The organism is Pseudomonas trutticola BRTCR10 (assembly GCF_056155105.1).
Map to the genome: position 1 here is coordinate 2,374,318 of NZ_CM149552.1, position 115,343 is coordinate 2,489,660.

Genomic DNA, 115,343 nt, shown 5'->3' on the forward strand with positions numbered 1-115,343 from the left:
CCAGCGGCAAAGCGCTGTGGGCCAACCTCGACCCGGCACAGTCCGGCGGTTGGGATGGCGGCTTGCAGCGGCACGCACTCGACGGCGTCGCGGCCGGTGGCGAGGCACACACCGTGACCACTTCGCTGGACTTCTCCAAGGAAGTCACCCGCGCCAAACCGATTTACCTGCCGGAAGAAGGCACCGAAGTCGAACAGGCCGCGATGGCCTTCCACGCGAAAAAGGATCACCCAAGCTATGCCTTGCTGCCCGGCAATCAAGTGGTGGCCAAGGCGTTCCGCACCAACGGTGCCTTGCCGATGGCCGGCGCGCCGTACTACGAGCCGTGCATGGATGATCGGCAAAAACGCCTGACCAGCAACGCCGGCAGCGGCGAGTTCGCCAGCGGTGAGCGCATCGACGGCATGTCCTTTGTCGGCGCCTCGACCTTCACCGCCGACCGCCCACGCATCTACAAAGCCGCCAACATCCAGTTTGATGCGGTGTACAACAAAGTCGGTTATCACTTCCCGCAGGCGCGCATTCTCGCGCTGTGGGAAGACGCCTGGCCGGTGATCACCAAACAGCGTCCGCCAGAGCCGCTGGTGATGCGCATGAATACCTTCGATTGCGTGCAATACCAGCAAACCAACCTGGTGCCGGCCACTTATGAGATGGACGACTATCAGGTGCGCACGCCGACCGATGTGATCGGCCAGCACATCCACTTGCCGAAGTGGGATCTGACCTCGGCGGACGGCTCTTCCAACGGCTGGAACTACGAGGACGGCGTGCTCTCGCCCGGCGCCGTGCAGGAACGTATTCACGCGATCCGTGAGTTCAACCAGTGCGCCGGTACTGATCCGCGTGACGGCACCCAGGCCTGCCCGAAAGCCAAAAACCATCCGTTCTTCGGCCAGTATGGCCGCGCCGATTGGCTCGGTGCGCGCACGGCGATGCAACGTTGGTTCGTCGATCCGGTGGTCAACGCCAAAGGCGTCGATCGCGGCCTCGGCACGATCTTCACCCACGACCACTTAGGCCCATCGACGCACCAGCAGATTGGTCTGTACGCCACCGTGTTGGCCGAACCGGCCGGTTCCACCTGGTTCCACGCCGAAACCGGCGAACCTCTTTATAGCGGTGCGCGCCAGGACGGCGGCCCGACCTCGTGGCAAGCGGTGATCAACACCGGTGACCTCGACGGCGACGGTAAGAACGACAGCTTCCGCGAGTTCTTCCTCGAGTACAGCGACTTCCAGCACGCCTATGAAGCCGGCGTCTATGTGGGGGCCGGTCCCAACGGCGTACCGAATGCGCAGGCGTTCCCGGCCACCGCCGACAGCTTCCGCTACGCGATCAATCCGCCAGTGCGCAACAACGCCAGCAATCTGCTTGAAGGGGTGCTGGAAGTGCAGGGCGGTCAGGTTCCGGGCTGCCCGAGCCGGCCATGTCCGCAGGCGATTTCGGTGGATGATCCGGGGATGTTCGTCGTCAACTATCGCAACGAACCGCTGGCCCTGCGCGTGTACGACCCGAACAAGGTTGGCCCGGATGGCAAGCGCGGCATGCAGGCCGACGGCCTCGGCGGCGATCTATCGTTCGCCATGCAAAGCCGTACCGACCGGGCAATTCCGGCGATGAACCTGGCGCCGAATCTGCTCACCTCGGCGACCGGCCCAACCGGCGGCACCACGCTGTTCCCGCCGCACATCAACAAGGGCGGCGCCGAACCCGGTGATCCGTTCACGCCGATGCTGCGCACCTATACCGGCGACAACGTGCGGCTGCGGGTGCATGCCGGCGGCCATGAGGAAGAGCACAACGTCACCCTGCACGGCGTGAAATGGCTGCAGAGCGGTTCCGGTTTCGGCAACAGCTCCAACTCTGGCTGGCGCGCGTCGCAGATGATCGGCATCTCCGAGCAGATGGGCTTCATTGCGCCGGTGTCGATGCTCTCCAGCGCCGCCGCGACCACGGGCGACTATCTGTACTCGATGGACGCTTCGATCGAAGGCTACTGGAGCGGTATCTGGGGTGTGATGCGCAACTACACCGCCAAGCGCAGTGATCTGTTCGCCATCCCCAACAACCCAAGCCCGGCGGGCATGCGCAACACCGTGGCGTTCGAGGGCAGTTGCCCACGGATCAGTGCCAATCCCAATGGCATCGGTACCCGGCCAACGGTGCAGCGCAACTATGAAGTGGTCGCGGCGCTGGCCAACGACATCCTCGGCAATGCGCTGGGCCTGACCATCGGCGATCCCGAAGGGCTCGGTCAGCATGTCGGCGGGCCGCTCAATCCGGCGGGCGGCACCCTGGTGCTGAACTCGCGCACGGTGAGCATTCCACAAGTTACCGTGACCGATCCGGAGGATGGCGAAACCATCACCATCGGCGGGCAGAGTGGGCCGTTGCATGATCCGACTGCGATCCTGTACGTGCGTAAATCCGATCTGGATCCGCTCAGTGGCAAGCTCAAACCCGGCATCCCGGTAGAACCACTGGTGCTGCGTGCAGCTGCGGGGGACTGCATCAACATCACCCTGGAAAACCGTCTGCCAAGCGTGATGCCTGACCTGACCCAAACCGCGGTGATGCAAGGCATGGTCAAGCGTGATCGCAACAGCGGTCTGGGCTCGACCACCTTCAGCAACAACCTGATGCGGCCGTCCAGCCACGTAGGCCTGCACGCGCAATTGCTGGCGTATGACATCACCAAATCCGACGGTGCCAACGTCGGCGCCAACCCGATCCAGACCGTGCCACCGCGTGTCGGCAACAGCGGCGCGTACCCGACGCGTACCTATCAGTACTACGCCGGGCATCTGGAGCGCGAAGGCAAACCGGTAACGCAACTGGGCCGCAGCGTCGACAACATCAACGCCACGGCGGTGGAGTTTGGCGGCTTGAACATCACCCCGGCGGACGTGATCAAGCAACCGCAAAAAGGTCTTGGCGGGGCGATGAGCATCCTGCCGATCGGCGCGACCTGGGTTGACGATGCGCGCAAGGTCAACGCCACGGTTACGGCACCTGGGCAAACCAGCTACCGCGACTTCGCGATGGTCTGGCACAAGGCGTTGAACACCCGTTGGGCCAATGGCCGGCCGGTGGAGGGGATTGCCGCTGAGGGCTTCGGCGTGCCGACCGATCCGCAGGACAACTCGAGCATGGCGATCAACTACAAGACCGAGCCGCTGTGGTATCGCTTCGGCCTCGCTCCGGACGCACCGTTCGGTCATGCCGACGGCGCGGGTTACGGCGACATGAGCAATGCGCACATGGCCTACAGCAATGCGTTGGTGGGCGGTGATCCGCAGACGCCGGTGCTCTATGCCAAGCCGGGCCAACCGTTGCGCACGCACATCCTGATGCCGAGCGGCGGCAGTCGCGGCACCACGTTCCAGCTCGACGGGCATGTCTGGTCGGTGAACCCGTTCCAGGCCGAGAAGAGCGACACCGGGGGTTATCCGATGGGCTCGCCGGGCGTGGGCTCGGTGCGCTTCGGCTACAACCCGATGTCGATGTACATCGGCGCCCACGAAAGCATCCTGCCGGCCGCGCACTTCAGCTTCATGATCCCCAGCGCCGGCGGCAGCAATGCGATCCCGGGGGATTACCTGTTCCGCGACTACGCCGCCTACGGCAACACCTCCGGTTTGTGGGGATTGCTGCGCGTGACCAACGAACCGGAACCGGCGCCGCAGGGGCAGTAGAAATAGGTGCAACGACAATATCCCTGTGGATGCAAATCCTTGTGGGAGCTGGCTTGCCAGGGAGTTTGACGGGCTGGATAAAAAACCTGTGGGAGCTGGCTTGCCAGCGATGACGGCGGCGCAGGCGCAATTGATGTGACAGGAAGGACGCCATCGCTGGCAAGCCAGCTCCCACAAAGGGCCAGGTGTGGCAATGAGATTGCGGCATGAATGCAAAACCTGTGGGAGCTGGCTCTCCAGCGATGACGGCGGCACAGGCGCCATTGATGTGACGGAAAGGACGCCATCGCCGGCAAGCCAGCTCCCACCGGGGGGCATGGTAGGCAATGAAGAGGGTGGGATGCATGCAAATCCTATGTAGGAGTGAGGGTAGGCAGTGAGGGCGGCAGTGGTTGGAAGTGAATGTTACAGGGGAGGGTGCTATGAACAGGATCACCAACATCATCGGTATTTGCACGCTGGCCCTGGCCGGGGCGTTGCTGACGCTGAGTGAGATTGCGCTGGCGCAAACCGGGGCCGGTCAGACGCTGAACCGTGACGGCGTGGCGGTGGATTTCAATCTCAAGCCACTGGCCGCCGACGGCAAACTGCGTGAAGGCGAATTCGCCGATGTGCAGTTCCGTGTCACTGACAGCGCTTCCGGCCAGCCGTTGTCCGGTGTGGCGCCGGGTGCCTGGGTCGATCCACAAACCCTCGCCGCCGATCAAGCCCAGGGCCGTGAAAAGAGCTGCAAAGCCCGGGTCGGGGTGTTTCTCAAATCCAACATCGGCGCGCGACCGTTGCTCGACCTCAACAGCTATTTCCTGCTGGTGATGAACCGCGACGCCAGCATCGCCGTGGTCGATCCGTCGGTGTCGGTCGGCGGTATCACCAGCACCCTGGCGCGCATTGAACTCAAGCAACCGCCGATGGACTGGGTCACGCCCAAAGACAACAAACGCGTATTCGTCTCGATGCCGACGGCCGGTGAAGTCGCCGTGATCGACAGCGAGCAATTCAAAGTCATCGACTCGATTGCCGCTGGCAGCCAACCGGTGCGCGTGGCGCTGCAACCGGACGAACGCCTGCTGTGGGTCGGCAACAACGCCAGCAAAGCCGAAGACTCCGGCGTCACGGTGATCGACAGCCAAAGCTTCAAGCCCCTCAAACATTTAATGACCGGGCGCGGCCACCACGAAATCAGCTTCAGCAAGGACAGCCGCTTTGCCTTCGTCAGCAACCGCGACGACGGCACCGTCAGCGTGATCGACATCGCCAGCCTGAATATCGTCCAGCAGATCAAAACCGGCGCTCATCCGCTGTCAGTCGCCTATTCACCACTGTCCGGCGCGGTTTATGTGGCCGACGGTAAGGACGGCACCGTGACAGTGATCGATGCCAGCACTCACGCCATCCGCCGAGTGATCCAGTTGCAACAAGGCCTCGGCCCGATGGGCTTCAGCGCCGACGGCCGCTTCGGCGTAGTGCTCAACACCGTGGAAAACCGCGCCAGCATCATTGATGCCGCGACCAACAGCGCCATCCATGATCTGGACGTTTCCGCCGAGCCCTACCAAGTGGTGTTCACCCAGGCCTACGCCTACATCCGCGGACTCGCTTCACCGAAAGTCACCATGATCAACCTGTCCTCCCTCGGCGAAGGTCGTCAGCCGATCAGCCAGGGCTTTGAAGCCGGCCCGCAAGCGCCGCGTCTGGCCGGGGATTTGCCGCTGGCCTCAAGCCTGGCGGTGTCGCGTGACGACAACGCGGTGTTCGTGGTCAACCCGGTCGACAACACCACCTACTTCTACGCCGAAGGCATGAACGCGCCGATGTCCGGTTACCCCAACCGTGGCCAGATCGCCCGCGCCGCCATGGTCATCGACCGCAGCTTGCGCGAGGTTTCGCCGGGGCTGTACAGCGCGCGGGTGAAACTGCCGGCAGCGGGGCGCTTCGATGTGGCGTTCCTGCTCAACCAGCCGAACATCATTCATTGCTTTACCGCGCAGATTGATCCTGACGGCAAACCGCTAAAACACCTCGGTCAGCCGAAAGTCGAGTTCCTCCTCGACAAGACTGCCGTCGCGCTCAACGACCCCTACGTCGTGCGCTTTCGCATCGTGCAGGGCAAAGACAAAACCCAGCGCAGCGGCGTCAAAGACGTGCAACTGCGCTACTACCTCGCGCCCACCTCGCATCCGCGTGAAGTGGCGGCGCTGGAAGTCGCCGACGGCGTGTACGAAGCGCCAATCACCCTCGACCGCAGCGGCGCCTGGTACCTGCATGTGCGTGCGGCATCGCTGGGCGCTGGTTTCGATGACAAGACCTTTGCCAGTGTTCGGGTAGCCCCCGGCCTGGCCCGTTGAAGAGGAGTTTCGACATGAACCGATTTGCATCCAGTGGCCTGCTGACCCTGTGCCTGTTGAGCCTCGGCCTCCAGCAAGTCCAGGCCCATTCGGCAGACGAACACGCCGGGCACAAGGCCCCGGCCAGCAATAGCCAGGAACATGCTCAGGTGAAATTCGCCAACGTGCCGCTGCTCGACCAGAACGGTAAAACCGTGCGCCTGGAACAAGACCTGGTGCAGGGCAAAATCGTCGTCATGAGCTTCATCTACACCAGTTGCACCACGGTGTGCCCGGTGGTCTCGTCGATCATGGGCAAGGTGCAAAAACAGCTCGGCGCACGGGTCGGCAACGAAGTGCAACTGGTGTCGATCAGCGTCGATCCGCAGCGTGACGATCCGAAACGCCTGCAGGATTACGCCCGCACCTTCCAGCGCGGCCCGGGCTGGAGCTGGCTGACCGGCTCGCCGCAGTCGATCAATGAAACCCTCAAGGGCCTCGGCAGTTTCAGTGGTGACCTCAAGAACCATCAGCCGCTGATCCTCGTCGGCGACGGCGATAGCCGGCACTGGATGCGCTATTACGGCTTCACCGACCCGGCACTGCTGGCCAAGGAAGTCGAGAAACTCAGCGGCCTGCGCACCCACGCCAAACACACCGCCATCGCCATGGAGCAACAACCATGAGACTGCTCGACTGGATCTCCCTGACCGTGTGTTTCTGGATTCTCGGTAACGTCGCGTTCGCTCACGAAGGCCACGTCTCTGAACCGCCAGCCGCTGTGGCTGCCGCGCCGGCCAAAGGCACCCACGACGCGAAAACCTGGTTCACTGACACGCCGTTGCAGGATCAGAACGGCGAAACCCTGCGCTTCTACAGCGACGCGCTGCACAACCGCGTGGTACTGCTCAACGTGATCTTCACCAGCTGCAACGATGCCTGCCCGCTGATCACCCGCAAGCTCAAGGAAGTCCGCGAGCTGCTGGGCGACAAGGCGCAGGACATCACCTTCATTTCCCTTACCAGTGACCCGCTGCGCGACACGCCGGCGGTGCTCAAGGCTTACACCTTGAAGCAGGGTTCCGATGACCCTCATTGGCTTTTTCTTACCGGCGACAAAGCGCAGATGGACCTGGTACTGAGCCGCATCGGCCAGATCGTGCCGACGCCCGAGCAACACTCCACGCAGTTGATCGTCGGCGATGTCGCCAATAAACGCTGGAGCAAAATCCGTCCCGATGCCCCGGCCGCCGCCATTGCCCAGCGCTTGCAGTTGCTGACAATGCCCGTGGCCGGCCGCTGAGTCCGCGCCATGAACCTTGGCCGCGTACTCGCCCTGATCCTGCTCGCTGGCGTCAGCCTTGGCGCGAGCGCTGTGCCGTTGACTGCGCAGGAGGCGGCGGGCAAGCGCCTGTACCGCCAAGGCTTGTCGGCCAGCGGTGAAGCGATCATGGCGCGGGTTGGTGCGGCGGATGTGTTGTTGCCGGCGACGAGCCTGCCGTGCGCCAACTGCCACGGCGCCGATGGCCTCGGTCGACCTGAGGGCGGCGTGCGTCCACCCGAGTTGAACTGGGCGCGGCTGACCAGCACCTATGGCCAGCAGCAGGTCAACGGCCGCAGATATCCGGCCTACAGCGAAAGCTCGCTGGCCACAGCCATTGAGCAGGGCCGCGACCCCGGCCACAATCGCCTCGACCCGAGCATGCCGCGCTTTCTGCTGTCGATGAAGGATCAGCGCAACCTCACCGCTTACCTCAAACGCCTGGCCGATGAGCGCGATCCCGGCCTCGACGCCGAGACCTTGCACCTGGGCACGTTGCTGCCCAGCCAGGGGCCGCTGGCCGAGGAGGGCGCGACGGTGGCGGCGGTTCTCAACGGCAGCGTCGCGCGGATCAATCAGGCCGGCGGCATACATGGCCGGCAACTGCGCCTGACGGTGATCGACCCCGGCCCGGATCGCGCCAGTGCCGAGCACGCCTTGCAGCAATTGATCGAGCAGGAACAAGTGTTCGCCTTGATCGCACCGCTGGCGCCGGCCCTCGACAGCGAACTCGGGCCGCGTCTGGAACAGGCCGGCGTGCCGCTGATCGGGCCGATGTCGATCCTCGGCACCCTGCAGGCCAGTCCGCAGATATTCGAGCCATTGCCAGGCTTGCGTGAGCAGTTGATCGCACTGGCCGATTACGCCACGGCCAGCCTGCGTGTGCTGCAAGGGCCAACGCTGATTGCCTATCCGGAAGATCCGGCACAGGTACAAACGGCGCAAATCCTGGATCAGTACTTGCGAAGCCACGGCTGGCAGAACGTCCATCTGCAAGCCTGGGATTCCTCGGCGGATGCGTTGCCACTGGGCTCGCGCTCGGTTTTTTATCTGGGCAGTGGCGGCGGTTTCAGTCGTCTGGCGACGCGCTTGCAAGGCGCCGGGCAGGTGCCGTACCTGTTTGCCGCGTCGAGTCAGGTGGCCGGCGATCTGTTGCAAGTGCCGAGCGGGTTCACCCGGCGGGTGTTTCTCGCCTATCCATTCGTGCCCAGCGACTGGACTCAGGCCGGGCGCATGGCCCTGACCTTGTTGCGCGAAGGTCAAGGCCTCGGTGCCCAGCACGCGGTGCTGCAAGTCGGCGCCTATGCCTCGATGCTGCTGCTCAGCGAAGGCATGAAGCAGGCCGGTCGCGACGCCAGTCGGGAAAAACTGGTGGCGGCGCTGGAAGGCCTGCACGACTTCGACACCGGCCTGACTCCGCGTCTGAGTTTCGGCCCCGGGCGGCGCCTGGGTTTGAGCGGCGCGCATGTGGTCACACTGGATCTGCCGGATCAGCGCTTCTATCTGGTCGCGCCCTATAAACCGATTATTGTCAGCCCCTGAACGGAGGCCCCGACCATGAAGCTCACAACGCTGTTGTTGCTGCTGACCTGCTGGCTCCCGGTGGCGTGGGCCAATAACGAGCCCGCCGTGGCGCGGGTCAATGGCGAGGAAATCTCTGGATTTCGCTTCGAACGGTTTTTCGCTGAATACCTGGAAGATCAGGGCCGCGCCGTGGCGAGTATTCGTAATCCCAAGGCCTACAAACAGCTGCGTCAGGCGGCGCTGCAAACGCTGATCGACAAAGAGCTGCTGTGGCAGGAAGCGCAAAAGCGCGGCGTGCAGATTGGCGATCAAGTGGTGCGCCAACAAATCGAGCAAACCCGCAGCGCCATCGGTGGCCCGGACAAATTCCTCCGGCGTTTGCAGGACGCCGGTTTTGACGAAGCCTCCTTCACCGAATACACCCGCCGCGAACTGGCCGCCCAGCAGATGTTCGCCGAGTTGATCCGGGCCAACACCTTGCAACCCCGGCACCTGTTGATCCGCGTGCCCGCACAAGCGGATGCGGCCACAGTGACGGCAGCGCGTCTACGCTTGATGCAGATGCGCGCCTCGATTGTCAGCGGCGCGACGTTTGCCAGCCACCCGGTACGTTCACCGTTCGGCTGGCATGTGATTTATTTGCCGAACCACCTGGAGGAAACCGATGTCCCAGATTTGCAGGGGCTGGACACAGTCAGGGCAGAGCTCGCCCGACAGCAACAGACCCAGGCTCGTCGCCAGGTGCTCGCGCAATTACGGGCGCAGAACAGGATCGAACGAATTGACGACGATTGAAGGTTCCCCCCCAATAGTGGGGAATGGCTTCTTTGCCCATTCAGGTGCTTCCCCGTTTCTGGGGAACGGGGTACCGGGACGAGCGGGCATTGTCATGAAATTCAAGGACATGAAGACTTAAATTTACCGGCGCTCAGCCTGGCATGAAGTGTGCGTTACCCCTGGTAAGGCGCACTCTCAAGGCAGGGTCATCGGACCTGCGGTTTCAAGGAGTCGACCTTGGTTAACAAAGTACTGGTTGTCGAAGACGAACAGCTGCTTGCACAGAACCTTCAGGATTATCTGAAGGCGCAGGGGCTGGACGTCCGGATTGCACATGACGGAGCGACGGCGATCGGCATTGCCGAAACCTTTGCCCCCGACGTGCTGGTGTTCGATTACCGCTTGCCCGATATGGAAGGCTTTGAGGTGCTCGACGCGGTCCGCCAGAACAGGACGTGCCATTTTGTGCTGATAACGGGTCACCCGACCGCTGAAGTCTGTGAGCGGGCGCGGCAACTGGCGGTCAGCCACATCCTGTTCAAACCGTTTCCATTGGCGGAACTGGCGCGGGCGGTCTGCGACCTTCTGGGCATCAAGCGTGAAGCGAAACCCGGTGCCAACCCATCCGAAGGGTTTGTCGAACGACGCCAGAGCAGGACCGAGAGCTTCCCGTTGCAGTTGTACGATGGCAGTTGGGTGTTGGCGGATCGCCGAAAACAGGCGTACGCCATGGCACCGGACGACGATCAAATGCTCACCGGGGAGTAATGGCGCGATCAGACGTTCCGGCACTTGCCGCCAAGGTTTGCCGCGCCGACAGGGCTCTGAGCCCCGGTTGGAGAGCAAGCCATGGAACGTCTGTCCGTTGTCGTCGAACCGCTGTTGGCCGAAAGCGCGCCAGAACGCTTTTCCAGTGAGCAGCTTGCCCAGGCCCGGGCGCGGGCCGCCACCTCTGGCGAACGCGTGCTTGAAGCCCTCGGCGTGCTCTGTGAACTGGCGCCGATGCCGTTCATTCATACCCTCGGCGCCACCCTGCATTACCCGGTGCTCGACACCGACAGCCTGTTTCAAGCGACGCCGGTATTCGACCGCGTCACCCTCGCACAATGCCTCAAACGTGAATTCATCCTGCTGCGCCACAACGACGAAGTCATCGGTGTATTTGCCGACCCCTTCGACCCGGCGCGCCTGGCCTGGATCGATGACTGCCTGCACGGTGCACCGCTGCATCTGGTCCACGCCGATGACCTCAAGGCCTATCTGGCCCGCCACGAAGAAAGCTTCCACGCCGTCGAATCGCTGAACGCCCAGGGCGACACCCACAGCGAAACCGACACCCTGCAAAGCCTGTCGCTGACCAGCATCAGCGAAGACGCCAGCAGCGTGGTGAAACTGGTCAACTCGACCCTCTACGACGCGCTGAAAATGCACGCCAGCGATATCCACCTCGGCACCACCGGCCAAGGTCTGGTGATCAAGTACCGCATTGACGGTGTGCTCAACAACATCAGCAAAGTCCAAGGCAACGAGTTCGCCGAACAAGTGATCTCGCGGGTCAAGGTCATGGCCGAACTGGACATCGGCGAGAAGCGCGTGCCGCAGGACGGACGCTTCAAGATCGGTATCAGTGGCCGCCAGATCGACTTCCGCGTATCGATCATGCCGAGCATCTTTGGCGAAGACGCGGTGCTGCGGGTGCTCGACAAGCAAGACCTCGCCGACAAGGTCTGCGGCGTGCAATTGCAGGCGCTGGGCTTTGAAGACGAAACCCTGCGCCAGTTGCGCCGCCTCGCCGCCGAACCCTACGGCATGGTGCTGGTGACCGGCCCGACCGGCAGCGGCAAGACCACCACGCTGTACGCGATGATCACCGAGATCAACCATGGCGTGGACAAGATCATCACCATCGAAGACCCGGTCGAGTATCAATTGCCGGGGGTCCTGCAAATCCCGGTCAACGAGAAAAAAGGCCTGACCTTCGCCCGTGGTTTGCGCTCGATCCTGCGCCACGATCCCGACAAGATCATGGTCGGCGAAATCCGTGACCCGGACACCGCGCAGATCGCCGTGCAATCGGCACTTACCGGTCACCTGGTATTTACCACCATCCACGCCAACAACGTCTTCGACGTGATCGGCCGCTTCACGCAAATGGAGATCGACCCGTACAGCCTGGTCTCGGCGCTCAACGCGATTCTCGCTCAGCGGCTGATCCGCCTGGTGTGCGCCAGTTGCAGCGCGCCGGTCAATCCAAGCGATGAAGAGCTGCGCGCCTCTGGCCTCGATCCGCAGAAAGTCGATCACTACCACTTCGTCCACGGCAAGGGTTGCGGCCATTGCCGGGGCAGCGGTTATCGCGGGCGCACGGCGATTGCCGAGCTGCTGCATCTCGATGACGAACTGCGCCAGATGATCGTCGAGCGCCAACCGATCACCCAGATCAAAGCCCTGGCCTGCGCCCGTGGTTTGCGCCTGCTACGCGAATCGGCGCTGGAGCTGGTGGAACAAGGTCGCACCACGCTGGAGGAGATCAATCGTGTCACTTTTATCGCGTGAGCGTTTTGTCGCCGTGCTCGGCGCCAGCGGTGTTGGCCTTGGTCAGCGGCGCGGCAGCGACACCCTGTGGCTGGGCAGCGTCGGTTACATCGACGAAGGCTTCCAGAGCTACGCGGTGGCGCTGGATACCCTCGATCGCCTGCTTGGTGAACATGCCGGCGCCGGGGCCGAATTGAGTGTGGTCATCTCCGGGCATTTCAGCCGCTTCTGCCTGGTGCCTTGGAGCGCGCAGATCAGCAGTCCGGAAGAACTGCGCGGCTTTGCTCAGCTGTGTTTTGAAGACCTGTTTGGCGTGCCGACCCAACCGTGGAGTCTGGTGCTGTCTGCTGAGCCGGCCGGTTACGACCGCATCGCCAGCGCCTTGCCGCAAGACTTGCTCGAACGCCTGCGCACGCTGGTCAGCGGTCGCGGTTTGCGCCTGCGTTCGGTGCAGCCGTACCTGATGGCGGCGTTCAACCGCTTCGACAAAAGCCTCGATGCCGGCGACTTCCTGTTCGTCGTCGCCGAGCCGCAACGCAGCGTGTTGTTGCTGGCGAGGGAAGGGCGCTGGGCCGGCGTGCGCTCGGTGGGTGGCAGCGACAGCGATGCCGCGTTGAATGCTCTGATCGGTCGCGAACGGCAGCTGCAAGCCTCGACCAGCGAACGCGCCTTCAACGTTTATCTGCATGCACCGGCGCGCCTCGATGCGCAGCCGGACGTGGCGGGTGTGCAACTGCGCACCCTCGAAGACGACTCGATGACCGTGCGTGACGGCTTGTACGTCATGTCCCGGGCGGTGGCCTGAGATGCGCGTGCTCAATCTCGACTTCCAGCCACGGCCACGTTCCGGCCCGTTGGGCTGGAGCCTGCTCGGCGGCGGCGTGCTGCTGGCGCTGCTGTGCTTCGGTGTGCAACAGCACCTCGACGCGCACACCGAACAACAACAGGGCCACCTGCAAACCACCCAGCGCCAGCTCACCGGAGACAGCGGAGCCAAGAGCGCATTGAGCCCGGCGGAAACCCGCGAGCAGGCGCAGAACCTCGCCGAGATGCGCAAGGTTTCGCAGCAACTACGCCGGCCGTGGGAACGCCTGTTCGCCATGCTCGAAGCCATGCCCCGCGATGACGTCGCGCTGCTGAGCCTGACCCCGGATGCGCGTAAAGGCCAAGTGCGCATCAGCGCCGAAGCGCGGGATCTGCAAGCGATGCTCGACTTCCACAAGCGTCTGGAAGCCAGCGACGAGCTGTCGGACGTCTCGCTGCTCAGCCATGAAATCGTCGTCAAATCGCCCGAACAACCGGTGCAATTCAACCTGTCGGCGAACTGGGAGATTGGCGATGCGAATCCCTAGACTGATCGTCCACGAATACCTGCAAGGCCTCGGCATTCCGGGCCTCGCCGGGCTGGCGCTGCTGCTGGTTGCGGTGGCCTGGGCGCTCGGTGGTTTGCTGCCGGGCTGGCAATCGTTGCAGCACCTCAGCCAGCAGACTCAGGAGGCCACCGAATACCTGGCCAAGGTTGAAGACGGCAGCATCGCGCCGCCAGTGGTGCCGCAAAGGCAACTCGACGACTTCCGCAATAAACTCCCGGCGCAGCCGCAAGCCACCGTCGTCATCGACCGCATCTACGCCCTCGCAGCGCAAGAGCACATCACCCTGGCGCGCGGCGAATACGCCCTCGGCGTCGACCCGAAAACCCACCTGGCGCGCTATCAGATCCTTCTGCCAGTGCGTGGCAGCTACCCGCAACTGCGCCGCTTCCTCCATGCCTTGCTCGGCCAGTTGCCGGCGGTGGTGGTGGAAGACCTGGAGTTGCAACGCAAGAAGATTGGCGACACCGACCTCAATGGCCGGATCCGTATGACCCTTTACCTGTCGAGGTCGTGATGAATACCAAGCGCGTGACAGGGTGGCTGGCGTTCTTCGGCGTGGCGGCGGCGCTGGCGTGGTTGCCGGAGTATTTCTCGCCGAGCGAAGACGCCGATTCCAACGAAGTGGCCGTCACCACGCCCGGCAAAACCCGTGGCGCGCTGCCGGCCAGCACCGCCAAGGCCAAAGACGCGCCGATCAAGGACCTGAGCCCGGCCGGCGACCTGTTCGCCGCGAAATCCTGGAAGGCCGCGCCGACCCTGGCCACGGTTACCGAACAAGCGATCAACCCGGCCACAGTGGTGCAAGCCCCGAGCCTGCCACCGGTGCCGTTTCAGTTCGTCGGCAGGCTGCATGACCGCAGCGACCTGCAAGTGTTTTTGCAGAACGGCGAAAAGATCTACGTCGTGCGCAACGGGGATGTGATCGACGACACCTGGAAGATCACCGGCATTTCCGATCTGGAATTGAGCCTGGTTTACCTGCCTTTGCATTTGTCGCAGACCTTGTCTGTGGGGAGTACGCAATGAACCGTTCCCGTTTGCTGATGAGCCTGGGCCTGTGCGCCGGGCTGGCCGCGTGCAGCTCTGCGCAGGTGGCCAACAAGGAAGCCGCCGACCTGATTGAACAGGGTCAGTACGAGGCGGGACTGGCCCGGATCGAGGAAGGTCTGCGTGAGAATCCTCGCGACACCGAACTGCACCTGCTGCTCAACAGCGGCCGCGCCAAGGCGATCACGGCATTGCTGACGGCCGGTGATACCGACCGCTCGCGTCGCGACTTTGTTTCGGCGCGCACCGCTTACATGCGCGTGCTGACCATCGAGCCGAACAACCGCCGCGCCCAGGATGCCCTGAAACAGCTGGAATACCTGCGCACCATGGACGAGAAACTCGAACTGGCCCGTGGCGACCTGCGTCGCGGCGACATCTACGGCGCGGATCGCCAGGTCAAACAGATCCTCGAACTCGACCCGGCCAACGCAGGCGCGCTGGAACTGCAAGGCAACATTCGCCTGGTGCAGAGCCGCAACGTGATCGCTTATCCGCAACTGCGCACCAAGCTCGATCGTCCGGTGACCCTGGAATTTCGTGACGCCAACCTGAAGACCATTTTTGAAGTGCTGTCGCAAGTCGCCGGGCTGAATTTCATCTTCGACAAAGACCTGCGCCCGGACATGAAAGCGACGATTTTCGTGCGTGACGTGCGCATCGAAGACGCCGTGACCCTGCTGCTGCAACAGAACCAGTTGCACCAGAAAGTGGTGAACGAAAACACCTTGCTGATCTACCCGGATTCGCCGCAGAAAGTGAAGGATTACCAGGAACTGGTGATGCGCACGTTCTATCTGACCAGCATCGACGCCAACACCGCGCTGAACATGGTGAAAACCATGCTCAAGACCCGCGACGTGTTCGTCGATGAGCGCCTCAACACCCTGACCATGCGCGACACCGAAGACGCGATCCGCATGGCGGAAAAGCTCCTGCAATCGCAAGACCAGTCCAACCCGGAAGTGGTGCTCGAAGTCGAGGTGATGGAAGTCGCCACTCAGCGCATTCTCGACCTCGGTCTGCAATGGCCGAGCACCTTCGGTGTGGTCAACTCCGATGGTTCGCCGGTCACCCTGCTGGGCCAACTCAAGGGCATCAACTCTGACCGCATCTCCATTGGCCCATCGCCGCAGGCCAAGATCAACGCGCAGGACAACGACATCAACACCCTCGCCAGTCCAGTGATTCGCGTCAGCAACCGTGAGCAGGCGCGCATTCACATTGGTCAGCGCGTGCCGATCATCAGCGCGACCTCGGTGCCGTCTACACAGGGGCCGGTGATCACCGAAAGCGTGACGTACCTGGATGTCGGTCTGAAGCTCGAAGTGACGCCCACCGTGCACCTGAACAACGAAGTGGCGATCAAGATTGCCCTGGAAGTGAGTAACGCCACGCCGCTGGAACCGACCCGCCAGGGCACGATCCCGGTGCAGGTTGACACCCGCAACGCGCAAACCTCGCTGCGTCTGCACGACGGCGAAACGCAAATCCTCGCCGGGCTGGTGCGCAACGATCACGGCGCCACCGGCAACAAGATTCCCGGCCTCGGTGACATTCCCGGGCTGGGCCGCTTGTTCGGCAGCAACAAAGACACCATCGGCAAATCGGAACTGGTGCTGTCGATCACCCCACGGATCGTGCGCAACCTGCCGTACCAGAGCCCGTCGGACATGGAGTTCTCCACCGGTACCGAAACCAGCATGCACATCCAGGCCCCGGATCGTTCGCAGAGCTACGTGATGCCGTCGCCTGCCGCGCAGCCGCGTGCAGTCGGTGAGTCGGCCGTGGCAACCACCCGCGTCACTGTCGAGAAGCCTTGATCATGAACGCCTCCCAGCGCGGTTTTACCTTGATTGAAGTCGTGGTGACGCTGGCCCTGATCGGCCTGCTGGCGAGCATGGCCGCGCCCCTGACCGAAACCCTGGTGCGGCGTGGCAAGGAGCAGGAATTGCGCAACGCGCTGTACCAGATTCGCGATGCCATCGACGCCTATAAACGCGCCTTTGATGCCGGTTACATCGAGAAATCGCTGAACAGCAGCGGCTACCCGCCGAATCTGAAAGTGCTGGTCGAGGGCGTACGCGATGTGCGCAGCGCGAAGGGCGCCAAGTTCTACTTTTTACGCCGCATCCCGCGCGATCCGCTGGTGTCGGCCAAACGCGATGACGAAGGGGGTTGGGGCGTGCGCGCCTACAACAGTTCGGCTCAGAACCCGCGCGATGGCGAAGACGTGTTCGACGTCTACTCCCACGCCCGCGGCAAGGGCCTCAACGGTATCGCTTACCGCGAGTGGTGAACCTCATGCGCCGGGAAAAAGGTTTTACCTTGCTGGAGCTGATGGTGGTGATGGCGATCATCGCCACGCTGATGACCATCGCGCTGCCGCGCTACTTCAACAGCCTTGAAGCGTCGAAGGAAACCACGCTGCGCCAAAGCCTGTCGGCGATGCGTGAGGCGCTGGATCACTTTTACGGCGACACCGGCCGCTACCCCGATTCCATTGAACAACTGATCGAACAACGTTACTTGCGCAGCGCACCACTGGACCCAATCACCGAACGCAAAGACCAGTGGGTGCTGATCGCGCCACCGGACGGCGTCGCCGGTGGCGTGGCCGACATCAAAAGCGGTGCTACCGGGAGGGCGCGTGATGGCAGCCAGTATGCCGAGTGGTAACCGCGCGCAGCAGGGTGGCTTCACCTACCTGGGCGTGCTGTTCCTGATTGTGGTGATGGGCATGGGCCTGGCCAGTGCCGGCGAGCTGTGGTCGACCGCTTCGCGCCGTGACCGGGAGCGCCAGTTGCTCTGGGTCGGCACTCAGTACGCGCAGGCGTTGCGCAGCTACTACCGCAGTTCGCCGGGGCTGGCGCAGTACCCGAAAGAACTGGTGGACCTGCTCGACGATCAGCGTTTTCCCGAGGCCAAACATCACTTGCGTCAGCTCTATCCGGACCCGATCGGTCAGGGTGAATGGGCGCTGCAACGCGGTTTCGACGGACGCATCACTGGCCTCAACAGCCCGTCGACCGAGCTGCCATTGAAGCAGGCGGACTTCCCGACGCAGTGGTCGGATTTCGAAGGCATGCAGCGTTATTCGGACTGGCAGTTTGTTGCCGAAAAGGCCTTCCTTGAGGGCACCAATGGCCCGGCCAAAGGGCAATCGGTTCTGCCACAGGCATTGCAGCCATGACTCGCCAATGGCTCTGCGCGCTGGTCCTCGCTGTGGCGGCGCTCTGCGCCCACGCCGGTGAAGAAGACGAAATGATGGGCTTCATCGTCGACGACACGATCTCGCACATCGGCCACGACTTTTACTACTCGTTCAGTGAACGCCTGCGTGACACCAGCCCGATGGATTTCAACCTGGTGGTGCGCGAGCGCCCCGACGCGCGCTGGGGCAGCCTGGTGACCGTGGAATATCAGCAACGCCTGGTGTATCGGCGCTTCCTGCCGCCGAACACCGTGGAACTGAAGGACGAGGCCTATGCGGCCGCCGACTGGGTTCGACGCCAGGTTGTCCAGCGCAAGCTGGAGGCTCTGTTGCAGGACACCACCGACCTTGAGAAGGACGAACTATGAACAGCACAACGTTCTCACGGCGCAGCGGATTCTGGATCTCGGGGTTGTTGATCGGGCTCGCCAGCGCCGCGGCTGTCCAGGCCACTGAACTGGTCTACACGCCGGTCAACCCGTCGTTTGGCGGCAACCCGCTCAACGGCACTTGGTTGCTCAACAACGCCCAGGCACAAAACGATCACGACGATCCGGACCTGAAAAGCCGTTCGAGCGTGGCTGGCACCTCGGCGTTGGAGCGCTTCACCAGTCAATTGCAATCGCGGCTGCTAGGGCAGTTGCTGGACAACATCTCCACTGGCAACACGGGGAGCCTGTCCACGGATTCTTTTATCGTCAACGTCATCGACGACTCCGGGGCACTGAGCATTGAAGTGACCGATCGAGCGACCGGTGAGGTTTCGGAAATTCAGGTGAACGGTCTCAACCCATGACGGGCTGACGGTTCCGGGGAGTGATGGACATGAAAAAATTAATCGCGCTAGGGCTGATGTTGGCGACATTACAAGGGTGCAGTCTGCGTGAGCCGATGCCGGCCGAGCAGGACACCGAAACCCCGACCCTGACTCCAAGGGCCTCGACTTATTACGACTTGCTGAAGATGCCGCGCCCCAAGGGGCGGCTGATGGCGGTGGTGTACGGCTTCCGTGATCAGACCGGGCAGTACAAGCCGACGCCCGCGAGTTCGTTTTCCACCAGCGTGACCCAGGGTGCGGCGTCGATGTTGATGGACGCGATGCAGGCCAGTGGCTGGTTTGTGGTGTTGGAACGGGAAGGGCTGCAGAACCTGTTGACCGAGCGCAAGATCATTCGCGCGTCGCAGAAGAAGCCGAATACGCCGGTGAATATTCAGGGTGAGCTGCCACCGTTGCAGGCGGCGAACATGATGCTTGAGGGCGGGATTATCGCTTATGACACTAACGTGCGTAGCGGTGGGGAAGGGGCGCGGTATCTCGGGATCGATTTGCAGCGTGAGTATCGGGTGGATCAGGTGACGGTGAATTTGCGTGCGGTGGATGTGCGTAGCGGGCAGGTGTTGGCGAATGTGATGACCAGCAAGACGATTTATTCGGTGGCGCGCAGTGCCGGGATTTTCAAGTTTATCGAGTTCAAGAAGTTGCTTGAGGCTGAGGTTGGGTATACGACGAATGAGCCGGCGCAGTTGTGTGTGTTGTCGGCGATTGAGGCGGCGGTGGGGCATATGGTGGCGCAGGGGATTGAGCGGCGGTTGTGGCAGGTGGCGGGGGACGCTTCTACGCCTGGGCAGGATGATGTGTTGAATCGGTATTTGAGCCAGAACAAGGTTGATCCGGATGCCGAGTGAACGTGGCGGCCTTCGGGCCGACCAGGTTCTTGCCGATGTACTCGGTTCCAACTGTAGGAGCTAGCCCTGCTGGCGATAGCTATCTCTCAAACGCTGATGCTTTTGCGGATGTACCAGAAACTTGTGGGAGCTGGCTTGCCAGCGATGGCGGCCTTATAGCCGACCAATCTCTGGCAGATGTACCCAGTTTCAACTGTGGGAGCGAGCCTGCTCGCGAAGGCTTTTTGTCAGGCGGTGGGGTTCTTTCTGATTGAGTACATATCCGTTTCTGCGGTAATGGCTGCTTAGGGTTCCGCCCTTACGGCGGGTCACTTTTTCCAGACGCCGAAAAAGTAACCAAAAAGGCTTGCTCCTACGTGCGGCCCGCTCGCTGGGGCTCGGGGTTCCTTCGCTCCGGGATCGATCCGGGCGCAGCGTCTCCGGTTTGCTTCGCTGCACCTCCTCTCGCTGTGTTTGGCTGCGCCAAACGGTCGCTGCGCTCCCACGCCCGGATCAATCCCTCCGCTCAGCCTTCCGACGTCGCCCGTGGATCAAGATCAAGAGCTGCAGCCGAGCTAACGCTCATCCTGTTGAGTGGTGAGGAGCACAGCGTGCTCGGCTTTTGATCTTCGTAGGAGCTGGCTTGCTCGCGAAGGCGGCCTTACAGCCGACCAATCTCTTGCTGACAGAGCGCGATTCAATTGTAGGAGTGAGCCTGCTCGCGATAGCTATCTTTCAGACTCAGTTGCCATTGCGGATGTACCCAAATCCTTGTGGGAGCTGGCTTGCCAGCGATGGCGATCTACGAGCCGACCAATTCCCGCCGGTTGCACACATTGACTGTAGGAGCTGCCGAAGGCTGCGATCTTTTGACTCTGATTTTTTAAGATGAATATCAAGATCAAGATCAAAGATCGCAGCCTGCGGCAGCTCCTACACATGCGTATTTCAATTCGGAATGTTTAAAGGATGTTTCGAATTAGCAGAACCTTCCCACAATGTTTTCAGGTTGTCCGTCGGACGTCCGGTCTCTAGCCTGTGTTCGTCGCTGCCAATTCAGCGACCGGGCGTGGAAACCCGAGTAACTACAGAGCGCACTAGCGCCATTCATAACGTATCCTTGCGCACCTTCACTGTGTGCACTTTGTTATGGCGGCTGTGCGTGGGAGACCTTGTGTCTGCCGGGTTGCCTCTGTCCCGGGTTTCCAACCTGCGTACAGCTGCCACCTATTCGCTTGGAAACCGAATGGGGGGCCAGCTATAACCGTCATACAGGGTAAATAATCATGAAAAAACCAACACCCAACCCCCCAGAACCAGACACCAACACCACATCCCCCTACGCCTCCGTCGACAGCAAAAAACTCCACGAAGCCGCCGACCGCGCCCTCGATTTCTACCTCAAGCCCACCGCCCACATCATGTCCAGCGCCAACGAGCCGGAACCCATGTACCTCGCCAACCCCAGGTACAACACCGAATCCCTGCTCGCGAACGCCAGCGAAACCCTCGGCTCGGCCAGCGAAATGCTCATCAACTTCGCCGCTTCGCTGGAAACCTCACACCGCAAGACTGCACTGGGTATCGCACAGGTCGTCATGCTGGGCGAACTGGCCGTCAACCAGGCCCTTGATCACGTCGAACTCAAGAACTAATCGCTTTTGATTGATCGTTCCCACGCGCAGCAAAGGAATGCAGCCCCTGACGCTCTGCGTCAAATTCGCAATTTGGAATGCGGAGCGTCCCGAGAGGCATTCCGTTGCTGCGCGTGGGAACGATCAAATGTCGGCCCTGATTGAGGAAAAACGAAGAAGGCATGAAGCGGGGCAGGTGCCTGGCGGTGGCAATGTGAGAAGTAGAGAAGCGTAATGCCGATTTTGGCTACTCTACTGCTTCCTGACGGCTAACTATTTTTTGAGGAGCGTATGGACCTTTCACCACCACTCGAAATCGACAGCGCAGCCTATGCAGAATTCTCAGTTCTGTGGGAAATGGGTTCTTTTGATAATCAGCGATTGGGACAAGCCTTCTACAACCATTTTCGCCTCCATCGGTTAAACGATCAGGCTTTGTTACAGGGGCTTTACGAGGCTGACGGCAAGAAGGCTCGAGCTGCAATAAATCGCATATTTCATCTCAATTAACTGAGTACTGAGATAAAAAAAACCGTGCCTCCACGGGAAGCACGGTTTCTTGTGTTGAGACGAGGAAGCGATCTTAACCGGGGTCGCGTCGAGGGTACTCCTGACGCGCATGCAAGATGCTCACAATCTCAATGTGGTCCGCCACTTGATAAACGACGAGATAGTTCGGGCTTACGACAATCTCTCGAGTGCCGGGAGAGCGGCCTTTGCGATACAGGTGTGGATGCCAACAAAGCGCAGACGTAGTTTTTACGACGGACTTGTGAAGTGCAGTCGCCGCTACAAAATTTCGCTCGCCAATGTACTTAAGGATTTTCGAGAGTTCGACCCTGGCCTTGGGTCGCCACTTAATCTGCATCAGCGCTTTTGCGCATTGATTCCATCAAGGCATTTATTTCCTCCATCACCTGCTCATGGGGAATACTCGGACGCGGATCATCGAGAGAGGCCTGTACTTCTGCCCGAAACCAACGGTCATAACTCGCAGCCTGCTCCTCGGGATCAAGATCCGAAACAACCGGGCACAGTGGGTCGATCAAGGACGGGTCGATCATAGAACCTCCGGGTTTAGTGCCTCGAAGTCTATTCGTTAACGGTATCGCTGTCGTCGCTGTCTGGATGAATTGCATGTAGGCCAAGCTCCATGAGGATCAAGTTGTCCCGGCAAATCCTAGAGCCTGCACTTCCGACGGCCAACCGCCAGAACTTGTCAGAAAACTCCCCGAATTTCTGAAAACGTTCCGTTTTCCGTAGGACGCAACTCAAGCGTCAGCGCAAAAAAAACCGCGACCCTCAGCAGGTCGCGGTTTTCCAACACCCAACCCCTACTGCTGCAAAACCGTCGCCTGGTTAGCCGACCCGAACTGCTGAATATTCGCAGTCTGCGTAAACCCGCTCTGATCGACATTGGCAATGTTCCCCGTGCCGCCCTGGGTCACATACGCCACGTTCATCGTGTCCGCCTGTTTCACAGTGATCTGGTTGTCACTGCCATACAGCTGCGCGGTGTACGCCTGGTTACCCGATCCCGATTGATCAAACTCAGCACTGTTTCCGGTGCCATTCGAAGAACCCTGCACCAGGTTGCCGGTCCCGCGCTGATCCGAGATCAAAATGTTGTCGCTGCCATTCTGATCAAAATAAAGCTCGTTATACGACTCGGCCTGACTGACCGTGGTCTTGTTGCCCGTCCCGGTCTGGTGTGTGGTCATCACATGCCCAACGCCATCCTGTGTGAAGCTGGCGATGTTGCCATTCCCCGCCTGGGTGACGGTCGCACGTTGGTTGCTGCCGAACTGCCCGCCGGACTGCGGGCCTTTCCAGTTGCTGGCGTAGACCTTGTTGTCGTTGCCCACGGAGGTGGCGCTGAGCACGTGGCCCTCGCCGTTCTGGTAGGTGAAGTGCACGTTGCCGTTGCCGACTTGATAGAGCGCCAGTGTCGAATTGACCGATTCGAACTGGTCGGCGTAGATCGCGTTGCTGTTGCCGACCTGCGTCACGGCGGCGCTGTTGTTTTCGCCGAAGCTTTGGTCGACCACGGTTTCGTTGCTGTCGCCGTACTGGTTGATGGTGGCTTGGCTGGCCAGTTGCGAGTCTTGCCAGATTTCGGTGCCGTTGAGGTTGCCGAACTGGTTGATGGTGATGTTGCCGCCGGTGCCGTTGCGTTGGTCGCCGTAGGCGTAGTTGCTTTCGCCAGCCTGGTTGATGCCGATCTGGCCGCCGTTGTGGGTGACTTGTTCGGCGGTGCCGTAGTTGGCGGTGCCGTACTGGGTGATCACTGAGCTGTTGCCGACGCCTTCATAGAGTTGTTCGATGTTGGCTTCGTTGCTGTCGCCGTACTGGAAGGTTTTGCCTTCGCTGCCGTTTTGCGAATCCTGATAGACCAACGAGAAGTTGCCGGTGCCTTGCTGTTGTTGCAGCGCGCTGTTCGGTGAGCCGAAGCCCAGTGACTGGCTGGCGTGAGCGGTGTTGAAGGCGCCGACCTGTTGCTGGGTGATGGTGGCGTTGTCTTCGTAAAGTTGTTCGGCGTAGCCGGCGTTGTAGTCGCCGACCGCGTCCTGGGTGATCACGCTGCTGGCGTGGTCTTGCACGGCGGCGGCGTCGTTGCCCTGGCCCAGTTGGGTCTGGGTGGCGGTGCTGAACGGTGCCTGGGTCTGTTTCACGTCCGCGATGTTGGCGGTACCGGCCTGGCTTTGGTTGGACAGGCTGTCGTCGGCCATGGCCTGGGCACTGATCATGACCAGGAGGGCGGCGGTGAGGGGCGTCAGTTTGAACATGATTGAACTCTCCGATGATTGCAGTGCTTAGCGGTATTGCTTGACCGAAACGCTCATGCCGTTGCCCGACTGGGTCACGGCGCTTTGCAGCCCCGCGCCGGCCTGCTCGATGCTGGCGTCGTTGTTGTTGCCGTTTTGCGAAATCTGCGCGCGGTTGTGGCTGCCGTTCTGGGTGATCGAGGCGGCGTTGCCGGAACCGTTCTGGTTGATCAGTGCCATCAGGTCGCTGCCCTGTTGCAGGATGTACGCCTCCTGATTGCTGCCCGACTGCACGATCTGCCCAAGCAGCGACTGCCCGTTCTGTTGCAGCAGGGCGACGTTGGCCTGGCCGAGCTGGTCGATCAGGGCTTGCTGACCCACGGGTGGGGGCAGTTCGCCGAGGTCGCTGCTGGTCGGGGCCAGGTCGTCGTTGTCCATCAGGTCGTCGGCGCGCACGCCTGCACTGCAGCACAGCAGGAGCAGGCAAAGCAGGGCGGCGGTCGGCGTGTTCATGGCGAAAATCCCGGGTCATGAAAACTGGCCCACCGGCCCGGTCGCGATGACCGGGTGGTGGGGGCGGAGGGTTACTGCACGGTGACCGGGACGGTGCGCACGGTGCCAGGCGTCGTGCGGATCGTTGCGGTCGGGTTGGCCGACGGCACCACGGTGGTGTTGGTGACGGTCAGTCTCCAGCGACCGGTCAGTGGCACGGTCGTGGTGCCGAGGGTCACCAGGCCGGTCGGTGTGGTGACTTGCACGGTGACGGTGTTGCCGAGGATCACCGACGAGGTCCCCGAGAAGTCCCAGGTGAAGCGATTACCGGCCCGTGCGGTCACGGTGGCGGCGGTGACGGCGAAGGTTTCCGCTGGCGCTCTTGGCGACACCTGCACGGTGACCGTGGCCGGTGTCGACAGGGCGCCGAAGCTGTCCCGGGCGACGTAGGTAAAGGTCGTGGTGAAGGCGGTCAGGATGACGGCTGGTGGGGTGTAAGTGACCACGGTACCGTCGGTGGTGACGGTGCCGCGACCGAGCGCCGGCTGGGTGACACTGGCCACGGCCAGCGGCACGTTGCCTTCCGGATCGGTGTCGTTGGCCAGCACACTGATCGGCACGGTCAGGCCTGCCGTTGCGATGCTGTCGGCGACGGCGGTGGGCGCCTGGTTCGGGGCGACGGTGATGGTCACAGTGGCCGGATTGGCCGAGGCCAGCCCTTTGGCGTCCTGCGCTTTGTAGGTGAAGGTCGTGGTCAGTGGCGCGTTGACCACGGCGGGTGGGGTGTAGACCACGGCGGTGGTGCCACTGAGCACGACGGTGCCTTGGCCGGCTGCCGGTTGAGTCAATGCGGTGATGCTCAGCGGCGTGTTGCCGTCGGGATCGCTGTCGTTGGCCAGCAGGTTGACGGTCACCGGCACGCCGAAGCTGGTGCTGCCGGTGTCGGCGTTGGCGATTGGCGCCTGGTTGGCGCCGGTGTCCGGTGCGGTGCCGACGACGACAACGGGCTCGGTGTCACTGCCGCCGGCGGCGGATTTCACCGTCACGGTGGCCGGTGGCTGAGTCAGGTCGGCGACGGTGATGCGCTGCAGGGTGCCGGTCTTCGACAGGCGTCCGTAGCCTTGGGCAACCATGTCCGGAACCGCCACTTCATCGGTCGATGTCGCTTCGATCAGCAAGCTGTGGTTGGCCCAGCTGTAACGCGCGGTCTGCACTTTCACCACGTCGGTGAGCTTGGCCGACACAGCGGTCGGACGCGTGGTCCCGGCCGGGTTGGTCGCAGTCACCACCACCACGGGCGGCACGGCACCGCTGCCCAGGCGTTGGCCGAAGAACAGCCCGGTGTTGTCACCGGTCAGGCTGGTCTGGCACGGCGTTGGCGGTGGACCGGGGAGCAGCGCCACGGTTTCACGGAAACACAGGGTCGAGCTGCTGTCAGCCTTGGCGAACACTTCGGCACGCACCCCGGCCGAGGTGCGGCGATAGGTGGCGCGGTCGATGTCGACGTGGGTTTGCTGACGGCTGTCGAGCACCTTTCCGGCGACGGTGAACAGGTTGGTCTGAATCGTACCGGCGCCGGACGGCCCGACGATGCGTACGAAGTTGGTGTCGAACGGGCTGCCGGTCACCGCTTCGGTGAGGTTCGGGTCGCCGACGAAGGTTTCGACGCCGCCGGTATCGGGGTTCACTTCGGTGTACGGGCCGTTGATGCTGCGCAGGAACGGCCCGATGGCGCCGTTGAGGGTGCCGCTGAAGTCGCCCGGCGCACCGATGCCGATGTCTTTGGTGATGTTGATCGCCCGGCGCCCGGGTGTGGTGACGTTGACCGTTTCCACACCATACGGGTGAGTGATGGTGTAGGTGCCGGCCACGGGTACGTTCACCCGGATACGGATCCGCGCGAAGCTTTGTTGATCGCCGTCAACCGGGTTTTCCGAGGCAAACGCCGCCTCTATCCCGGCGACATAAGCGTCCATGCCAAAGCCGGCGCCGTTGTTGGGGATAGTGGTTTCGGCGAGAAACCAGAAGGCTTCCGGCGGCCAGTTGTCCGGGAACACCATCGGCAGGCTGTCGTCGTAGATGCCCGGTTCCGGCAGCAGGGTGCACATGTAGGCCGGTGGGGTGCTGGCCGCTACCCGCGAGCTGGCGGCGCGCGATTGGCACAGTTCCATCGACAGATTATTGCTGTCCTGATACCACATCGGGAATTTCCCGGTGGCGAAGGTGTAGGGCCCGGGGTCGACGGCGGCGAGTTGCGCATAGGCACTGCCGGTCAGCGAGAGAGCGAGCCCGAGCGCGTTGAGCGCAAAGCGTGGCCACTTGTTCATGATGCCTCCTGATGCGGATCTGGGCATGTGAGCGTTCATTGCACGATGACCACTTCTTCGGTATCGCTGCCGCCGTTGGACGACGTCACGCGGACCTTGGCTGGCGGTATCGGCGAGATCCCGGTGGCCAGGGTTTTCACCGCGCCGTCGCCGCTCAGCGCACCAATTGCGGCGCCGCTGATGGAGGTTGCGGTGAGTACCGGCGGTGAGGTTTCGTCACTGGTCGAGGCCACCAACGTCAGTTGCCCGGAGCTGAGGCTGTACTCGGCGCGCTGGATCACTACCAGGTCGGTCAGTGTCATGGGCAGGGTGGTCGGCGTGCTGCTGGCGATGGCCAGGTGGTTGTCGGCGGTCACTTGCAGGACGCTCGGCAAGGTCGGGTTGGCCGACGATTGCGCGTACCAGGCACCGGTGGAGTTGGCTTCGGTCATGTTCAGCACCGGGGTGAGGCTGGTCACGGCGACGGTGCCGGGGGCTGGTGGTGCGAGAACGAAAACGTCCTGCTGAGCGGCCGGCGCACTGGTCCCCGCTTTGCGTGAGTAGGTGCTGCGCTGGGTGATCATCGGCGTGGGTCGAACCACGGTCGACAATTTGCCGGAGACGGCGAATGCGGTGGTGCGCAGGTCCAGTCCGTTCGGACCTTCGATGCGTACGAAGTTGGTATTGAACGGGCTACCGGTCACCGCTTCGGACAGGTTCGGGTCGCCGACGAATTGTTCGGCGGCGCCGGTGACCGGGTTGGTCTCGGTGTACGGGCCGTTGACGCTGCGCAGAAACGGGCCGATGTCACCCTTGAGCGCGCCGTCATAGGTTTTCGGCGTGCCGATGCCGATGTCGCGGGTCATGTTGATCGCGCGACGGCCGGGGGTGTCGATGTTGAACACGTCAACACCATACGGGTGGGTGATGACGTAGGTGCCGGCAGTGGGCACATCGACGCGAATGCGGATCCGCGCGAAGCTGACTTGATCACCTTCCACCGGTTCTTCGGCGGCGAACGCGGCTTCGACGGCGCTGACGTAGGTCAGGTCGATCCCGCGTGCGGCGTCGACAAGGGTGGTTTCGCCGGTGAACCAGAATGCTTCATCGGGAAAGTTGCTCGGGAAGACGATTGGCTGGGTGTCGTCGAACACGCCGGGGGTCGGCAGCAGGGAGCACATGTACGAAGGTGCGCCCGGTGTGCTTGGCACTCGCGAGCTGAGCGCTTTGGACAGGCACAGATCCAGAGTGCGACCGTGGGTGTCCTGATACCAGCTGGCGAAACCGCCGTTGGCCGCCGCATAAGGACCGGGGTCAACAGCAAACAAAGCGGCCTGAGCAATGCCCTGGGCCAAGGCGCTCACGACCAGGACGGTCGCGGTTTTGGACAGTAAAGGGTGCATGAGTTAATCCCTCTATCAAAGTACCTGCCCCTTGGGGATGGGTCAGTTGCACAGGGCCTGTACACCTTCCATGCCAAGGTGCGGTGGACGGGCGGGAGAGGGCCGGTTTAGAGGGTTTGGCGGGCGTTTTGGCGAAGTTTGTGGCCTGCGGGGAAAGGGCGTCATTCCCCAGAATCGGGGACGATGGGGATGAACACTGAACATCTGTCGTACACCGACCCTTGTAGGAGTGAGCCTGCTCGCGATAGCGGTCTTCCTGTAGCAAAAATGTTGACTGACCCACCGCCATCGCGAGCAGGCTCACTCCTACAGGGTTCTTAGGTGAACACTAAATATGTGAACGACCGTAAATCCTGTGGGAGCTGGCTTGCCAGCGATGACGATGGATCAGTCGACATCCTCGGCACAGACAAACCGCCATCGCTGGCAAGCCAGGCCCCACAGGGTTTTTGGTGTTTGTGGGATCAGCGCAATCGGGTCGATATCCCCGCATCCGGGCAAACCCCCACCCGTGGGCTATAACCCTATAGGGACGTATCGGGAAGTCGCCGCCATGAATATGCAGTCGAAATCGCTTCCGGTTGAGGAGGGCACGCTACGGTTGGGTTCGCGCAAGCAACCGTTCAACCTGCTGCGCTGGTTTTCGCTGATCAGCATGGCGGTGATCGGCACCGTGGCCATCGCACTCGGGATGGTTTCAACGCGTTTCGTGATCGATGAAAGTGTGCAGCGCGATGCCTTGCTCACCGCGCAATTCATCCAGGCCATCGCGTCCGCCGAAGTGCGCCACGTGTCGATTCCCAATATCCGCACCATGGGCGAACTGCTCGACCCGCGTCAGGACAAGGACTTCCCCGATGTCGATCCGCAGGCCCGGGCAGGGGCGCGGGGGGAATTTCTCGATCACATCGAACACTTGCCGGACGTGATCCTCGCCAATATCTACGCGCCGGACCGGCTGGTGATCTGGTCAACCAATCCGGCGCTCGTCGGTACCAGCATTCATGCCGACGAAGACCTCGATCGCGCTTTCAATGAAAAGATTCCGGTGTCGGCCAGCTACCACGACGTTGACAAGGCCCGGGAGGAACAGAAGTTCATCATCCCGCCGGATTACATCTTCATCGAGAACTACATTCCGCTGTTCGACGCCGAGGGCAAGAACGTCACGGCGATGGTCGAGATCTACAAAGAACCCAAAGACCTGATCGCGCGCATAGAGCGCGGTTTGACCTTGATCTGGCTGGCCACCGCGCTCGGCGGCGGACTGATTTATCTGGGCCTGTACTGGATCGTGCGGCGCGCAGCGATTCTGCTCGCCGCCCAGCAAAAACAACTGATCGCCAATGAAACCTTTGTTGCCCTCGGCGAGATGTCCTCAGCGGTCGCGCACAGCTTGCGCAATCCGCTGGCGACCATCCGTTCCAGTGCCGAACTGGCACTGGAGTTCGACGCCGGCCCGGCTGAAAAGAACATCAAGGACATCATCGGCCAGGTCGACCGCATGTCGAAATGGGTACGCGAGCTGCTGCAATCGCTGCGTCCGCTCAACGATGACCCGGAACCGGTGAACCTTGTGGCGGCGTTGCACGAAAGCCTCGTCGCCTTCGAACAGCAGATCGCCAGGGCCGGCGTTACAGTGGTGTTTCATCCGCAGCACACACCGATGGTGCTCAGTCAGCCGGTGCAGTTGACGCAGATCCTCAACAGCCTGCTGGCCAATGCGCTGGAGGCGATGGACAAGGGCGGCACGTTGACCGTCAGCCTTGAACCGAGCGGCGATCGTGGTGTATGCGTGGTGCTCAGCGACACCGGCAAAGGTATGAACGAGGAACAACGGACCATGGCGTTCCGGCCGTTTTTCACCACCAAATCGGGGGGCTTGGGCGTCGGCCTGGTGCTGGTCAAACGCATCATGGAGCGCTTCGGCGGCGGCGTGACCCTCGACAGCCGCGAAGGCGAGGGCACCACCGTGCGCCTGGCCTTCCAACGCGTCCCCTGATTTACACCTTCCCCCTGTGCATGATCGTTCCCACGCTCTGCGTGGGAATGCCTCAAGGGACGCTCCGCGTTCCAATGGGACGCAGAGCGTCCCGGGCTGCATTCCCACGCAGAGCGTGGGAACGAGCAAGAAGGTCGCAGCCTGCGGCAGCTCCTACACAGGTTTATCAACGCCGCAAAAAGTTATGAACTTCCCCCACCAATGGGTGTCAAGCCCCGGTCACCGGGGGGTGGGGGAACCCACAGCGTCCCCAAGCCCCTGTAACAACTGGAAATAAATTCTTGGCGCACTAGTTGCAAAACACCATCACCCCTTCCTTGATGAGGCGGCTGGTGATGGACAGAGCAACGCGTGACCTAAGCAATACCTTCCGGTTGACGCCACTGAGCGTCTTTCTGATGTTGACCCTCGGCACCATGACCGTGGTTCAGGCGAGCCCGATTGATGATGAACGCCAGCCCGAAACGTCCGATCCGTCGGCGTACTACGACGAGCCGGCGGACGAGCCGACCGCCCTCAACGCCATCCTGACCATGCCCGAGGCCAACGAAGACTCCTTCGATTTGCCCGACGGGGTCAAAGGCACGCGAGACTCGACCCGCACGGAAAACGTTCTGCCGCCCACCGTGCAGACCAGTTTCAACTACCCCACCAACGGCAAACCCAGCCCGCTCTATGGCGCGCAGCCGTTCAGTCAGCAGTTGCTGCTGTTCGAGGAATTCGGCCCGGAAAAACTCGACCCGACCACCCCGGCCGCGCCGTTGCCCTTTCCGCCGGCCGCGATCGGCCCGGCCCCCGCGCAGGACCCGAACAACATCGCCCGCAGCGCGCCACCCGGCACGGCGCTCGATGCGTTCTTGCGCCAACCGGGGCTGACACCGTTCCCCAGTCAGTTCTCCAACGTTGTCGACCGCAACCCGTGGCAGGCGCAGATCGAAGTGTTCCTCAACCGCCACATCGGCTCCTCCGCTGAAGGACGGCCGCCAGGAAAAGGCTGGTCGCACCAGCGCTGGAACGAGTTCTACCCGCAAGTCGCCTACAAAACCGTGCAGACCGGCGCGCGCCTCAACGGCGGCCTGCGTGACAGTCGGCAAATGCACGGCTATGCCCTGGGCGAGTTCGGCCCCGGCGGTCTGTACCACAACGTCGCCGGCGTACCGGCGACCGATGGCACCGCCAAAGGCGTCGACCCGCGCTTCCACCCGAACATGCCGGTGCAGAACCACAATTCGGTATGGACCTTCGACGGTACGCTGCCGCCGAAACTGTTGATGGTGCGCTACGGCCAACCGGTGATGATGCGCCACTACAACGGCTTGCCGATCGACCCGTCGGCCAACCGCGGTTTCGGCCTGCACACCATCAGTACCCACGAGCACAACGGCCACGCGCCGGCGGAAAGCGACGGCTATGCCAACGCGTTCTTCTTCCCCGGCCAGTACTACGATTATCGCTGGCCGATCCAGCTCGCCGGTTACGACAGCATCAACACCAAGGCGGAGGACCCGCGCGCGGCGTTCCCCTGCGCGCCGGGCGAGACCCTGTGGGTCAACGATCTGGCCCCGGCGAAGAAGACCTGTAATAACGGCACCATCAAGATCCGGGGCGACTGGCGCGAAACCATGAGCACCCACTGGTTCCACGACCACATGCTCGATTTCACCGCGCAGAATGTCTACAAGGGCAACGCGGCGATGATGAACTACTACAGCGCGCTGGATCGCGGCAACGAGTCGGTCAACGACGGCGTCAACCTGCGCTTCCCCAGCGGCAGCGCCTTGCCGTGGGGCAACCGCGACTATGACGTCAACCTGGTGTTCGCCGACAAGGCCTGGGATCAGGAAGGTCAGTTGTGGTTCAACCCGTTCAACACCGACGGCTTCATCGGCGATCAGGTGCTGGTCAACTGGCAGTGGAAACCGACCCTCGATGTGCGCGCACGCAGCTATCGCTTCCGCATTCTCAATGGCTCGGTGTCGCGCTACTTCAAACTGGCGCTGGTGCGGGAAATCAAAGGCAGTGGCGGAGAGTTCCAAGGGCCGAAAAACTCGGGTCTGACGTACAGCCGCGTGCCGTTCCACATGATCGCCAACGACGGCAACATCATGGAACACAGCGTGCCGTTCGACGGCAGCATGGACCTCGACGCCGACGGCGATAAACAGAACCACAACGCGATCCTGCCTACCCAAGGCATCGCGGAGCGCTTCGACATCATCGTCAACTTCGCGAAAAACGGCATCAAGCCTGGCGACAAGCTGTTCTTCCTCAACCTGCAGGCGCAGGACGACGGCAAAGGCCCGAAAGAAATGATCCCGCTGGCGGATGTGCTCTCGGAGAAATACCTGCCGGTGATCAAGCAAACCAGCAAGGGCCCGCAGTGGGACAAGGGCGATCCGGCGGTGGGCAAGGTTTTGCAACTCAACGTCAAGGCCTACACCGGCCAGGATCTGGCGATGAACCCGGCAGCCTACGAACCGGCCAAACCCGGCAAGGCTGAAGGGCTGGTGATGATCCCGCTGAAGATCCATCGCGACAACGCTGCCGACAAGGCGCTGCTGGCCAAAGCCCGTCACCGCACCTTCACCTTCGGCCGTGCCGATGGCACCGATGAAGCACCGTGGACGGTCAAGACCGACGGTGGTTTTGGCTACCACATGGACCCACGGCGCCTGAACGCCTCGACCCAGCTGTCCAGCGGCCCGACCGATGCCGGCGTCAGCGGATTCGGCACTCTGGAAGTCTGGAACATCAAGGCCGGCGGCAAGGGCTGGAGCCATCCGGTGCATGTGCACTTCGAAGAAGGGATCATCCTCAGTCGCGGCGGCAAAGCACCACCGGAATGGGAGAAATGGGCGCGCAAGGACGTCTACCGGATCGGTTCCGAAGCCGATGGTCTGGACAACGTCGAAATGGCGATCAACTTCCGCGAGTTCGCCGGGACGTACATGGAGCACTGTCACAACACCCAGCACGAAGACAACTCGATGCTGCTGCGGTGGGACCTTGAAAAACCCGGGCAACTGCAGTTGATGCCGACGCCTCTGCCGAGCTGGGACGGCGTGCGCTACGTCAACTCGGCCGCGCTGCCAACCTTCCGCAATGGCGACGGTTACGGCCCGCAAGTGGTGGTCAAGCCATGAACCGCCGCCACGGTGACAGCCAACCGCTGCATACCCCGCGCTCCCGGGCGCTGGGCATGCACCTGGTGCTGGTGCTGGTGGCCTGCGTGCTCGGCAGCCGCGTGCTGCTCGCGCACCAGGCCAGCGTTGACGCAACGGCAGCGACCAGCGAATCCGCCACCCCGTGGGGTGGCGACTATTTCCCCAACACCTTGCTGACTGATCAGGACGGTCGGCAGGTGCATTTTTTCGATGACCTGATCAAAGACAAAGTGGTGGTGATCAATTTCATCTTCACGTCCTGCAGCGACTCTTGCCCACTGGAAACCGCGCGCTTGCGTCAGGTGCAGAAACTCCTCGGTGATCGGGTCGGCCAGGACATCTTTTTCTACTCGATCAGCATCGACCCGCTCAGCGACACCCCCGAAGTGCTCAAGGCCTATGCGCAGCGCTTCAAGGTCGGCCCCGGCTGGAAGTTTCTCACCGGCGAATTCGAAGACGTCACCGACCTGCGCAAGAAACTCGGGCTGTTCATCGAAGGCGTCGACAACGGCCGCAGCAAGGATCACAACCTCAGCCTGATCGTCGGCAACCAGACCACCGGGCGCTGGATGAAAGCCTCGCCGTTCGAGAATCCGTGGATCCTCGCCGATCAACTGGCCAACACTCTGCAGAACTGGAAACAGCCGAGCATCGAAGAAAGTTACGCCGACGCCCCGGACATTCGCCCGCCGAGCAATGGCGAAGAACTGTTCCGCACCCGCTGCGCCTCGTGCCACAGCCTCGGCCCCATGGATGGCCAGGGCCTTGGCATGCGCAGCATCGGTCCGGACCTGATCGGAGTGACCCGCAACCGTGATCCGCAGTGGCTGAATCGCTGGATTCGCGAACCGGATCGCCTGCTCGCGGAAAAAGACCCGACTGCCCTGCAACTCTACGAACAGTTCGAGCGAATTCCGATGCCCAACCTGCGCCTCGACGAGGCATCTGCGCAGTCGATCATCGACTTCCTCAGCGACGAAACCGAGCGCCAGCAACCGTCCGCCAATGTCATGGCCGACGGTGCATTGACGCCAGTAAAACCGGGCGATCCAGCCGCGACGGTGAATCAGATGCGGTAGCGGCGAAATAGCATCATTGAACCGTGTGTCGCGGTCAGAGCCACCTACACTGATGGCTGTAACTGGCTCGATACAAAACCTCCAGGGCACTCCCATGCAGCGACTGGAAATACAAAAAACCTCCGCGCCGGACACGCCGGCGGCAATGGGCAAGAGCTGGCGCGAACAGTTCAATCTGCTGCGCTGGTTCTCGCTCGCGAGCTTTTTGATCATCGCCGTCGTGGCGGTGGGGCTGGGGTACATCTCGACGCGCTTTGTGGTCACCGAAAGTGTCGAGCGCGACGCCTTGCTGACCGCGCAATTCGTTCAGGCCATTGGCTCGGCGGAAATACGCCACGCCGGCATCACCCCGGCACGCACCATGGGCGAAATGCTCGATCCACGCCAGGACGACAACTTTCCCGATGTCGATCCCGTTGCCCATGCAGCGGCGCGCGCGGAGTTTCTCGACCATATCGAACACCTGCCAGACATTCTTCTGGCCACGGTGTATGCGTTGGATCGCACGGTGATCTGGTCGACCAATCCCGAGCTGATCGGAGTCAAATTCGAGGATGACGACGAACTCGACGAATCGTTCGAGATGAAAGTCGCGGTGTCCTCCAGTTATCACAAGATCGACGATGAGAAACCCGAGCAGCAGTTGTTGCGCGAACCGAAGTATCTGTTTATCGAGAACTACATCCCGATGTTCAACGCCGACAAAAGCAAAGTCGTGGCCATGGTCGAGATCTACAAGGAACCGGCGGATCTGGTCGACCGCATCGACCGTGGATTTGCCTCGATCTGGGCCGCCACGTGTTTCGGCGGTGCGGCGATCTTTCTGGCGTTGTTCTGGATCGTCCGCCGCGCGGCGAAACTGCTGCAGAGCCAACAGCAACAGTTGATCAGCAATGAAACCTTTGTCGCCCTCGGCGAGATGTCCTCGGCGGTGGCGCACAGCCTGCGCAATCCGCTGGCGACCATTCGTTCCAGCGCCGAACTGGCCCAGGAAATCGCCAGCCCGGGCGCGCAGCGCAACATTGGCGACATCATCAGCCAGGTTGATCGCATGTCGCGCTGGGTCCGAGAGTTGCTGGTGTCGCTGCGGCCGATGAACGACGACGGCGAGGCGGTGGACCTGGTGATGGCGGTCGAAGACACCGTTGGCGCCTTCGAAGCATTGATCAAACGCTGCAACGTCGAAGTGCGCTTCACACCGCAGAATTGCGCGCTGGTGGTCAGCCAGAAGGTGTTGCTCACACAAATCCTCAATAGCCTGTTTGCCAATGCCCTGGAAGCCATGCCCAAGGGCGGTGTGCTCAGCGTCGAATTCGAATCGCCGCAGCCTGACAGCGTGCGCCTGACCGTGAGTGACACCGGCAAGGGCATGAGCGCGCAGCAGCAACTGTTGGTGTTCAAACCGTTTTTCACCACCAAACAGGGCGGCCTCGGGGTTGGCCTGGCGTTGGTCAAACGCATCATGGAGCGTTTCGAAGGTTCGGTCGTGCTGACCAGCCGCGAGCAGGAAGGAACCCGCGTCAGTCTCAACTTCAAAGTGGCATCGGGAGGGGAATATGGAACACAGCATTCTGCTGGTCGAGGATGACGAACTGCTGGCCGAAAATATTCAGACCTACCTGGAGCGCAAGGACTTCGAGGTGACGGTCTGCCATTCTGCTGAAGATGCGCTGGAGCAATTGAACAGCTTCATGCCCGACATCGTGCTGACCGACAACTCGCTGCCGGGCATGAGTGGGCATGACCTGATCCAGAAGCTGCGCATCAGCGCGCCAGATCTGAAAGTGATCATGATGACCGGCTACGGCAACGTCGAAGATGCCGTGGTGGCGATGAAGGAGGGCGCCTTTCACTACGTCACCAAACCGGTCGCGTTGCCGGAACTCAAACTGCTGCTGGACAAGGCTCTGGCCACCGAACGGATGGAGCGCACGCTGTCGTTCTATCAGGACCGCGAGGCGCAGAAATCCGGGGTGCAGGCGCTGATTGGCGACTCGGCACCGATGCAGTATCTGAAGAACACCATCGGGCAGTTGCTCGACGCCGAGCGGCGCATGGCCAACACCGATCTGCCGCCGGTTTTAGTCGAAGGCGAGACCGGCACCGGCAAGGAACTGGTAGCTCGCGCCCTGCATTTCGATGGGCCGCGTAGCAAGGGGCCGTTTATTGAATTCAACTGCGCGTCGATTCCGTCGAATCTGGTGGAGTCGGAGCTGTTCGGACATGAGAAGGGCGCGTTCACTGATGCCAAGGACCGTCGCGTCGGTCTGGTGGAAGCGGCAGATGGCGGCACACTGTTTCTCGATGAGGTCGGCGAGATGGATCTGCTGCTGCAGGCCAAGCTCCTGAAGCTGCTTGAGGACCGGACAATTCGCCGGGTCGGCTCGGTGAAGGAGCGCAAGGTCAATCTGCGGGTGATCAGCGCGACCAACTGCAACCTTGAGCAAATGGTGCAACAGGGCAAATTTCGCCGTGACCTGTTTTTCAGGTTACGGATCATATCGATCAAAGTGCCGCGCCTGTACGCCCGGGGCGACGATATCTTGCTGCTGGCGCGGCACTTCCTCACCAGCCACGGCAAACGCTACGGCAAACCGAATCTGCATTTCAGCCAGCAGGCCGAGGAGTTGCTGCTCAGTTATACCTGGCCGGGCAATGTGCGCGAACTGCGCAACATGCTTGAGCAGACCGTGCTGCTGGCACCGAGCGACACGATTGCTGCGCATCAATTGAACGTGTGCATGAGCCTGGTCGACGAACCGCCGCTGCATATTCATGAAGTGCCGATGCACTACGAACCTCGACCGGCGAGCAACACCGAATCGATGAACCTGCCGGAAGTCGAACGCGACATGGTGCGCAAGATGCTCGACAAGACCGACTGGAACGTCACCAAATCAGCGCGCCTGCTGGGCCTGAGCCGCGACATGCTGCGTTATCGCATCGAAAAACTCGGCCTCGCCCGCCCGGATAAACGGCAGTGGTAAAAGTGGTGACCGCCTGCACCCAAAACCCTGTGGGAGCGGGCTTGCCCGCGATGAGGTAGTGTCAGTCACCAGATAGATCGGCTGACAGGACGCCATCGCGGGCAAGCCCGCTCCCACAGGGTTTTGTGGCGTCTGGTTAATACTTGGTAATCAGGATCAATGCTGCTGCCGGCTCAGACACTCCAGCAAACAACCCGGATCCAGCACCTCGTCATTCACGTAAATCCCGCGCTCGGCATCGTACGTGCGAATAAACACCCGCACCGTCGCATCCGCCACGGTGGGCAATTGCGAGTCGTAGAACACGTGATCATCCGGAATCACCACAAAATCCTGCGGCGCCGTGTCCTCGTAAGGCTTCGGCGGCGTTGCGTTCAAGGAATACGGAGCAGGGTGAGCAAAGGGCTGGTTGGGCCCGTAGTAAACAAAATTGCTGTCCAGCGCTTGCGCCTGATTGGCAGCGAGCAGACAGCCGGTCAACAACAGCCGATCGAGCATTTGCATGGCGGCACCTGCGAGTGCGGTTTTCCCCAAGGCTATTAACTATAGCTGCCCGCCATTCAAACAATCAGATATGTAGGAGCTGCCGCAGGCTGCGATCTTTTGATCTTGACCTTTAAAAACAAGATCAAAAGATCGCAGCCTGCGGCGGCTCCTACACGAATTGGCTTACAAGTTTGCAACAACCGTAATTGCCGGGCTGATCTAGACTCGGATCCGCTCAATCACGAGCATCGTCCGGAGTGCGCCATGGAAGTGCCGAACAATAAAACCGCCATCGAGAGCAATCGACAGGCGTGGAACGATTCCGCCCGCCATCATCAGGATTCGCCTGACTGGCAGGCCTTGTTGAACGACGTTGCGCAGGCAGAATTCTCTTGCCTCGACGACACGTTGCGCGGCTTGCTGGAGCAAGTCGGGGTTGATGGCAAAGACGTGATCCAGTTGGGCTGCAACAACGGGCGCGAAAGCCTGTCGCTGTTCGCCCTCGGTGCGCGCGGGGTTGTCGGTGTTGATCAATCGGTGGCGTTCCTTGAGCAGGCCCGTGAACTGAACCGCCGCTCAGCGCACAACGCCGAATTCATCGAAGCCGATATCCATCATCTGCCTGCATCGCTGCAGAATCGCTTCGACGTGGCGCTGATCACCATTGGTGTTCTCAACTGGATGCCGGACATCGGCGAGTTTTTCCGCCATGTCGCCGCGACCCTCAAGCCGGGCGGAAAACTGGTGATTTATGAAACCCATCCGTTTCTGGAAATGGTTGATCCGGATGCGGAAGATCCTTATCGCCTCGCCAGTTCGTACTTCCGCGCTGAACCGTTTGTGCAGGAGGAACCGATTGTCTATGTCGGCAAGGTTGAACAGCAGGCAGCGAAGTCGTACTGGTTTGTGCACACGCTGGGGGCGATTTTCAGCGGTGCTATCGGGGCAGGGCTGAGCATTGCGCATTTCAAGGAATACGCGCATTCGAATCGGGAAGAGGTGTATGACCAGTATCTGAATCAAGAGGCGCAGATGCCGATGTGTTTTACCCTGGTCGCCACCAAGGCCTGAATGCCTTATCGCGCCGACTGGCCTCATCGCTGGCAAGCCAGCTCCCACAGTTTTAGTGTCGTACAAATAATACTGAGTACAACTCAAAACCCTAAGGGGGTTGGCAAGCCAGCTCCCACAGTTTTAGTGTCGTACAAATAATACTGAGTACAACTCAACCCCTGTGGGAGCTGGCTTGCCAGCGATGGCGGCCGAATAGTCGCCATCCCTTTCAAGGATTTATCAAGCCTGCGCCGCCGCACTCACCACCGGCCGCCCCGGTTTACGAAGTGGGTCAAGACGTGAGCCCTCGTAGCGGCTTTCACTGAAGAATTTCCAGCGACCGAACAGGCAATAAACGTGAGTGACCCGCCCCTGTTCGTGGTAGCCCATGCGGATGTGCAGCTTCAGCGCCGGAATGTTGTGGGTCTCGCAGACATCCACCACCTTGTTGCAGCCCTGAGCCGCCATGGCTTCCCACAGCGCGACCTGCACGTCCACCGACAGACTGCTGCCGAAATAGGCGCGGGTCATTTCGCCACCAAACTCAAAGAATTCGCCAGGCTTCACCGGGAAGGTGCAGCCGTAATAGTGACGGTCGTGATAGTCGCGAATGCTGCCCCAGATAAACGCCACCGCGTGGCCGTCAGCGTCGAGGTACATGTGCCCGGTGTGACCCTCGGCGGCCAGTTCCGCCATGGTCTCCACGCGATCACCGAAATGCTTGCCGAACGCCCCGGCATTCTGAGGCGTGATGTCGACTCTGCGCAGGCCAGCGTAAGGCCGCAGCTTGTGCGGCGGCACCGGGCTGACCAGGTCGCGCTCCATCCACAACAGTTCCCAATGGAAGAACACGTAGCGTTTCCACAACGTGCCGAAGGTGCGACCGAGGCCTTTCTGGCGGATGCGTTCTTGTAGTTTTTCGATGACACTCATGATGCCCTCCGTGGCCGCAGCCCGGGTGTTGTGGATGGTGCTTTTGTGGGTATAGATCACCTTTGCGAGTACATTTCAAAGTGCCATCTTTGAAAGTATTGCAAGGTATGTAAGTCAATCGAGTGCCGCAGCACCGCGTAGAAAATCCTTGTTCAATTCGGCGTAGGAAACCCGTGGAATACCCGCCAGTCGCTGCTCTAGCACGCGGTTCAGGGATTCGTCGGGGTTGAGGTAGGCGTCACCAAAATCGTCGCCAAGCTGAGTCGGATGAGCGACGATTTCCAGCACACCGTCGGTCGGCGCGAAGTCGTTGCGCAAGTCGATCGGCGTGCACACATAGTCAGCGGTCACACCGGCCAGACCCTGCAAACGCCAATTGAGCAAACTTTTGAACAGCCGTTTCGCCAGGTTGAGGTTTTGCCCCAGATTGCGCGCCAGCCGAATCGGTACGCCCTGATGCGCTGCGAAGCGGGCGACGATTTCGCCGATCGGCCAGATGTTATGCACGTGCTGATGCGAATCGATATGGCTCGGGCGCACGCCATGGTCGACACAACGCTGCCACTGCGCCTGCAACTCTTCACGCACCGCGTCACGATCCTCACGGCTGAGCCACAGACTGTGGCGCGGCAGGCTGAGGTCGAACACACCATGGCTGTCGCAGAACGTTCGGCGCAACAGGATGGCCCGGCTTAACGGGCGCCCGTAAGTCAGGTTGAAGTGCAATCCGACCCGGCCTTCCAGCACAGGGTGCCGGGCCATGGCACACGCCGCTTCAAACGCCGGCATGTTGGCCATCGCCGTGGCAGAACTGATGACCCCGGCCTGAAATGCAGCGAAGATCACCGTGTTTTCATTCGGGCTGAGACCGAAATCGTCAGCGTTGACTATGACTTGGCGAGGCATGTTCGCCCTCCGTGGTGATCGCGACAGGTTTCAGTGTGGGTTTCGCAAGCTCTGCGCGCCGCGCCCGCCAGCCTTGCACGCGCGGCTTGAGTCGATGCCACAGGCGCAAGCCCAGACCGAGGACGAGGCCACTCGGCCGCCAGGAGTAAAAGCTCCAGCGCCAGTGCTCCAGTTGTCCGGTCATGCGTTCATGCAGTTGATGGCTGGAGTTTTCCAGGCTGACCCGCGAGGCATCGATCCAGTGCCAGTGCTCGTCCAGCCCCCAGCGAATCCATTCCTCCAGCAACACCCGGCCGCTGCCCAGGTCGGCGTATTGCGGCAGGAAGGCGAGGTTGTAATCGTAGAGTCGACTCTGTTCGAGCAGACCGAGCCGATAGCTGATGCACCGCCCGTTCAGCTCCAGCGTCACCAGCCGCACCAGGCCTTGGCCGGCGAGGGCGGTGAAGGCGCGCTCGATCAGGAGTCGACTGCGTTCGCTGGCAAAAATCCCGACGCCTTCGTCACCTTTCCAGCTCACTGCTTCGACTTCACTGATCGCCTGCAACAGGGGCCCCATGGTGACTGCATCCGGAATGATCCGCCGCACCTCGGCGCCACACGCGGCAATCCGTTTACGCGCCCGGCGCAGTTTGTAGCGTGGATCGCCGGAGACTTCCTGATGATCCGCCTCGCTGATCAGATGTACCGGCACCCGACAACTCAGGCGCCGCTCAGCGGTGGAGCTGCGCGCCATCCATTCGGTCAGCGCACTTTCCTCACCGGCAGGCTCGGACACTTCATTGAGCTGCAGCAGCGCGTGGGGCACACGTTGGCGGATCAACGACAGCGCCTGGCGCATACCTTCGCTGTCCAGTAGCGACAGCAGCGCGAGGCGATCCGCCAGCGGATAACCCAAGTGGTGCAGCACCCGGAACGGCACGCCGAAAAAGCGCTCGCGACTCGCCACCAGCGGCAGGCACAGACGCAATTCGTCCGTCTCCCAACCCAGCAGGATGTGCAGACGCTCACCCTCACCGAGTGCCTGCTCGGCCGCACACAACCAACCGAGGTTGTTGAACGGCGTGTGATCCGTCACCCGCAGGCGCAGCGCTTCATACGCTGCTGCCGGGAAATCGGCGGCGCACAGTGAAGTGCACCATTCGAATCGCGTCACCATAGGCTCAGGCCGCCGTAGCTGTTACAGGTGGACGGGAAGGTTTGCGCAACGCATCCAGACGCGAGCCGCTGTAGCGGGTTTCGCGGTAGAAGCGCCAGCGGTTGAACAGGGTGTAGACGTTCATGATCCGCCCCTGTTCGGTATAGCCCATGCGCAGGTGCAGCTTGAGCGCCGGAATGTTGTGGAACTCGCAGACATCCACGACTTTGTCGCAGCCTTGCGCGGCCATGGCTTTCCACAGCTCCAGTTGCAGATCCACCGACAGCTCCGAGCCCCAATAGGCACGGGTCAGTTCACCGCCAAACTCGAAGAACTCGCCGGGTTTCACCGGGAACAGGCAGCCGTAGTAATGGCGGTCGAAATAGTCCCGCGCACTGCCCCAGATAAACGCCACGGCATCGCCGTGATCGTCCAGGTGCATGTGCCCGGTGTGGCCCTCGTTGGCCAGTTCCGCCATGGTGCAGACGCGGTCGCCGAAGTAACGGGCGAAGGCGCTGGCGTTGTCTGCGGTGATCTTCACCACCCGCAACGGCGGGTAGGGCTTGAGGCTGTGCGGCGGCACCGGGCTGACCAGATCGCGCTCCATCCACAGCAGCTCCTGATGGGAAAAGATGTAGTGCTTCCAGGCCTTTTTGACGGTGGCAGACAATCCTTTCTGCTTGATGTGTTCGCTGAGTTTGCTGACGATGCCCATTGTGCGTACTCCGGAGTTCCGGCAAGGCGAACGACTGTGGCGAGGGGCTCTGTGGCGAGGGGATTCATCCCCGATGGGCTGCGCAGCAGTCGTCGCTTTTAGCCTGTAAATGCGGGGCCGCTTCGCAGCCCATCGGGGATAAATCCCCTCGCCACAAAAACTCCCTACCCACAAATCTTTGTTCGCCTTACATGTTCTGATAATCGGAATTGGCTTCATGACGCGATCCAGCTCAGTGCAAACAGGGTCTCCCCCGGCAAATCGAAGCTGACGCGCCCATCGCGGCAGGCAAATGGTGCGTCGCGGCTGCGGTTGTCCGCTCCGAAGTAGCGCAGGGCGCCATTGTTCAGCGGGCACTTGGCGCCGCTCAGATCGATACGCTGCAAACGCGTGCCTTTGTTCACCCCGAGCAATCCGCGTTGCTCATCACCGGCCATCGCCAGCACATCGACTTCAAACGCATCGTTCTCCAGCCACAGCACCTTATGCAGCCAGTGCTGCGCGATGAACTGCTGAGCCAGGCCCACCGGTTTCAACTCGAAACGATCATCGCCGAGTACCCGCAACATGCCCTTGGGGTACTGCGGCTCATCGGCGGCCTGGAACCAGTTGAGCATGGTCAGCAAGCCGTCCTGCGAAGCGTTGATCACCACCGACGCCCACCACAGCGAGGTGTAATGGGTTTCCTGATCGTAGGGGCTGAGGCTGGAGCCGCTGGACAGATTGGTCTGATCGAGCAGCAGGGCCTTGCGCGGCTGGCCGTTACCATCAAGGCCAACCAATTCGGCGGCGCGGCGCACGCTGTCGCGATAGACGCGAGTGGCGAGCAGATCGCGGATCATCCATTCGTGCCAGGCCAGCGCATCCACCTGATCGGCGGACTCGTTGAGCAAACGGCGCGCCCAGTCGATGCCGCGCTTGTCCGCCGCGTTATTGGCGAACGGCCCGTTGACCAGGCGCGAACTGGCCGGCATGGCGATGCGTACGCCAGCCTTGGCATTCGCCCGGTCGCTGCGCACCTGGCGGGCCATGCTGGTGAAAATCGCCTGATACTGCGCGTAGCTCGAATAGTTGAGGTTCGGCTCGTCGGCGAAACCGATGTAGTGGGTGCCTTTGCCGCCCAGTGCTCGTGTGCTGGCGAGCCACGCATCGAGGCCGCTGTTGCTTTGCACATCGGCGCGTAAATCGGCCTGACGCTGACTGCCGGCGAGCAGGGTGATGTCCTGTTTGATGCCGAAACGATCCTGATAAACCTGACGGAACGCGTCTTCGAACTGCGGGTTCTTCGCCGTCACATCAACAAAACTGTAGTAACTCGCCGCCGTCGGTTTCAGCGCATCGAGCGCCGCATGACTGGCTGCTGGCGGCATCACGTAGGGCAGGGCGATGCCCAGATCCGGCGTGCGCCCGAGGACTTTGTCGTGCAGGGTCAAACGGGTCTGCCCGGCGTCTTCGCGCAGCGGTTTGAGTTGCTGCGGGTTCTGGGCGAACAGATTGGCGGTGCCATCAAGCCAGAACGCCGCTTTACCGCTGCCCTGCAAACGCAGGCGCCAGACTTGTTCCTGGGCGCTGACCGGCAGTGCGAGCTGATCGAACTGCCAATAGGCGCGATAGGGTTTCAGTGTCAGTGTCAGCGCTTGCCCGTCACCCACGCGCTGCGCCTGCAACGCACTGACACCGCCATGAAACTTGCCGGCCAGCACTGCACGTTCGCCCGGCGCGACTTTGAAATACAACGTGTCGCCGTTCTGCGTCTGCGCGCTGAAATGCACTTTGGCCGGGGCGAACAGGGCGACCGTGCGCTCGTCATGTTCGATGCGATAGTTGCGAAAGCTGTAGCCGGGAATCTCCAGTCGATAACTGGCTGCGCCGGGCAGCAATGGCCAGCTCTGACTGCCACGGGTTTCGCTGGCCTGGATAAACCGGTCGCCCTGCAATTTGCCCTGGCCGTCGAGCAGGTACAGATGCTCTTCGTTGGCATCCGCCTGCCACGCTGGCGTCCAGCGCACGGTCAGCGTGTCCGGGCGATCGCTTTGCAGATACAGGCTGCCGTCACGGATCTCGCCCCAACGCATCGACGCTGCAAACGCGTCCAGCGACAGGCTGAGACCGAGCAGCAGGGCCAGGCCTTTCATGCGGCTTTCCTTTGCAGAATCTGCAGCATGGGCAGGACATCGCGCGGCAGGATGATCAGGGTTTGCCAGAACGGCACGCCGCTCAAACGGCAGTAAAGCACCAGCATCGCCACGGTCACCGCCAGATAGGCAATCGACGAAGCCGCCGCCGCGCCAACAATGCCATAGGCCGGAATCAGCACCAGGTTCAGCGCCAGATTGAGCAGGGCGCCCAGGCCCATCAGCAGCGACACCGTGCCGGGACGATTCTTGCCCAGCAAGTCGAGGCGCAGAATGCTCGCGTAGCACAGGCCCAACAGCCCCGGCAGCAGGGCGAGCAACGCCGGATACGCCGGTTGGTAAGCGGCGCCGAACAGGGTGACGATCAGCCATTCGCCAATCACCGCCATGGTCAGGCAGGCGCCGAGCATTACCGTTGCGGTCAGGCGCAACGCGAGCGGGGTGACTTTATCCATGCCTTCGTCCTGCTGCAGCAGGCGTTTCATCAATGGTGTGGTCACCGCTTCCGGGACGATCAGCAGCAGTTCGGCGGCAGCGCTGGCCATGGCGTAATGACCGAGCGCGGTGCTGCCGAGCAAGGCACCGATAAACAGATAATCCGAGCGCAGAATCACTTGCTGGAACAGCAGGTCCGGATGGCTGCGGGCGCTGTAGCGCAGCAGTTCTTTCTGGCTGGCGCGGTCCCATTGCAGTTGCAATGGCTGTGCGCGTTTGAGCCAGACCCAACCGACCAGCACCACCAGACTGATGCCGGCCAGCCAGCTGATCAGCGCCGCTTCCAGCGCCGCGCTTTGCCACATCCAAAACAGCGCGAGAAACAGCAACAGCGGTGCCAGCGATTCGACCAGGCGCAAGGCGTTGAACGCCACCACGCCGCCCGACGCGTTGTGCAAGGTCAGCAGACCGCTTTTTAAAACCGTCAGCGGCACTGCCAGCAGCAACAACCAGGCGAGCAGACCGAGTTGCACGGTCACATCCAGTTCAGCGCCAAACTCGCGCACCAACGCCACCACCAGCAAGGTCAGCAACGCGGCGAGCAAACAGCCGAACACCAACACCTGACTGAGCAGCAGCCCCATCGGTCGCTGCTTGGCCGCTTGATAACCCACCGCCGAGTTCAGCCCGCCACTGGTGGCCGCGCTGATCAGATCCGGCAGCGTGCTGAGCAGGGCAAACAGCCCGCGCTCACTCGGGCCGAGGATCCGTGCCAGCAATACGTTGCGCAGCAAACGCAAGGCGATCATCGCCAGTTTGGTGCCCATGCTCAGCGCCAAATGTTTGAGGTAGCTGGCTCGGCTCATGGCCGCGCCCCGCGAAAGATCCGCCACGACAGCAGTTCCGGATTGCGCGCCGTGCGCTGGCTGACACCGAAACGCGGCAGATTCAGCGGATCGCCTTCACCGCGATAGATGCCGGTGCCGGTGCCGAGCGCAAACGGATAGTCATGGCTGGCAATCTTTTGGCGCACGCGTTCATCGTTGTCGCCGTTGGGGTAGCAATACACCGGCAGCGGCCGGTTGCAGCCGTTGTGCAGGGCATCGCGGCTGCGGCTGATTTCTTCGTCCAGGCGCACATCGTCCAGACCGGTGAGGATCGCGTGACTGGCGCCGTGCGGGCCGAAACGTACCAGCCCGGAAGCCTCCAATGCACGCACCTGATGCCAGTCCAGCGCTTGCGGTTGCGACTCTTGCGGGCATTCGTCGGTCAGGCGTTCAAGCTCCTGCGGATCAAGGGTCTTCAGGCCTTGCAGATAATGCAGCAGCGCCAGGCTGCTGCGCTCGACATCAATGTCATCGACCAGCACCGGCAAGGGGTGATGCATGGCATGCAGGCATTCGATCAGGTGCATGCGCGCCTTGTCGCCGTGGCTGCCCCACAGGGTTTCGCCGAGGCTTTCCCACCAGAAGCGCTGACGGCTGCCGATGAAGTCGGTGGAGAGAAAAATGCTCGCCGGCACCTGATGTTTCTGCAGCAGCGGATAGGCGTTGACCGCGTTGTCGCGCCAGCCGTCATCGAAGGTCAGCGCCACCCGTGGGCGCTCGGTGCGCAGCGAGTTGGGCTGGAGGATTTCCATCAGCGGCACGCAATCGAAATGCCGACGCAGCCACACCAGCAAATGCTCGAACGCTTTCGGCCCCACACACAGCTCGTTGCGGTGCGGCAGGTCGGCGGCGCGGTCGTTCGACAGCACGCGGTGCAGCATCAGAATCACCCCGGCGCCGTGCAACTGGTTGCGGCCCACGGAGGAGTTGAGATAGAGCCAGCCACTGGTGCGTTTTATCAGTTGTTTGATCGCCATGGCTTCGGTCCTCTTAACGGTTCTGTTCAGGATTCCACTGGGCATATCGCTGACCGCGCAGGAACTGCCACAGGCCAAGACTCATCCCGGCGAGGGTGACCAGCAGAAACGCGGCGAGGCGGAACGGTTTGGGCAAGCGGTGTTGCGAATCCAGCAAGCCGGCAATCGCCACGGCATAGCCGAACAGTTGCGCGATCAGTGCCAGGCGATAAAAGCCGTGGTCATCCCACAGCCAGAAATTGCTCAGCAACAGCGGCAGCAGGAGGATCGGCGCGAGACGACGGATCAGCTTGTGGCTGATCAACGCAATCGAATACAGACCATATTTCAGCGGATTGAGCAGTTCGCGGCGCTGCGCGAGGCTTTGCAGGCCGCCGACGGTGACGCGTTGACGACGGCGGAATTGTTTGTCCGCTTCATCCACACCGTGATCGATTACCTGTGCCTCAGGCACATAGACGATGCGTTTGTGTGCCACTGGTGCGCAGGTGCTGATAAAGAAATCGTCATTCACTTCGGCCGGCACGTTCTGGAACAACTCGCGGCGCAGGGCGAGCAGGGCACCGTCGGCGGAGACCATGCAGCCGGTGCGATTTTCAACCCGGCGCAACCAGCCTTCGTAATGCCGATACAGACTGTCACCGACGCTTAATCCACCGCCGGTAACCGGAATCACCATGTGCCCGGCACAGCCGCCGACGTTGGGATCATTCAGCGGTGCGAGCAGATAACCGAGGGTCTCGCGTGACCATTGGTTGTCGGCGTCGGTGAACACCAGTATGTCGCCGGTGCTCACGGCCACGCCGGCATTCAGCGTGGCGGCTTTGCCCTGGCGCGGCAGGTCGAGGACGGTGATGCGCGGGTCGACGACTTTGTGCGAGCAAGCCACGGTGTCGTCGGTCGAGCCGTCGCTGGCGAGAATGATCTGCAACGTCGCCGGCTGATAATCCTGCGCCAGCAACGTGCGCAACTTGTGCTCGATGTGCCGCGCCTCGTTATGCGCGGCGATCACGATGCTGATGTTCAGCGGCGGTGCCGGCGTGTGGCGCCAGGCCGGAAAAAGCGGCGCCAACAGTGTCAGCAGCAGTGGATAGCCGACATAGGCGTACACCGGCAGCAACAGGCACATCCAGAAAATGAATTCAGCCACGGGCAGGCCTCCTGGCGTTCCAATGACACAGACTGAGAATGAACGCAGCGCCGGCCAGGTGCAGACGCACCCAGTGCAGGCCCCACAGTTGCAGGGTCAGGCCGATATTGTGGTGCTTGGCGCTCTGCCGCAGGCTGAGGATCAGGCCCGGAATCAGGGTCAGGATCACCATGATTGCGGCGTGATGCGGGAAACCGTCGAGCAGCGCCGAGATCGCCAGAAAATCGAGTACCCAAACGGCAATCGACAGCATCGGAAAACGCAGCAGGCGCAGGCTGAAACCGTGGGTGCGCAGCAATTGCAGATGACTGCCCTGACGCCACAGCTCCTTGCCCATCCATTCACGCCAGTTCATTTCGTAACCCCAGTGCAGGGCGACGTTGTTGTTGACCGACAACAGGATGGCGCCGTTTTCACGCAGGCGCAGGGTGAACTCCTTGTCCTCGCCGGTGCGCAGGGTTTCGTTGAATCCGCCGACCTTGTCGAACCACGTCCGGCGCATCAGCAGGTTGGCGCTGGGCAGCCAGTCGACCACATGCGAGGCCTGCGAAGACACGCGCAAGGTGCGCCGTTGCCACGCGGTGGCATACCACGGCGCCTCAGCCGGGGTGTGCAGATCGAGACCAAACACGTCGGCCTGCGCACTGGCCTCCAGATCGAAAAGCGGCGTCAGCCAGTCTTCCGGCATCTCGATGTCGGCGTCGATAAACGCCAGCCATTCACCGGTGGCGATGGCCGTGCCGCGATTGCGCAGGGCGCCGATCAACAGCCCCGGCAGGCTCAAGACCTGTGCACCGAACTGCCGGGCAATGTGCGGTCCGTTGTCGCTGGAACCGTTGTCGACCACGATCAGTTCGCACTCGATATTGGCCGCGTGCGCGGCTTTTTGCGCGGCCAGCAGCGTGCGGCCAATGTGCCGGGCTTCGTTGAACATCGGGATGACGATACTGATCCGGCTCATGCGCGGGCCTCCGTCAGGGGGGCCTGCTCGGCTTTCACACGCAGGACGCTGGTCAGCGCGAGCATGATCCACACGTACTTCTGGTTCGGCGCGCTGAGGAACATCAAAAACAGCGTCAGCGAGAGAAAACTCACACCCAGGTGGGTCATCAAGTCGGCTTGTTGCCAGTCACGCCGCAGCATCCATGCGGCGCGTGCGCGAATCAGGTTGTACAAGCCGAGGCCGAGCATGCCGACGAACATCAGCCCGGCGGGAATCCCCAATTCACTGAAGATTTCCAGGTAAGTGTTGTGAGCGCGGCGGTAGAGATCGCCGATCTTGCGGTTGGCGGAGAACGCCTTGGCGTAACCGGTGGTGGCGTAGTGCAGCGGGAAGGTGCCGGGGCCGGAGCCGAGCAGCGGGTTCTCGCGGATCATCTGGCTGCCGACCACGATGTACGAGGCGCGCCGGCCGAGAGATTCGTCGTTGTGGCCCTTGGCGCCGGCACTCAACACGCTCAGCGATTGAATCCGCGCAATGTAGCCGGCGGGCATCGCATAGATCGCCAGCGGAATCACGATCGCCGCGCCGAGCATGGCGAAGCCCAGATGCCGCGGCCGAATCCGCGTCAGTTGCGAGCGGTAATGCCAGCAGCCGATCAACAGACTGAGGGCGATCACCACCAGCCCCGAACGCGATTCAGTCTTGGTCATGCCGCCCAGCAACAGCAGGCAGCAACCGCCCCAGAACAACCGGTGCAGCAGGTTCGGGCTGCGGATCACCAACAGCAGGCCCAGCGGAATGGCGAAAGCGATCAGCATGGCAAAGGCGTTGGGGTCTTCGAGCAGGCCGGCGGCGCGACCCTGATCCTGAAACTTGGTCGAGAACATCGCCATCGCACAAGTGGCGCTGACGGCGAGGGTCACCAGTCGGGCGAACAGGTCGAGGTTCAGCTCGCGGCCGATCAGCAGGGTGATGACAAACAGGATCAGGCCAACGCTGAGTTCGCGCAGGTGCCCCAGCGACATGCCCATGTCATCGGTGTTGAGCAGGCTGAGGAAGTACAGAACCATGAACCAGACCAGGTAACGCCAGATGTTGCTGCGCAGGCGTTCGGAGGGAATCTGGTGCAGCGCCAGTTGCAGCATCAGGATCACCGCCAGCGAAGCGCCGATCAGTTTGCTGCCCGACAGCGAGCTGTCCTTGAAGAAACCCTCGAATGGCACCAGCGCGGCAATCCCGAGCAGGCCCCAGGTCGGTTTGCGATACAGCACCGCGAAACCCACCAGGCCCAGCACCGCTCCCGGCGCCAGATACGGATAAGGGCTGGCCAGCAAAGCGATGCAGACCAGACCGAGCAAACTGACGATCGAGAGCGGGAAAATCATGCGCGTGCCTCCCGTGCCGTGCGGATGTACAGCTGCGACCAGCGTTCGGCGAGGGCCTTGAGGTCGTAGCGATCCTGTTGCGTGCGTTTCGCGTTGTCACGCAGTTGCCGCGCCAGTTTCGGCTCAGTCAACAGCGTGTCGAGCTGGCGGGCGAGGGCATTGCTGTCGGCGGGTTCGGCGAGCAAGCCGTTGTGCCGGTGTTCCAGCACATCGGGAATCCCACCGACGCCGAAGGCGACCACCGGCACACCGGCCTGCATCGCCTCGAGCAAAATCATCGGCGTGCCCTCAGTGCGCGAACTGATCACCAACGCATCAAGGCGTTGCCACCACGGTTGCATGACGGTCTGGTAGCCCGGCAGGCGAATCCGTAGCTGCAAACCGGCGCTGTCGATGCGTGCCTGCAGCGCCTCGCGCTCCGGGCCGTCGCCGAGCATCACCGCATCCAGTTGCGGATGCTGATGACACAGCGGGATCAGCGCATCGAGAAACAGATCCGGACCTTTCTCACTGCTCAAACGGCCGACATAACCGGCGAGCCAGCGCTGCCGATCGGCGTCATGAATCATTTGCCCATGGGCGGCGGGCAAGCCGTTGGGGATCACCTGCAACTTCTCCGCCCGAACGCTGGCCTGACGGTGCAACACGGCGATGCTTTCCGCCACGCAGACCACCCGATCCACCGACGCGGTGCGGCACAGTTGCAGACTGAGCCAGGTGTAGAACTTCTGCTTGCGACTGCGTGGCGTGAAACCGTGCTGGGTGATCACCAGCGGCAGGCGCAACAGGGTTGCGCCGACCCAGCCGAACAGCAGGCCTTTGAAATTGTGCGTATTGATCAGCGGCCGCTCGCTCTGCCGCTGGCGCAAGTGCCGCAGCAATTCGCCTAGTCCGGCGCAGCCACGGCAGTCCACCCCGGCCTGACGAAAGCGCGCGATCAGTTCTGGCGGCGCGTCGAGAAACAGCACCTGATGCTGTCCCGGCGTCGCCAGACAATGATCCAGCAACATCCGCTCGGCCCCATAGAAACCGCCGCTGCTGAGCAAATGAATGATCGGCAGCGCGGCGTTCGGGGACGGTGCGGTGTTCAATTGCGCACCCAGTGCAGGAAGCTTGGCACGGTCCAGTTCTTGTGCGGATTGCTCGGCAGCGTGTTCTGGTCGTTGATCACCAACAGCACCGGTACGCCCAGCTCGTGGCTGATTTGCGCCGGGTGTTTGAAGCGGTGATCGAAGAACTCACGCACGTAGACCAGGGCAATCGCCAGCAACAGACCGGTGAACAAACCGAACGGAATGATCAGGCCCGGTTTCGGGAACGCGGCTTCGGTCGGTTCGAACGGCGGGCTCAGCACCCGGGCGTTGGACAGATCGTCGTTGAGCGCGCCGGTGGTGCTGCTTTCGGCAAAGCGCTGGGCGTAGGTCGAGAACGCGGCGTGCAGCGCATCGATTTCGGTGTCCATCTGCCGCAGCTTGCTCTGGGTCTGCTGCAGCTCGTGGATGCGATTCTTGAACTCGGCGATGCGCGCGGTTTTCTGATCGATCACTTGCTTGACCACCGCCAGATCGTTGGTGCGTTCCTGAATGCGGTTGCTCACCACTTTGAGGAATTGCTGACGGGTGCGGGCAATCTGTTCGCGGGTCAGCAGCATCGGTTCACTGCCGGGCTGGAATACCGCCAGGTCATTCATGTAGCGGCTGACCTGAGTGGTCAGTTGCTCGCCCATCTGTTTGATTTCGCGGTCTTCGAACGCCACGTTGTCGACGGTGGTGGTGAAGGTGTAGGGGAAGGTGTAGTCGTTGAGCTTGTTGGTACTGGCAGCGGCCAGCGCGGTTTTCAGGTATTCCAGCCAGCGCTGGCTCTGCAACAGGCGATCCTGGTACAGGTTCAGGGCTTGCTCTTCGGTGTTGATCGCGTTGAGACGGAAGGTGATTTCTTCCTTCGGATCCGACGAACCGACACTTTCCAGCAGTGCCTGACGGTTGCCTTCCAGGCCATCGAGTCGCACTTGATACAGATGCTTCTTCGACTCGTAGAAAGACTGCGGCAGGTCGATCGATTGCAGCGCCTGACGGCTGAACAGGTAGTTCTGCAGCAGCGCCGCAACGAACGTCGTGCCCTGGTGCGGATCAGGGAAGCTGTAGACGATCGAGATCACGTTGGAACCCGGCAAGGTCTCGATTTTCAGCTTGTCGATGGCCTCTTGTGTCAATGCATCAAGTGCAGTGTCCCGCACTGGGTCGGTTTCCAGCCCGAGCATGTTGCGCACCGGGTTGATCACGTACTGGCGCAGTGGCGAACTGACGTAGCGTTTGAACGGCTCGGCCACCAGTTTGCTGAAAATGCCCGGCGAAGGTGTGTATTCACCCTTGTCGCGCAGTTCGCTGATGGTCTGGCGGATCAGCGCCGGGGAACGGAGGATATTGCTCTCCGTTTCCATGTCCGCCAGCGACGGCGGGATGAAGGTGGCGTTGTCCACCGTGAGCGACGTGGTGGCGTCACCCTGGGAGAGTTTTTTCGACTGCACGATCACCTGCGCGGTGATATCGAAGCTCTGTTTGAGCACCAGCGGCAGCAGCAGGGCGATGACTGCAAAGATCAGGAAGACCCGTTTCACCAGTTGCTTGTTGGCGAAGAAGATCCTGAAGAACTCATGCAGGTAGTTTTCCTTTGGATTCATGTCGGTCACCTGAGAGTCAGTTGTTGTTGCTGTCTTTGTTGTCGACGCGGTAGCCGAAGCTGAACCCGACGCCCTGGAACAACACCACGTCAGCCAATTGCCGGGCCAGTTCGCCGGCGCTGGCCAGTTTGGTTTTCGGCACGTAAAGCATGTCGTCCGGTTGCAGATAGGCGATCTGCGAGGCATCACCCGACAGCGCTTTCTCGACGTCGTAACGCACCGCCTGCACCTGATTGCCGTTGCGGCGCATGATCACCACCGAATCCAGCCGCGCCTTGACGTTGGTGCCACGGGCCAGGGTCAACGCTTCAAGCACCGACACCGGCCGGCGGATCGGGTAGGAACCCGGTTGGCCGACTTCACCGAGCACATAGATCTCGTTGCCGGCGGTGGATTTGAGCAACACGTCGACGGTCATGCGGCCGGGCAGTTGCGCGTATTTCTTGTTGAGGAAGGTTTCCAGTTGATTGACGGTCATGCCTTGCAGCGGCACGGCGCCGATTTCCGGGAAGCTCGCGTAGCCGTCGGTGCCGACGGTGATTTCGCGGCTCATGCCGGTGGCCGGATGGTTCAGCGCGCTTTTCAGGTTCTGCTCGTTGGTCAGCGGGCTGATGATCTGCACGGTTAACTGATTGCGGTTGGGCTGGAACAGCTGTTTGCGCTGATAGGCGCGCTGGATTTCCTGACGCGCTTCTTCGCTGGTCAGCCCGGCGATTTTCACCGAGGTGTTGGCGCCCGGCAGTTCGATGGTGCCGTCGGGCAGCACCAGTTGGTTGCCGTTGAGCTGGCTGGCAGCGGTGAAGTTCAGGCCGATCTGGTCACCCGACTGCACGCGGTAGGCGTCCGAGCCGCTGGTGCTGATATGGAAGATCACATCCAGCACATCCTGCGGGCGCAGCGTCTGCTCGATCTTCGGCATGTCGGTGGCCTGGGCGTTGGCCGGGGTGGCGGTGAGGATATTCACCGGCATGTTCTGGGTTTCGGAGTTGCTTGAGCAGCCTGCAAGCGGCAGCATCAGCAGCACAAGAATCTTGGCGTTCATGGCGTCATCCCTCGCGTTCGCTTACAGGTTTTTATAAAGCCATTTCGGCATGTAGTACTTGCGCCGGTTGAACACGCTGCCGACCACTTTGGCCCCGGCCTGGGTCAGGCGTTGCACGGCGGCCTGGGCGACTTCCCAGCGGGTGTCTTCGGCGCGCACCACGAACACCACGCCATCGACCTGGGTGCTGATGACCAGCGTGTCGGCGGCGGAATACACCGCGTCGCCGTCGATCACCACGAAGCGGTACTGGCTGCCCAATTGATCGAGCAACGGGCTCAGGCGCTCGGCGGTCAGGTGCTCCATGGTGCGGATCGGCCGGCCGTTGGGCAGTACGTGAAACGGCAGGCTTGAAACCTGCACCACGCAGTCCTGCAGCAGCGGCGGGTTGTCCGGGTTGAACAGCAGATCGCGCAGGCCGCGCTCTTTGCTCAGGTTCAACTGCTGGGTGAGGTTGTTCGCCGACTGGCTGGCGTCGACCAGCAGCACCTGGCCGCTGCTCATTTGCGCCAGTTGGCTGGCCAGCGCCAGGGCACTGGTGGTGGTGCCCGCGCCGGGGTTGGCGGCGGTCAGGAACAGGATCCGCAGATCGAGGTCCAGCACGGTCGAGGTCAGGTTCGATTCGCTGGGGTTGGCGATGCTCAGGCTTTTGTTGGTTGAACCGTCCATTAGCTTGCTCCGTGGCCGCTGAATACTTTGAAGGGGGTTTTCAACAGGATCTTCAAATCAAGCAAAAGGCTCTGCTCGGCGATATAGCTGAGGTCCAACTCAACGCGCTGGTCGAAGTCGATGTTGCTGCGTCCGGAGATCTGCCACAGGCCGGTCATGCCGGGGTAGATCGCCAGACGGGCGAGGTGATTGTCCTTGTAGCGGTAAGCGTTGAACGAAGTCGGACGCGGGCCGACCAGGCGCATGTCGCCGGTCACTACGTTGATCAGGTTCGGCAGTTCGTCGAGGCTGGTGCGCCGCAGGAAACCGCCGATTCGGGTGATGCGTGGGTCCTTGTCAATCTTGAAGTCGATGGCGTCGGCGCCGTGCTTGTTGAGGTGACGCAGCGACTCTTTCAATTCTTCGGCGTTGCTGACCATGGTGCGGAACTTGAACATGCCGAACTTGCGGCCGCGGTAGCCGGTACGTTTCTGCACGAACATCACCGGGCCTTTGCTGGTGAACTTGATGGCCAGGGCCAGACCCAGCAGCAGCGGCGAAATCAACACCAGAATCATCAGCGCGCCGAGGCAGGCCACCACTCGATTGGTGCGTGACAGCTGCCAGGGACGACCGCCATCGCGGCCTGTGAACCAACCGCGACCCTGACGATGAATCGCTGCATCGAGACGCATCCGGTGCTCGGGGTCAACGCGCTTGTCGCGGCGCATTTGTTGGATCGGTACACCTTTCTCATGTCCAGTCATGGAGTCCTCCGCATTAATTCAGCCGCGAGCGGCGCGTGGGCGATAGGCAGTGGGGTAGTAGTCGCGGAACCAGGCGATGAAACGCCCAAGTCCCTCATCCAGCTCGATCCGGGGCTGGAACCCGGTGGCCTGGGCCAGATCGCTGGCCTCGGCGCAGGTATTGAGCACGTCACCCGGTTGCAGCGGCAGCAGCTCGACAATGGCTTTCTGGCCGAGGTGCTTTTCCATCAGCGCCAGATAGGTTTTCAGCTCGACCGGGTGCTGGCCGCCGATGTTGAACAACCGCCACGGCGCCATGCTGCTGGCCGGGTCGGGCTGCTCGCGATCCCATTCCGGATGGGCGTGCGGTGGCTGGTCGGCGAGGCGTGCGATGCTTTCGATGATGTCGTCGATGTAGGTGAAATCGCGCTGATGCTCGCCGTAGTTGAACAGCTTCAGTGGTTCGCCTTCGCTGATCGCCCGGGCGAACTGGATCGGCGACATGTCCGGCCGACCCCACGGGCCGTACACGGTGAAAAAGCGCAGGCCGGTGCAGGGAATGCCGAACAGGTGGCTGTAGCTGTGGGCCATCAGCTCGTTGGCTTTCTTGGTCGCGGCGTACAACGACAGCGGGTGATTGACGCCGTCCTTGACCGAGTACGGTGTGTGTTGATTGGCGCCATACACCGAGCTTGACGAGGCGTAGATCAGATGGTCGACCGGGTGATGCCGGCAGCTCTCCAGAATGTTCAGGAAACCACCGAGGTTGCTGTCCATGTAGGCCCGCGGATTCTCCAGCGAGTAACGCACGCCGGCCTGCGCCGCGAGGTGGATTACCACTTGCGGGCGTTCGCGGGCAAACAGCGCTTCGATGGCCGACGCATCGGCCAGGTCAACCGCGGCGAGCTGGAAATCGCCGACCTGCGCGCGCACCCATTGCACGCGGTCGTGCTTGAGTTGCGGATCGTAATAGGCGTTGAAATTATCCAGGCCGACCACCGCATGGCCGTCGCGCATCAGCCGCAATACGCAATGAGCGCCAATGAATCCGGCCGCACCGGTGACCAGGATTTTCATGAGCGCAATCCTTCCGGGGCGATGTGGCGCAGGCCGATGCCGCTGTAGTGCAGGCCGGCGGCGGCGAGGTGTTCCGGGTTGTAGAGGTTGCGGCCGTCGATCACCACGCGCGAACGGAGTTTGCTGGCGAGCAGTTCAAAATCCACCACGCGGAAGTTTTTCCACTCGGTGCAGATCACCAGCGCATCGGCGTCTTCGAGGGTGTCGTCGCGGGTGGCGCACAGGTGCAGGTCATCGCGATAGCCGTAGAGGCGCCGGCACTCGGACATGGCTTCCGGATCGTAAGCCTGCACGCTGGCGCCTTCGGCCCACAGCGCATCCATCAGGTAGCGGCTGGGCGCCTCGCGCATGTCATCGGTATTCGGTTTGAACGCCAGGCCCCAGACAGCAATGGATTTACCGGCCAGCCCTTGCGGGAATTGCGCTTTCAGTTTGCTGAACAGGATGTGCCGCTGGGTGTCGTTGACGTCGGTGACACTGCGCAGCAGTTTCAGCGGCATGCCGTTGTGTTCGGCGGTGTGCAGCAGGGCACGCAAGTCTTTGGGAAAGCACGAGCCACCGAAGCCGCAGCCCGGGTAGATGAAGTGGTAGCCGATACGCGGGTCAGAACCGATGCCTTTGCGCACCGCTTCGATGTCGGCGCCGAGCAGTTCAGTGAGGTTGGCCAGTTCGTTCATGAAACTGATGCGTGTGGCGAGCATCGCATTGGCCGCGTACTTGGTCAGCTCGGCGCTGCGGTTGTCCATGAACATCAGTTTTTCGTGATTGCGGCAGAACGGTGCATACAGCTCGCTCATCTGCTCGCGGGCCTCGTCGTCGCGGGCGCCAATGATGATCCGGTCCGGGCGCATGCAGTCGGCGAGGGCGCTGCCTTCCTTGAGGAATTCGGGGTTGGAGACCACGCGCACTTTCAGGCCGATCTTGCCGCGGCGCAGCAGTTCGCTGTCGGCAGCGGCGAGGACTTGATCCGCTGTGCCGACCGGCACTGTGGATTTGATGATCAGGGTGCGATCGGCCTCCATGTGTGAGGCGATCTGCCGGGCGACATTGAGCACGTGACTGAGGTCGGCGGAACCGTCCTCATCGGCCGGGGTACCGACGGCGATGAAAATCAGCTCGGCATGTTCGACGGCATCGCTGGCCTGGGTACTGAATAGCAAACGCCCGGCCTTGATGTTTTCTTCAAGTGTGCCGGACAGTCCCGGTTCGCTGATCGGCGGCACGGCTTGTTGCAGTTGTTTAATCTTGTTCGGGTCTATATCAACGCATAAAACCCGATGACCGACATCTGCAAGTGCGGCGGCTTGAATAAGTCCAACATAGCCCGTGCCAAATACGCTCACGTCCATCTGCGCACCCTCGATAGAGCAAAAAGATAAGTTCGAAATGAGACTGTCAAAAGGGGTATAGCGCAGGGTGGGAAAAGCGTGTCAGCAAAATGACATGTTGCACCTGTATAACAGCCCCAATTTTGGGGGCGATTAGCCATCAAGTGCTTGCTATTGCTGGATTTGTCGCGTCCTTGACGCTTTTTTCATAATCACGAGAAAGCGATAAACGGTCGAAGGCCGCGAAATTAAAGGCTTGTAGCTTCTGGAGTGTGTCAGATTTGAGTCAACGTTTTTTTGACGCTTTGGGTAAAAGTCTTCCATTTCTTGCGCTTTGATGGCCGGGTGCTAGTGTCAGATTCTGACCGACAAACTATTGACCCGATGCCGTTTATTGCGTCCCGGAATGGCCATGTTTCGATACCTGAAAGAACTGCTTTTAATTATTTATCTGCTGCTTTATTCCGAATATTACATAGAGCGGTTAAATGCTATCGGCCTCGGTCTGGCTGTACTTCTTTTTGGCGCGATGTTTTTGGCGCTAACTTTAGCGTTATATCTAACGGCATATATACGACAGACGCTCATTCGACATTTGTTCGCATTGGCCATGTTTGTTTCGGCGGTATTTTTTGATGTCTATACCCGGGTCACAGCGGATTACCTGAGCTACAGCAGCTTCGTCTCGCTGGTGTACTCCGGCGGCTTCATTCAGGAAGCGGCGTACCAGTATCGCGATGCGATCATTCACGCTGCGCTCAGTGGTTTGCTGCTGTTGTTCGGCATCGGTCTGAAACCTCGGCATGCATTGATGGTACCCAACGCATTGCGTGTGGCGGCGCCGCTGTGCGGGGTGCTGTTGCTCAGCGCGGTGCTGTTTTTGCGGGCGGGCGAGGGCGCACGGGGCTTGCCGGTCATGTACACGCCGCTGGCCTATCTGAACCTGTTTGCCTATGAAGCACTGCACAACACCGTCGGCCCGCGCGAGCCGGTCACCCTGGCGCGTAACTCGGCAGTGGTGGGGCACGAAATTGTGCTGATCATCGACGAGAGCATCTCCGGCAATTACCTGGACATCAACGCCCCGTTCGGCGTGCACAGCAACCTCAAGCAGGCGCATGCAGGCGTCGACATCTTTAATTACGGCTACGCCGCATCCATCGCCAATTGCAGCGCCGACACCAACATCACCCTGCGCTACGGCGGCACCCGCGCCGACTACATGCGCATCAACAGTACGCTGCCGTCGATCTGGCAATACGCGAAAAAGGCCGGGTTGCGCACGGTGTACATCGATGCCCAGCGCACGGGCGGCAACCTGCAGAACCTGATGAACGACACCGAGAAAAAGGACATCGACGAGTTCGTGCAATTCGATCAGACCAGCGTACGCGACCGCGACATGGCGGCAGCGGCGAAGCTGATCGAGCTGCTCAACGATGACCAACCCGAGTTGATCCTGATCAACAAGGTCGGCGCGCATTTTCCGGTGCACGACAAATACCCGGATGCGTTCATGGCCTACCGTCCGACCTTGCCGCGCGGCCAGTTCACCGAAGTCGCCGACACCGGCGAACGCACCGGTTTCAATGGTCAGCCGGACGATTGGGTGCTGTACCGCAACGCCTACAAGAACACCGTGCTATGGAACGTCGGGGAGTTTTTTGCGCGGGTGTTTGCCCAGGCCAATCTGAACAATGCGTTGCTGATTTACACCTCCGATCACGGCCAGGATCTGCATGAACGCGGCAATCCCGGGCTCAATACCCATTGCGGCGGCGACCCGGTAGAGGAAGAGGGCCTGGTGCCGCTGGTGGTGATTCAGGGCAGCGAGGTGAAAACGCTGGACTGGCAAGCGCAGCTGTCGACGAACAAGGATCGCTCCAGCCACTACAACATCTTCCCGACGCTGCTGCAGTTGATGGGGTACGACTTGGCGGGGATCGAGGCGGTGTACGGCAAGCCGCTGACGGTGCCGACGGCGGATGAGTTCACCTTCAATTACCGCTTCAATGCGCGGCTGGGGGCCAAGCCTGAGTGGAAGCATATTGATCTGGGCAGTATTGTCACGCCGGGGGAGGCGCCAACCAGTGTGGCGGCGGGGCAGTGAGGTTTGGGCTTTTTGAGCTGGCCTCATCGCTGGCAAGCCAGCTCGCACAGTGTTTAAGGGTGAACTCAGGTATCTGTGAACAACCTCAATCCCTGTGGGAACTGGCTTGCCAGCGATGAGGCCGTTTGATTCAACGCCAGGCTCTGGTCTGTCATCGGCTTCCGCTATCCTTGCCCCACACTGACACATCAGGTGGCGGCATGCTCCAGGTTGAAAACGTCTGCAAAAGTTACCTCACTCCCCAAGGCCCCTTGCCCGTGCTGCAAGGCGTCAACCTGACGCTCGAACCCGGCAGCAGCCTGGCGCTGATGGGCGAATCCGGCAGTGGCAAAAGCACCTTGCTGCACCTGATCGCCGGCCTCGACAAGGTCGACAGCGGCAGCATCCGCAGCGGCGGGCATCGGCTCGAAAGCATGAACGAGGCGCAACTGGCGAACTGGCGCCGCACGGAAATCGGTCTGGTGTTCCAGCAGTTCAACCTGATTGGCAGTTTGCGCGTCGAGGACAATCTGGCGTTTCAGGCGCGTCTGGCCGGGCGCCACGAGCCGCGCTGGCAGGCGCATCTGGTGCAGCGTCTGGGGTTGGGCGATTTGCTCAAGCGTTATCCCGAGCAACTGTCGGGCGGCCAGCAGCAACGCGTCGCGCTGGGCCGGGCGCTGGCCTCGCAGCCGAAATTGCTGCTGGCTGACGAACCCACCGGCAGCCTCGATGAAGCCACCAGCGATGAAGTGCTGCGCTTGTTGCTCGAACTGCTCGACGACACGCCGACGACCTTGCTGATGGTTACTCACAGTCCGCGAGTGGCGGCGCGGCTGGCCCAACGGGTGGTGCTCTCCAACGGGCGCCTGACGTGAACGTTTTCTGGCAAACCCTGCGCGCGCTGCTCAGTCATTGGCGGCGGCATCCGGTGCAGTTTTTCAGCGTACTGACCGGGTTGTGGCTGGCCACCAGCCTGTTGACCGGCGTCGAGGCCCTGAATAGCCAGGCTCGCGACAGCTATGCCCGCGCCAGCCAATTGATCGGCGGCGAACCGCAAGCCAGTCTCAGCACGCCCAACGGTGCAACCTTCCCACAGCAATGGTTTATCGATCTGCGCCGTCAGGGCTGGCCGGTGTCGCCAGTGTTGCAGGGCCGCTTGATCCTCAAGGATCACGATAATCAGCGCCTGCAACTGCTGGGCATCGAGCCGGTGTCGCTGCCGGCCGATTCGGCGGTGGCGGGGCAGGCGATGCCGATCGAACGGGTGGTCGAATTCTTCACGCCACCAGGCATTACATGGATTTCCCCGGAAACCCTGCAGGCCTTGAACCTGCACGAAGGCGCCACCCCGCAAACGCTGAATGGCCAGACGCTGCCGCCGCTGCTGGCGCAAAAAGACATGGCCCCGGGCATGTTGCTGGTCGACATCGGCGTCGCGCAAACCCTGCTCGAACAACCCGGACAACTGTCCCGCCTGTTGCTGCCCAAGGATTTTCACGGTGAGTTGCCACCCGCGTTCAAGGGCCAGTTGCAGCTCAAGAGCAGTGGCGAGGAAAACAATCTGGCGCGACTCACCGAGAGCTTCCATCTCAATCTCGATGCGTTGGGCTTTCTCTCGTTCGTGGTCGGTTTGTTCATTGTCCATGCGGCCATCGGCCTCGCCCTCGAACAACGACGCGGACTGTTGCGCACATTGCGCGCCTGTGGTGTCAGTGCACGCCTGTTGATTGGCTGTCTTGTCGTTGAGCTGGGCGGGTTGGCGCTGATCGGTGGTGTCTTTGGTGTGATCAGCGGGTATTGGCTGGCCAGTGTGTTGCTGCCGGATGTCGCCGCCAGCCTGCGCGGTCTGTACGGCGCGGAAGTGGCGGGGCAGTTGCGGCTGAGCCCGTGGTGGTGGTTCAGCGGAATCGGCTTGAGCTTGCTGGGTGCGTTGCTAGCTGGCGCCAACAGTCTATTGCGAGCGGCGCGTCTGCCGTTGCTGGCGGTGGCAGATCCGCAAGCCTGGCATCAACAATATGCGCGCTGGCTGCGACGGCAGGGCTGGCTGGCCTTGGTGCTGGGCGTGATCGCACTCGCGGCGTTGCTCTGGGGCGACAGCCTGGCGAGCGGCTTCGTGCTGATGGCCGGGCTGCTGCTCGGTGCCGCGCTGGCCTTGCCGGTGCTGCTCAGTGGGATGCTGAGTCCACTGCTCGGGCGCAGTCGTTCGGTGCTCGGCCAATGGTTTCTCGCCGATTGCCGTCAGCAATTGCCGGCGCTGAGCCTGGCGCTGATGGCGTTGCTTCTGGCGCTCGCAGCCAATATTGGCGCAGGCAGCATGACGGCCGGTTTTCGCCAGACCTTCAACGATTGGCTCGAACAACGCCTGAGCGCCGAGCTCTACATCAACCCGACCAACCCGGCTCAGGCCCGCGAAATGTATAGCTGGCTCAAACAGCAGCCGCACGTCACGGCGATACTGCCCAACTGGCAGGTGGCAGTGACCCTGCAAGGCTGGCCGGCGGATGTGTTCGGGATCATCGACCACGCCTACTATCGTCAGCACTGGCCGCTGCTTGATGCGACTGGCGGTGATCCATGGGCGCATCTGGCAACCGACGATGCGGTGATGCTCAGCGAGCAACTCGCGCGGCGACTCAAGGTGCACGCGGGCGATCGACTGACGATTCCGGCACCGAATGGTTCGTGGTCGCCGCGCATCGTCGGCATCTACGCCGATTACGGCAATCCCAAAGGTCATTTGCTGGTCAACATCCATCACCTGCTGCGCGGCTGGCCGCAACTGACGCCGAACCGTTTCAACCTGCGCATCGACGCGCAGAACATCCCGGGATTTTTGTCCGCATTGCAGGCACGCTTTGCCCTCGATGACAGCCGCATCGTCGATCAGGCGCGACTCAAGGGCTGGTCGGTTCAGGTGTTCGAACGCACCTTCGCCGCCACCGCCGCGCTGAACAGCCTGACCTTGGCAGTGGCAGGCGTGGCGCTGTTTATCAGCCTGCTGACGCAGAGCCAAAGCCGTCTCGGCCAGCTCGCACCGCTGTGGGCGCTGGGCGTGACGCGACGCCAACTGATGCTGCTCAACCTCGGTCAGACCTGGCTGCTGGCGGTACTGACGCTGGTGCTGGCGCTGCCATTGGGGATCGCGCTGGCGTGGTGTCTGGATGCGGTGATCAACGTGCAAGCGTTCGGTTGGCGTCTACCGCTGCGAGTCTTCCCTTGGCAATTGCTGCAACTGCTGGGCCTGGCGTTGCTCGCGACATTGCTGGCGTCGGCGTGGCCGTTGTATTCGCTGTACCGCACACAACCGGCGGACCTGCTGAGGACGTTTGCCCATGAGGATTAACGCGGTGGTGGGGTTGAGTGTGCTGTTGTTGCTGGGTGGCTGCGATCAATCAGCGCCCGAGCAGAAGGGCTTTGCCGGGATGGGCACTCAGGCCTCGGCGTTTACCCCGGTGGTGCCGGGGCGGGTGTTCAGCTTTCCGGCGGACCACGGCGCCCATGAGGGTTTTCGCATCGAGTGGTGGTACGTCACCGCTAATCTCAAGGATCAGCAAGGCAATGATTTCGGCGTGCAATGGACGTTGTTTCGCAGTGCCTTGAAACCAGTGGCGGAGCAGGCCGGGTGGGGTAATCAAACGATTTGGCTGGGGCATGCGGCGGTGACCTCGGCGACTGCGCATCACGCTGCCGAGCGTTATGCCCGCGGCGGGGTGGGTCAGGCTGGCGTGCGTCTGGCACCGTTCGAAGCGTGGATCGATGATTGGCAGTTCGCCAGTCGCACTCAGGACCCGTTGAGCAATATGCAACTCAGTGCCAAGGACAAATCCTTCAGCTATCAACTGCACCTCACCGCCAGCCGTCCGCTGGTGCTGCAGGGAGATAAGGGTTTCAGTCAGAAATCCGAACAGGGCCAGGCTTCGTATTACTACAGCCAGCCGTTTTTTCAGGCCAGCGGCACGCTGCAAATCGACGGCCAGACCTACATGGTCAGCGGCCCGGCCTGGCTCGATCGCGAATGGAGCAGCCAACCGCTGACCGCCAACCAGACTGGCTGGGACTGGTTCTCCCTGCACCTGGACAGCGGCGCGCACGTCATGTTGTACCGCATGCGCCAGAAGGACGGCGCGCCGTACCTGACCGGCACCTGGATCGACGCTGACGGCCAGACGCAGACCCTGCACAGCGGGCAGATCAAACTCACACCGCAAGACACGGCAACTGTCGCCGGTCGCTCCATGCCCGTGCGCTGGTCGATCAGCATCCCGGACAAACACCTCGACATCAGCCTCTCGGCGCTCAACCCCAACGCATGGATGAACCTGCGCATTCCCTACTGGGAAGGCCCGGTGCGGATCAGCGGTAGTCATGGCGGCAACGGTTACCTCGAAATGACCGGCTACTGACGCAAATCCTTCCGGCGCGGATTTGGGTTGAACTCCATTTGTTCACTGAACCTCTACACAGTAATACCTGTGGAGGATCTGCCATGAGCGATGACCTGCAACCCCCGGACATGAAAACCTGGCAGCGTCTGTTCGACGATGAAACCCTGTGGCAGCAATCCCCCGACGCCCATTACCTCGACCTGCAACGTATCGCCGACGACTTGCTTGGTCAGGGCGCCATCGACCTTGAGCAATGGCAGATCCTGCGCGCCAAAGCCGATGACGAACACAAGGATTCCCCCGCCGTAAACGTCGCCCGCGAACTGGACGACCCCCAAGCTTGAGGACCACACCATGAAACCCGTCTCGCCAAACGAACACCCCGATGAACCCCGGCCACCCGGGGAAACCGAGCGTGACAACGACGCCCTGCGGCCCACTGATCCAAAACAGCGGCAGAACAGCGGCAAAGGCACCGCCAGTGGTGAATCCACCGCACAAGAAACTGCAGCAGCAGAAAGCAAAGCCAAGCCCTGAACGGCGTCTATGCTCAGTGGCACGTTCGTCGTCGAACGCGATTCGGCGGCGGGTGCTGCCATTCATCACAGGGAAAGGATTGCTTATGAAACTCCACGCACTGGCCAAGGCCATCACTCTTGCAACCGTACTGTCCGCCACCAGCTTCGGAGCGTTTGCTGCCGATATCCCGCTGTCCGCCACCGTCGAAGCGGATGTGGTCACCACCAAAGTGCTGGCGGTCGATGCGGCCAATCACCAGGTCGTGCTCGAAGGCGCCGAAGGACGTCAGGTGCATGTTCAACTGAGCGACAAGGCAAAAAATCTGGCTAATCTGAAGGTCGGCGACCAGGTCAAAATCGAAGTGCAGCGTTCCGTCGCGGCCTACCTCGATACCGATGTGGATAAAGGTCTGCCTGGCACCGTCGAGCGTAGCGGTGAACTGCGCAACGCTCCGGGCAGCGATAATCCGGGCGGCGAAGCTTACCGTCAGGTCCAGGTGCAATTGGAAATCACCAAAATTGATTTGAAGACCCATCAGGTGACCCTGAAAAACCCCGCGGGCCAGTCGAAAACCCTCGATGTGAAGAAGCCTGAAATTCAAGCAAAACTCAAAGATTTGAAAGTCGGACAAAGCGTCGTCGTGACGTATACCGATGTATTAAAAGTGACCAGTCAACACGAAAGTTGAGTTTTAACTCTACAGAATGACTGCTCTTGTACAGTTAATGTATGAGAGTAGTCATACTATTAATTCGGTTTGCATTTCTTGAAAGTTTCACGAAAGCATTCGTCGATAAATATCTATTAACTTTTTCGTACATAATTTTTACATTCAAGAAGGGCGACATATCCGCCAACTTCTATTAAAATCCCTCCCGTTCGCCCAGTGTCAGGGCTCTTTACCGGTGCATGGATTGCCAGGCCATTACACTGGGCGAACACCTCCAGTGGAGTAGATGTATACAATTTCAGACAAAAAAAGGGCGACTTTAAAGTCGCCTTTTTTGTGCCTGCAAATTATATCGATCCTTGTATTCCCGGTTTGTCTTGCTGCCCCCGGAAGCGCTTGATCGTCGCCTGATACATTTTCGTCCGACGGTGATTTTCCCCGTAGGTACCTGCGGCAGCGACCGTTCCTGCCTGAATGTGGTCGAGATAACGGAAAATCTTGCGCGGCGACAAAAACTTGATGCCGTAACCCAGAGCGACCATCCGATCCTGAAGCGTATATCCGGGCACCCGGTCATCCATGCAGAAGTGCAGTCCTCGAGATTTCATCAAACGGGCATTCCACAAGGTACAGAAACTCTTCAGATGAGTTTCTTTATAGGGTCTCGGCGGTTTCGACTTCAAACCCAGGCGGACTTTGATATGGCGAACATAATGCTTGCAAAAGCGCGAAGTTAAACGCCAGGTATCTCGCACGACCCCACGATTGAGTTGTTCGACACAACCGACTGCCGCCATATCTGCACTTTTCGTGCATTCGCGCATCATCATCGAAAACACTTCTTTGTCGTAGACAAAGGTATCGGTGTGCAGCAGAAACAGATAATCGGTTTCAACCTTTTCCAGTGCCAGATCCAACGCTTTGCCATGGGCAATATGCCCGGCTTCTTTGCAGGGCGAGGGGCGCTCGATCAAATTGATCCAGTCCAGCGAACGCAAGTAATCCAGACTTTCATCGGCCGAATCATTGTCCACCACCCACACCGGAATGCGTTGTTCCTTGACGTGCTGGTGCAATAACTCCAGGCACATCCGCGTCATGTCCGGGGTTTTGTAATTGACCAATACCAGGCTGAAGTTCGACGGCTGTTCGGCTGGAAAATCAAACGCTTTCATATCAGAAGGGCTCATCCGCAGTTCACTGGCAACAGGGGTTTCATGGGCCGGGATGGTAGCGACGCAACCTTAGGCCAACCTTAATTTGCAGGTTCGACAGTGGTTGGGAGTGTGTCGAAGTGAGACTGGAAAAAGGCCCGAAGTTATTGCTTGGCTTACACGGGTTACAGGCTAAAATGCGCGCCCCTTTCACGGCTCAAGGAAGAAGCGGCGAGCGCCGTTGTGTCACGGATGAAACCACTTTCCCTCTACCATCCGGCCCTGTACTGGCTGCGCGTGCGGCAAAAAAGGCTGTTCCGTCAAATCGCCTGGCACTGCTCGCGCAAACGCTATGCGCGGCCTGCGGTTGCCGCTGAACGTCTGCCGTTCCGTTACCTCAAACACACCTCGAAACTGATCCGCAAACTCGGCGACTCCGACCTTGCCCTGCAACACAACAAAGTCATCAATCTGAAACTCGCGGTCGCGGCCATCGACGGCGTCATCATCGCCCCCGGCGAATATTTCTCCTTCTGCCGCCTCGTCGGCCAACCGACGCGCAAACGCGGATACGTCGAAGGCATGGAACTGTCTTTTGGCGAGGCCCGGACCGGCGTGGGCGGTGGCATCTGCCAGTTGAGCAACCTGATTCACTGGATGGCCATTCACTCGCCGCTGGTGGTGGTGGAACGCTCCAACCACAGCTTCGATCCGTTCCCCGATGAGGGCCGGGTATTGCCGTTCGGCTCCGGCGCAGCGATTTTTTATAACTACATCGACCTGGTGCTGCACAACCCGACGGATCGCCACTTTCAGTTGAAGCTGCATGTCGGGGCAACGCAACTCGAAGGGGAGTTGTTGTGCGATCAAGTGCGCGCCTATCGCTACCACGTATTCCAGGAGGCGCATCGGTTTGTGCGGGAAGCGGGGCGGGTATTCCGCGAGAACGAGATCTGGCGAGAAGTGAGAAACAAGGGGCAGGTGGGCGAGTTGGTGACTCGGGAACTGCTTTATCGCAATCGCGTGGTGGTCAAGTATGAGGTGCCCGACGAGTTGATCGGGTAGGGCGCGTCTGAATGCTGTACCGAGCATGCGCGCCGACGATGATCAGTTCCTGAAATACAACTCGTCCAGTTGGCGTCGGCGGATCGACAGATACTCGTCCCAAACCTTGGGGAAATCCTCGTCCCGAGTCAGCGGGAAGGTCAGATAAATGTGCATGCCCACCACGCTGATGTATTGCCGCTCACGTTTGAACGCCGGCTGTTCGTAATGCGAGATGCTCTCGTCGTAGGCGTGATGGTAGTGATAGATGCTCGCTCGATGGGGCGCGATCATGCCCCGCGCAAAGTCGATCACCCAGCAATGATTAATCGCTGCACTCAAGTAGCCGTACACACCGTCGCTTGAGAGCCGAATGCACGAACTGGCCTGAGTGCCGTCCTCATCGTTGACCAGAATGATCTGGTCAGCGAAGTACTTAATAGTCCTGTCGTCCGGCCCTTGCAGAACCAAGCCCCAGCCTTCCGCCCCCATGCGGAATTCGCCACGGTTTTCAAAAGTGGCGGTCCAGCCGTTGGCGAGCGTGATCTGACGTTTATTCATGGGATTTCCAATTCTTCGGGTTAAAGCGTTTCGAACTCGATGGTACAACCGTGGCTTTTCAGTCTTTCAAGTTCCTGCTCGAACGAGTACTTCGGGAGATCTGCGTTTTCTTTGTCATAGATTACCCGGAGCAATCTGAACAGCGCACCGATGGTTTGCTTACTGGTTTCATCGATGTCGGCGATCAGGTCATAACCCCCTGCGCAGAGAAACGCGTTCTTTTTGCGCAGGATGTAGTAGGCCGTGATGTTACAGAGCAAACCTTCCGCGTCGACGTAGTTCTGATCGAGGCTAGCAACGTACTCCTCAAACAGCCGGGTCAGCTGTTGTTGCGCTGAATCCTGATGCTTCAGCACCGCGCACATTCCTTGCCAGTTGCCTATATGCAAGTGATCGCCCCAGTCACAGCCTCGGGCAAAGTAGATCCCGTTGCCTTTGAAGAAATCCGCGATTTCATGGTGATCTAAAGCGTGTTGGAAAGTGGCCGTCACTGGCGAGGGTCCTGCTTGGGCTGATTGAGTGCGATGCTGCTTGAGTGTTCAGTTTCCCGGAGCCTAAAGACTCATGTCTGCTTCGATGCTTTCTTCGTAATTCGATAGTTTCTGCATGATGTTTTTGTCGTTCGAATACTTTTGCTTTAGCTGCGTCAGACGCTTGTCTGTGCCATTGCAGTAGTGGTTGATGGCACTGGTGACCTGACTGAGGCTGTCTGGATCTGCTGGGTCAGGCTCGGGGATTTCTCCTCTTAGCGAATCGCAGGTGTCCCTGTCTTTTGTGTAGCTGGAGACGTCCGGTGGCAGTGGACTGGTGGGATCGGCTGCTTGAGAGAAAGCCGCGAATGTCAGTGCGAGAATCAGAAAACAGGGCGCAGCGGTATCCATTCTGATGCTCATCGTTAGGTGACAGCTGATCATGAGGTCTTGCCCCGCTAGAGTTAAGGAACTTCAACATCACGGTCGATGAATGTCATCAAAATCATCGGCTTTTGGAGAGGCATGAATACCCTTGGCTTCTTGAGCGCGGTAATAAGCTTCAATCGTCAAGGAACGATCAATCCGCGCTTTCACGATGCAGGGCTGCGATTGCCATGGGTATTCCTCGAGCTGCTTGCTCAGCGTTTTGAGGCCACCTGCAATCCATCCCCTGCGCGCCTGGTCTCTCCATCGCCGAGGATTGCGACCGGTATTGGCATCGTGAATTACGGTTGTGGGGTCGAGATGACGGCTCTGTTCCAGCACTGGCAAGTCAGGTAGAGGTTGCGTGATATCCATGTAGCGTTGCAGGCAATCCCAAAAGGCCAAGGCATTATTTCGATCGAGCCCTAACGAGTGAAGTTTGACGGCGAGACAGATCTTGTTATCGGTGTAGCGATGATGCAACCACAGGGCGTAGTCATGAGAACCATAACCACTTGGCAGGAGCTGCAAGACAGGATCGAACTCTTCAAACGGCGCAACGAACATTCGCCGGAAACGTCTTTTAAACCTCAGCATGCCATCCGTTCGATTGAACTCACTGCCGTCGTAGACACTGATTTTGCTATGCAAAAAGAGCAGGACGTCGATACCGATTGCACCCATGAAATAAAGGCAGGCGCCTATCCACAATGCCCTATGTAGGTCACTGTTTCCCCAAAGTGCGTTTTCTTTCCAATAGACAATGGCTGAGAGAATAAAAAAGCCGGATAGCTGGATACGATGGACAGTTTTTTTTCCATCCATAAATAAGGCCAACGCAAAAATGGTGATAGCTACGGTGACTAGCGATGAGCACAGTACATAAAACGCTTCAATATCCTTTCTCCAGGTCGTAGGTAAAAAAGCAACTGTTATACCCGTTCCCCATGCAATCGTAGCGAAGAAGTGGCACATGAGTTTACTGACGAAAAGAAAATGCGGAATTTTACTCGAGTTCTGAAAACGCCAGCTCCTTGCGTCGCAGTAAACCTCTTCTTTATATCCCCGCTCTTTCTGATGCTGAAGTATGTTGGCCTCGTCGGCTTGCAACTGAGTGGTGACCTCCATCTCCGGCTCTAAGTAAGCATAATTTCCGAATGCAAGATGAGTATCGAAGCCACCAGAGCGGTTGTTGTCTTCAGCCCATTTTGGAGGGGGGAGGGGAGCTTTAGAGTCGCTATGGTAGGCCGTTGATGGGGGGCGGGGTTCTACACTGGTATTCATACAAGCATCCTGGCTTTGGTTGTCCGATTTTTACTGGCTTTTTGTGTTGGCGTTTTTCGCTATCTGTTTCGGTACTGAGCCCGAGGGTGAAAGCGATCCTTTGCGGCTGTCGGGTAAGGTCATGCCTTCACTTTTGTTTCGAGTAGCTTGGATGTTGCACTTTCGGGGTGAGCCTTTGTTGATGAAAGTGGACTCAGGTATTCCGGTTGTCGAAGACAGTCATGCGATTTGTGCTTCTAGTTCCGCTTCACGCTTGGTAATAGCTGTTTCCAACTCCGGGGAACGCTTGGCCCACTGCTCGGGTGGCAGGGGTTTTGACCATTCGATGATGTCGGGGTAGAGCAGATCGGGTGGGTAAGACAGTTTCAAGTTCTGCAGCTTTTCCGCGAAATAGGTTCCCAGAATCGTGATGCAGAATATCCCCCATACCACACCTATCAGGTCTCCCTTACGCAGATCGATGATGAGCGAACCGATTTGCGATTTTTCGTAGGGGGTAATACCCACTCGACTATTGGGTACGGCGTCCGGTCCTACCTCCATATAACTGCGGGTGCACTCCCACAACGCCATGGCCGTGGTGCCGCCGCCACAGTTGAAACCGAATGAAAAATGTTTGTTGTCTTCTTCGGCCTGCGGGTCTGGGTTCTCGAAGCCGATGATCAACAAGCCCATGGTGGCTTTACCGGCCTGGCTCACTGAGGAATGTTGCGTTGCTGCCGCCGTGACGCTTTCCCAGGGCACCAGCCAATATTCGCCATTTTCTCGCGGCACACATACCTCACGACGTTGCCGATTGAAGCGCACGGGTAGGGGGACATCGCGGAATAGGCCCTGGATCACAAACAAGATTGGGATACCCACGATAATTAATCCCCCACCCCACATTAGAGGGTCAGGCGTGATGTAACTCAAAAGCGCAAAGAGCATTACCATCGGCCAGATCACCATCACGGCTGAACCGATGCTGTAGTTTCCGATGTCGAGAAAAACCTCGTTTTTTCGCCAGATGGTGTTAAGCACATCACAGGGTTTTTCGCCTGTGGGGATGGGCAGAGGCGCCAAATAGTCGTTGCGCGAAAACAACCGTTTTTTTGTGGTGCCTGCCGGTGGAGTACTCATGTGCTTCCTTGGGTTGTAAGTCCCGCTACTCATCATCAAGCTAACGCTTGATCTGTCTGCGCGGCTAATTCGGCTTCACGCTTGGCGATAGCTTCTTCAAGTTCTGAGGAACGTTTGGCCCATTGCTCGGGTGGCAGTGGTTTTGACCATTCGATGATGTCTGGATAGAGCAGGTCAGGAGGAGGAGAGAGCTTCCATACCTGCAACATCATTGCGAGTGGTCCCCCCAAGAATATGGCTCCGATAATCAGCCACAAGGCTTTATCAATTTCCAGGGCTCGCATGTGCTGCAAGATTCCGCCTACGTATTCACAACAAACTCCCCAAAATACATTTCTGCCGCGTAACTTTTCCCGACCTCTTTCAAAGTCATTGGTGATCGGTAACGCTTCTGGCCCTATCTCCATGTAGCTGCGCATGCACTCCCACAAGGCCATGGCCGTGGTGCCTCCGCCACAATTGAAACCGAATGAAAAATGTTTGTTGTCTTCTTCGGCCTGTGGGTCTGGGTTCTCAAAGCCGATGATCAGCAAACCCATGGTGGCTTTACCGGCCTGGCTCACTGAGGAATGTTGCGTCGCTGCCGCCGTGACGCTTTCCCAGGGCACTAGCCAGTATTCGCCATTCTCTCGAGGCACACATACTTCACGACGTTGCCGATTGAAGCGCACGGGCAAGGGGACATCGCGGAGCAGGCCCTGAACAATAAAGAGCGCGGGTACTCCAATTATGATTCCCCCTACAATCAAGATCATTGCAGGCTTGGGGGTGATGTACGCCATCAGCGCTAGTAGCACCACCATCGGCCACAGCACCATCACCGCCGAACCGATGCTGTAGTTGCCGATGTCGAGAAAAACCTCGTTTTTACGCCAGATGGTGTTAAGCACATCACAGGGTTTTTCACCTGTGGGGATGGGCAACGGCGCCAGATAATCGTTACGCGAAAACAACCGTTTATTTGTGGTGCCTGCCGGTGGCGTACTCAATGTGCTTCCCTTGGGTTGTAAGTCCGGTCTCTCATCATCAAGCTAATGCTTGATCCGTCTGGGCGGCTAATTCGGCTTCACGCTTGGCGATAGCTTCTTCCAGTTCTGAGGAACGCTTGGCCCACTGCTCGGGTGGCAGGGGTTTTGACCATTCGATGATGTCGGGGTAGAGCAGGTCGGGTGGGTAAGACAGTTTCAAGTTCTGCAACTTTTCCGCGAAATAGGTTCCCAGAATCGTGATGCAGAATATCCCCCATACCACACCTATCAGGTCGCCCTTACGCAGGTCGATGATGAGCGAGCCGATTTGCGATTTTTCGTAAGGGGTAATACCTACTCGGCTATTGGGTACGGCGTCCGGCCCTACCTCCATGTAACTGCGGGTGCACTCCCACAAGGCCATGGCCGTGGTGCCACCGCCACAGTTGAAACCGAATGAAAAATGTTTGTTGTCTTCTTCGGCGTGCGGGTCTGGGTTCTCAAAGCCGATGAACAGTAAGCCCATGGTGGCTTTACCTGCCTGGCTCACCGAGGAATGTTGCGTCGCTGCCGCTGTGACGCTTTCCCAAGGCACTAGCCAATATTCGCCATTCTCTCGCGGCACACATACTTCACGACGTTGCCGATTGAAGCGCACGGGTAGGGGGACATCGCGGAATAGGCCCTGGATCACAAACAAGATTGGGATACCCACGATGATTAATCCCCCTCCCCATATCAGAGGGTCAGGCGTGATGTAACTCAAAAGCGCAAAAAGCATGACCATCGGCCAGATCACCATCACGGCTGAACCGATGCTGTAGTTTCCGATGTCGAGAAAAACCTCGTTTTTTCGCCAGATGGTGTTTAGCACATCACAGGGTTTTTCACCCGTGGGGATGGGCAGCGGCGCTAAATAATCGTTACGCGAAAACAACCGTTTTTTTGTGGTGCCTGCCGGTGGCGTACTCATCTGCTTCCCTTGGCTTTATAAGTCCCGCTACTCATCATCAAGCTAATGCTTGATCCGTCTGGGCGGCTAATTCGGCGTCACGCTTGGCGATAGCTTCTTCCAGTTCTGGGGAGCGTTTGGCCCATTGCTCCGGCGGCAGCGGTTTCGACCATTCAATGATTTCGGGATAGGTCAGGTCGGGTGGCGGATTCAATTTCCAACGTTCAAGCACGTCAATCAGCAGCGTGTTAAAAATGAAAATGCCGCAAAAGCCTTCCCACAAAACGGTTATAAACCATCCTCTCAACTTAGCGGCTTTCTTCAGATCGTCGAAATAGGTAGCCCATATTCCTTTGGATCTGTCGAAACGAGCCGTCTGATCCTCAACAGCATTCGGACCAATTTCCATGTAACTACGCATGCATTCCCAAAGCGCCATGGCGGTGGTGCCGCCGCCACAGTTAAAACCCAGTGAAAAGTGTTTGTTGTGATCTTTTGCCTGTGGATCAGGGTTCTCAAATCCAATGATTAAAAGGCCCATCGTGGCTTTACCTGCTTGGCTAACCGATGAGTGCTGCGTTGCCGCTGCGGTTACGCTCTCCCACGGGACTATCCAATATTCGCCGCCCTCTCGCGGGACGCATACCTCACGGCGCTGGCGGTTGAATCGTATCGGTAAAGGTACTGGACGTAACAAACCCTGCACCAGAATCATGGATGGAATTCCGATAATGATCCCACCACCAATAAGAATAAAAACACTGAGATCTGGTGAAATATTTCTGAAACCAAAGGCCAGAGATAAAAACAGCATTAGTGTTGGCCACATGACCATTACCGTTGATCCTACGCTGTAGTTACCAATATCGAGAAACGTATCGTTCTTGCGCCAGATAGTGTTGAGTACATCTGAGGGTTTTTCGCCGGTAGGGATGGGCAGCGGCGCCAAATAATCGTTGCGCGAAAACAACCGTTTTCTAGTGGTGTCTGCCGGTGGCGAACTCATGTGCTTCCTTTGGGTTGTAAGTCCAGCTACTCATCATCAAGCTAATGCTTGATCCGTCTTGGCGGCTAATTCGGCCTCACGCTTTGCGATGGCTTCTTCCAGTTCTAGGGAACGCTTGGCCCATTGTTCGGGTGGCAGCGGTTTTGACCATTCGATGATGTCTGGATAGAGCAGGTCAGGAGGAGGAGAGAGCTTCCATACCTGCAACATCATTGCGAGTGGTCCGCCCAAGAATATGGCTCCGATAATCAGCCACAAGGCTTTATCAATTTCCAGGGCTCGCAGGTGCTGAATAATGCCGCCCATGTATTCACAACAAACGCCCCAAAACACATTTCTGCCGCGTAACTTGTCCCGACCCTTTTCAAAGTCATTGGTGATCGGTAACGCTTCTGGCCCTATCTCTATGTAGCTGCGCATGCACTCCCACAAGGCCATGGCCGTGGTGCCACCGCCACAGTTGAATCCGAATGAAAAATGTTTGTTGTCTTCTTTGGCCTTCGGGTCAGGGTTCTCAAAGCCGATGATCAACAAGCCCATGGTGGCTTTACCAGCCTGGCTCACCGAGGAATGTTGCGTCGCTGCCGCCGTGACGCTTTCCCAGGGCACCAGCCAATATTCGCCATTCTCTCGAGGCACACATACTTCACGACGTTGCCGATTGAAGCGCACGGGCAAGGGCACATCGCGGAATAGGCCCTGGATCACAAACAAGATTGGGATACCCACGATGATTAATCCCCCTCCCCATATCAGAGGGTCAGGCGTGATGTAACTCAAAAGCGCAAAAAGCATGACCATCGGCCAGATCACCATCACGGCTGAACCGATGCTGTAGTTGCCGATGTCGAGAAAAACCTCGTTTTTTCGCCAGATGGTGTTAAGCACATCACAGGGCTCTTCACCCGTGGGGATGGGCAGCGGCGCTAAATAATCGTTACGCGAAAACAACCGTTTATTTGTGGTGCCTGCCGGTGGCGTACTCATGTGCTTCCTTGCGTTGTAAGTCCCGCTACTCATCATCAAGCTAACGCTTGATCTGTCTGGGCGGCTAATTCGGCTTCACGCTTGGCGATAGCTTCTTCCAGTTCTGAGGAACGCTTGGCCCATTGTTCGGTTGGCAGCGGTTTTGACCATTCGATGATGTCTGGATAGAGCAGATCAGGAGGAGGAGAGAGCTTCCATACCTGCAACATCATTGCGAGTGGTCCGCCCAAGAATATGGCTCCGATAATCAGCCACAAGGCTTTATCAATTTCCAGGGCTCGCATGTGCTGAATAATGCCGCCTATGTATTCACAACAAACGCCCCAAAACACATTTCTGCCGCGTAACTTTTCTCGACCCCTTTCAAAGTCATTGGTGATCGGTAACGCTTCTGGCCCAATCTCCATGTAGCTGCGCATGCACTCCCACAAGGCCATGGCCGTGGTGCCACCGCCACAGTTGAATCCGAATGAAAAATGTTTGTTGTCTTCTTTGGCCTGCGGATCTGGGTTCTCAAAGCTGATGATCAACAAGCCCATGGTGGCTTTACCAGCCTGGCTCACCGAGGAATGTTGCGTCGCTGCCGCCGTGACGCTTTCCCAGGGCACTAGCCAGTATTCGCCATTCTCTCGAGGCACACATACTTCACGACGTTGCCGATTGAAGCGCACGGGCAAGGGGACCTCGCGAAATAAGCTCCGGATTAAGATCAAAATAGGGATTGTCATAATAGCCGCCCCCAAAAACAAAACATCCTGGCTAAAGTCAGAGTTGAGATTTCGAGTAAAGAAAGACATTGCTAAAAACACCATCACGCCCGGCCACATCACCATCACGGCTGAACCGATGCTGTAATTGCCAATGTCGAGAAATACGTCGTTCTTTCGCCAGATGGTGTTAAGCACATCACAGGGTTTTTCGCCTGTGGGGATGGGCAACGGCGCCAAATAATCGTTGCGCGAAAACAACCGTTTTTTCGTGGTGCCTGCCGGTGGCGTACTCATGTGCTTCCCTTGGGTTGTAAGTCCCGTTACTCATCATCAAGCTAATGCTTGATCTGTCTGGGCGGCTAATTCGGCTTCACGCTTGGCGATAGCTTCTTCCAGTTCTGGGGAGCGTTTGGCCCATTGCTCGGGCGGCAGGGGTTTTGACCATTCGATGATGTCGGGGTAGAGCAGATCGGGTGGGTAAGACAGTTTCAAGTTCTGCAGCTTTTCCGCGAAATAGGTTCCCAGAATCGTGATGCAGAATATCCCCCATACAACACCTATCAGGTCTCCCTTACGCAGATCGATGATGAGCGAACCGATTTGCGATTTTTCGTAGGGGGTAATACCCACTCGGCTATTGGGTACGGCGTCCGGCCCTACCTCCATATAACTGCGGGTGCACTCCCACAAGGCCATGGCCGTGGAGCCACCGCCACAGTTGAATCCGAATGAAAAATGTTTGTTGTCTTCTTCGGCGTGAGGGTCTGGGTTCTCAAAGCCGATGATCAACAAGCCCATGGTGGCTTTACCGGCCTGGCTCACAGAGGAATGTTGCGTCACTGCTGCGGTTACGCGCTCCCACGGGAGTATCCAATATTCGCCATGATCTCGTGGCACACATACTTCACGACGTTGCCGATTAAAGCGCACGGGTAAGGGTACATCGCGGAATAGGGCTTGGATCAAAATCCAAATAGGGATGGCCAAAATAGCGGCACCCAAATATAAAATATCCTCGCTGAAATCAGAGTTGAGATTTCGAGTAAAGAAAGACATTGCTAAAAACACCATCACGCCCGTCCACATCACCATCACGGCTGAACCGATGCTGTAATTGCCAATGTCGAGAAATACGTCGTTCTTTCGCCAGATGGTGTTAAGCACATCACAGGGTTTTTCATCTGTGGGGATGGGCAACGGCGCCAAATAATCGTTACGCGAAAACAACCGTTTTTTTGTGGTGCCTGCCGGTGGCGTACTCATGTGCTGCCCTTGGGTTGTAGTCCCGCTACTCATCATCAAGCTAATGCTTGATCTGTCTGCGCGGCTAATTCGGCTTCACGCTTGGCGATAGCTTCTTCTAGTTCTGGGGAACGCTTTGCCCACTGCTCTGGCGATAGTGGTTTTGACCATTCTTTTATTTCCGGGACAATTAGGTCTGGTGGCGGGACCAATTTGCGCTCTTGCAAATAAAACCCCAGTGGGGCGCCTAGAAAAACAGTAAAGAAAATATCTTTGAATGAAGATTTGAAATCCCCCTTGGCAGCAGATTTCAAAGCGTCAAATAGGATGCTGATAGTCCAGCCAATCAATCCCTTTCCGGTGTTTTCACCCTCAAAGTTGCATTTTGGGACGGCATCAGGCCCGATCTCCATAAAACTGCGCATACACTCCCAAAGGCTCATGGCCGTTTCACCGCCGCCGCAATTGAATCCCAGGCTGAAGTCGCGTTCCTTTTCAGGCGCATCAGGATCGGGATTTCGAAAGCCGACGACTAGTAAGCCTTGTGTGGTTTTACCGTGCTGTCCGACAGAGTCCATTGCTACTGCTTGGGCGGTGACTTGCTCCCAAGGCACGATCCAGTAGCGGCCATCGTCGAATGGCACACAGACTTCGCGGCGTTGGCGGTTGAATCGAACAGGGGGAGGTGCAGGGCTAAATAGACTTTTTACTACTAAAATAATCGGTATGCCCACCATGAAGAATGAGAGCGCCAATGCTTCCCAGAAAATTCCGGAATTACGTTCATGGTGGACAAGCCAAATACACAACAGCAGCACCGGCCAGATGACCATTACAGCAGAGCCAATGCTGTAAGAGCCAATATCAAGGGACACCTCATTTTTTCGCCAAATAGTGTTGAGTACATCCTTGGGCGGTTGCCCCGTAGGGACAGCCGGTGGTGCCAGATAATCCTCTCGTGACAACAGTCCTTTGCGGCTTCCGGGTGTGGCTGAAGTCATGCCTTCTCCTTGGGCTTCAAACGTTAGAACTCTCCGGCTCTTAATTTTTATTCATTGCACCGTCTGCATAGCCAATTCGGCTTCACGCTTTGCGATGGCTTCTTCCAATTCTGGGGAACGCTTGGCCCATTGTTCGGGTGGCAGCGGTATTGACCATTCAATAATGTCGGGGTAGAGCAGATCGGGTGGGTAAGACAGTTTCAAGTTCTGCAGCTTTTCCGCGAAATAGGTTCCCAGAATCGTGATGCAGAATATCCCCCATACAACACCTATCAGGTCTCCCTTACGCAGATCGATGATGAGCGAACCGATTTGCGATTTTTCGTAGGGGGTAATACCAACTCGACTATTGGGTACGGCGTCCGGTCCTACCTCCATGTAACTGCGGGTGCACTCCCACAACGCCATGGCCGTGGTGCCGCCGCCACAGTTGAAACCGAATGAAAAATGCTTGTTGTCTTCCTTAGCCTGCGGATCTGGGTTTTCAAAGCCGATGATCAACAAGCCCATGGTGGCTTTACCGGCCTGGCTCACTGAGGAATGTTGTGTTGCTGCCGCCGTGACGCTTTCCCAAGGCACCAGCCAATATTCACCATTTTCACGCGGTACACATACTTCACGACGTTGCCGATTGAAGCGCACGGGCAAGGGGACATCGCGGAGCAGGCCCTGAACAATAAAGAGCGCGGGTATACCAATAATGATTCCTCCTCCCACAAGAATAAATACACTGAGATCGGGAGAGATATTTCTAAACGCAAAGGCCAGTCCCAAAAAGAGCATCATCGTCGGCCATATCACCATCACCGCCGAGCCAATGCTGTAATTACCAATGTCGAGAAACACCTCGTTTTTACGCCAGATGGTGTTAAGCACATCGCAAGGTTTCTCGCCAGTAGGGATGGGCAGCGGCGCTAAATAGTCGTTGCGCGAAAACAACCGTTTTTTTGTGGTGCCTGCCGGTGGCGTACTCATTTCTGTTCCTTGGGTTGCAGGTAAATCGACTCGGGTTTCTGATCGCCGAGCGCGTAGCTTGGCACACGATCCAGCTCAGGTGTCGGATCATCCCGCAGGGCAATTACCCCGGTGTTATCACTCAGGGTAAAGGCTACCCCACGTGCACCACCGACAAAATTTTCGCCGCCCAGCATCGCGATCAATGGCGTGCGATATCGCAATCGTAAAGACACCGTGCTCGGCAGTGTACTAAAGACGTTCGAGACGGGCTGGAACGCTCCACTTAGGCGCAAGCCCTGACCCTCTTGGAAAGGTATCCATTTGCAGGTGCTGGTCTTCAGCCAGAGCATTGCCAGATCTCGCCACGGACGCGGTGGTTTGTAGGCGGAGTACGGGCTGTTTTTGATCAGGTCGCGTGACGCCTGAGTATCGACCGGATCGCCGGCCATGCTCAGTTCGAGGTAGGCACTGTCAGGCTCGGCTCCCGGCAAGTCGATGGTCAGCGAGATGATTTCGCTTTGCGAGGCCAGTCCAGAAGGGCCACTGGAACTCACCATCACAGAGCGGCTTTCCATGCTTACTCGAGGTGTGTACAGAATGCCGTATAGCAGATTGAGTTCGTCTTGCTGAGCCTTTGCCGCGATAGGATCAAGATTGCCTGCCCGCTCCTTTGACCAGCAACAGAAGTTGAGGAAGTTTTGCATCGGCGTCTGCTGAAAAAACCAGGTGATCAGGTACAGCGCGCCTAAAATGAAAATAACCCAATTCAGCGGGCCCATGCACAACGAATAACGCATGATGGCGGCTTCGACTTCGATCAGACCGGCCAAGGCTCTCGCTGTCTGACCGAACCCTAGTAGTGCTTGTGCGCCATAGGCGGTAATTTGTCCCGCCACCACGGTCTGGCGCATCGTCAGCCACGGATCGATGTGCGTTTGTGCGCTTTCTAGTTGTTTTTGCAGAGATTTAAACTCCGCTCCAGCAGCAACCAACGACAACCCACCGATCACCCCACCAAACAAGGTAAGGGTTGGCGCTAGTGTTTGACCTCTACCAATTTCCTTAACTCCCAACCCCTTCCGCACCTGACTATCAATCACCGCCACCAGCGCCGCTGCCGCGTACAATGACGCCGAAACAGTGTCGTTCACCCGCTGATTGTCCATTCCCTCCAGCTTCCCAGCCTGGCTCAAATAGTTACTCGCATTGAACGTATTCAGCAGCAATGCCGCGAGTGGTACGACCCCGCCACTGCTGGTTACGAAGCTGGAATTGGTAATACCTGCCACGCGGCCGGCACCAATGGCTTTTCCGGTGGTGTTAGCCCATTGCGTCAGCCCTTCGGCACTTTGACCCAGCAACTTCCATACCTGTCGGCCAGCTTCGCTCACAGCTTGTAAACGCACATCGCTGCCCAAGCGAGCAGCAACCAATATGCCGAGCCAGGCGCTACTGAAAGTCTTCGCGCCTTTGAGTAGCAGCAGCGAAGCCGCCATACGATTGACCAGCACGCTCCATGCACTTTTAGCGTCACGGGCCATGGAGGCGATGTCATCCAGAATCGGTGCAGTCAGTGGTGCAAGTGCCTGACGGGTCGCGGTGACGTTATCGGATTCGAGCGCTGCCATTAGCTCGCCCAAACGGGTTGTGTTGTTAATACCCGCATCGATCGAAGGCGCCCAAGCGCGGAACAGTTGCGTCAGTGCACCGCCATCGGCCGCTCGCACATAGTCGGCATATTGCTCGGCGCCCTTCGCACGAATGCACTGGGCGGTCAGGCAACCAGTGGCCATTTCGCTCAACCAGTTCCGCGTTTCCAGGTCGTTGTAGTCGACAAACCAGGTGCCATTGTCTGAGCGTTTGAGGTACGAGCCTCGATCCTCAAACAGTACTGTATGTCGCTGTTCAATCTGCTTGAAATGCGTGGGGGCGGTGGTGTCGAGCCAGGTGTTCATCGCCTCAAGATCGATGTACTTACTCACCTTGGCACTGAGGAAGTCGTCGTCGAGGTTGGCCTGTTTTTCGGCACGGTACTCGCGCACCACGTATTCCGCTTCGTTGTACAAATCTGCCGGAATGAAGGCCCGCACAGGTGCCACGATTTCGGCAATACGCGCATCACGCGCAGTGGCTTCAGTTCGACTTGGCTGGCCGCCGTATCGACGTGCCTGGGTTTCTGCCCTGAGTTGATCATCCAGTTTGTGCTGAGCATCGAGTATGGTCCGGCCTTGATCAGGCGTGAGCTTGATGTCTCGGTCCTTGTAGCGGTAACTGAGTGTGCCAGCCAACTCGGCTCCGTCTTCGGTGATCAAGCTGCGAATGAATCCGCCGATGCTCAAGCGCAGGTTGTTATCACCGACCCATTTTTCATGGCCCGCTTCGACCAATTCCTGCTCATGGTTGATATCGCGTAACACCCCCAAGTCATCATCCAGCGCAGCAAACACCGCATAAAGCGGCGCCGACTCACTCTTGGCCTTATCCAGCCAGGCTTGAGTGGGTGCCACTTCCCAGGGTGTAGCGCTCCAGGTCCCGGGCTCTTCCGCTGGTTTCCCCGGTGGCTGTGCACTGGCTGCCTGTTCGCGTTCGTGGAGGGACTGCGAGCTGGCGGAGTAGGCTTTGATGTTTTCCTGAGTAGGAGCGGCTTTTGCCACTTTGCGTTGTTCTTTGACGTCTTCACGCTGGGCCGCACCGTTCTGCTGATAATCATGCGCAAGGGCTTGATCACGTACCTTGGGCATCAGTTCGGCGACAAGTGTCGGGGCTTTTTCGAGTGGCGGGCAGTGTTTGGCCGTCAGGTTTGTGGCGACTTTGGTGAGTGCTACCTGACGCATGCGTTTGCGTCGTTCGCCGTTCTTTTTCAGGCTCTCGCAGGCGTCTTTGCTCAGCGGTCTTTCGCTGTAGAGCATCCAGGCGTCGGTGCTTTTGTTCAGGGCGATACCGGCTTTTTCGCCTGTGGCGATCTCGGCGTGGGGTTGGGTGAGCGACTGCTCGACCAGCAGGCCATCTGCGCCTACGCCGTAGCGTTTCAATGGGCCTTCGGCATGCCACAGGTAGACATAACCTGCGCGCAGGCGACGCAGTGCCATCGGGTGGCTTTTGGTCGGGCTGGGAGGTTTGAAGTCAGCATGTTCGGCGGCCTGTTCGGCCTTCGCGTAGCGTGCGGGAACAATGAAAATTTCCGGGTGTTTGGCCGGGCAGGTGGTACCTGGGCTCGACAGTTCCTCGTCGCCGAACTGGCATTGTGCAGCCTGATCGGCGGCGGCCAGATTGCGGTTTTTATCGAGCGGTTGGGCAGTCATGCAAAAGACTCCTTGTCAGTTAGCAGCCAATGGCGATGCAGTTCTACCAACAAGGCATCCAGGCGTTGTGTGGCGTTAAGCGTGGGTTCTTGCAGAATCTCGCGGTAGGCCTGATGTTCCGGCGCTCGCGGAAACTCGGTGCCATGTTCGGCAACCAGCGCTGACCAGCGCGCCACTTCCTTGGGCGCCGAGTAACCGTGGCTGGCGGCGCCTTCGCGGCAGAGCACTGCCCATTGTTGCTGCTCCGTGGACGAGCGCTGGGCCAGGCAATCAGGGAAGTAGGTGTTGACGTGCTCCAGCAGCTGTTGATCAAACAGCTCCAGCTTGCCTTGATTGAGCTGTTGCAACTGTTGCTCATCGAGGTATAGCCACGGTCGCTCGGCATATTGCTGGGCACTTTGGCGATCTTGCTCACGAACGATCCACTGTTCTTGCTCACCCTCTCGGGCCGGCAGACGCACGCGGCGGATCGGTCCCATCAAGTGATCTTTTTCAGCTGGACTCAGGGGCGGCAACCAATGGCGCATGACTCGCGGGTCGTAGTATCGAAACAGCATTGACGCATCACCGGTCACCCGTACATGGATCAGGCTGCGCAGATGTTCAGTCAATTGCTGAATGGGCGCATCACTTTCGATGATCAGGCCGGCATCGTTTTGCCAGTCCTCAGTGAAGGCTTTTTCGAGTGCGGTGTTGGCGCGCAAGACGACCAGCGCAGGGCCGACATCAAACACCTCTTGCAAGGGGGTTGAGTGGTAAAGCCATTCGACAATCGGGTTTTCATCCAGGCTGTATACGCGGGCCGGAAGGTTTTCGATCTTTGCTCCATCCAGAAGCAGATAACGTGTGGTACCGGGGATCATTTCATCGCCTTCAGTTTTTCGCATATCTCGCAGACTGGCTGAGCCGTTGTGGCTGCTCGTTGCAGGGTTTGACGCAAGGCCGGCACCAGCAACTGTCCGGCCTTATCTGCATCCGCCTGCTTCAACGGCCCCGGCAACAGCGGCGCCGCTCCCGTGCCACTGCCCGGGCCACCACCGGAGTTGATGTTGATCACCGGCCCGCTCATGGTCACTCCGCCGGCATCGATCTTGATGAAGCTGCCGCCACCGATCAGGGTCAGCTCGGCGCCGGCTTCCAGCACGACTTTCATGCCGCTGCTCAGGTGAATTTCCTGCCCGGCATCAATGAACTGCCCAGTCCCAATCTTGACGTGCTGATTCACCCCAACCGTCAGGTGATCATTGGCCTGCGCCTCAACCTTGCGGTNGCATCAATGAACTGCCCAGTCCCAATCTTGACGTGCTGATTCACCCCAACCGTCAGGTGATCATTGGCCTGCGCCTCAACCTTGCGGTCCTCATAAACCGTGTGATGTTCCTCAGCCTTGAATTCCGTGTAGCTGTTCTTCTCGACCGTGTCGTGACGCTCATTGCCGACCCGAATCTTCTGGTCGTGCTCGATGTTTTCGTCCCAATCACGCTGGGCATGCAGGTAGATCTGCTCCTGACCTTTCTTGTCTTCGATGCGCAGTTCGTTGTAGCCGCTGCCGCCCATGGAGCTCAGGGTTTTGAAGGTGCTGCGCGTCTTGTTCGCCGGCAGTTCGTAGGGAACGGTGTTTTCCTTGTGGTACAGGCAGCCGCTGATCAGTGGTTGATCTGGGTCGCCTTCTAGGAACGTCACCAGCACTTCCATGCCGATGCGCGGGATGGCGATGCCGCCGTACTGGGCGCCGGCCCAGGCGCTGGAGACGCGCAGCCAGCAGCTGGTCTTGTCGTCGGCCTGGCCTTCGCGGTCCCAGTGGAACTGGACCTTGACGCGGCCGTACTCGTCGCAGTGGATTTCTTCACCTTTGGGGCCAGTGACCACGGCGCTCTGGCTGCCGAGGATGCGCGGTTTCGGGTGGCGCAGGGGCGGGCGGTTGGGCACGTCCCACGGGGTGGCCTGGAAGCGGTTGCGGTAGCCCTGGTGGAAATCGTCTTTCAGCGCGGTGGTGTCGCTGGTCACCGACTCTTCGAGGACTTGCGGCTGTTTGCCTTCGTGGAGGATTTCGGTGAGCAGCCAGAGGTCGTTCCACTTGGCTTTCGGGTGCGCGGTCAGCGCGAGGAAATGGCCGCTGACCAGCAACGGTTGATCGCTTTTGCCTTCAGCCAATTGGAAGTCGCTGCGGTGGCGTTCGAGGGCGCGTTTGGCCAGATGTTTGCCGCGCTCGCGGTCGACGAAGCGGCCCGGATAGTCGTAGTCCTCGAGGTCGGGCAGGGCGTCGCCACGGTTTTCGCTTTCGAGGGTGATTCGCGGTTTTTCGAAGTCGTAATCGCGACGCGTGGTGCGGCTGGTGCGGGTTTCCAGGCGCAGGTCGAAGCGCTTGATCACCGGGTCACTGGCGACCATGCCGGAGTCTTGCTGATAGGCCACGGGTTTGAGTTTCGGGAACACCGTCTGGTCATCGCCGAAGATCAGTTTGTGTGCGGTGGCGCTGTGCTGGAAGTGGTAGTGAATGCCTTCTTCCTCGCACAGGCGCTGGATGAAGTGCAGGTCCGACTCGTCGTACTGCACGCAATAAATGCGCTCGGGGTAGATCGAGTGGGTCTGGAATTCGTAGGCGTTGCTCTGGATGCCGTGCTCTTCGAGGACCATGCCTATGATTTTCGGCACGCTGAGGTTCTGGAAGATGCGCTGGTTGATCCGGTGCGCGAGGTACGCCAGTTGCGGGCGCAGGGTCACGGAATAACGGGTCAGGCGCTTGCCCGAGTCACCTTGCGCGGCGCGGTAGATCTGGCCGTGGATGCCGCTGCCGTCGGGCGACAGTTGCAGGAAGGCCGGTTTGTGCAGGAGGGTTTCAAGGTCCAGCGACGGCTGCTCACTGACCAGTTCCACTTCGAAGACAAAAGGCTGGCTGATGGCCTCCCGGCCTTGCAGGGTAAACACCTGAAAGTCGGCGGAAAGACCTTCGATGGTCAGGGCAAAGTGAGTTTCATTGGCCGGCGCGAACATCCGTTGTTCCTCGTGCTGTACAGCGGCGCTCGTCGACGGCCGCAAAAGCGGCTCAACGTACGCGAAATTCTGGAGGGGCGTAAACAACATCGACCAGCAGAGCTGGCCGATGTGTGAAGCGATCAGCCGTAATTAAACGACTGGAGCACGCCAGTCATCGGAACCCGAAGTACCGGATACTTCGTGGGTCCAGGTGATTTTGCGGTAGGTGAACTGCACTTCTTCCAGGTGGGTGAAGTGCGAGTTGCCTGGGTCCTGGCAGTTGTGCATTTTGTTGTTGATGGCGACGATGATCGCGTCTTCCAGTTTGGTGGTGTAGTAGTGCTCTTGGGTACCTTGAGCCGAAGTGCGGTACCACTGGATAACGATTTCGCTCATGCGCTCGCCCGAGGTCAGAGCGGCTTGCAGCAGAGGCGAAGCCTTGTCGTAGACCTTGGTGATCACAACAGGTTTGTGCACGCGCTGACCGGTTGGCTGACCGGATTGCGGGTCACGCGGGATGATCACGTCGTGGCTGAAAGCCTGAACCATGACCTGGTCTTCGTGGCCTTCCTGGTAGGTGTTGCCAACGGAGTCGGCGGTGAAAGCGCCTGCAGTGATCAGGCCTTGTTTTTCGCCGGTAACCGACATGTACGCTGGTGTTGCCATGGGATGCTCTCCTTGCGGATAAATTTAAGGTGCCCGGGAGGCGAAATCGCCCGGTGGGTGCCTGACTGTTATCAAGGAGCGTGCCAGCTTTTGTGAGGTCCCCGGAAGCCGGGGGTGAAACCGCTCTGGCCTGCGCTTTGTAGGATTTTTCAGCGGGGATTCAGGGTAAAAGTGCGCAAGAAGTTGCGCAGTACTGCGCAACTTCTTGCGCACTTGGCTACAGGCCACGTAGATCATGGCTTGTAGGGCAATTTAGTACTGAAATATTACGGGCAACTGCGCAACTTCTTGCGCAGTACGGCCATATGCCATCAGTGAGCGCGATGTCGTTTTCTTCAGTGGGCGGACTGGTTGGGAAATACGCGGGAGGATGGGGTATTGCAGACTAGGCAAAATCCAGTTTCTCCGGAGGAAGCACGCCAGCGTTTGCGCTGAGTAAATGCAAAACCTGTGGCGAGGGAGCTTGCTCCCGCTGGAGTGCGTAGCGCTCCCTAAGGTCTTCGCTACTGCACTATTTTTGGGGCCGCTGCGCAGCCCATCGGGGATAAATCCCCTCGCCACAACGGGCAGCGTGGTTTTCAGATTGATTTCAAACCCAAGATGTCGGCGCATTCCTTGAGCGAACGCCGTTGCGTCTCGGCGTACAAGCCCAACTCATCAATAGTCGAGCGCCCCAGCGCCTGTTCGAACGCATGGCGATTGGAGTGTTCGCCATAGTGTGTCTGCGCTGCATCGCCCAGATTTGACTGAAAAATCCCCGCCGCACTCACCGGCAGGAAATCTTCGTACACCAGCGGTTCCGCTTTCACATAACCGTCGCGCAACAAATCCTCCAGCGAGGCATCACCGAGACTAGCCGCCGCCACACCTTTTTCCGTCACGAAGTAGCGAAAGTACGCCAACTCCTGTGCGCGCATGCCCTCGACGCTGTCGGGGAATTCGCCAAAGTGTTGAGTCATCAGCGCGTTGTAGCGTGCGGCGTTGCCTTCGTTGGGAAAGTCACCGAGTTCATCGCGGGCCGCATTCAACAAGCGGTCATACAGCGCACGGCCCTTGGGCGTCAGCGCCGCGCCGCGTTGTTCGATTTCGCCGAAACGCGCGCTGTGGCTGCCACGGGTTTCGCTTTGATCGGTGAAGGCGATCGGCTCGTCCAGTGCCTTGAAACTGGTCTGTCGCAGCAGGATCGGGCATTGCCGACGCGGTGGGCCTTCGATCACTGCTTTGGGCGTGATGCCGTGCGCTGGCATCTGCTGCTGTACGGCGTCGATGTCCAGCGTGCGTGGTGTCAGGTGATTGATGTGCGGACCTTTGAAAGCTACTACGTCGGCGATCAAACGGTGTTGGGCGCTCAGTGTCTGGTACTGCGCGGCGGTAACAGTTGCGCTGTGATGCCAGCGAAAAGTTTCCAGTGCCTGTAGGACGAATTCTGCGGCTTCAGCTTCCGTCAGCCCGCCAGCCGTTTCAGCCTGCGCGATCAAACGCAACGCCGCTGGCGTAAAGATCGAGCGCTTGGCCAGCACTGACTCCGCAAACCCGCGCAGCTCGGGGTCTTCAATCAACTCCAGGCGCAACAACGAGGTGAATACCCGAAACGGACTGACTTGCAGCGCCTCTTCATGCACGGCGCGAAATGCCGTCGAATGCACCGGCACACCTGCGGGCGTGAGGTCGTAATAACCCACCGGTTGCATGCCCATCACCGCGAACAGGCGGGCGAGGGTGGCCAGTTCCGTCGCCGTGCCCACACGAATCGCGCCATGGCGCTCCATGTCCAGACGCTCGATTTCACCGGTACGGTCGAGTTGCCGAGCGATGTCTGGCTGCCGGGACAGCACATCGCGATTGGTCTGCTCCACCAGTTCCATCAGCGCGCCGTACAGCGGCACTTCTTCGCGGTACATGTCGGACATCGCTTTGGAGAAGCGTTGGCGGATCAGGTCGGGGCTGACGAAAGACTGCACGCTCATGAAAAAAATTCCTGCCACGGTCACGGAATGGATGGGGGAAAAGATCGCAGCCTTCTCACACGCGGGCAAACGAAGAATCCTACGAACTTCATTCTGCCAACGACTGATCCACCAGTTCGATCCAGTGCCTGACGGGTGTGCGTCCGGCGCTGGCGAGGTGGCTCTGACATCCCACATTGGCGGTCACGATCAGTTCGGGGCGACCGCTCTCCAGGGCGTTGAGGCGGTTGTCGCGCAATTGCCGGGCAAGCGCCGGTTGCGTCAGGGAATAAGTGCCCGCCGAGCCGCAGCACAAATGGCCGTCGGGCACGGCGGTGAGGTTGAAGCCGAGGCGGGTCAGCAGCGCTTCCACTGCGCCACCGAGTTTCAGCGCGTGTTGCAGGGTGCAGGGGCAATGTACGGCGATCCGCCGTTCAGCGGCCGCGCAGATCTGCTCCAGCGGTTCTTGCGTGAGGATCTGCACCAGATCCAGCGTCAGCTCACTGATCCGCCGCGCCTTTTCGGCGTAGGCCGGATCATCCTCCAGCAAATGCCCGTAATCCTTGATGAATGCGCCACAACCGCTGGCAGTCTGCACGATGGCTTCGGCGCCGTTTTGCAGGTGTGGCCACCAGGCGTCGATGTTCTGCCGGGCACGATCGAGGCCTTTGGCCTGGGCGTCGAGGTGATAGTCCAGCGCACCGCAACAACTCGCCTCGGTCACCGGGGTGACGCTGATTCCGAGTCGATCCAGCACCCGCGCCGTCGCGTCATTGGTATTCGGCGACAGCCCCGGCTGCACGCAGCCTTCGAGCAGCAACACTCGACGCGAGTGCCGTGGCACGGGGCGCAAACTGGACGTTGGCAGATGTTGCGGCAGCTTGCTTTCAAGCATCCGCGGCAACAGCGGGCGGAACGTGGTGCCGACGCGCAACAAGCCTTTGAACAACCCGGGATTCGGCGCCAATGCGCGCAAGCCCTCGCGCAACAAACGTTGAGCTGCCGGGCGTGGCACTGCGCGATCGACCACCGCCCGGCCAATGTCGAGCAAGTTGTGATAATCGACGCCGGACGGGCAGGTGGTTTCGCAATTGCGGCACGACAGGCAGCGGTCCAGATGCAGTTGCGTCTGCGCGGTCGCTGGCGCGCCTTCGAGGACTTGCTTGATCAGGTAGATGCGCCCGCGCGGGCCATCGAGTTCGTCGCCGAGCAATTGATACGTCGGGCAGGTCGCGTTGCAAAAGCCGCAATGCACGCAAGTGCGCAGGATCTTTTCCGCCTCGGCGGCGCGGGGCAGCTGTCGGGATTGCTCGCTGAGGGTGGTTTGCATGGCTAGACCTCCGCGTACATCCGGCCGGGATTGAACAGCCCTTGCGGGTCGAGTTGCGCCTTGAGTTGCCGGTGATAGCGCAGCAGTGTCGCGGGCAAAGGCTGGAACGGTGAGTCACTGGCGCCGTGGGTGAAACAGGTCGCGTGGCCGCCAAGTTCCTGGGCGAGTATATGAATGTGCTGGCTGTGCGATTTCAACCAGCGTTGCGCGCCGGCCCAGTCGATCAGCTGTTCGCCGGGCAGGTCGAGTGGGCCGAGATTGTTCGGTAATGACAGGCGCCACAGCGGCAGGCCCTCGTCAAAGAACGGCAAACGTTGCTCGTTCAAATCGCGCCAGAACACTGAGTCCAACGGCTCGCCACCCAAGCGTTGATGCGCCGCCGTCACTGATCCTTCGCCGCCCTCCAGTCGCAGGTACAGACTGTTGCCATCGTGGCACGCCGCGCTGATCGGCAACGGTTGCTGGCCCCATTCGGCGAGATTGGCCAGTGCCCGCGCGCAATCGATATCGAGGCGGATGCTCAGGCATTGCCGGGGTTTTGGCAGGACTTTCAGCGAGACTTCGGTCAGCACACCGAGACAGCCATAACTGCCGGCCATTAGTCGCGACAGGTCATAACCGGCGACGTTTTTCATCACCTCGCCGCCGAAACGCAGGTGTTGACCGAGCCCGGTGATCACTCGCGTGCCGAGGACGAAATCACGTACCGAGCCCGACCATGGCCGTCGAGGGCCGGACAGCCCGACGGCGATCATGCCGCCGACCGTGGCGCTTTCGCCGAACGACGGCGGCTCGCACGGCAACATCTGCCCGGCAGCGTCCAGTGCCGCGAGCAACTCGGACAACGGTGTACCTGCGCGTACGGTGACCACCAGCTCTGTTGGGTCATAACGGACGACGCCGCGATGCACGCGGGTATCGAGCACTTCGCCGGCCACCTCGCGGCCGAGAAATGCCTTGCTGTTGCCGCCCTGAATTCTCAGCGGCGTGGCATTGGCCCGTGCTTCATTGACCTGATCGAGCAGGGCGTCGGCAGCATCGAAATCGGCCATCAGAAACGCTCCAGCTCGGGAAATGGCAGTTGCCCGGCGTGAATGTGCATCGCGCCGAATTCGGCACAACGGTGCAGGGTCGGGATATTTTTGCCGGGATTGAGCAGGCCTTGCGGGTCGAACGCGGCTTTAACGGCGTGGAACAGGCTGAGTTCGTCATTGTTGAATTGCGTGCACATCTGATTGATTTTCTCGCGGCCGACCCCGTGTTCACCGGTGATGCTGCCGCCAACGTGCACGCACAATTCGAGAATCTTGCCGCCGAGGGCTTCGGCGCGGTGCAGCTCGCCGGGCTGGTTGGCATCGAACAGGATGAGCGGGTGCATATTGCCGTCGCCAGCATGAAACACGTTGGCGACGCGCAAGCCGTACTCCTCACCGAGACGGGCGATGCCTTGCAGTACACCGGGCAGTTCGCGGCGCGGGATGGTGCCGTCCATGCAGTAATAATCCGGCGACAAGCGGCCGATGGCCGGGAAGGCATTTTTGCGCCCGGCCCAGAAACGCACGCGCTCGGCTTCGTCGCGGGCCTGGCGCACTTCGGTAGCGCCGGCCGCGGTCATGACCTCGCGCACCCGTTGGCAGTCGTCGTGGACATCGGCTTCGACGCCATCGAGTTCGCACAGCAGGATCGCTTCGGCGTCGACCGGGTAGCCGGCGTGGATAAAGTCTTCGGCGGCGCGAATCGCCAGGTTGTCCATCATCTCCAGACCGCCGGGAATGATCCCCGCCGCAATGATTTCGGCCACGGCACGCCCGGCCTTTTCCACGGAGTCGAAACTGGCCAGCAGTACCTTGGCGACTTGCGGTTTGGGCAGCAGTTTGACGGTGACTTCGGTGATGATCCCCAGCAGACCTTCGGAACCGGTGAACAGCGCGAGCAAATCGAAACCTGGTGAATCGAGGGCCTCGGAGCCCAGGGTCAAGCGTTCACCTTCAATGGTCAGCACTTCGATTTTCAGCAGGTTGTGCACGGTCAGGCCGTACTTGAGGCAATGCACGCCACCGGCGTTTTCGGCGACGTTACCGCCGATCGAGCAGGCGATTTGCGAAGACGGGTCGGGCGCGTAATACAAACCTAACGGCGCGGCAGCCTGGGAGATCGCCAGATTGCGCACGCCGGGTTGCACGCGGGCGGTGCGGGCGGCCGGGTCGATGTGCAGGATGTTGTTGAAGCGCGCCATGACCAGCAGCAGGCCTTTTTCCAGCGGCAAGGCACCGCCGGACAACCCGGTGCCAGCACCACGGGCGACCACGGGGACGTTTTGCTGGTGGCACAGTTTGAGCAGGGTTTGCACTTGTTCGAGTCGATGGGGCAGGGCGACCAGCATCGGTGTGGTGCGGTAGGCGGAGAGGCCGTCGCATTCGTAGGGTTTGAGCTCTTCTTCGCGCCAGAGAATGTCGAGATCAGGCACGGCGCGCTGCAAGGCCTTGAGCAGATCGGCTTTGTTCACATCCGGCAACGGGCCGTCGAGGCGTTCGTCATAAAGAATGTTCATCTCAACCCGAATCTCTCTGGTGATGAGGAGGATTGACTGTGGTGAGGGGATTTATCCCCGATGGGTCGCGCAGCGGCCCCAGTGCAGAGAATGCTGAGGATCAAACAGATTGCATGCACAGGTTGGGGGCTGCTTCGCAACCCATCGGGGATAAATCCCCTCACCACAGGGGTCGGGTTTGTCTTGAGGATCATTTTTGGTTGCCGAGGAATTCCCGGTACAACCTTGCGGTATTCCCCGGCTGTTCGACCATCGGCATATGCCCGACGCCATCCCATACATCCACCTGCAAATTGGCGATGCCCTTGCTCCAGACCGGCACGCTGCTGACGTCGATCAACCGATCCTTGCGGCCCCACAGCAGCAGCGCGGGACATTTGATGTCGGCCAGTTTCGGCTCCATCGGCGGGCTGGCGCGGAAATCGCGGAAAATTTCTTCCAGGTCATCGCGTTGTTGTTCATAGCGCTGAGCAATCGCGTCCAGCACCAGCTTCGGGACCCACGGCGGCGAAGCCATGGTCATTGCATAAAACTGGCGGAATTCCTCCCGGGAATTGATCAGAAACGGGTTATGCCCACGGGCCAGGTGGCGCTCCATGTCGCTGGCCTCTGGTGCGGTTACGCCGGCCGGATCGATCAGCGCCACCGAAGCAATGCGATCCGGATACGTCGCCGCCAGCCACGCCGCTATGTAACCGCCCATGGAGTTGCCGATCACATGCACCTTTTCCACACCGCAGACATCCAGCAACTGGATCATGCGCTTGGCCTGCAGCGGAATGTCGTAGCCGCCGCCGGCCTTGAAGCCGGTTTCACCATGGCCCGCCAGGTCCGGAATGATCACCCGATACTGGCGCACGAAATGCCGGGAAAAACGCAGCCACAGGTTCTTGTCGGCGCTGTAGCCGTGCAGCATCAGAATCGCACTGGCCGCCTCGTAAGGCCCACCTTGCCAGGTCGACACCGTCATCTCGGCAATCGGCACTTCAATCTTGTGCAGTTTGTACAACTTGGCCTCGATGGCCATGTTCAGGTCATACAGCCAGTGGCCAACCGCCGGATAACTCAACCAGCTCCAGGCCACGAACACCGCGAGGGCGACAAACAGCAAAAGCATCGACGTCTTCCTTTTACGTAGTCAGGACAAAATGTGGTCGGCCGGTTTCAGCGCCCGGGTCAAGCGGTGATAGCTGAAACTGAAGCCGGGAAACATCGCGATCACATGACCGCTCTTGCTTTGATACCAACTGTGGCAGCCGCCGGACTTCCAGACCGTGCGTTCCATCTCCCGGTGGATCATTGCAGTGTAGGTACGTTCTGCCTCGGGGCGCACTTCGATGCTGCGCAGGCCTTTGGCTTTTACAGTGCGGATGCAGTCGAGGATGTAGTTCATCTGCGACTCGATGATGAACAGCGCCGAGGTGTGGCCGATGCCGGTGTTGGGCCCGGTGACGATAAACAGGTTGGGAAAGTCCGGCAGGCTGGTGCCGAGATAGGCGCGGGGATAGTCGGCCCAGACATCTCTGAGTTGCACGGCGTTTTTTCCGCTGACCGGGTAGGAAATTACCCCGTCGGTGGCGTCGTAACCGGTCGACCAGACGATCAGATCAACATCGACGTGCTGGCCGTCCTGAGTGTTGATCCCGCTTTCGTCGATTGCAGCGATGCCTTGATCGCGGGTATGCAGCGTGACGTTGGCGCGGATCAGCGCCGGGTAATAAGTGCTGGAGACCAGCACCCGTTTGCAGCCGATGGTGAAGTCCGGGATGAGTTTTTCCTGCAGTGCCGGATCGGGCACCTGACGTTTGAGAAAACGCAGCGCCTGCTTCTGCACCATATGAATCGCCGGTTTCGAGTATTTGAAGGCGATCACCCGGGTTTCGAACTGCCAGTAGATCAGCCAGCGCAGCAGTTTGTAGGCTGGTTTCAGGCCCAGCAGCCAACGTTGAAACGGCCCGAACACGCGATCTGCGCGTGGTAACACCCAGTGCGGTGTGCGCTGGAACACATGCAGTTGTTCGACCTGCGGCGCAATCGCTGGAATCACCTGCGCCGCGCTGGCGCCACTGCCAACGATGGCCACGCGTTTACCGCGATAGTCGTAGCCGTGATCCCAATTGTTTGTATGAAAGGTCTTGCCCTGAAAGCGATCTTGCCCGGGGAAGTGCGGGATCACCGGTTGGCTCAACGGCCCGGTGGCATTGATCAGGAACTGTGCGTAGAACGTGCCTTTGCTGGCCGTGTGCACGGCCCAGCGCTTTTCCGCGTCGTCCCACTCGACGCGTTCGACATTGGCTTGCAGTTCCACCCGCTCGCGCAGGCCGAACCGGTCGATGACGTGTTCGGTGTAGCGGTGCAATTCTGCCTGTTCGGCGAACATCTGCGACCAGCGGTAGGGCGCGAACGACAATGAATACAGCGGCGACGGCACATCCACCGCCGCACCGGGGTAGGTGTTCTGGCACCAGGTGCCACCGAAAAAGTCGCGGCGTTCCAGCAGGCGAAAATCGTCGATGCCGGCCTTGAGCAGGTTGACCGCCGCGCACTGCCCGCCAAATCCGCTGCCGATGATCAACACTTGGTAGGTCTGCATGGGTCTCCTTCTTATAGTTGTTTTTCCATTTTCATCCTTTCAGGTATAGCCAAATATTTGCACTGTGCGCGTTGGCAATACTTCCCCATTGGAAGCGGGCTTGAGGTGTTCTGTTGAGGCCGCTGGCCGGTGATGGCTATTTAACGTTGCCCTGTTAGACTCCCAGCACATCCGTCCTGCGGTGTGCAGTTCCGTCGAGTGGTCGAGGCCCTTATGGGAAACACGGGAGGAAAGGGACTTTCATTAGCCAGGAGGCTTTATACATCGCGAGTCCTCGGGCTGATGCTTGGGCTGCTCTGCGTGTCCGTGGCGATGTACACGCTCGATCCGCCGCTGTGGGTCTGGGCGCTGATGCTGTTCAATGGCCTGGTCTGGCCGCATCTGGCGTATCAATGGGCGCGTTGCGCGCGGGTGCCGTACCACGCCGAACACCGCAATCTGTTGATCGACGCCTTCCTCGGTGGTTTCTGGGTCGCCGCCATGCATTTCAATCCGCTGCCCACGGCTACGACCATTTCGATGATGGCGATGAACAACGTCGCCATCGGCGGTTTGCGTTTTCTGCTGGCCGGTTCGGCGGCGCAGCTTCTTGGGGTAGGCGTGGGGCTGGTGGTGTTTGCCCCGGCATTCGTGCCGCAAACCTCGCCTGCGCAAATGTATGCCTGTTTCCCGTTATTGCTCCTGTATCCGTTGGCCCTGGGCTGGATCTGCTTTCGACAGGCCTACACGCTCGGCCGGCATAAACGCGAGTTGCTGGCGCTGAGCCGCACCGACAGTCTCACCGGTTTGCTCAACCACGGCGCCTGGAAGGATCAACTGGAAATCGCTTTTCAGCGCTGCAAACGGCAGAAGCAGGGCGCGGCGATTGCGCTGATCGACATCGACCATTTCAAGGCAATCAACGACACCTACGGGCATGTCGCCGGCGACATCGTGTTGCGGCAATTGAGCAAGATGCTCAAGCAGAATCTGCGTGCCACCGACGTTGGCGGGCGTTATGGCGGCGATGAGTTCTGCGTGATCCTCCCGGATTTGCCGCTGTTTCATGCCGCGCAGGCGATGGAAGCATTGCGCGAGCGCTTCGCCACGCTGGGGTATGAGCAGAACCCGGCGTTGAAGGTCAGTCTGAGTATCGGTCTGGCGGCGTACGAACCGGCCCATGCCGATGCGACGCGCTGGCTCAATGACGCGGATCAGGCGTTGTATGAAGCCAAGGCGAGCGGGCGCAATCGGGTGGTGTGCAATTGCGACAACCTGCCGAAACAGCCACTGCTCGACTCCGTCTGACCCGCATCACCACAATCCCCTTGCGGGAGCGAGCCTACTCGCGAAAGCGGTGGGTCAGCCACATTGAAATCGCCTGACACGACGCCTTCGCGAGCAGGCTCGCTCCCACAGTTTTGTTCGGTGTCGGTCCTGGAGATGTCGCTATCGGTATAGAGCCTTGCGCCGATGTCAGGTACGGTTCAGATACCCCCGACGCGAAACAAGGATCGATTCATGACGTTCTCATTTTCCCGCTCCCTGCTGGCCGCCAGCCTTGGCCTGTCTCTCGCCATCAGTGCCGCCAGCGCCTTCGCCGAACCGCATAAACAAGTGCTCGCCGACGCCGAGCAATACCAGCCCGAAGCCTTGAAACTGCTGGAGCGGCTGGTCAACATCGACTCAGGCTCCGGCGATGAGCCAGGCCTCAAACAAGTCAGCGAGATCGCCATCGATGAGCTGAAAAAGCTCGGCGCAACGATTGAACTGGTGCCCAACACCCCGGAAAAAACCAACCACGTACTGGCCACGTTCAAAGGCACCGGCAAGGCGAAAATCCTCCTGATGGCGCACATGGACACGGTCTTCAAGGAAGGTTCGGCGGCCGAGCGACCGTTCCACATCAAGGACGGTCGCGCCTACGGGCCGGGGGTGATGGACGACAAGGGCGGCATCGTCGCCGGGATCTACGCGCTGAAAGTCCTGAAAAACCTCGACTTCAAGGACTACGCGCAAATCACCTTCCTGCTCGATGCCAGCGAAGAAACCGGTTCGGACGTCGCCACCGACCTGATCAAGAAAACCGCCAAACTGCATGACGTGACCCTCAATCTTGAGCCGGGGCGCCCGGCCGATGGCCTGGTGGTCTGGCGCAAGGGCAGCGCGACGGCGCTGGTCGAGGTCAAGGGCAAAGCGGCGCATGCCGGGGTGGCACCGGAGCTGGGACGCAATGCGGCGATGGAGGCAGCGCATCAGATTCTGCAACTGGGCAAACTCGGTGATGAGGCGAAGAAAACCACCATCAACTTCACCGTGCTCAAGGCCGGCGATCGCACCAACGTGATCCCGGATCAGGCCACGGCCAAGGCTGACGTGCGCGCGGCGGTGCCGGAGGAGTTCGACCGTATCGAGAAGGATCTGGCGCGGGTATCCCAGGAAAAATTGATTCCCGACACTGAAGTTAAGACGACTTTGCAACGCGGTTTACCGCCGATGCCGCAGACGGCCGAGTCGGATCGTCTGATGGCCATGGCTCAGGGGATTTACGGCGAGATCGGCCGCAAACTGACCGAGGAGGGCAGTGGTGGCGCGGCGGATGCCAGTTTGTCGGCGGGGGTGGGCACGCCGACGCTGGATGGCTTCGGGATTGTTGGCGGCAATATTCATACGCCGGAGGAATACGCCGAAGTGGCGAGCGTGGCGCCGCGGATTTATCTGTTGTCGCGGATGATTATGGAGTTGGCCAAGCCGCGGTGAGGTAGTGATCGTTCCCACGCTCTGCGTGGGAATGCCTCAACGGACGCTCCGCGTTCGGCTTTGTGTGGGACGCAGAGCGTCCCGGGCTGCATTCCCACGCGGAGCGTGGGAACGATCACTACGTGGCGTACAACTTTCCAAGACGTTTCCTACAACGTACCCTGTTGCCGCGTTTCGGTATCGACCCCTATAGTTCGGGCTCGCGGAATTTACCGCGAACGACCTTGGCCGGTCGTTACAGGAACGTACAGTTTGCTCAACATATTCAGTCGATGTTTGGCTGTGATGTTGTGTTATGGCAGCTGTGCGTGGGACACCCTAGAGTGTGCCGGTTCCTGTATCCGGTCGGCCAACCCGCGTACGGCTGCCACCTTCTTCGTTTGGCCGCGATTGGTGGTAGCTCCCATTACAGGAGTTTTACCGATGACCGACCAAGTAATGCCTCGCTACCTCCCTATCGACACCTACGACGCCGAATCCCCGGTGCTCTTCATCAACACCCATACAGAACTCAGCGACATGGCCGCCTGTGCAATGCACCGGTTCGTCGTCGTGCGCGATCTGGCCGACACCCTGGCCAGTCTCAACCTCAAAGGCATTTCCGATTGTGATCTGACGCGGGTGACCAGCGCGGTGCATCTGTTGATGCGCGAGGGGTGTGCGATTCTGAATGTGATTCAGGCGCGGGCGATGCAGCGGGAGGAGGCGTACAAAACCCCGATGTAGCGGTGATGCGGCAGGCCTCATCGCTGGCAAGCCAGCTCCCACAGGGTTTGGTGAATGACCACTAATCGGTCATTAACCGCATAACCTGTGGGAGACTGGCTTGCCAGCGATGGCGTCAGCCCGGCCAACTTATTACTCCTTGACGCTCATGTATTCCTTGGCCCAAAGAATGTATTCCTCCGGCTGGGTATAGGTGTGCGTCAACTCGGTCGCGCTCAGGTCGGAAGCCTGGGTAAAGATCTGCCGCTGTTCGCGCAGGCTGTCGTAGGTTGCCTTGATCGCCGCAAAGTAAGCGCCATGCCCATCGATGGTCACACGCACGCCCAGTTCGGCCAGACGCTTGTCGTCACGCAGCGCCGGGTTGCCGTAGGTGACCAGCATCAGTGGCACGGTCAGGTGTTCGGCGATCTGCTCAAGCTGATCGAAGTCCTGCACGCCAACCATGCAGATGCCGTCAGCGCCTGCGGCCTGATATTGGCGGGTGCGGCTGATGATTTCCTGGTTCGGCAGAATGCCGGCGTTGGTGCGGGCGATGATCGCCATTTCCGAATCGACCCGGGCTTCCAGTGCCGCGCGGATCTTGCCGACGCCTTCGGCGACCGAGATCAGGTCGGTGGATTTACGCCCGAATTGCGCGGGCAGCAGGGTGTCTTCGATGGTCAGGGCGGCGACGCCGGCGCGTTCCAGTTCGACGATGGTGCGCATCACGTTGAGGGCGTTGCCGTAGCCGTGGTCGGCATCGGCGATCACCGGCAATTGGGCGACGCGGCCGATGCGGGTGGCCTGTTCGGCGAACTCGCTGAGGGTGATCAGGGCAAAGTCCGGCGCGCCGAGCACCTGCAACGAGGCCACGGACCCGCCGAGAATCCCCACTTCGAAACCCAGGTCAGCGGCAATGCGTGCGGACATCGGGTCGAACACCGAAGCCGTGTGGTAGCAGGTGTCGGAGGCAAGCAGCTGACGGAAGTTACGGCGCAAATCTTGATGAGAAAGCCTGGTCATACGAGTTCCACCAATACAAAGGAATGGAAAGGCTTGAGCAAAGGTGTCAACGCCGAAGAGTGAAAAGGCTATCACGCGAATGGGTCAAGGATCATGACGAATTTGCAAGGTGGCTGTTTGCCGACGAATCTCCTGCTGAAAGGATTCATCTTCGAAGGAGTGGACAGTCAGGCTGCCACAGCCTGCTGCTGTTGATTGGGCAACATTACCGCCCTGACCGAATTGCCCGGTTGCAACTGCAAGCGTTTGGCCGTCAGACGATCGATCACCAGGCTGCTGCCGACCCGACGCGCCCGCGCCACCGTGATGCGGCAGTTTTCCAGGCGGCGGTTATGGATCAGCCACAGAGGCGCCTGTTCGTCCGGGCTGCCGAGGCTCAGGGTCAACTCAAGGCTGTCGCGTACCGTGCGGATGTTGCGGACCGGCGCTTCAATCACCGGCCCACCGTCAAAAATGTCGATATAGCCCTTATGCGTGAAACCCTCGGCCTGAAGAATTTTCAGCGCCGGCTCGGTGTTGGGGTGCGCCTGGCCGATGGCCGCCTGGGCCTGTTCAGTAAGCATGCAGGTATACAAGGGTTGGCGCGGCATCAGCTCAGCGATAAAGGATTTGTTGCCCAGCCCCGACAAATGGTCGGCGTGGCTGAAATCCATTTGAAAAAAGTGCCGACCCAGGCTATCCCAGAACGGCGAACAGCCCAGCTCATCGGCGCTGCCGCGCAATTCGGCGATCATCTTTTCGCCAAACAGGTGCGGAAACTCGGCGACGAACAGCAGGCGCCCCAACGACAGCAGACGCCCGTTACTGCCGTGACGATGCTCATGGCCCAGAAACAACGAGCACAACTCCGATTGGCCAGTCAGTTCATTGTTGAGAAACAGCGTCGGAATCTGCCGCTGAATGCCCAGGTTCGGCGCCGAACTCACGGTCAAACCGACGCGATAGTTGTACCAGGGCTCGCGCAAGCCGATCGCCCCGGCCATGGCGCTGACGCCGACCACGCGCATGTCATCGTCTTCGAGCACGAACAGGTAGTCGGCGTCGGCACGTTCCACCTGTTCGGCGAACGCGCGTTGCGCCCAGCGTACCCGGTGGGACAGGCGATCTTCATTGGCCGGCAGGGTGGTGAACCCAGGGCCCGCCTGTTTTACCAGAGCCATCAAGGCTGGCAGGTCGCTGACTTTAACCGGGCGGACAATCATGCTGTAACTCCTTCTGCGCGCCTGTTCGGGCACTGTCGTTGGGTGCGGAACCGGGCGCGGTTCACAGGGCAATCAGGCGGATCTGGCTGCCATCGGTCACGTTCAGCGCCGCACACATTTCAGGGGTGAGGGACAGCGGTTGATCGGGCTGGTAATCGAGTTCGGCGACGATGGCCCGGAAGCCGTGCAGCGCATCGTTGCTCAGCAGATAACGGCCACGCGCATCAATCTGTGGCTGTTGCTGCACGGCGGCGATCTGGCTGTGGACGATCGAGCGGATGTTCGCCGTGCGCGCGAACAGCGTCGGGCCGGCGTCGAACAGGTCGATGTAGCTGTTGGTTTCAAAACCTTCACGCTCAAGAATGTCGAAGGCTTCCTGGCCGTCCGGATGGATTTTGCCAATACAGTCCTGCGCCGCTTGCGGCAGCATCGGCACGTAGATCGGGTATTGCGGCATCAGTTCGGCAAGGAACGTGCGGCTCTGCAACCCGCACAAACGCTCGGCTTCGACGTAGGGCAGATCGAAGAAATGCTTGCCCAGCGCATCCCAGAACGGCGAGTTGCCGCTCTCGTCGCTGTAACCGACGATTTCGGTGATCACCGCTTCGGCAAAGCGCTGAGCGTGGGCCGCGATGAACAGCAAGCGTGCCCGCGAGAGCAATTCGGAAAACGGCGTGCGCTCCAGCGCCGCGTCGATGTGGAAACCGCGCAGCAGGGTGTGATCGTTCAGGTCGTGGCACAACGACAGCGCCGGCACGCCGTGCTCAATGTTCAGTTCCCGCGAGGCACTGGTGAAGTGGCGGTTGCGCAGGCTGTAGAACGGTTCGTCGAACCCGGCGGTGGCGAGAATCTCCGAGCAGCCCAACAGCCGCTGATTGCTCAGGTCTTCCAGCACGAAGAAGTAGTTTTCCGGGCCGTGCGCCGCGGCGTCGCTGTCGAACGACGCAGAGGAAGCGGCGATTTTCTCGCGCAGGCGGTCGCTGTCGTCCGGCAGGGAGGTCACGCCCACCAGGCTGTCGCGAGCCAATTGTTGGAGCTGGGTCAGGTCAGTCGCTTCGACTGGGCGTAAGACCAGCATGGATGTACTCCTGTATCAAAAGGTTCGGCGAATCACCGAACCTGACTATCACTGTCGGGTTCCACGCGTTAAATCGGCGGTCGCCTGATTTGTTGTCAGACGCCGCTCTTTTTCTTGTCAGCCGTTGCTCGGGTCAGGCAACGCGGTACTGGCGCCGAGCTTGTTGAGGAAGAACAGGTACACCAGACCCAGGGCAATCCAGATCAGGCCGAGTTTCTGCGCATCGACGCCCATGTTGTACATGATGGCCGCGACGATGATGAAGCCGATCACCGGGCAGATCAGGTGGCGCACAACCTGACCGGACTTTTGCCGACGCCAGTAGTAGTTGATGACGGTCAGGTGCAGCAGCATGAAACCGCTGAGTGCGCCGAAGTTGACCAGCGAGGTCAGGGTGTCGACCGAGTTGATGAACAGGTAGCAGATCACCAGCGACAGCACCGCCACCAGATAAATGCTCAGGTACGGCGTGTTGTGTTTTGGGTGGACCTTGGCCAGCACTTTTGGCAGCTTGCCGTCGCGGGCCATGCCGAACAGCAGGCGCGAGACCGCGGCTTGCGAGGTGATCGCCACGGCCACGCCCCAAGCCAGTGCAGTCGCCACACCGGTCAGCGTCGCCAGCCAACTGCCAGCGGCGATTTCGGCGATTTCATAGAACGCGGTGTCGGCTGACTTGAAGCCCATTCCGGCCGCCAGATCGGTAGCGATCCAGGTTTGCGCAACGAAAATCACGCCCATGACCACCAGTGTGATCAACGCGGCTTTGCCGACGCTCTTGCCCGGGTCGCCTTTGATTTCTTCTGCGAGGGTGGAAATCGCATCGAAGCCAAGGAACGACAGCACTGCAATCGATACCGCTTGCATCAGCAGGGCGAAGTTGAAGGTTTCCGGGTGATACAGCGGCGCCAGGGTCAGCTCACCGTTACCGCCGCCGTTGTGCAAGGCGTTCCAGGCGTAGAACAGGAAGATCCCCAGCACCACCAGTTGCGCCAGCAGGAAAATGATGTTCATCCGTGCGGTGAAGGTGATGCCGCGCAGGTTGACGAAGGTCGCGCTGACAAGAAACGCCAGAATGAAGCCGACTTTCGGAATGTCCGGATACAAGTGATTGAGCGCCATGGCCGCATACACATACAGCAGCGGCGGAATCAGCAGGTAATCGAGCAGCATCAGCCAGCCGGCGATGAAGCCGACGTGTTGATTGAGGCCGCGCTGTGCGTAGGAATACACGGAACCGGCAATCGGAAAAGCCTTGGCCATGCTGCCGTAGCTCAACGCCGTGAACAGCATCGCCACCATGCCGATGATGTACGCCAGCGGCACCATCCCCGGTGCCTCGGCGTTGACGTAGCCATACACACCGAACGGGGCGATGGGGATCATGAAGATCATCCCGTAGACCACCAGGTCGGTGAGGGTCAGGCTACGTTTCAACTCTTGCTTGTAGCCGAATTCTTCAATTTCCATGAAGCGCAACTCCTTGTCAGCCATCGATTGTTTTTTAGTTGTTCTATCGGTAATCCGTTACAGCATCAGCAGTCTCTACAGGCGTTTTTTCTTACAGCAATGGCGCCAGATACCCAGCCCAGCGCGCCACGTCCTCGGGATTGCGCAGCAAGTCGTTGCGCACCTCGATCAGCACTGAATCCAGACCCCGGGCATCGCCATGCACGGGCACGGTCATATCGCCCAGTGGATCGATCTTGTAGGGCTGGTTGCCGGCCACTTTCAGCGGGTGTTTTTCGAGACCGTCGAGCAAACGCTGGGCATAGGCCTTGGCCTGGCCGAACAGCACGCCGACTTCCAGCGAGCGTGGCTGGCCGTAGTACACCGGGGTGAAACTGTGAATCCCGACCACTCGCACCGGTTGGTCCTTGGCGATGCGCTCGTCGATCAGTGTCTGCAAACGCGCGTGGAACGGTTTGAACAGCGTCTGCCGACGGTATTCGCGCGCGGCTTCGTCCAGCTCACGGTTGCCCGGCACCTGATAGATCTCGCTCTGCGCGGGAATGCTGTCGGGGGCATGCCGTGGGCGATTGAGGTCGATCAGCAGCCGCGAATAGTTGGCGCTCAAAAGCGTTGCGCCGAGTTGCTCCGACAATCGCTCGGCCAGTTGCAGCGCACCGATGTCCCACGCGATGTGTTCACGGGCGGCGGCATCGTCCAGGCCCAGATTGTTCAGGGCCTCGGGGATGTAGCGACTGGCGTGCTCGCACACCAGAATCAACGGGTGCGTCGAGTCGGCGCGGCTCAGGTTGTAGACCGGTCGGGTGTACAACCCCAGCTCGGCGGATTCAGTACAGGCGTGCATAGTGCTCACACAGGTCAGCGGGCGAGAGCTGTTCCGTCAGCGCCAGTTCCTCGGTTTTCAGGGCGTGGTAAGTGTCGAGCAACGGCTTGGGCAGCCATTCGTTGAAGGCGGCGCTGTCGCGCAGGCAATCCAGGGCCTGGGCGAGCGAGGCGGGCAGGGCGACGATGCCCCGGGCCTTGCGTTGCTCGTCGTTGAGTGAATCGGGCATTTCATCGGTGATCGCGTTCAAGGCCAGACGCTGTTCGATGCCCAGGCGTCCGGCAATCAACAGTGCGGCCATGGCCAGGTGCGGCGAGGCGGTGGCGTCCATGGCGCGAAACTCGACGTTGAATTGCGTGGCTACGGGTTTGCCGCCGAGGGTCACGGTCGGGCAAATGCGCAATGCAGCTTCACGGTTCTGTTGGCCGAGGCAGGCGTACGACGCGCTCCAGTGATGCGGCTGCAAACGCTCGTACGACACCGGCGTCGGTGCGGTGAACGCACACAACGCCGGCAAGTAATGCAGGATGCCCGCCGCCCAATGCTGGCCGAGGGTCGACAGGCCATTGCTGGTGCCGGCGTCGTAGAGCATCGGCTGGCCGGCCAGATCGAGCAGGCTGACGTGCAGGTGCACGCCGTTGCACACCGCGTCGGCTGCGGTTTTCGGCGCGAAGCTCAGGTCGAGGCCCATTTGCCGGGCGATCTCGCGGGTGATCTCGCGCACATTGACCGCACGATCCGCCGCGGCGACGCCAAGCGTCGGGCGGCAGGTGATTTCGTATTGGTGCTTGCCGTATTCAGGCAGGAACATTTCCGGTTCGACACCGCCGGCACGCAAGGCGCTGAGCAGCCAGCCACCGAATTCGGCGCCCTGGCGCTGGGCTTCGAGGGAAAACGCCAGGTGTTCGGCAAAGCCTGCGTGCAGGTTGAATTCATGTTCGAACGCGGCATTGACCTGCAAGCCGAGTTGATCGCGATAGCGTTCGATTTCGTCGCGCAACAGCGTGCGCGGGCAGGCACCCCACGGCCGGCCATCGGTTTCGCGGATGTCGCCATGGATAAAGTCCAGCGCGGGCGCTTCGGGATCCGGGCCGTTGCTGACGGTAACGCGGCTGCTCAGGTCGGGGATCAGACGCAAGTCGCCATAGGCGCCCCACGGATTGGTCGAGGCAATGATGTCCTGCGGCGTCAGCGCGCTGTTGGCCGGCACCCAGCCACAACCGGCGGCTTGGTAGTGTTCCAGCTCATCGGTGGGAAACGAGCGGCCACGGGTGATGCCGATCAGGTCGGTGGTGACGATGGTGGTCATCGGCAACGGCGTCAGGCGGGCGCTCATGGCCGCATCTCCTGCAACCGGCCGAGCACGGTTTGCGTGTCGGTGATCCAGCAATAGCCCTTGATCGCGTTGAGGCAGGCGTCATGTCGCGCCGGGGTGTAGGTGGCGCAGGCGTCTTCGACCAGCGTTACCAGATAGCCGCGGTCGGCGGCGTCACGCACGGCCATGTCCACGCACTGGTCGGTGACAATGCCGGCGATGATCAGGTGACGGGTTTCAAGGTTGCGCAGCACGTAGTCGATGTTGGTCGAGTTGAAGACCCCGGAAGAGGTTTTCGGCAGGACGATTTCATTTTCCACCGGGGTCAGGTCTTCGATGATCCGCGCCTGCACGCTGCCCTTGGGCAGATGCATATCCGACAGCTTGTGATCCAGCGAGCGGTCGCGGCCGTCGGCGGTCAGGCTTTCGATAATGGTATGGAGCACGTTCTGCCGCGCTTCGCGAAAGGCGCTGAGCAAACGTCGCTGATTGGGCACCACCTGCATGTGTGCACGGGTCAGGAAATACTCGGCGTCCGGGCCGTTCAGGTGCGGGTCGAACTGCGGTTCGAGCCAGGCACGCTGCATGTCCACCAACAACAACGCAGTGTGATCGGTGACAAAGGGCAAGTCCCGCGGCGAGCGGTGGGGAAGGCTGAACATCCTTATTTATCCTCCAGCAGGTGGGTGTTGAAGTCGTTGCGCAGGGCGTCGATGCCTTCCAGGCGATCGGCCAGATTGTCGGTGCGCAGGGTCAGACAGGCGATCAGCGCTTCGACCTGTGCCAGCGCCGGCACCATGGTGTCGAACGGCGAGGCCGATTCCACCGGGGCGCTGATGATCAGGTCGGCCATTTCGCGCAGCGGCGAGGCGTAGATGTCAGTGAACAACACCACGCGTGCGCTATTGTTTTTCGCCGCACTGGCGACGCGCAGGGCCTGCGTCTGATAGCGGCGGTAGTCGAATACCAGCACCACGTCTTGACGTTGCAGATCGAACAGTCGGTCCGGCAGTTGCGCGTTGTCCTCCAGGGCAAAGCAACCGGGGCGCAACAGGCGCAAGTGATTGAGCAGGTAAGTCGCCATCAGGCTGCTGAAACGCCCGCCGAAGCAGTACACCTGATGCCGGGCATCGAGCAGCCAGTCGGTGAGGATGCGAACATCTTCAGGCTGGGTCAGCGATTGGGTGTCGACCAACAAGCGATGGCTGTCAGCCAGATAGTGGCTCCAGGCGTCATCCTTGTGCTGTTGCGCGCGCGGCTGCAACAACGTACGAGGTGAGCGCAGGCGATGGTCCATGTCGCTGAGCAGCGCATCCTGGAATTCGGCGTAACCGCCGAAACCGAGTTTTTTTACCAGCCGTACGATGGTCGGATCGCTGACTCCGGCATGTTCGGCCAGACGCGCCATCGGCCCCAGGCCGTTTCTTGGGTACTGGTCCAGCAAGGCGCGCACGACTTTGCGTTCCGACGGCGTAAGATCGAGGCCGGGGTCGGTGATCAAGTCTCTGAGAGGGGGCATCCTGGCTCCTGCTGGATGAGTGTGTCGAATTCGCTTCACAATCCGTTAAAACAGTATTTATGTAACTGGCGCTACATGTCTAGTGAATTCTTCGTGCTGTTGAAAAGGCCCCAAAATGGAGCAAGACGCCCGTGTAACAAGGGCTACACCGGAGTCGACAGGTCTTGTAGTCCATTGCCCATAGCTGTGTCAGATATTGCCGCTTTTTCGCTTGGGTCACTTTTCACTGCATTGCATGGGGCACCCCCGAGGCCCTCGGTTTACGGCACAATTGCCCTCGATTCGGCATTGCGCCGTGGATTTTCATGACTCTCGACAGAGTGAATGATCGTGCAGACCACCCGTTTGACCCTGATGTGCCATGCGCGAACCGTCGCACAAAAATTGGCGTGTTTTCCTACGAATGAGCCTGTTGAAAACACTGCGCTGGCTTCTGACTCGCTGGCCGGGCGTTTCGCAGCCCCGCGACGTCTGATCTGCGGCCCTGAATTGCGCACTCGCCAGACGGCTCGGTGGTTCGGTGCCGATGCGCAAGTCGAAGAGGCGCTGCGCGATTGTGATTGGGGGCGGTGGCACGGCCGGTCGATCAAGGATCTGCAGCGTGAGGAAGACGCGGCGCTGCAGGCCTGGCTGGAAGATCCTCACGCCACACCTCATGGTGGTGAATCGGTGGCCCAGCTTTGTGAGCGTGTGGCAGCGTGGCTGCAAAGTTTGCAAGCCACGCCGGGCCACGTGGTGGCGGTCACCCATCCGTTCGTCATCCGCGCCGCGCTGATCCAGATGATGGGCGGCTCAGCCTTTCATTGCATTGATGTCGAGCCGCTGTCGGTGATCGAATTGCGCTTTACCGGTCTCTGGCGACTGCGCTTGCCCGGTCTCGACCTTGAAGGAGCACGCTGATGAAACAACTGTTGGTGATTGGCATCGGCGCCGGTAATCCGGACTACATCACGATGCAGGCGGTGAAAGCGCTGAACCGCGTGGATGTGTTCTTTCTGATGGATAAAGGCCAGAGCAAGGACAAACTGATCGATCTGCGTCGCGAAATCTGCGAGCGCTATATCACCGATCCGACGTACCGCTTCGCCGAGGCCCACAGCCCGGAGCGTGAGCGCGGTGATGTGGACTACAGCGCCAGCGTCGATGATCTCAACCGCGCCAAGCAGCAAACCTTCGAACGGCTGATCAATGACGAATTGTCTGACGGTGAGTGCGGCGGTTTTCTGGTGTGGGGCGATCCGGCGTTGTATGACAGCACTGTTCGGATTTTGCAGGCGATTCTTGCGCAAGGCCGCTGTGCCTTCGAGTTTGAAGTGATCCCGGGGATTACCAGCGTTCAGGCGCTGGCCGCGCAGCACAAGGTGCCGCTGAACACCATCGGAAACTCGGTGGAAATCACCACGGGCCGGCGGTTGGCGGCTGGCAAGGTCAGTGACGCGGACAGTCTGGTGGTGATGCTCGATGCCGAAGATTCCTACCACCATGTGGCTGATCCGCAGACCGAGATTTACTGGGGAGCTTACCTGGGGACGCCGGATGAGATCCTGATCAGCGGCAAGCTGGGGGAGGTGGCGGATGAAATCGAACGGGTGCGCAAGGCTGCGCGGCTGGAGCATGGGTGGATCATGGATACGTATCTGCTGCGCAAGCCATAGATTTCACTGACTGGACGGGCTCCTTCGCGAGCAGGCTCGCTCCCACACTTTTGATTTGTAACCGACACAATCCCCTGCAGGAATGCAGCTAAGCAGGGCAGGCAGCGGGCGGATGTCGTGGATCCGCCCGCTGTCTGTATTGCTCGTTACACGCGTTGCAGCGCCAGGGCTACGCCCTGACCGCCACCGATGCACAGGGTCGCCAGACCCTTTTTCGCATCACGTTTGATCATTTCATGCAGCAGGGTCACCAGTACGCGGCAACCCGACGCGCCAATCGGGTGACCCAGCGCGATCGCGCCGCCGTTGACGTTGACCTTGTCCAGGTCCCATTGCAGATCTTTGGCCACCGCCAGCGATTGCGCGGCGAAGGCCTCGTTGGCTTCGATCAGGTCGAGTTGGCCAATGTCCCAGCCGGCCTTGGCCAGGCAGCGACGGGTGGCCGAAACCGGGCCGATGCCCATGATTGCCGGGTCGACACCGGCGTTGGCGTAAGCGGCAATGGTCGCCAGCACCGGCAGGCCCAACGCTTTGGCTTTTTCGGCGCTCATCAAGATCACCGCTGCAGCGCCGTCGTTCAGCGACGAAGCGTTACCGGCAGTGACGCTGCCGTCCTTTTTGAACGCCGGGCGCAATTTCGCCAGCGACTCGGCGGTAGTATCCCCACGCGGTTGCTCGTCAACCTTGAACGCAATCGGATCACCTTTGCGCTGCGGAATCAGGATCGGGGTGATTTCATCGACAAAGCGCCCGGCCTCGATGGCAGCGGCGGCTTTCTGTTGGGACGCGGCAGCGAAGGCGTCTTGCTGTTCGCGGCTGATCTCGTACTTGTCGACCAGGTTCTCGGCGGTGATGCCCATGTGGTAATCGTTGAACGCATCCCACAGACCGTCGCTGATCATGGTGTCGACGATTTGCGCGTGGCCCATGCGCAAACCGGTGCGGGCGCCCGGCATCACGTAGTTGGACAAACTCATGTTTTCCTGGCCGCCGGCGATGATCACGTCGGCGTCGCCGCAACGGATAGCTTGCGCACCGAGGTGCAGAGCCTTCAGGCCCGAGCCGCACACCTTGTTCAGGGTCATGGCCGGTACGGCGTGGGGCAGGCCAGCCTTGATCGCGGCCTGACGCGCCGGGTTCTGGCCGGCGCCGGCAGTCAGCACCTGACCCATGATCACTTCATCCACTTGAGCACCGTCCAGGCCGGTCTGCTCCAGCAACTGACGGATCACCGCAGCGCCCAGATCTACAGCGGAAACGCTGGCCAGGGAGCCCTGGAAACTGCCGATCGCTGTACGCGTGGCGGCAACAATGACGACATCTTGCATTTTCGAATTCCTCACTCGGCAGCGAACTGCATTTCCGGTACGTGATCCGGGACGATCAGTTTACCAGCGGTTTTGGCGACGATTTCCTCGACGCTGACGCCAGGTGCGCGTTCCTTGAGGACAAAAGCGCCATTTTCGATTTCCAGATAGGCGAGGTCGGTCAGCACACGCTTGATGCAGCCGGCGCCGGTCAGCGGCAGGCTGCATTTGGATAGCAGTTTCGACTCACCGTCCTTGGAGGCGTGGGTCATGATCACGATGATATTGTCGGCGCCCGCCACCAGATCCATGGCGCCGCCCATGCCCTTGACCAGTTTGCCGGGAATCATCCACGAGGCGATGTTGCCTTCGACGTCGACTTCGAACGCGCCCAGCACGGTGAGGTCGACATGGCCGCCGCGGATCATCGCAAAGGATTCGGCGGAGTTGAAAATCGACGCGCCGATACGTGCAGTCACGGTTTGTTTGCCGGCGTTGATCATGTCGGCATCAATGGTGTCTTCCGTCGGAAACGGGCCCATGCCGAGCAGGCCGTTTTCCGATTGCAGCATGACTTCCATGCCTTCGGGGATGTAGTTGGCGACCAGGGTCGGAATGCCGATACCGAGGTTCACGTAGTAGCCGTCCTGCATTTCGCGGGCGACGCGCTGAGCCATTTGTTCGCGGGAAAGTGCCATGTTCTTATTCTCCGTCAGCCTGAATTATTTGCGGATGGTGCGCTGTTCGATGCGTTTTTCGAACGTGCCGCAAATGACCCGATCGACGTAGATGCCGGGGGTGTGGATCTGCGACGGATCCAGCTCGCCGGGCTCGACGATTTCTTCGACTTCGACCACGGTGATCTTGCCGGCAGTGGCGGCCAGCGGGTTGAAGTTCTGCGCGGTGTGACGGTAGATGACGTTACCGAAGTGGTCGGCTTTCCAGCCTTTGACGATGGCGAAGTCGCCGGTGATGGATTCTTCCATCAGGTACTTGCGACCTTTGAACTCGCGCACTTCCTTGCCTTCGGCGACAGGCGTGCCGACACCGGTGGCGGTGAAGAAGGCCGGGATGCCGGCGCCACCTGCGCGCATCTTCTCGGCGAGGGTGCCCTGCGGGGTCAGGATGACTTCGATTTCGCCTTTGAGCAGTTGCTCTTCAAACAGCTTGTTTTCGCCAACATAAGAGGCGATCACCTTGCTGATCTGGCGGTCGGTGAGCAGCACGCCGAGGCCGAAACCATCGACGCCGCAGTTGTTGGAAACGACGGTGAGGTCGCGGGTGCCCTTGCGCTTGATCTCGGCGATCAGGTTTTCCGGAATGCCGCACAGACCAAAGCCGCCGGCGATGACGGTCATGCCGTCCTCCAGCCCGGCGAGGGCTTCCTCGTAGGAACTCACGCGCTTGTCGAAACCTGCCATATGCACCTCTTTTATTATTTGCGGGCGGCTGGCTAGCCGAATGACTGGAGTGTCGCGCCGGGCGATATATTTGTTAAGTTGATTTTTAAGGTTGATTAATAGATAAAACTCATCAAAGCGCCGCGTTAGGGTTGATCGTTCCCACGCTCCGCGTGGTAACGCATCCATGGACGCTCCGCGTCCAGTGACGCAGAGCGTCACGGGCAGCATTCCCACGCGGAGCGTGGGAACGATCATGCATGAGAATCCTGAGGCTTCATTATGACCATCAAACAGATCCGCGCCTTTCTCGCTGTCGCCCAAAGCCTCAGTTTCGCCGTGGCTGGCGAGCGTCTGCACCTCTCGCAATCAGCGCTGAGCCTGACCATCAAAGCCTTGGAGGAGGGCCTCGGCGGGCGCCTGTTCAGCCGCAATACCCGCAACGTCGCCCTGACCGCCGAGGGCGAATCGCTGCTGCCGCTGGCCCGGCGCCTGATCGCTGACTGGGACAACGCCGAAGACGAAATGCGTCAGCGCTTCAGCCTGCAACGTGGGCGGGTGACGCTGGCGGCGATGCCATCGTTTGCCGGCAACCTGCTGCCGCCGATCCTCAAGACCTTTCGGGCGCGCTATCCGAACGTCAACGTGACGGTCAATGACGTGATCAACGAACAAGTGCTGGAGATGGTTCGTGATCGTCAGGTTGAGCTGGGCGTGGCGTTCGAACCCATGCAGAACACGTCTATGACGTTTACCCCGCTTTATCTGGACCGCTTCGTTGCGGTGGTGCCGCAGGATTCGCCGCTGGCCGCCCGCAGCGAAATCGACTGGCAGACGTTGTTGCAGGAGCCATTCATTACCTTGCAGCGACCGTCCACGGTGCGGGTGATGCTTGAAGAACACTTGCAGGCGCGGGGTATGAAGTTGCCGGTGGAGTTCGAGAGCCACCAACTGGCGACGGTCGGGCGGATGGTGGCCAGTGGGCTGGGCGTCAGTGCCGTCCCGGCATTGTGCGCTGAACAGATGCAGGAATTGGGCGCGCGCTGCCTGACGTTGAATGATTCGGTGGAACGGGCGATTGGCGTGTTGACCGAGCCGGGCAATGAACTGTCGGCGGCGGCCCAGGCGTTGTTCGATATCCTCAAAACCGAACACTGAACCTGTAGGAGTGAGCCTGCTCGCGATAGCGGTGTTTCAGTCAGCAAAGATGTTTGGCTGACAAGACGCAATCGCGAGCAGGCTCACTCCTACAGGGAATTTATGTGTTCAGGAGATGAGCTGTTGCGATAGCAACGGCAGGAGCTGTTCGCAGGAAGCCTCGATCTTCAAGTCGAGCAAATCATCCGCCCGAGTCTTGCCCAGATTGATCGCAATCAACGGCTTGCCGCGATCCGCAATCACCCTACACAGACGAAACGCCGAATACGCCATCAACGAAGACCCCACCACCAGCATCCCCGCCGCCGTTTCTGCCGCCGCCATGGCCCGTGCCGCGGTGGCCTGGGCGACGTTTTCGCCGAAAAACACCACATCGGGTTTCATCCGCTCACCCGCACAATGGGGGCAGTGCGGCACCTGAAACCGCGCTTCGAACACCGGGTCGAGCAGGGTATCGCCGTCCGGTGCCTGCACCGCATCGACGCCGGCCAGATACGGATTCTGCTGTTCCATCAAACGCTGAATCGAATCGCGCTCACTGCGCTGCCCGCAATCCAGGCACAGCACGCGATGCAGACTGCCGTGCAGTTCGATGACGTCATGACTGCCGGCCTGATCGTGCAAGGTGTCGACATTTTGCGTAATCAAGCCACTGATGCGCCCATGACTCTGCAAGCTGGCCAGCGCTTCGTGCGCGGCATTCGGCTGCGCCTGACGTACTCGCGGCCAGCCGAGCATCGCCCGTGCCCAATAGCGGCGGCGTGACTCGGGGGCAGCGAGGAATTCCTGATACATCATCGGCTGGCGGCCACGGCGCACACCGTCGCTGTCGCGGTAATCAGGGATGCCCGAGGGTGTGCTGATGCCGGCACCGGTCAGCACCAGAAAATCGCCATCGGCCATCGCCTGTTGCAGGGTGTCGAGCTGTTCGCGGATCGGGCTGTCGAGCATGGTCGGCGCTCCAGGCAGAGTGAATGCCTTGCAGGTTAGCACCGACCCCTGTGGCGAGGGAGCTTGCTCCCGCTGGACTGCGCAGCAGGCCCATCCTTTGGGGCCGCTTCGCGACCCAGCGGGAGCAAGCTCCCTCGCCACAGGGTATGTATTGTTTTCAGTCCCGATGATTTATTTGCGCGCCTCCAGAATCAGGTTGAACGGCGTTTGCGTTGCACGCCTGAAACGCTTGAACCCGGCCTCGGCAAAGACTTTGCGCAGACGCATTTCCCCAGCTTGCGCGCCGAGCCCGAGGCCAACTTCCTGTGACAGCGAGTTCGGTGTGCATATAAAGGTCGAAGCCGCGTAGAACAACCGACCGACCGGGTTGATGTTGTCGTCCAGCGTGTCGTTGGCGAATGGCTCGACCAGCAATACCGTGCCGTCATCCTTCAGCGAGTCGTAGGCGTGGCGGGCGGCGCCGACCGGGTCGCCCATGTCGTGCAGGCAGTCGAAATAGCAGATCAGGTCGTAATCGTTTCCCGGATAGCTTTTCGCCGTGCCCTGGAAGAATTTCGCCCGGCTGCTGACCCCACCTTCTTCGGCGCGTTGGGTGGCGACCGTGATCGACGGCGCATGGTAGTCGTAGCCGACGAAGCGCGAATTGGGAAACGCCTGGGCCATGATCACCGTCGAGGCTCCATGGCCGCAGCCGATGTCAGCGACTTTCGCGCCATCCTCCAGTTTCGCCACGACCCCCTCCAGTGCCGGCAGCCATTCGGCAATCAAGTGGCCCTTATAGCCGGGGCGGAAAAACCGCTCAGTGCCGGTGAACATGCACGGGTGGTGATCGCCCCAGGGCAGGGCGCCGTTGCCGCGCATGGCTTTGACCAGTTTGTCCTTGTCATGGAAAAACGACGCCACCACGCCGAGCCCGCCGGCGACGTATACCGGCGAGTCCTCAACTGCCAGCGCCAGGGCGTGTTCTTCCGGCAAACGGAATTGACCGTCGCGGTGCTCCATGTAGCCCGACGCGGCGTGGGCGCTGAGCCATTCGCGGACCAGACGTGGATTGCAGTGGGTTTTTGCCGCGAGGGTATCGGGGCTGATCGGCTGACTGTCGGCCATCGCCCTGTACAGCCCGAGCTCCTCACCGACGATGACATTGGCCAGCATCGCCGCGCCGCCCATGTCGTTGACCAATTTGCCCATGAATTCGTTGAGTCGGGACTCGTCCATCACATGTGCTCCTGAAACAGGATCACAGTCCGGCGACGTAGAGGGTCGAGGCATGCGCCACCGGGCGGTGGTCATGGAAACGGGCAGGGCACGGCAAAAGTCCTGCAGCCCCCTCGACTGGGTAATGAAAGAGTCTAGCCCTCGTCCGGGATAGACGCTGAATTTGTGGGCACTGAAAAACCTGTGGGAGCTGGCTTGCCAGCGATGGCGTAGGCATAGCCACTGACTTGCTGCCTGACACACCGCTATCGCTGGCAAGCCAGCTCCCACAGGGGACGGTGTTTGATGAGGGAGATTGTATGGCTATGTATCGCGCCGGTCGGGGGATACACAGGGCGGCAAATCCCCGGTTGGCTGAACACAGCAGCGATACAGCCGCAGGTTCAACTGGGTTGGCCAATCAAGTGAGGTCAACCCCCATGCAAATCCCCCCAGCATCAAGGCAACCCGGCGTCGGTCTGGGCCTGCGCCGTGGTCTGTTGAAAGACTTGCTCGTCGCCCGTGCCGGCGATTTTGATTTTCTCGAAGTCGCCCCGGAAAACTGGATCGGCGTCGGCGGCGCCCATGGCGCGGCGCTGCGCGAACTGGCCGAGCGTTATCCGCTGTCGTGTCACGGGTTGTCGTTATCGCTGGGCGGTTCGGCGCCGCTGGACACCAGTTTTCTGCAAGAGGTACGGGTATTTCTCGATCATCACCAGGTCCGGTATTACAGCGAGCATCTGAGTTATTGCAGCGACGACGGCCATCTCTACGACCTGCTGCCCTTGCCATTCACCGAGGAAGCCGTGCGCCATGTTGCCGCGCGTATCCGGCAATCCCAGGACATCCTCGGGCGGCGTCTGGCGGTGGAAAACGTCTCCTACTATGCGACCCCACGCCAGGACATGGACGAAGTGACCTT

At 60.0% G+C, this 115,343-nt stretch carries 102 protein-coding genes and 2 pseudogenes (2 of these 104 only partly in view); 42 read left to right on the forward strand and 62 right to left on the reverse strand.

Annotation, left to right across the window (positions count from 1 at the left end; translation table 11 throughout):
• The 21 genes from mnxG to ACVVH8_RS10745 form a co-directional block, all read left to right on the forward strand.
• On the forward strand, nt 1–3,698 hold the 3' portion of the coding sequence (gene mnxG, locus ACVVH8_RS10645; protein ID WP_475229941.1) for a manganese-oxidizing multicopper oxidase MnxG. The gene continues 2,137 nt to the left of window position 1, outside the view; the window shows 3,698 of its 5,835 coding nt (coding positions 2,138–5,835); its start codon lies off the left edge, out of view; the stop codon is at nt 3,696–3,698.
• Between the two features lie 422 nt (nt 3,699–4,120).
• The gene (locus tag ACVVH8_RS10650; protein WP_475229944.1) at nt 4,121–6,043 is read left to right on the forward strand and encodes a YncE family protein; all 1,923 of its coding nucleotides are present in this window, start codon (nt 4,121–4,123) and stop codon (nt 6,041–6,043) included.
• A 14-nt stretch (nt 6,044–6,057) separates the two neighbouring features.
• Nucleotides 6,058–6,708, forward strand: a complete 651-nt coding sequence (locus tag ACVVH8_RS10655) for an SCO family protein (protein WP_315445708.1) — start codon at nt 6,058–6,060, stop codon at nt 6,706–6,708.
• Nucleotides 6,705–7,325 carry an SCO family protein gene (locus ACVVH8_RS10660; RefSeq protein WP_103305787.1) on the forward strand — a complete coding sequence of 207 codons (621 nt, stop codon included), beginning with the start codon at nt 6,705–6,707 and terminating at the stop codon, nt 7,323–7,325. Before ACVVH8_RS10655 ends, ACVVH8_RS10660 begins: the two co-directional genes overlap by 4 nt.
• 9 nt (nt 7,326–7,334) lie before the next feature.
• Nucleotides 7,335–8,885, forward strand: coding sequence for an ABC transporter substrate-binding protein (locus tag ACVVH8_RS10665; RefSeq protein ID WP_475229946.1), 1,551 nt, complete (start codon nt 7,335–7,337; stop codon nt 8,883–8,885).
• Between the two features lie 15 nt (nt 8,886–8,900).
• Nucleotides 8,901–9,662, forward strand: a complete 762-nt coding sequence (locus tag ACVVH8_RS10670) for a peptidylprolyl isomerase (protein WP_315445706.1) — start codon at nt 8,901–8,903, stop codon at nt 9,660–9,662.
• Between the two features lie 219 nt (nt 9,663–9,881).
• Nucleotides 9,882–10,412 (forward strand): response regulator, encoded by a 531-nt coding sequence (locus tag ACVVH8_RS10675; RefSeq protein ID WP_475229949.1) that lies wholly within the window; start codon nt 9,882–9,884, stop codon nt 10,410–10,412.
• 81 nt (nt 10,413–10,493) lie between these two features.
• The gene (locus tag ACVVH8_RS10680; protein ID WP_475229951.1) at nt 10,494–12,200 is read left to right on the forward strand and encodes a GspE/PulE family protein; all 1,707 of its coding nucleotides are present in this window, start codon (nt 10,494–10,496) and stop codon (nt 12,198–12,200) included.
• Entirely contained in the window at nt 12,181–12,984 is an 804-nt protein-coding gene (locus ACVVH8_RS10685) for a hypothetical protein (RefSeq protein ID WP_475229954.1), read from the forward strand. The genes ACVVH8_RS10680 and ACVVH8_RS10685 overlap by 20 nt, the downstream gene beginning before the upstream one ends.
• A gap of 1 nt (nt 12,985) precedes the next feature.
• A complete protein-coding gene (locus ACVVH8_RS10690; RefSeq protein WP_475229957.1) occupies nt 12,986–13,531 on the forward strand; it encodes a PilN domain-containing protein in 546 nt (181 codons plus the stop codon).
• Nucleotides 13,518–14,066, forward strand: coding sequence for a GspMb/PilO family protein (locus ACVVH8_RS10695; RefSeq protein WP_475229960.1), 549 nt, complete (start codon nt 13,518–13,520; stop codon nt 14,064–14,066). Before ACVVH8_RS10690 ends, ACVVH8_RS10695 begins: the two co-directional genes overlap by 14 nt.
• Nucleotides 14,066–14,578, forward strand: a complete 513-nt coding sequence (locus ACVVH8_RS10700; RefSeq protein ID WP_475229963.1) for a hypothetical protein — start codon at nt 14,066–14,068, stop codon at nt 14,576–14,578. The genes ACVVH8_RS10695 and ACVVH8_RS10700 overlap by 1 nt, the downstream gene beginning before the upstream one ends.
• Nucleotides 14,575–16,422: a secretin N-terminal domain-containing protein gene (locus ACVVH8_RS10705; RefSeq protein ID WP_475229966.1), complete on the forward strand. Its 1,848-nt coding sequence runs from the start codon at nt 14,575–14,577 to the stop codon at nt 16,420–16,422. The genes ACVVH8_RS10700 and ACVVH8_RS10705 overlap by 4 nt, the downstream gene beginning before the upstream one ends.
• Before the next feature lie 2 nt (nt 16,423–16,424).
• Nucleotides 16,425–16,898 carry a type II secretion system protein gene (locus ACVVH8_RS10710; RefSeq protein WP_277761557.1) on the forward strand — a complete coding sequence of 158 codons (474 nt, stop codon included), beginning with the start codon at nt 16,425–16,427 and terminating at the stop codon, nt 16,896–16,898.
• Between the two features lie 5 nt (nt 16,899–16,903).
• Entirely contained in the window at nt 16,904–17,278 is a 375-nt protein-coding gene (locus ACVVH8_RS10715) for a type II secretion system protein (RefSeq protein WP_064588154.1), read from the forward strand.
• Nucleotides 17,253–17,792 carry a type II secretion system protein gene (locus tag ACVVH8_RS10720; protein ID WP_064588153.1) on the forward strand — a complete coding sequence of 180 codons (540 nt, stop codon included), beginning with the start codon at nt 17,253–17,255 and terminating at the stop codon, nt 17,790–17,792. The genes ACVVH8_RS10715 and ACVVH8_RS10720 overlap by 26 nt, the downstream gene beginning before the upstream one ends.
• Nucleotides 17,789–18,181, forward strand: a complete 393-nt coding sequence (csgE, locus tag ACVVH8_RS10725; RefSeq protein ID WP_475229969.1) for a curli production assembly/transport protein CsgE — start codon at nt 17,789–17,791, stop codon at nt 18,179–18,181. The genes ACVVH8_RS10720 and csgE overlap by 4 nt, the downstream gene beginning before the upstream one ends.
• Nucleotides 18,178–18,609, forward strand: coding sequence for a curli assembly protein CsgF (locus ACVVH8_RS10730; RefSeq protein WP_016987875.1), 432 nt, complete (start codon nt 18,178–18,180; stop codon nt 18,607–18,609). Before csgE ends, ACVVH8_RS10730 begins: the two co-directional genes overlap by 4 nt.
• Before the next feature lie 29 nt (nt 18,610–18,638).
• Entirely contained in the window at nt 18,639–19,499 is an 861-nt protein-coding gene (locus ACVVH8_RS10735) for a CsgG/HfaB family protein (protein WP_083368634.1), read from the forward strand.
• Between the two features lie 1,265 nt (nt 19,500–20,764).
• Nucleotides 20,765–21,133: a DUF6124 family protein gene (locus tag ACVVH8_RS10740; RefSeq protein WP_475229972.1), complete on the forward strand. Its 369-nt coding sequence runs from the start codon at nt 20,765–20,767 to the stop codon at nt 21,131–21,133.
• Between the two features lie 270 nt (nt 21,134–21,403).
• Nucleotides 21,404–21,622 (forward strand): hypothetical protein, encoded by a 219-nt coding sequence (locus tag ACVVH8_RS10745; RefSeq protein ID WP_475229975.1) that lies wholly within the window; start codon nt 21,404–21,406, stop codon nt 21,620–21,622.
• 73 nt (nt 21,623–21,695) lie between these two features.
• Here ACVVH8_RS10745 and ACVVH8_RS10750 read toward each other — a convergent pair whose 3' ends face one another.
• From ACVVH8_RS10750 to ACVVH8_RS10775, 6 genes are all read right to left on the reverse strand, one after another.
• Nucleotides 21,696–21,980, reverse strand: a complete 285-nt coding sequence (locus tag ACVVH8_RS10750) for a type II toxin-antitoxin system RelE/ParE family toxin (RefSeq protein WP_082341417.1) — start codon at nt 21,978–21,980, stop codon at nt 21,696–21,698.
• The gene (relB, locus tag ACVVH8_RS10755) at nt 21,970–22,176 is read right to left on the reverse strand and encodes a type II toxin-antitoxin system RelB family antitoxin (RefSeq protein WP_034152589.1); all 207 of its coding nucleotides are present in this window, start codon (nt 22,174–22,176) and stop codon (nt 21,970–21,972) included. Before relB ends, ACVVH8_RS10750 begins: the two co-directional genes overlap by 11 nt.
• A 270-nt stretch (nt 22,177–22,446) precedes the next feature.
• Nucleotides 22,447–23,898, reverse strand: coding sequence for a curlin (locus ACVVH8_RS10760; protein WP_475229978.1), 1,452 nt, complete (start codon nt 23,896–23,898; stop codon nt 22,447–22,449).
• A 27-nt stretch (nt 23,899–23,925) separates the two neighbouring features.
• A complete protein-coding gene (locus ACVVH8_RS10765) occupies nt 23,926–24,390 on the reverse strand; it encodes a curlin (RefSeq protein ID WP_475229980.1) in 465 nt (154 codons plus the stop codon).
• 71 nt (nt 24,391–24,461) lie between these two features.
• The gene (locus ACVVH8_RS10770) at nt 24,462–26,696 is read right to left on the reverse strand and encodes an Ig-like domain-containing protein (RefSeq protein WP_475229983.1); all 2,235 of its coding nucleotides are present in this window, start codon (nt 26,694–26,696) and stop codon (nt 24,462–24,464) included.
• Nucleotides 26,697–26,731: 35 nt separating this feature from the next.
• Entirely contained in the window at nt 26,732–28,078 is a 1,347-nt protein-coding gene (locus tag ACVVH8_RS10775; RefSeq protein WP_475229985.1) for a hypothetical protein, read from the reverse strand.
• Between the two features lie 553 nt (nt 28,079–28,631).
• On the opposite strand from ACVVH8_RS10775, the gene ACVVH8_RS10780 reads away from it, so the two are divergent.
• The 5 genes from ACVVH8_RS10780 (at nt 28,632) to ACVVH8_RS10800 (ending at nt 37,310) form a co-directional block, all read left to right on the forward strand.
• Entirely contained in the window at nt 28,632–30,080 is a 1,449-nt protein-coding gene (locus ACVVH8_RS10780) for a sensor histidine kinase (RefSeq protein WP_103305809.1), read from the forward strand.
• 335 nt (nt 30,081–30,415) lie between these two features.
• Nucleotides 30,416–33,223 (forward strand): multicopper oxidase domain-containing protein, encoded by a 2,808-nt coding sequence (locus ACVVH8_RS10785; RefSeq protein WP_213028201.1) that lies wholly within the window; start codon nt 30,416–30,418, stop codon nt 33,221–33,223.
• Nucleotides 33,220–34,323: an SCO family protein gene (locus tag ACVVH8_RS10790; RefSeq protein ID WP_475229988.1), complete on the forward strand. Its 1,104-nt coding sequence runs from the start codon at nt 33,220–33,222 to the stop codon at nt 34,321–34,323. The genes ACVVH8_RS10785 and ACVVH8_RS10790 overlap by 4 nt, the downstream gene beginning before the upstream one ends.
• Before the next feature lie 94 nt (nt 34,324–34,417).
• Nucleotides 34,418–35,911, forward strand: coding sequence for a sensor histidine kinase (locus tag ACVVH8_RS10795; RefSeq protein WP_475229990.1), 1,494 nt, complete (start codon nt 34,418–34,420; stop codon nt 35,909–35,911).
• Complete coding sequence (locus tag ACVVH8_RS10800; RefSeq protein WP_475229993.1) at nt 35,880–37,310, forward strand: sigma-54-dependent transcriptional regulator; 1,431 nt, start codon at nt 35,880–35,882, stop codon at nt 37,308–37,310. Before ACVVH8_RS10795 ends, ACVVH8_RS10800 begins: the two co-directional genes overlap by 32 nt.
• 156 nt (nt 37,311–37,466) lie before the next feature.
• Here ACVVH8_RS10800 and ACVVH8_RS10805 read toward each other — a convergent pair whose 3' ends face one another.
• Nucleotides 37,467–37,814 carry a hypothetical protein gene (locus ACVVH8_RS10805; protein ID WP_401299153.1) on the reverse strand — a complete coding sequence of 116 codons (348 nt, stop codon included), beginning with the start codon at nt 37,812–37,814 and terminating at the stop codon, nt 37,467–37,469.
• A 246-nt stretch (nt 37,815–38,060) separates the two neighbouring features.
• Between ACVVH8_RS10805 and ACVVH8_RS10810 the strand changes: the two genes are divergently transcribed.
• Nucleotides 38,061–38,867 (forward strand): class I SAM-dependent methyltransferase, encoded by an 807-nt coding sequence (locus ACVVH8_RS10810; RefSeq protein WP_103305815.1) that lies wholly within the window; start codon nt 38,061–38,063, stop codon nt 38,865–38,867.
• Between the two features lie 222 nt (nt 38,868–39,089).
• Here ACVVH8_RS10810 and ACVVH8_RS10815 read toward each other — a convergent pair whose 3' ends face one another.
• The 17 genes from ACVVH8_RS10815 to ACVVH8_RS10895 all read right to left on the reverse strand — a co-directional run bounded on the left by ACVVH8_RS10815 (nt 39,090) and on the right by ACVVH8_RS10895 (nt 57,992).
• Complete coding sequence (locus ACVVH8_RS10815) at nt 39,090–39,782, reverse strand: GNAT family N-acetyltransferase (protein ID WP_103305816.1); 693 nt, start codon at nt 39,780–39,782, stop codon at nt 39,090–39,092.
• A gap of 114 nt (nt 39,783–39,896) precedes the next feature.
• Entirely contained in the window at nt 39,897–40,688 is a 792-nt protein-coding gene (locus ACVVH8_RS10820) for a ChbG/HpnK family deacetylase (RefSeq protein WP_475229995.1), read from the reverse strand.
• Nucleotides 40,660–41,844 (reverse strand): GNAT family N-acetyltransferase, encoded by a 1,185-nt coding sequence (locus ACVVH8_RS10825; RefSeq protein WP_213028206.1) that lies wholly within the window; start codon nt 41,842–41,844, stop codon nt 40,660–40,662. Before ACVVH8_RS10825 ends, ACVVH8_RS10820 begins: the two co-directional genes overlap by 29 nt.
• A gap of 4 nt (nt 41,845–41,848) precedes the next feature.
• Complete coding sequence (locus ACVVH8_RS10830; RefSeq protein WP_475229999.1) at nt 41,849–42,538, reverse strand: N-acetyltransferase; 690 nt, start codon at nt 42,536–42,538, stop codon at nt 41,849–41,851.
• Between the two features lie 215 nt (nt 42,539–42,753).
• Nucleotides 42,754–44,673, reverse strand: coding sequence for a hypothetical protein (locus ACVVH8_RS10835; protein WP_475230002.1), 1,920 nt, complete (start codon nt 44,671–44,673; stop codon nt 42,754–42,756).
• Complete coding sequence (locus tag ACVVH8_RS10840; protein ID WP_475230004.1) at nt 44,670–45,974, reverse strand: oligosaccharide flippase family protein; 1,305 nt, start codon at nt 45,972–45,974, stop codon at nt 44,670–44,672. Before ACVVH8_RS10840 ends, ACVVH8_RS10835 begins: the two co-directional genes overlap by 4 nt.
• Nucleotides 45,971–46,972 (reverse strand): polysaccharide deacetylase family protein, encoded by a 1,002-nt coding sequence (locus tag ACVVH8_RS10845; RefSeq protein ID WP_475230007.1) that lies wholly within the window; start codon nt 46,970–46,972, stop codon nt 45,971–45,973. The genes ACVVH8_RS10840 and ACVVH8_RS10845 overlap by 4 nt, the downstream gene beginning before the upstream one ends.
• Before the next feature lie 13 nt (nt 46,973–46,985).
• Nucleotides 46,986–48,122 (reverse strand): glycosyltransferase, encoded by a 1,137-nt coding sequence (locus ACVVH8_RS10850; protein ID WP_475230010.1) that lies wholly within the window; start codon nt 48,120–48,122, stop codon nt 46,986–46,988.
• Nucleotides 48,115–49,083: a glycosyltransferase gene (locus ACVVH8_RS10855; protein WP_213028210.1), complete on the reverse strand. Its 969-nt coding sequence runs from the start codon at nt 49,081–49,083 to the stop codon at nt 48,115–48,117. Before ACVVH8_RS10855 ends, ACVVH8_RS10850 begins: the two co-directional genes overlap by 8 nt.
• Complete coding sequence (locus ACVVH8_RS10860; protein ID WP_213028211.1) at nt 49,080–50,450, reverse strand: O-antigen ligase family protein; 1,371 nt, start codon at nt 50,448–50,450, stop codon at nt 49,080–49,082. The genes ACVVH8_RS10855 and ACVVH8_RS10860 overlap by 4 nt, the downstream gene beginning before the upstream one ends.
• Nucleotides 50,447–51,541, reverse strand: a complete 1,095-nt coding sequence (locus ACVVH8_RS10865) for a glycosyltransferase family 4 protein (protein ID WP_213028212.1) — start codon at nt 51,539–51,541, stop codon at nt 50,447–50,449. The genes ACVVH8_RS10860 and ACVVH8_RS10865 overlap by 4 nt, the downstream gene beginning before the upstream one ends.
• A complete protein-coding gene (locus ACVVH8_RS10870) occupies nt 51,538–53,130 on the reverse strand; it encodes a GumC family protein (protein WP_475230012.1) in 1,593 nt (530 codons plus the stop codon). Before ACVVH8_RS10870 ends, ACVVH8_RS10865 begins: the two co-directional genes overlap by 4 nt.
• 16 nt (nt 53,131–53,146) lie before the next feature.
• Nucleotides 53,147–54,172, reverse strand: coding sequence for a polysaccharide biosynthesis/export family protein (locus tag ACVVH8_RS10875; protein WP_103305827.1), 1,026 nt, complete (start codon nt 54,170–54,172; stop codon nt 53,147–53,149).
• 21 nt (nt 54,173–54,193) lie between these two features.
• A complete protein-coding gene (locus ACVVH8_RS10880) occupies nt 54,194–54,841 on the reverse strand; it encodes a CpsD/CapB family tyrosine-protein kinase (protein ID WP_213028214.1) in 648 nt (215 codons plus the stop codon).
• Nucleotides 54,841–55,587: a sugar transferase gene (locus ACVVH8_RS10885; RefSeq protein WP_103305829.1), complete on the reverse strand. Its 747-nt coding sequence runs from the start codon at nt 55,585–55,587 to the stop codon at nt 54,841–54,843. The genes ACVVH8_RS10880 and ACVVH8_RS10885 overlap by 1 nt, the downstream gene beginning before the upstream one ends.
• An 18-nt stretch (nt 55,588–55,605) precedes the next feature.
• Nucleotides 55,606–56,643: an NAD-dependent epimerase gene (locus ACVVH8_RS10890; protein WP_213028215.1), complete on the reverse strand. Its 1,038-nt coding sequence runs from the start codon at nt 56,641–56,643 to the stop codon at nt 55,606–55,608.
• The gene (locus ACVVH8_RS10895; protein WP_213028216.1) at nt 56,640–57,992 is read right to left on the reverse strand and encodes a UDP-glucose dehydrogenase family protein; all 1,353 of its coding nucleotides are present in this window, start codon (nt 57,990–57,992) and stop codon (nt 56,640–56,642) included. Before ACVVH8_RS10895 ends, ACVVH8_RS10890 begins: the two co-directional genes overlap by 4 nt.
• 391 nt (nt 57,993–58,383) lie before the next feature.
• Between ACVVH8_RS10895 and ACVVH8_RS10900 the strand changes: the two genes are divergently transcribed.
• The 7 genes from ACVVH8_RS10900 (at nt 58,384) to ACVVH8_RS10930 (ending at nt 65,652) form a co-directional block, all read left to right on the forward strand.
• Nucleotides 58,384–60,081, forward strand: coding sequence for a sulfatase-like hydrolase/transferase (locus ACVVH8_RS10900; protein WP_475230015.1), 1,698 nt, complete (start codon nt 58,384–58,386; stop codon nt 60,079–60,081).
• A gap of 200 nt (nt 60,082–60,281) precedes the next feature.
• Nucleotides 60,282–60,935, forward strand: coding sequence for an ABC transporter ATP-binding protein (locus ACVVH8_RS10905; protein ID WP_475230018.1), 654 nt, complete (start codon nt 60,282–60,284; stop codon nt 60,933–60,935).
• Nucleotides 60,932–63,403: an FtsX-like permease family protein gene (locus ACVVH8_RS10910; RefSeq protein WP_475230020.1), complete on the forward strand. Its 2,472-nt coding sequence runs from the start codon at nt 60,932–60,934 to the stop codon at nt 63,401–63,403. The genes ACVVH8_RS10905 and ACVVH8_RS10910 overlap by 4 nt, the downstream gene beginning before the upstream one ends.
• Nucleotides 63,393–64,463 carry a lipocalin-like domain-containing protein gene (locus tag ACVVH8_RS10915; protein ID WP_315445675.1) on the forward strand — a complete coding sequence of 357 codons (1,071 nt, stop codon included), beginning with the start codon at nt 63,393–63,395 and terminating at the stop codon, nt 64,461–64,463. The genes ACVVH8_RS10910 and ACVVH8_RS10915 overlap by 11 nt, the downstream gene beginning before the upstream one ends.
• Nucleotides 64,464–64,546: 83 nt before the next feature.
• On the forward strand, nt 64,547–64,789 hold the full coding sequence (locus ACVVH8_RS10920; protein ID WP_103305836.1) for a hypothetical protein: 243 nt from the start codon (nt 64,547–64,549) through the stop codon (nt 64,787–64,789).
• Nucleotides 64,790–64,799: 10 nt separating this feature from the next.
• Complete coding sequence (locus ACVVH8_RS10925) at nt 64,800–64,982, forward strand: hypothetical protein (RefSeq protein ID WP_213028221.1); 183 nt, start codon at nt 64,800–64,802, stop codon at nt 64,980–64,982.
• A gap of 85 nt (nt 64,983–65,067) precedes the next feature.
• Nucleotides 65,068–65,652, forward strand: coding sequence for a hypothetical protein (locus tag ACVVH8_RS10930; RefSeq protein ID WP_103305838.1), 585 nt, complete (start codon nt 65,068–65,070; stop codon nt 65,650–65,652).
• A gap of 329 nt (nt 65,653–65,981) precedes the next feature.
• On the opposite strand, the gene ACVVH8_RS10935 is transcribed toward ACVVH8_RS10930, so the two are convergent.
• On the reverse strand, nt 65,982–66,809 hold the full coding sequence (locus ACVVH8_RS10935) for a glycosyltransferase family 2 protein (RefSeq protein ID WP_103305839.1): 828 nt from the start codon (nt 66,807–66,809) through the stop codon (nt 65,982–65,984).
• A 231-nt stretch (nt 66,810–67,040) separates the two neighbouring features.
• Between ACVVH8_RS10935 and ACVVH8_RS10940 the strand changes: the two genes are divergently transcribed.
• On the forward strand, nt 67,041–67,853 hold the full coding sequence (locus tag ACVVH8_RS10940) for a VanW family protein (protein ID WP_475230022.1): 813 nt from the start codon (nt 67,041–67,043) through the stop codon (nt 67,851–67,853).
• Nucleotides 67,854–67,895: 42 nt separating this feature from the next.
• Here the strand turns inward: ACVVH8_RS10940 and ACVVH8_RS10945 are convergent, their stop codons facing one another.
• The 23 genes and pseudogenes from ACVVH8_RS10945 to ACVVH8_RS11055 all read right to left on the reverse strand — a co-directional run bounded on the left by ACVVH8_RS10945 (nt 67,896) and on the right by ACVVH8_RS11055 (nt 94,882).
• The gene (locus ACVVH8_RS10945) at nt 67,896–68,393 is read right to left on the reverse strand and encodes a hypothetical protein (protein ID WP_475230025.1); all 498 of its coding nucleotides are present in this window, start codon (nt 68,391–68,393) and stop codon (nt 67,896–67,898) included.
• Nucleotides 68,394–68,413: 20 nt separating this feature from the next.
• Entirely contained in the window at nt 68,414–68,884 is a 471-nt protein-coding gene (locus ACVVH8_RS10950; protein ID WP_315445671.1) for a hypothetical protein, read from the reverse strand.
• Nucleotides 68,885–68,947: 63 nt separating this feature from the next.
• Nucleotides 68,948–69,274 carry a hypothetical protein gene (locus tag ACVVH8_RS10955; RefSeq protein ID WP_475230028.1) on the reverse strand — a complete coding sequence of 109 codons (327 nt, stop codon included), beginning with the start codon at nt 69,272–69,274 and terminating at the stop codon, nt 68,948–68,950.
• 69 nt (nt 69,275–69,343) lie between these two features.
• Nucleotides 69,344–69,973 carry a hypothetical protein gene (locus ACVVH8_RS10960; protein WP_475231152.1) on the reverse strand — a complete coding sequence of 210 codons (630 nt, stop codon included), beginning with the start codon at nt 69,971–69,973 and terminating at the stop codon, nt 69,344–69,346.
• An 819-nt stretch (nt 69,974–70,792) separates the two neighbouring features.
• Nucleotides 70,793–71,695 (reverse strand): hypothetical protein, encoded by a 903-nt coding sequence (locus ACVVH8_RS10965; protein WP_475230031.1) that lies wholly within the window; start codon nt 71,693–71,695, stop codon nt 70,793–70,795.
• A gap of 35 nt (nt 71,696–71,730) precedes the next feature.
• Nucleotides 71,731–72,684, reverse strand: a complete 954-nt coding sequence (locus ACVVH8_RS10970; protein WP_475230034.1) for a hypothetical protein — start codon at nt 72,682–72,684, stop codon at nt 71,731–71,733.
• Nucleotides 72,685–72,721: 37 nt separating this feature from the next.
• On the reverse strand, nt 72,722–73,636 hold the full coding sequence (locus ACVVH8_RS10975; protein WP_475230037.1) for a hypothetical protein: 915 nt from the start codon (nt 73,634–73,636) through the stop codon (nt 72,722–72,724).
• 37 nt (nt 73,637–73,673) lie between these two features.
• Complete coding sequence (locus ACVVH8_RS10980; RefSeq protein WP_475230040.1) at nt 73,674–74,621, reverse strand: hypothetical protein; 948 nt, start codon at nt 74,619–74,621, stop codon at nt 73,674–73,676.
• 36 nt (nt 74,622–74,657) lie between these two features.
• On the reverse strand, nt 74,658–75,608 hold the full coding sequence (locus tag ACVVH8_RS10985) for a hypothetical protein (RefSeq protein ID WP_475230043.1): 951 nt from the start codon (nt 75,606–75,608) through the stop codon (nt 74,658–74,660).
• Between the two features lie 35 nt (nt 75,609–75,643).
• Nucleotides 75,644–76,612, reverse strand: coding sequence for a DUF6708 domain-containing protein (locus ACVVH8_RS10990; RefSeq protein WP_475230046.1), 969 nt, complete (start codon nt 76,610–76,612; stop codon nt 75,644–75,646).
• A 36-nt stretch (nt 76,613–76,648) separates the two neighbouring features.
• Nucleotides 76,649–77,581 (reverse strand): hypothetical protein, encoded by a 933-nt coding sequence (locus tag ACVVH8_RS10995; RefSeq protein ID WP_475230049.1) that lies wholly within the window; start codon nt 77,579–77,581, stop codon nt 76,649–76,651.
• 35 nt (nt 77,582–77,616) lie between these two features.
• On the reverse strand, nt 77,617–78,561 hold the full coding sequence (locus ACVVH8_RS11000) for a DUF6708 domain-containing protein (RefSeq protein ID WP_475230051.1): 945 nt from the start codon (nt 78,559–78,561) through the stop codon (nt 77,617–77,619).
• Between the two features lie 51 nt (nt 78,562–78,612).
• On the reverse strand, nt 78,613–79,536 hold the full coding sequence (locus tag ACVVH8_RS11005; RefSeq protein ID WP_475230054.1) for a hypothetical protein: 924 nt from the start codon (nt 79,534–79,536) through the stop codon (nt 78,613–78,615).
• On the reverse strand, nt 79,533–82,820 hold the full coding sequence (locus ACVVH8_RS11010) for a toxin VasX (RefSeq protein ID WP_475230057.1): 3,288 nt from the start codon (nt 82,818–82,820) through the stop codon (nt 79,533–79,535). Before ACVVH8_RS11010 ends, ACVVH8_RS11005 begins: the two co-directional genes overlap by 4 nt.
• Nucleotides 82,817–83,683, reverse strand: coding sequence for a DUF4123 domain-containing protein (locus ACVVH8_RS11015; RefSeq protein WP_213028230.1), 867 nt, complete (start codon nt 83,681–83,683; stop codon nt 82,817–82,819). Before ACVVH8_RS11015 ends, ACVVH8_RS11010 begins: the two co-directional genes overlap by 4 nt.
• Nucleotides 83,680–85,814 (reverse strand): annotated as a pseudogene (locus tag ACVVH8_RS11020) (type VI secretion system Vgr family protein). Before ACVVH8_RS11020 ends, ACVVH8_RS11015 begins: the two are co-directional and overlap by 4 nt.
• Nucleotides 85,815–85,946: 132 nt before the next feature.
• Nucleotides 85,947–86,462, reverse strand: a complete 516-nt coding sequence (locus ACVVH8_RS11025; RefSeq protein WP_047601845.1) for an Hcp family type VI secretion system effector — start codon at nt 86,460–86,462, stop codon at nt 85,947–85,949.
• A 578-nt stretch (nt 86,463–87,040) separates the two neighbouring features.
• Complete coding sequence (gene hglS / locus ACVVH8_RS11030; protein ID WP_475230060.1) at nt 87,041–88,429, reverse strand: 2-oxoadipate dioxygenase/decarboxylase HglS; 1,389 nt, start codon at nt 88,427–88,429, stop codon at nt 87,041–87,043.
• Between the two features lie 88 nt (nt 88,430–88,517).
• Nucleotides 88,518–89,738: a glycolate oxidase subunit GlcF gene (gene glcF, locus ACVVH8_RS11035; RefSeq protein ID WP_475230063.1), complete on the reverse strand. Its 1,221-nt coding sequence runs from the start codon at nt 89,736–89,738 to the stop codon at nt 88,518–88,520.
• Between the two features lie 2 nt (nt 89,739–89,740).
• Entirely contained in the window at nt 89,741–90,790 is a 1,050-nt protein-coding gene (gene glcE / locus ACVVH8_RS11040; protein ID WP_475230066.1) for a glycolate oxidase subunit GlcE, read from the reverse strand.
• Nucleotides 90,790–92,289, reverse strand: a complete 1,500-nt coding sequence (gene glcD, locus ACVVH8_RS11045; protein ID WP_475230069.1) for a glycolate oxidase subunit GlcD — start codon at nt 92,287–92,289, stop codon at nt 90,790–90,792. The genes glcE and glcD overlap by 1 nt, the downstream gene beginning before the upstream one ends.
• Before the next feature lie 190 nt (nt 92,290–92,479).
• Nucleotides 92,480–93,406 (reverse strand): alpha/beta fold hydrolase, encoded by a 927-nt coding sequence (locus ACVVH8_RS11050; protein ID WP_213028236.1) that lies wholly within the window; start codon nt 93,404–93,406, stop codon nt 92,480–92,482.
• Nucleotides 93,407–93,427: 21 nt separating this feature from the next.
• The gene (locus tag ACVVH8_RS11055) at nt 93,428–94,882 is read right to left on the reverse strand and encodes a flavin-containing monooxygenase (protein ID WP_475230072.1); all 1,455 of its coding nucleotides are present in this window, start codon (nt 94,880–94,882) and stop codon (nt 93,428–93,430) included.
• Nucleotides 94,883–95,095: 213 nt separating this feature from the next.
• Between ACVVH8_RS11055 and ACVVH8_RS11060 the strand changes: the two genes are divergently transcribed.
• The 3 genes from ACVVH8_RS11060 to ACVVH8_RS11070 all read left to right on the forward strand — a co-directional run bounded on the left by ACVVH8_RS11060 (nt 95,096) and on the right by ACVVH8_RS11070 (nt 98,347).
• Complete coding sequence (locus ACVVH8_RS11060) at nt 95,096–96,169, forward strand: diguanylate cyclase (RefSeq protein WP_475230075.1); 1,074 nt, start codon at nt 95,096–95,098, stop codon at nt 96,167–96,169.
• Nucleotides 96,170–96,382: 213 nt separating this feature from the next.
• Nucleotides 96,383–97,621, forward strand: a complete 1,239-nt coding sequence (locus ACVVH8_RS11065; RefSeq protein ID WP_475230078.1) for a M20/M25/M40 family metallo-hydrolase — start codon at nt 96,383–96,385, stop codon at nt 97,619–97,621.
• A gap of 423 nt (nt 97,622–98,044) precedes the next feature.
• Nucleotides 98,045–98,347, forward strand: a complete 303-nt coding sequence (locus tag ACVVH8_RS11070; protein ID WP_475230081.1) for a hypothetical protein — start codon at nt 98,045–98,047, stop codon at nt 98,345–98,347.
• Nucleotides 98,348–98,479: 132 nt separating this feature from the next.
• Here the strand turns inward: ACVVH8_RS11070 and ACVVH8_RS11075 are convergent, their stop codons facing one another.
• The 8 genes from ACVVH8_RS11075 to ACVVH8_RS11110 all read right to left on the reverse strand — a co-directional run bounded on the left by ACVVH8_RS11075 (nt 98,480) and on the right by ACVVH8_RS11110 (nt 106,753).
• A complete protein-coding gene (locus ACVVH8_RS11075) occupies nt 98,480–99,349 on the reverse strand; it encodes an isocitrate lyase/PEP mutase family protein (RefSeq protein ID WP_025111253.1) in 870 nt (289 codons plus the stop codon).
• A gap of 167 nt (nt 99,350–99,516) precedes the next feature.
• Nucleotides 99,517–100,551 carry an arginine N-succinyltransferase gene (astA, locus tag ACVVH8_RS11080; protein ID WP_103306897.1) on the reverse strand — a complete coding sequence of 345 codons (1,035 nt, stop codon included), beginning with the start codon at nt 100,549–100,551 and terminating at the stop codon, nt 99,517–99,519.
• A 61-nt stretch (nt 100,552–100,612) separates the two neighbouring features.
• Nucleotides 100,613–101,629, reverse strand: a complete 1,017-nt coding sequence (locus ACVVH8_RS11085) for an arginine N-succinyltransferase (protein ID WP_475230083.1) — start codon at nt 101,627–101,629, stop codon at nt 100,613–100,615.
• 117 nt (nt 101,630–101,746) lie between these two features.
• Nucleotides 101,747–103,096 (reverse strand): APC family permease, encoded by a 1,350-nt coding sequence (locus ACVVH8_RS11090; RefSeq protein ID WP_213028242.1) that lies wholly within the window; start codon nt 103,094–103,096, stop codon nt 101,747–101,749.
• A gap of 91 nt (nt 103,097–103,187) precedes the next feature.
• A complete protein-coding gene (locus ACVVH8_RS11095) occupies nt 103,188–103,940 on the reverse strand; it encodes an N-formylglutamate amidohydrolase (RefSeq protein ID WP_475230086.1) in 753 nt (250 codons plus the stop codon).
• A complete protein-coding gene (locus ACVVH8_RS11100; RefSeq protein WP_103306901.1) occupies nt 103,924–105,255 on the reverse strand; it encodes a type I glutamate--ammonia ligase in 1,332 nt (443 codons plus the stop codon). Before ACVVH8_RS11100 ends, ACVVH8_RS11095 begins: the two co-directional genes overlap by 17 nt.
• Complete coding sequence (locus ACVVH8_RS11105; RefSeq protein WP_103306902.1) at nt 105,252–105,896, reverse strand: cysteine hydrolase family protein; 645 nt, start codon at nt 105,894–105,896, stop codon at nt 105,252–105,254. Before ACVVH8_RS11105 ends, ACVVH8_RS11100 begins: the two co-directional genes overlap by 4 nt.
• Before the next feature lie 2 nt (nt 105,897–105,898).
• On the reverse strand, nt 105,899–106,753 hold the full coding sequence (locus ACVVH8_RS11110; RefSeq protein ID WP_103306903.1) for a MurR/RpiR family transcriptional regulator: 855 nt from the start codon (nt 106,751–106,753) through the stop codon (nt 105,899–105,901).
• Between the two features lie 330 nt (nt 106,754–107,083).
• Between ACVVH8_RS11110 and ACVVH8_RS11115 the strand changes: the two genes are divergently transcribed.
• Both ACVVH8_RS11115 and cobF read left to right on the forward strand, forming a co-directional pair.
• The gene (locus ACVVH8_RS11115) at nt 107,084–107,653 is read left to right on the forward strand and encodes a histidine phosphatase family protein (protein ID WP_475231154.1); all 570 of its coding nucleotides are present in this window, start codon (nt 107,084–107,086) and stop codon (nt 107,651–107,653) included.
• Nucleotides 107,653–108,408, forward strand: coding sequence for a precorrin-6A synthase (deacetylating) (gene cobF / locus ACVVH8_RS11120; RefSeq protein WP_103306904.1), 756 nt, complete (start codon nt 107,653–107,655; stop codon nt 108,406–108,408). The genes ACVVH8_RS11115 and cobF overlap by 1 nt, the downstream gene beginning before the upstream one ends.
• Nucleotides 108,409–108,554: 146 nt before the next feature.
• Here cobF and ACVVH8_RS11125 read toward each other — a convergent pair whose 3' ends face one another.
• The 3 genes from ACVVH8_RS11125 to ACVVH8_RS11135 are packed head-to-tail and all read right to left on the reverse strand — an operon-like array spanning nt 108,555 to nt 111,136.
• A complete protein-coding gene (locus ACVVH8_RS11125) occupies nt 108,555–109,736 on the reverse strand; it encodes an acetyl-CoA C-acetyltransferase (protein ID WP_103306905.1) in 1,182 nt (393 codons plus the stop codon).
• Nucleotides 109,737–109,747: 11 nt separating this feature from the next.
• A complete protein-coding gene (locus ACVVH8_RS11130) occupies nt 109,748–110,413 on the reverse strand; it encodes a CoA transferase subunit B (RefSeq protein ID WP_103306906.1) in 666 nt (221 codons plus the stop codon).
• Between the two features lie 24 nt (nt 110,414–110,437).
• Nucleotides 110,438–111,136 (reverse strand): CoA transferase subunit A, encoded by a 699-nt coding sequence (locus tag ACVVH8_RS11135; protein ID WP_103306907.1) that lies wholly within the window; start codon nt 111,134–111,136, stop codon nt 110,438–110,440.
• Between the two features lie 261 nt (nt 111,137–111,397).
• Here ACVVH8_RS11135 and ACVVH8_RS11140 point away from each other — a divergent pair, with 261 nt between their 5' ends.
• Nucleotides 111,398–112,273 (forward strand): LysR family transcriptional regulator, encoded by an 876-nt coding sequence (locus ACVVH8_RS11140; protein WP_103306908.1) that lies wholly within the window; start codon nt 111,398–111,400, stop codon nt 112,271–112,273.
• Nucleotides 112,274–112,381: 108 nt separating this feature from the next.
• On the opposite strand, the gene ACVVH8_RS11145 is transcribed toward ACVVH8_RS11140, so the two are convergent.
• The 3 genes and pseudogenes from ACVVH8_RS11145 to ACVVH8_RS11155 form a co-directional block, all read right to left on the reverse strand.
• Entirely contained in the window at nt 112,382–113,224 is an 843-nt protein-coding gene (locus tag ACVVH8_RS11145) for an NAD-dependent protein deacetylase (protein WP_475230088.1), read from the reverse strand.
• Between the two features lie 47 nt (nt 113,225–113,271).
• Nucleotides 113,272–113,367 (reverse strand): annotated as a pseudogene (locus ACVVH8_RS11150) (N-acetyltransferase); the annotation flags it as partial.
• A gap of 28 nt (nt 113,368–113,395) precedes the next feature.
• Nucleotides 113,396–114,442, reverse strand: a complete 1,047-nt coding sequence (locus tag ACVVH8_RS11155; protein ID WP_103306910.1) for a class I SAM-dependent methyltransferase — start codon at nt 114,440–114,442, stop codon at nt 113,396–113,398.
• Nucleotides 114,443–114,861: 419 nt separating this feature from the next.
• On the opposite strand from ACVVH8_RS11155, the gene ACVVH8_RS11160 reads away from it, so the two are divergent.
• Nucleotides 114,862–115,343: the 5' portion of an HvfB family MNIO-type RiPP peptide maturase gene (locus ACVVH8_RS11160; protein WP_475230091.1), read on the forward strand. Its footprint extends 358 nt past the window's final position; the window shows 482 of its 840 coding nt (coding positions 1–482); it begins with the start codon at nt 114,862–114,864; its stop codon lies off the right edge, out of view.

Bases quoted from the DNA above. Each gene is read 5' to 3' on its own strand.
- ACVVH8_RS11135 (WP_103306907.1), bottom strand. From the start codon at position 111,136: ATGGCAGGTTTCGACAAGCGCGTGAGTTCCTACGAGGAAGCCCTCGCC.
- ACVVH8_RS11065 (WP_475230078.1), top strand. From the start codon at position 96,383: ATGACGTTCTCATTTTCCCGCTCCCTGCTGGCCGCCAGCCTTGGCCTG.
- ACVVH8_RS10945 (WP_475230025.1), bottom strand. From the start codon at position 68,393: ATGAATAAACGTCAGATCACGCTCGCCAACGGCTGGACCGCCACTTTT.
- ACVVH8_RS10900 (WP_475230015.1), top strand. From the start codon at position 58,384: ATGTTTCGATACCTGAAAGAACTGCTTTTAATTATTTATCTGCTGCTT.
- ACVVH8_RS10765 (WP_475229980.1), bottom strand. From the start codon at position 24,390: ATGAACACGCCGACCGCCGCCCTGCTTTGCCTGCTCCTGCTGTGCTGC.
- ACVVH8_RS11055 (WP_475230072.1), bottom strand. From the start codon at position 94,882: ATGCAGACCTACCAAGTGTTGATCATCGGCAGCGGATTTGGCGGGCAG.
- ACVVH8_RS10650 (WP_475229944.1), top strand. From the start codon at position 4,121: ATGAACAGGATCACCAACATCATCGGTATTTGCACGCTGGCCCTGGCC.
- ACVVH8_RS10715 (WP_064588154.1), top strand. From the start codon at position 16,904: ATGCGCCGGGAAAAAGGTTTTACCTTGCTGGAGCTGATGGTGGTGATG.
- ACVVH8_RS10720 (WP_064588153.1), top strand. From the start codon at position 17,253: ATGGCAGCCAGTATGCCGAGTGGTAACCGCGCGCAGCAGGGTGGCTTC.
- ACVVH8_RS10805 (WP_401299153.1), bottom strand. From the start codon at position 37,814: ATGCAAATGCTCGATCGGCTGTTGTTGACCGGCTGTCTGCTCGCTGCC.
- ACVVH8_RS10845 (WP_475230007.1), bottom strand. From the start codon at position 46,972: ATGGCGATCAAACAACTGATAAAACGCACCAGTGGCTGGCTCTATCTC.
- ACVVH8_RS11060 (WP_475230075.1), top strand. From the start codon at position 95,096: ATGGGAAACACGGGAGGAAAGGGACTTTCATTAGCCAGGAGGCTTTAT.
- ACVVH8_RS10665 (WP_475229946.1), top strand. From the start codon at position 7,335: ATGAACCTTGGCCGCGTACTCGCCCTGATCCTGCTCGCTGGCGTCAGC.
- ACVVH8_RS11070 (WP_475230081.1), top strand. From the start codon at position 98,045: ATGACCGACCAAGTAATGCCTCGCTACCTCCCTATCGACACCTACGAC.
- glcF (WP_475230063.1), bottom strand. From the start codon at position 89,738: ATGCAAACCACCCTCAGCGAGCAATCCCGACAGCTGCCCCGCGCCGCC.
- ACVVH8_RS10880 (WP_213028214.1), bottom strand. From the start codon at position 54,841: ATGGACGGTTCAACCAACAAAAGCCTGAGCATCGCCAACCCCAGCGAA.
- ACVVH8_RS10770 (WP_475229983.1), bottom strand. From the start codon at position 26,696: ATGAACAAGTGGCCACGCTTTGCGCTCAACGCGCTCGGGCTCGCTCTC.
- ACVVH8_RS10775 (WP_475229985.1), bottom strand. From the start codon at position 28,078: ATGCACCCTTTACTGTCCAAAACCGCGACCGTCCTGGTCGTGAGCGCC.
- ACVVH8_RS10985 (WP_475230043.1), bottom strand. From the start codon at position 75,608: ATGAGTACGCCACCGGCAGGCACCACAAATAAACGGTTGTTTTCGCGT.
- ACVVH8_RS10835 (WP_475230002.1), bottom strand. From the start codon at position 44,673: ATGAAAGGCCTGGCCCTGCTGCTCGGTCTCAGCCTGTCGCTGGACGCG.
- ACVVH8_RS10905 (WP_475230018.1), top strand. From the start codon at position 60,282: ATGCTCCAGGTTGAAAACGTCTGCAAAAGTTACCTCACTCCCCAAGGC.
- ACVVH8_RS10995 (WP_475230049.1), bottom strand. From the start codon at position 77,581: ATGAGTACGCCACCGGCAGGCACCACAAAAAAACGGTTGTTTTCGCGT.
- ACVVH8_RS10830 (WP_475229999.1), bottom strand. From the start codon at position 42,538: ATGGGCATCGTCAGCAAACTCAGCGAACACATCAAGCAGAAAGGATTG.
- ACVVH8_RS10940 (WP_475230022.1), top strand. From the start codon at position 67,041: ATGAAACCACTTTCCCTCTACCATCCGGCCCTGTACTGGCTGCGCGTG.
- ACVVH8_RS10895 (WP_213028216.1), bottom strand. From the start codon at position 57,992: ATGGACGTGAGCGTATTTGGCACGGGCTATGTTGGACTTATTCAAGCC.
- ACVVH8_RS10760 (WP_475229978.1), bottom strand. From the start codon at position 23,898: ATGTTCAAACTGACGCCCCTCACCGCCGCCCTCCTGGTCATGATCAGT.
- astA (WP_103306897.1), bottom strand. From the start codon at position 100,551: ATGATTGTCCGCCCGGTTAAAGTCAGCGACCTGCCAGCCTTGATGGCT.
- ACVVH8_RS10975 (WP_475230037.1), bottom strand. From the start codon at position 73,636: ATGAGTACGCCACCGGCAGGCACCACAAAAAAACGGTTGTTTTCGCGT.
- ACVVH8_RS11090 (WP_213028242.1), bottom strand. From the start codon at position 103,096: ATGGAAATTGAAGAATTCGGCTACAAGCAAGAGTTGAAACGTAGCCTG.
- ACVVH8_RS10960 (WP_475231152.1), bottom strand. From the start codon at position 69,973: ATGGGTGCAATCGGTATCGACGTCCTGCTCTTTTTGCATAGCAAAATC.
- ACVVH8_RS10655 (WP_315445708.1), top strand. From the start codon at position 6,058: ATGAACCGATTTGCATCCAGTGGCCTGCTGACCCTGTGCCTGTTGAGC.
- ACVVH8_RS10690 (WP_475229957.1), top strand. From the start codon at position 12,986: ATGCGCGTGCTCAATCTCGACTTCCAGCCACGGCCACGTTCCGGCCCG.
- ACVVH8_RS11005 (WP_475230054.1), bottom strand. From the start codon at position 79,536: ATGAGTACGCCACCGGCAGGCACCACAAAAAAACGGTTGTTTTCGCGC.
- ACVVH8_RS11010 (WP_475230057.1), bottom strand. From the start codon at position 82,820: ATGACTGCCCAACCGCTCGATAAAAACCGCAATCTGGCCGCCGCCGAT.
- ACVVH8_RS11155 (WP_103306910.1), bottom strand. From the start codon at position 114,442: ATGGACGAGTCCCGACTCAACGAATTCATGGGCAAATTGGTCAACGAC.
- ACVVH8_RS10745 (WP_475229975.1), top strand. From the start codon at position 21,404: ATGGACCTTTCACCACCACTCGAAATCGACAGCGCAGCCTATGCAGAA.
- ACVVH8_RS10710 (WP_277761557.1), top strand. From the start codon at position 16,425: ATGAACGCCTCCCAGCGCGGTTTTACCTTGATTGAAGTCGTGGTGACG.
- ACVVH8_RS10800 (WP_475229993.1), top strand. From the start codon at position 35,880: ATGGAACACAGCATTCTGCTGGTCGAGGATGACGAACTGCTGGCCGAA.
- ACVVH8_RS10750 (WP_082341417.1), bottom strand. From the start codon at position 21,980: ATGCAGATTAAGTGGCGACCCAAGGCCAGGGTCGAACTCTCGAAAATC.
- ACVVH8_RS11025 (WP_047601845.1), bottom strand. From the start codon at position 86,462: ATGGCAACACCAGCGTACATGTCGGTTACCGGCGAAAAACAAGGCCTG.
- ACVVH8_RS10870 (WP_475230012.1), bottom strand. From the start codon at position 53,130: ATGAATCCAAAGGAAAACTACCTGCATGAGTTCTTCAGGATCTTCTTC.
- ACVVH8_RS10955 (WP_475230028.1), bottom strand. From the start codon at position 69,274: ATGGATACCGCTGCGCCCTGTTTTCTGATTCTCGCACTGACATTCGCG.
- ACVVH8_RS10810 (WP_103305815.1), top strand. From the start codon at position 38,061: ATGGAAGTGCCGAACAATAAAACCGCCATCGAGAGCAATCGACAGGCG.
- ACVVH8_RS11145 (WP_475230088.1), bottom strand. From the start codon at position 113,224: ATGCTCGACAGCCCGATCCGCGAACAGCTCGACACCCTGCAACAGGCG.
- ACVVH8_RS10730 (WP_016987875.1), top strand. From the start codon at position 18,178: ATGAACAGCACAACGTTCTCACGGCGCAGCGGATTCTGGATCTCGGGG.
- ACVVH8_RS11125 (WP_103306905.1), bottom strand. From the start codon at position 109,736: ATGCAAGATGTCGTCATTGTTGCCGCCACGCGTACAGCGATCGGCAGT.
- ACVVH8_RS10700 (WP_475229963.1), top strand. From the start codon at position 14,066: ATGAATACCAAGCGCGTGACAGGGTGGCTGGCGTTCTTCGGCGTGGCG.
- ACVVH8_RS10785 (WP_213028201.1), top strand. From the start codon at position 30,416: ATGGACAGAGCAACGCGTGACCTAAGCAATACCTTCCGGTTGACGCCA.
- ACVVH8_RS10815 (WP_103305816.1), bottom strand. From the start codon at position 39,782: ATGAGTGTCATCGAAAAACTACAAGAACGCATCCGCCAGAAAGGCCTC.
- ACVVH8_RS11015 (WP_213028230.1), bottom strand. From the start codon at position 83,683: ATGATCCCCGGTACCACACGTTATCTGCTTCTGGATGGAGCAAAGATC.
- ACVVH8_RS11095 (WP_475230086.1), bottom strand. From the start codon at position 103,940: ATGCACGCCTGTACTGAATCCGCCGAGCTGGGGTTGTACACCCGACCG.
- ACVVH8_RS10740 (WP_475229972.1), top strand. From the start codon at position 20,765: ATGAAAAAACCAACACCCAACCCCCCAGAACCAGACACCAACACCACA.
- ACVVH8_RS11130 (WP_103306906.1), bottom strand. From the start codon at position 110,413: ATGGCACTTTCCCGCGAACAAATGGCTCAGCGCGTCGCCCGCGAAATG.
- ACVVH8_RS10920 (WP_103305836.1), top strand. From the start codon at position 64,547: ATGAGCGATGACCTGCAACCCCCGGACATGAAAACCTGGCAGCGTCTG.
- ACVVH8_RS10965 (WP_475230031.1), bottom strand. From the start codon at position 71,695: ATGAGTACTCCACCGGCAGGCACCACAAAAAAACGGTTGTTTTCGCGC.
- ACVVH8_RS10875 (WP_103305827.1), bottom strand. From the start codon at position 54,172: ATGAACGCCAAGATTCTTGTGCTGCTGATGCTGCCGCTTGCAGGCTGC.
- csgE (WP_475229969.1), top strand. From the start codon at position 17,789: ATGACTCGCCAATGGCTCTGCGCGCTGGTCCTCGCTGTGGCGGCGCTC.
- ACVVH8_RS11050 (WP_213028236.1), bottom strand. From the start codon at position 93,406: ATGCTTTTGCTGTTTGTCGCCCTCGCGGTGTTCGTGGCCTGGAGCTGG.
- ACVVH8_RS10790 (WP_475229988.1), top strand. From the start codon at position 33,220: ATGAACCGCCGCCACGGTGACAGCCAACCGCTGCATACCCCGCGCTCC.
- ACVVH8_RS10820 (WP_475229995.1), bottom strand. From the start codon at position 40,688: ATGCCTCGCCAAGTCATAGTCAACGCTGACGATTTCGGTCTCAGCCCG.
- relB (WP_034152589.1), bottom strand. From the start codon at position 22,176: ATGATCGACCCGTCCTTGATCGACCCACTGTGCCCGGTTGTTTCGGAT.
- ACVVH8_RS10935 (WP_103305839.1), bottom strand. From the start codon at position 66,809: ATGAAAGCGTTTGATTTTCCAGCCGAACAGCCGTCGAACTTCAGCCTG.
- ACVVH8_RS10925 (WP_213028221.1), top strand. From the start codon at position 64,800: ATGAAACCCGTCTCGCCAAACGAACACCCCGATGAACCCCGGCCACCC.
- ACVVH8_RS11105 (WP_103306902.1), bottom strand. From the start codon at position 105,896: ATGTTCAGCCTTCCCCACCGCTCGCCGCGGGACTTGCCCTTTGTCACC.
- ACVVH8_RS10860 (WP_213028211.1), bottom strand. From the start codon at position 50,450: ATGATTTTCCCGCTCTCGATCGTCAGTTTGCTCGGTCTGGTCTGCATC.
- ACVVH8_RS10795 (WP_475229990.1), top strand. From the start codon at position 34,418: ATGCAGCGACTGGAAATACAAAAAACCTCCGCGCCGGACACGCCGGCG.
- ACVVH8_RS10825 (WP_213028206.1), bottom strand. From the start codon at position 41,844: ATGGTGACGCGATTCGAATGGTGCACTTCACTGTGCGCCGCCGATTTC.
- ACVVH8_RS10670 (WP_315445706.1), top strand. From the start codon at position 8,901: ATGAAGCTCACAACGCTGTTGTTGCTGCTGACCTGCTGGCTCCCGGTG.
- ACVVH8_RS10695 (WP_475229960.1), top strand. From the start codon at position 13,518: ATGCGAATCCCTAGACTGATCGTCCACGAATACCTGCAAGGCCTCGGC.
- ACVVH8_RS10680 (WP_475229951.1), top strand. From the start codon at position 10,494: ATGGAACGTCTGTCCGTTGTCGTCGAACCGCTGTTGGCCGAAAGCGCG.
- ACVVH8_RS10885 (WP_103305829.1), bottom strand. From the start codon at position 55,587: ATGACTGGACATGAGAAAGGTGTACCGATCCAACAAATGCGCCGCGAC.
- ACVVH8_RS10990 (WP_475230046.1), bottom strand. From the start codon at position 76,612: ATGAGTACGCCACCGGCAGGCACCACGAAAAAACGGTTGTTTTCGCGC.
- ACVVH8_RS10840 (WP_475230004.1), bottom strand. From the start codon at position 45,974: ATGAGCCGAGCCAGCTACCTCAAACATTTGGCGCTGAGCATGGGCACC.
- ACVVH8_RS10660 (WP_103305787.1), top strand. From the start codon at position 6,705: ATGAGACTGCTCGACTGGATCTCCCTGACCGTGTGTTTCTGGATTCTC.
- ACVVH8_RS10915 (WP_315445675.1), top strand. From the start codon at position 63,393: ATGAGGATTAACGCGGTGGTGGGGTTGAGTGTGCTGTTGTTGCTGGGT.
- ACVVH8_RS10735 (WP_083368634.1), top strand. From the start codon at position 18,639: ATGAAAAAATTAATCGCGCTAGGGCTGATGTTGGCGACATTACAAGGG.
- ACVVH8_RS11085 (WP_475230083.1), bottom strand. From the start codon at position 101,629: ATGCTGGTCTTACGCCCAGTCGAAGCGACTGACCTGACCCAGCTCCAA.
- ACVVH8_RS10930 (WP_103305838.1), top strand. From the start codon at position 65,068: ATGAAACTCCACGCACTGGCCAAGGCCATCACTCTTGCAACCGTACTG.
- ACVVH8_RS11140 (WP_103306908.1), top strand. From the start codon at position 111,398: ATGACCATCAAACAGATCCGCGCCTTTCTCGCTGTCGCCCAAAGCCTC.
- ACVVH8_RS11000 (WP_475230051.1), bottom strand. From the start codon at position 78,561: ATGACTTCAGCCACACCCGGAAGCCGCAAAGGACTGTTGTCACGAGAG.
- cobF (WP_103306904.1), top strand. From the start codon at position 107,653: ATGAAACAACTGTTGGTGATTGGCATCGGCGCCGGTAATCCGGACTAC.
- glcD (WP_475230069.1), bottom strand. From the start codon at position 92,289: ATGAACATTCTTTATGACGAACGCCTCGACGGCCCGTTGCCGGATGTG.
- ACVVH8_RS11075 (WP_025111253.1), bottom strand. From the start codon at position 99,349: ATGACCAGGCTTTCTCATCAAGATTTGCGCCGTAACTTCCGTCAGCTG.
- ACVVH8_RS10980 (WP_475230040.1), bottom strand. From the start codon at position 74,621: ATGAGTTCGCCACCGGCAGACACCACTAGAAAACGGTTGTTTTCGCGC.
- ACVVH8_RS11110 (WP_103306903.1), bottom strand. From the start codon at position 106,753: ATGCCCCCTCTCAGAGACTTGATCACCGACCCCGGCCTCGATCTTACG.
- ACVVH8_RS10890 (WP_213028215.1), bottom strand. From the start codon at position 56,643: ATGAAAATCCTGGTCACCGGTGCGGCCGGATTCATTGGCGCTCATTGC.
- ACVVH8_RS10780 (WP_103305809.1), top strand. From the start codon at position 28,632: ATGAATATGCAGTCGAAATCGCTTCCGGTTGAGGAGGGCACGCTACGG.
- ACVVH8_RS11100 (WP_103306901.1), bottom strand. From the start codon at position 105,255: ATGAGCGCCCGCCTGACGCCGTTGCCGATGACCACCATCGTCACCACC.
- ACVVH8_RS10855 (WP_213028210.1), bottom strand. From the start codon at position 49,083: ATGAGCCGGATCAGTATCGTCATCCCGATGTTCAACGAAGCCCGGCAC.
- hglS (WP_475230060.1), bottom strand. From the start codon at position 88,429: ATGAGCGTGCAGTCTTTCGTCAGCCCCGACCTGATCCGCCAACGCTTC.
- glcE (WP_475230066.1), bottom strand. From the start codon at position 90,790: ATGGCCGATTTCGATGCTGCCGACGCCCTGCTCGATCAGGTCAATGAA.
- ACVVH8_RS10705 (WP_475229966.1), top strand. From the start codon at position 14,575: ATGAACCGTTCCCGTTTGCTGATGAGCCTGGGCCTGTGCGCCGGGCTG.